We start from the raw sequence: 115343 nt of genomic DNA on the forward strand, positions 1-115343 counted from the left end.
CGAACTTCATAATCTGAGTCAAATCTACAAAATCAATTCGGGCAAAAAGAAAAGCCGGGAAACAGAGGAGTTTCTGGCCCTAAAAGACTTTAGCCTTTCCGTTAAGGAAGGAGAATTCATTGCAGTAGTAGGGCCTTCAGGATGTGGTAAATCTACTCTGCTTGATATTGTTGCAGGACTTACAAAACCAAAATCCGGAAATATCAATATCGGAGGAAAGAGAGTTACCGGACCGGCTCTGGATAGGGGATTTGTTATGCAGGGTTACGCACTGTTTCCCTGGAGGACCGTATTAAAGAATGTGGAATTTGGACTGGAGTTAAAGCATATTCCCAAAAGACTGAGGGCTGGAATTGCAAAGCAATATATAAGCCTGGTAGGTCTGGAGCAGTTTGAAGACAGATATCCCTATGAATTGTCAGGTGGAATGAAACAGAGGGTAGCCATTGCAAGAGCTCTGGCATACGACCCGGAAGTGTTGTTAATGGATGAACCCTTTGCTGCCGTGGATGCACAGACAAGAGAAAACCTGCAGGATGAACTGATTAGGATAGTTGATAAAACCAATAAAACTGTTATCTTTGTAACACACAGTATTGATGAAGCCGTTCTGTTGGCAGACAGGGTAGTGGTAATGACCTGTAATCCAGGAAGCGTTAAGGAAATCATACCTATTAATCTGCCAAAACCACGCAGCAATGCTACCATCCATGAGGCAAGGAACTTTGAAGAAATAAGACATTATATCTGGGGATTATTACAAAATCAACGAGAAAATAACGAGCACCTTTCTGCTGTATCTGAATAAGAAATTTACATTTATATGTATCTGTTAATAGTTTCACATTTAAGATATAAAAATTTGTAAGGAGGAGCTATATGGCAATTGATTTAAGACGAAGTCGTGTTGCAACAAGAGAGGAAAGGCTGGGTTCTATCGTTGGTTATACAGGAGATATTAAAAACCTGGCAGAATGTTCAGGCTGCGGTAAACTTAAGGATACGGGCAGGTGCTTTAGTCAGTCCAGTTCCTGTGATGCAGGCTGTGCCCTGGGATATCTTGCAAATATCCGGGATATCGCCATTATAAACCATGCACCCAGTGGTTGTACCGCCATGGCGTCGGGAATTGTAACCAACCATATTCAGCTGGCTGCAAAGAGAAATCTTCCTTATCATTCTGTATTTCTGGGTACGGATATGAATGAAGCAGATACTATCTTTGGAGGAGGTGAGGGACTGGTTGCTATTATTAAGCAGACCTATAACCGTTATAAGCCTTCTGCTATCTTTGTGGGAACCTCCTGTGTCTCCGGTATAATTGGTGAAGATGTAGATTCCCTGATAAAGGAGGCGGAGGAAGATATCCCTGTGCCTGTAATACCGGTTCACTGTGAAGGTTTCCGCTCCAAGGTCTGGGCAACGGGATTTGATGCGGCGGATCATGCGGTACTGAGAGGAATAGTAAAGCCGCCCAGGGAGAAACGAAATATAGTCAATTTTAAGAATTTTAACGAAGGAGCCAGAAAAGAAATAACTGAGATGTTCCGCAAATTAGGAGTAGAGACCTTTTTCCTTTATTCCAACAGCACTATTGAAGAGCTGTCCCATATCTCAGAGGCACTGGCTACCGTATCCATCTGCGGAACTCTGGCTTCTTATCTTGGTAACGGGCTTGAACAGGAATACGGCGTACCTTATATTAAAACCATTAATCCCATTGGTATTACAGGATTTGAAACCTGGTTAAAGGAAATTGGTGAGGTTATCGGGAAAGAAGAACAGGTAGAAGAATTTTTAAGAGAAGAACGAAATAAGTACCTGCCTGAAATCAAGAAAATAAAAGAGAAGTTACAGGGACTGAGGGTAGTCCTTGGTATGGGTTCAAGCTTTGCTTTCCAGGTTGCAAGAGTTATACAGGAACTTGGAATGGAGGTGGTGTATGTAGCCTCCTGGCATTATGATTCTGTGTATGACAATGGAGAGGCGCCACCCCATGTTCAGTATCTTGCAGAGCATACACCCAATAACTTTAAAGTCAGTATTGCAGACCAGCAGAACTTTGAGATTTTAAATATTTTAAATACCTATAAACCTGACCTGTACCTGGCAAGACACGGGGGAACCACTGTGTGGGCAATCAAACAGGGGACGCCGTCCATTTTTATGGCAGATGAGTATATGGCATACGGTTATAAGGGAACTTTAAATCTTGCCTATAAGATACTTGATACGATTACCAACCGAAGTTTTGAGAGGAATCTGTCCTCAAGGATTGAGCTTCCCTATACCGAATGGTGGTACCGTCAGGACAACGCAGCGCTTTATAAAGGAGGGGATTTAAAGGATGCCTAGAATATTGGATCAAGCCAGATATAAATGTGGATTAGGAGGAATGCAGACCGTTCATGCCATAACAAAAGCCCTGCCTATCCTCCACTCCGGCCCTGGTTGTGCGGATAAATTAGAGGGAGCCGGCAGTGCCGGTACCTCGGGACACTTTGCACCACGTATATTCCCCTGTACCAATATCAGCGAAAGTGAGGTGGTTTTCGGCGGAGAGAGAAAGTTACGGGAGACCATTGAAAATGCTCTCAGGGTTATAGATGCAGATCTCTATGTGGTTTTGTCCGGCTGTTCGGCTGAGATTATAGGGGATGATATCGAGGCGGTTGTAAGAGAATTCAGAGAGGGAGAAAAGCCGGTCATATACGCATCTACTGCGGGCTTTAAGGGAAATAATTACCTGGGTTATGAATGGGTACTGGAAGCAATTTTTAAGCAGTATTTGAAAAAGGAGGCAGTATATGGTGTGGAGACAGGCCTTGTGAATATATTTGCCGGGCTCCCCATTCATGATCCCTTCTGGCATGGAAATTACGAAGTACTTTCAGAACTTTTAAAAGAACTTGGACTTAAGCCGAATATTATCTTTGGATTCGGTAATGGTATCGAGAACATTAAACAGCTGCCAAAGGCAGAATTTAATCTGCTGGTTTCACCCTGGCTGGGTCTTAGTAGTGTAGAGTTACTAAAGGAGTTGTTTGGAACACCCTTTTTGCATTATCCCAATCTCCCAATTGGAGCATATGAAACCAGTAAGTTCCTAAAGACAGTAGGTGATTTTGCAGGAATCGATCCCAAAAAGACAGCAGCTCTTATTGATGAAAAAGAGAGGAAATATTATTACTACATAGAACGTTATGCAGATGTATTTCTTGAGAACCGTGTAATGTCCAAACGTTTTGTTGTAGTTTCTGATGCCCAGTATACTCTGGGTATTACCAGATTCCTGGTAAATGATGTGGGACTGTTTCCCGAAAAGCAGTATATAACGGATGATACACCGGAACCGTATAAGAAGAACATAGAGGATTTGTTTCAGGATTTAAATTATGGAATTAAAGCAGAGGTGTCTTTTGAGACAGACGGATATCAGATACAGGAGGAAATAAAGAACACGGATTACCATGGATATCCCCTTCTGATAGGAAGCTCCTGGGAAAAGAAAGTGGCTAGAGAAACCGAGGCACACTTTCTGTCCATTTCCTGGCCCCTTAATGAACGATTGGTGATAAACAGCTCCTATGCAGGCTATGAGGGCGGCCTTAAATTTCTGGAGGATATTTACTCTGTGGTGCTGACACGGTTCAACTAGGGAGTTAAAAATTGTATAGGTCTGGAAGCATATACCGCACAAGGATACTGGTAAAGGGGAAGGGGATAAGGAAAAGCCGGCATTTCATAGGCATGCAGAAAGGATGTTCCATGAGAAAGAGAAAAGTAATCTGTGTATTAATGGCAGCAGTAACCCTTATGGTGATTTTATCAGCCTGCCGAAGTAAATCAGAGACAACGGATGTTTCTGCTGCTGCTGATGATTTATTTACGATCAGGGTAATGACACAAACAGGCTTTAATGAACTGAATGTGGCAGATGAACTTGGGTATTTTAAGGAAGAAGGGATAAAACTATCATATATCGGTACCCTTGGAAAAGGGGTTACGGAATATCAGCTGATTGAACAGGGACAGTTAGATGCATTTACCGGCGGGCATCCGCCTAATGTTGCTCAGGCCAGATTGGCAGGAGTAAAGGTGAAGGCGGTGGCTCCGGGAATGGTAGATAATGAGGATTTTCCTCATGTAAGGTATCTGGTACAGGACTCAAGCCCATTACAGTCCCTGGAGGATATTACCGATGAGAAGATATCCATATCCGGAATCGGTGCCTGCAATGATGGATACATAAAATATTATCTTCAGAGTAAAGGACTGCCCTATGATAAGATTGAATGGGTTACTTTATCCACCGGAGGGCAGCAGGAGCAGTCTTTGGTACAGGGGCAGATTGCTGTTACCACCTCCCATCCTCCCTATGCCGGCAAGAGTCTTGCAGCAGGTGGTGTGAGAGAGATAGGGACCAGTTGGGATATCTTTCACAGTCCAGGCGCAGGACTGTCGGTAAGAGGATTCAGTGAGAAATTCATAGAAGAACACCCGGAGATAGTGCAAGGATTTGTTAATGCCATGTATAAAGCACGTATATGGATTAATACCCATCAGGAGGAGGCTATAGAGATAAATGCCAAATATCTGAAGCTGGAACCCAAGGACCTGAGTGTCTTCTGGTATGATGAAAGCAAGAATATAACACCGGATTATATTGAACAGTGGTTTAAAATTGCAGAAGCCATTGGGTTGTGGAAGGAAGGGGATATTATGCCGGAAGAGGTTTATACCAATGATTTCATACCGAAATAGAGGGGTGGGAGAATGGATAATATATATATAGTCAGAAATAAGAAAAAGAATTTCCTGTCAGAACAGATAAAAAGTTTATACAGGGTATTATACCGCCTTCTGGCAGTATTTCTCTTCCTGCTGCTTTGGGAGGTCATATCTCGATTGAAGCTGGTGAATGCAATATTTCTGCCTCCGTTTACAAAGGTGCTGGAAGCGCTTTATAAGCTTGCTTTGTCCGGGGAATTAGTAAAGCATCTGTCTGTCAGTCTTTGGAGATCCCTTATGGGTTTTACCCTGGGGCTTGGTTTTGCCATACCCTTTGGGCTTGCAATAGGGTGGTTTAGAAAATTCGAACGGTTTATAGATCCGCTGATACAGTTATTCAGAAATCTGCCGGTGCTTGCACTGCTGCCGGTCTTTGTAATGATTTTTGGTATAGGGGAGATATCAAAAATTGCAGTAATATTCTGGGGAGTTCTATGGTCCGTACTATTAAATACCATTGCAGGTGTGAAAAGCGTAGAACCACAGTTAATAAAAGCCGCCAGATCCATGGGGACTCCAGGAGTTGTACTTTTTATACGTGTAATCCTTCCGGGAGCGCTGCCCAGCATATTTACCGGTATCCGAATAAGCGCAACTACTTCCATATTAATACTGATAGCTGCTGAAATGATCGGCGCCAGCCGGGGTCTGGGGTATGCCTTATATTTTTACCAGGCTAATTTTAAAACACCGGAAATGTATAGCATTATTGTAATTATGGCACTGCTTGGTTTAAGTATTAATTATCTGCTTATTAATATAGAAGCAACTGCTTTTCGATGGAAAGAAAAGATAGGAAGTGAAGGGAAGTAAAAGGATGAAGAAGATAAAGGGTTTGTTGTATAAATACGGGGCAGTACTGTTTTTCTTTGCACTCTGGGAAGCAGCAGCCAGGGGAGGGCTGGTAAACCCTGTATTTATTCCACCCTTTTCCAGAGTGGTGCTTGAAATAGTAAAGATGATAGAGAATGGGGAGTTCTTTATAAATTTGTCCGTAAGCCTGTTAAGGGCTGCTACAGGCTTTTGCCTGGCTTTGGGCTTGGGAGTGCCTATAGGGTTTGTGCTGGGAGGTTGGTTTCCCAAAATAGGAGAGGCCTTTCAGGGGTTATTGGAAGTCTGCTCTCAGATTAATCCCTTTTTACTTTTGCATATTATATTGCTTTTTATGGACGTAGGGGAAAGTTCAAAGATAGCTATTATAACCTGGACCTGTGCCTGGCCTGTTATTTTCAGTACCATATCAGGCATTAGAAATACAGAGCCAGACCTCTTAAAGCTGGGAAAGTCCTTTGGTTTAAAGCGGTGGCTCATGTTCTGGAAAGTCGTTTTACCATCCACTGTACCTTTTCTGTTTACAGGAATTCGCTTAAGTGCCGGGTACTCTTTTATAATGCTTATTGCTGCTGAGATGATGGGTGCCGATTCGGGATTAGGTTATTATATTTTGAACAGTCAGATGAATTTTCGTATTACTCAGATGTATGCAGCAGTACTTTTAATAGCCGGTATGGCCTTGCTTATTGATAGTTTACTGGAGAAGCTGGAGAGAGGCAGGTCTGGGTATCTGCATGATAATTAACGTTGATTATAGAAATACATAATTCATGACCTGATTGGTTTACTGGTACAGGACATGTAATGGAGGTTGCAATGAAACAACATAAAAGCAGATTGAGAAGGTGTGTTCTAATATTAGTACTACTTTTGACTTCCTGCTCAAGAGTTGCGGAGAATCCGGTGCCGGAAGAAATAAAGCTTTCCTATACCGGGACTGCGTATGATCTGCCGCTGCTTGCTGCCTACCAGAACGGTTATTTTGAAGAGGCGGGGATTAAGGTAGTTCTGGTGCCGGTGAAGGCAGGAGAACTGGGAGAAGAAATGTTAAAAGGAACGGTGGACGGAGGAACAGCAGGTGCCGGGATATTGGAGGATATCTATGCCGGACTGCCGGCTAATATCGGGGGAGGCGTACGGGGAGCCTGTGTGGAAATCCTGACATTGAAAACTACTGAAATATCCGGAATAGAACAGCTTGGTAATAAGAAAATAGGAGTTGTGACAGGGGAAGCAGGCATTGCAGCAGCGGCAGCTGCCTGGGAGGTACTTAAACAAAAGAAGGTAGAGGATTATCAATCCATAGAGTGGGTTATGGCAGAAGAAAAAGAGCTGGCAGGAGCTTTGAGGGAGAAGCGTATTGATGCTTTGGTACACTGGCAGGGAGAAGAGACTGCCATAACAGAAGAAGCAGCTGTTATTTATCAGAACAGCTTCGTAAAGACAGAGGGCGGAGGACACAGCCATGGCTCTAATCCTCATTTCTACGAAAGCTATGCAGTGATTTCTTCCAGACTGGCAGAAGATTATCCTGAAAGTGCCTCCAACCTGTTGTCAGCCTGGATGAAAGGTGTCAATGCAGTAGCAGGCGGCCTTGCTTATCAGCTTGATCTGGCAGAAGCAGAAGGTTTTATTTCTGATGCTTCCTACAATGAAGAATTAAAGAGATATATGTTTGTACCCGGCATTAAGACTGTTCCTGGGAATCTTGAAGCAATAGTGGAATTTGAGAAACATATAGGCTTATTAAAAGCTAACACAGAGCTGGATGAGCTTATTAAGAAGGCTTTTATAAAATTACTGCCGGATTGGGGGTGATAAAAAGAGTATGATTACTTAGCAGGAAAGAATAACCTTGATTATATGGATAATAATGGGTATAATGTATAGGAAAAAAGTAGTTTTATTTCTTGTCCATATAAAGTAGAAGGAGAATAAATAATGGAAATGAGTTATATCAAGCAGCCTACAGAGTATTTATGCGGACAGGCTTGTGTAGCAATGCTGGCGGGGGTAACCGTTGAAGAGGTGGTAGCTTTAATGAACAACGAGAAAGGAACCTCTAAAAAAGAAATAGCGGACTCTCTTACCCATTATGGAATAAGACATGGAAAAACCATGACAAAAGCAGATAATACTACTCCTTTACCGGAGGTCTGTCTCCTGAAGCTTTTATTACCGGGCTATAGCCACTGGGCAGTTTATTATAAAGGCAAATATTATGATCCTGAGTTCGGGCTTTTAGAAAACCGTTATACGAAAGCAAGAGTACAGGGCTATTTAGAAATATTTCTGGAGGAGTAGGCGGAATACATATAAAAGTAAACAGAATAAGAGTGTTAGAATATTAACAAAAACTTTAATTTTTGCTGGTAAATAAAAATTAACTTTTGATGGAGCTTTGGGGGAATTATATGATTTATTATAATGAGGATGATGACTTAATAATACGTTCAATGTCTTATACTGATATTGAAGCTTTTGTGCTGGGATTTGCCGGTCAGGGTTGGAATAAACCTGCGGAGCAGTTTCTAACGTATTATAATGAACAGGAAAACAACATAAGAAAAATTATTGTTGCTGAGTATAAGGGGAATACAGCCGGATATGTCACACTGCTTCCTTTTGTCAAAGTCGGCCCCTTTGCTGACAAAGACTTTCCGGAGATTGTAGATTTTAATGTATTAATCCCATATCAGAAAAAAGGAATCGGAAATCGGCTTATGGATGTTACAGAGCAGCTTGCAAAAGAAGTCAGTGATTATGTAACTCTGGCAGTTGGCATGCACAGTGGATATGGAACAGCACAAAGAATGTATGTAAAGAGGGGGTATATCCCCGATGGATCCGGTGTCTGGTATAAAGACAGACCTCTGGAACCTTATGGAGCTTGTGAAAATGATGATGAATTGATTCTGTTTTTTGTGAAAGAATTGACATGTTGAAAGAAGTGTAAATTATCAGGATAATTAAAAAAATAAAAAAAATTAAAAAAACTCTTTACTTTTCCTTTGAGATAGTATATTATAAATATTGTTCTTAAGGCTCGTTGGTCAAGCGGTTAAGACGCCGCCCTCTCACGGCGGAAACAGGGGTTCGATTCCCCTACGAGCTGCTTTAATATTATGTAGAAAGGGCATTTCTGCATACTAGAATTTAAAAGGTAATCAATAAAATAAGGCTCTTACATCTTATCGGTGTAGGGGCTTTATTTCATTGATTAATTGAATTTTTATTACATTATTCTGTTTTGTATATATGTGCCTTTTTCCTTTTACCTTACATAACAAAATTCCTTCAGACTCATCATATATTTCTAGAAGTTTATTTACTTTTTCTTGAATATCTTTTCTCAATAAATCCTCCTTTAATGTTACAGAAGAAATCTACTCCTGAAGAAGCCTTTAGTGAATACATATTACACAAGAAACAAGACTTAATCAATCCTGCCAATAAATATGAAGATATTATTCCTGATATTGTATATAAAGCATTGTTAGCTAGAGAAATATATCCTTTTTAAGTTTATTAAATACACAATCACATTTAAGAATATTATATTTTGTGAAATTCTTAAATGGAATTTATACGAAAGGTATACGGTTTATGATGAACTGAGCCGAATGTTATTGAAAAAACATGATGTATCCAGCTATTGACAAATGTAAAAAAATGGTATAATGTGTATTTAAATGAAATATAGGAGGTTTTAATTTTGAGGAATATAAAGAAGAAGTGCATACTAATTTTACTCATAACAATTCCTATATTTGTAATTGGAGGTATGTATTTGAACAATTTCATAGAAAAAAATAAAAAAAATAATAATTATAAAATTAAATCTGTTCAATTTGGCTGTGAATTACTTGACGATGGTGAGTTAGTATTTCACAAAACATTTATCAATGAGAATACATTTAATGGAGATTTTATTATAAGTTCTCGTTCGAATGTAGATGTAGAATATCAAATTATTTTATTAAATAATTATAAACAAGTAAATTTTGAAATCAATAAAAATAAGAGTGAAACTAGCCAAACAATTTTTATACCTCAATCAGAAAAAGAGTTCTTAGATACTAAAATTAACATAACTGCATCATTAGAAGATGGAATTAATGATTTTCTTTTAGTTTTTATAGAAAAATCGAAAAATCAATCATCATCAAAAAATAATTTAGTTTTTAGTAAAAGGTTTACAGCTACTAATAATTCAATGAACCAAGATAAATATAGTATAAATTCATCGGATGAAATTGAAATTATTAATAGTATTTTCAATTTATCAATTGCTCTTAACACTGAATTAAGAGTAGATACAAATGAATATATCCCAAATAAACAAATTGCTATCCCAAATAATAAGAATGGGTTAACTAAAATACCAATAGCTATAAACTTACAAAATTCAATATATGGGTCCCCTTTTTATGACCAGTATTTAGAAGATGCTAAAAAGAATAAAGAACAGATCATAACGATTATTGCTATATCTGATGGCAGGTTAATACCCTTATACTATTCAAACGGGAATAAAGATTATAAACTATTTTATAATGTAAAGTTAGGTGAAACAGTACTTATTAGCCCATTATTAAATAAATCTGATTTGGATAATAATCAAAATATTTACTTTTTTGTACTTACCTATCCCTATGAGAGTTTAGATAATTTATTAGGTACATATAAGGCAACAAATTGGTCTACGGTATTAAATGATACAATAAATGCTAAATTGGAGTAAAGTTTTATAATTAATATAAAAAATGGAGGATGTAGATAATGAATAAGAAAAAGCTTTTCGCATTATGTTTAGGTCTGGTTGTAGCTTTCCAAGGTAACATATATGCTAATGCTGCAAGTACCGTAGATCAGCAGCCAGCTTATACTGAAGACACAGATACAGAGATAGTATATACAGGTACCTTATATGACGTACAAGATAGTACTACAAGCTCTGGTTCTAATCTGCGAGCTGGTATAGACTGGGATACAGTAATATATGTTTGTGTTAATGGTTGGGACATTAGTAGGCAAGATTGGTGGAATCCATTTGATGATAACGTTGACGAATGGGCTAAATTCAAAGTGGGTGTTAGACTAACCTCAGAAGATGGTATAAGTGTAAAGTTAAATACTTCTGGACATATTTACAAAAATAATTCTTTTTGGAGTAGTATAGCTTCTACAACTGCTTATGGTGACGAAGTAGAAGCATCAAGGACGGATCAATCACCTAATCATGGTGATGATTATGAAACAACAGGCTACCACAAAATGTGGGATGATTTAGGAGTTAATAGACTTAATGAAACTACAATAGTGGATTTCACATTCTAATAATAAAATTTATAGTTATAAAACTCTTACTCAGTTTACAAATATACTAATTCTTCAGGCAATTAATTAGTATAAACTCAAGACCTTTTATGATAAAATCATAGAGGGTCTTTTCATTGTGCGCCTGGCGGCGCACGTTTCTAATGGGTGAAAGTCCCTAGTCTGCCCTAGTAGTGGGAAAGACACAGCCAAGACCAAGGGTGTCGTGGGTGACTGCGAATCTGAAGGAAGGTGGAGGCAAATCTCTGGTCTGACGAACAGAAATCACATCAGGCTACAGTTAAGGATAAGACTGCAATACAAGTTAAAGTCCAATAACTACTCGGAATTAACTGTAGTAAATGTGGCAGATGGATGGAGAGAAAGAAACGTGTGGTACCCAGGGAGATCTCGTCAGCAAGTGAAAACAGAGTATGAAACTTGTAGTAACAACGAATGACGAGAAGTCAGCCGAGGTCATAGTACCATTTCAGTTGCAAATGATATGGGAAGGACTGAACTTTAGGAGGTACAAGCAATGAAAGTAACTGATAGTAGATTTAAGAACAGACAACTTCATATGGAAGACTATCTGCAAATGGTATCTGCGGAACAGAAAGAGGATGCAGAAGTGTTCGACTACGGGAAGATTACTGAAAAGAGCGGTATCATCACAAACTATTGGATGAATAATCTCTTGGAATTGATTTTGCGAAAAGATAACCTCAACAAGGCATATAAGCGAGTGAAATCAAATAAAGGAGCAGGTGGAACAGATGGAATGCAGGTGGATGAACTTCTGCCCTACTTAAAGGAAAACCAAGACACCTTAATTCAAGAGATAAAGGGAGGCAGATTTAAGCCAAACCCAGTTCGAAGGGTAGAAATACCAAAAGAAACAAAAGGTGAGTTCAGAAAGCTTGGAGTTCCAACCGTGGTTGACCGAGTTATCCAACAAGCAATCATACAAGAACTAACGCCTATCTACGAGGAGCAGTTCTCAGAAAACAGTTTTGGTTTTCAGCCGAAAAAAGGTGCACATGATGCACTGAAACAATGCCAAAAGAATGTAAACGAAGGCTACGTATATGTGGTTGATATGGATTTGGAAAAGTTCTTTGATACCGTATGCCAGAGTAAGCTGATTGAGGTATTGGGAAGAACCATCAAAGATGGCAGAGTTATCTCTTTGATACATAAATACCTCAATGCTGGAGTGATAACAAAAGGGGTGTTTGAGAAAACAGAGGTCGGCATGCCACAAGGTGGACCATTAAGTCCATTGCTAAGTAATATCATGCTAAATGAGTTGGACAAGGAACTTGAAAGCAGAGGACATAGGTTTGTCCGATACGCAGATGATTGCATGATTTTCTGTAAAAGCAAAAAGAGTGCAGAAAGAACCTTGGAAAACATCATACCATTCATTGAGAAAAGGCTATTTCTGAAAGTGAATAGGAAGAAAACGCAAGTCGCGCACATCAGTAAAGTTAAATATCTTGGATATACATTCTATAGATATAGAGGTAAATGCAGATTTAGAGTACATCCGAAATCCGTAACAAAGATGAAAGACGCAATACGAAATCTGACAGACCGAAACAATGGCATGAGCAACACAGCGAGAGAAGATAAATACCAACAGTTTGTGAGAGGATGGATAGAGTACTTTAAACTCGCAGATATGAAGAATCTTCTAAAAGGCATAGATGAATGGGCTAGACGCAGAATACGAGCGGTCTATTGGAAACAGTGGAAGAAAATCAAGACAAAGTACAGAATGCTTAGAGCCATAGGATGTGAGCATTGGAGAGCCAAAGAACTTGCCTGTAGTAGAAAAGGGTACTGGCGCATGGCGCAAGTGCTGAACCAGATATTTTCTAATAAAATAATAGCCAAGCTAGGATATACATCCATGCTTGACTATTATCTGATAGTTTATGAAAACTAAAGAACCGCCGTATACGGAACCGTACGTACGGTGGTGTGGGAGGTCGGTAGATAAAATAATTATCTACCTCCTACCCGATTAATTAATATCTGAACTTACCATAATACTCAGCAATATGCAAAATAGTCTTCAAATTACCTTTTATACACTTCAAGTAACAAACAACTTTCTTGAACTTTATTGTACGTTTAAGACTCTAAATTTAATAATGTAGATGAAACCATAATTCTTGAGCAGATGGGACATAGTGATATTTCAACAACCAATTAGTTCTATTATTTCTTTATTAAAAACCAAAAGACAAAAAAATCACAGAAAAATACGAAATTTCAGTTTAAGAAAAAAGTCTTCTTGCTTGAAAAGGTGTTACACTATAACAGTTTGTTAAAGTATCTGAAGGATGTAAAAAAGGTAGAACATAAAGTTAATAGATACAAAGTAATAATCCCCGGGGATTTGCTGCTGGCATTAACAGCATCGGATTAATACTACATATAATAAGGAAGCTTTATTACTGCATCAAATTAAACTGTTGAAAAATAACGAGATATCGCTTATAATTATTTTGAGCGAGGCCAAAGGGTAACCCTGTCTTTGTGTTACCCTTTTTTGTTTTACATATATTGGTATAGCTACGATGCCGGGAAATTGTATGGCTTTGGCAGCTCAGGCTGTATGAAAATTTAAGAGTAGGCCACAATAATTCATACAGCTAAGAGAGGTGGCGAGGAGAAGTATGGATTATATAAATGAAATAATTGATATGGTGATTCGCAAAAATCCTTCAGAAGCAGAATTTCACCAGGCAGTGAAAGAAGTATTGGAGTCATTACGTCCTGTAGTGGAGGCTAATGAAGAGAAATTTCGTAAGGAAGCTTTGCTGGAGCGTCTGGTTGAACCCGACCGTCAGATAAAGTTTAAAGTTCCCTGGGTAGATGACAGCGGCAAGGTACAGGTTAATACCGGTTACCGTGTTCAGTTCAACAATGCCATAGGACCTTATAAAGGAGGATTAAGACTTCATCCTTCCGTTAATATCGGAATTATAAAATTCCTTGGTTTTGAGCAGATATTTAAGAATTCACTTACAGGCCTGCCCATAGGAGGCGGAAAAGGCGGTTCTGATTTTGACCCAAAGAATAAATCTGACAGAGAAGTACTGGCGTTTTGTACCAGCTTTATGACAGAGTTATATAAGTATATAGGTGCAGATACTGATGTACCGGCAGGTGACATCGGTACGGGAGCAAGAGAAATAGGTTATATGTACGGTCAATATAAAAAGATCAGAGGCACTTATGAGGGAGTGCTAACCGGTAAAGGACTGACCTACGGCGGTTCCTTAGTCAGAAAGGAAGCAACTGGTTATGGCCTTGTATACCTGACAGAGGAAATGTTAAAAGCTCATGGTCATTCCATTGAGGGTAAAAAGGTAGCGATATCCGGCTCAGGTAATGTTGCCATATATGCAGCTGAAAAAATCCAGGAACTTGGCGCTACAGTAATAACCGTAAGTGATTCAAATGGCTGGGTATATGATGCAGAAGGAATAGATTTAGCGGCATTAAAAGAGATAAAAGAAGTAAAAAGAGCCAGGCTGACAGAATATATCAAGTACCGCCCTCAGGCTGAATATAAAGAAGGCAAAGGAGTATGGAGTGTTAAATGTGATATAGCACTGCCCTGTGCGACTCAGAATGAATTACTGATAGAAGATGCAAAAGCTCTGGTGGAGAACGGCTGTATTGCGGTAGCGGAAGGAGCCAATATGCCGACTTCTCTTGACGCTACCCTCTTCCTGCAGGAAAAAGGAGTATTATTTGCTCCCGGTAAGGCAGCCAATGCAGGTGGTGTTGCTACGTCCGCTCTTGAAATGTCCCAGAACAGTGAGAGACTCAGCTGGTCCTTTGAAGAAGTGGATGACAGGCTGAAGAAGATTATGAAAAATATTTTCGTGAGTATGTCTGAAGCTGCGGAGCAGTACGGGGCGAAGGACAACTATGTTCTTGGTGCTAATATCGCAGGCTTTTTAAAGGTATCTGATGCTATGCTGGCGCAGGGTATCTGGTAGAACGTTGAGTATTGCCGCCTTCAAAATATAGCAGGAATATAAGCAATTTTCGACACACAGACAGAGGATTAAAATAAATAAATTAACAGGGGTTACTGCTGAATGAACCTGACCTAGCCATGATATGCTGCCGTCAGAGAGTTCACAGTAGTTCCTGGTTTTATACATGGCAGTGCAAGGAGTTATTTATATTATATTCAACTGTATTGTTAATATTTTAATAGAATAAAATATAAAATCACACAACAATTCCTCAATTATCCAAAATATTTTGTAGGAATGTACCGTCGTACCGGTTATAATGAAATTGTATACATGTTATTTACATAAAGATAGAAAATCATTGTTTATACAGTAAAACAGCGGAATATAAAGCATTTACTGAGGATAAAAAATGTTTTTTTATTAGTGAAAATGTTATAAAAATGTAGAATTTCATTATGGTAAAGTACAGGTATTTGTTTACACTTGACATTTATAATGTTTTATACTATTCTTTAAAAAGTGATATATAAATTGCTTATACTTAACATATATTGGTTATAATATATAATTTACCAACTCGAATTTGCACAAGGATGTGTATAATATACACGCCACAGGTGCAATTTTTTTTATTTCTGGGTAAATATGTCTTTATGGTTAAAGGGTTTGCAATTAATATTTGATATATCATAGTGTTATAATAAAAGATAAAAGGTAGGTTATTGTATGGGTAAGTACATTCTTAAAAGGGTGGGTGCGGCAATCCTGACCATATTCCTGGTTGCCACCATAACGTTTTTCCTTATGAACCTGGTACCAGGCGGTCCATTTGTTGCAGAAAAATCCATCAGTGAGCAGGCTCAGCAGGCACTGAGAGAAAAGTTCGGTCTGGATAAGCCACTGATTGTGCAATATAAAAATTATATGGTTAACGTACTTCATGGAGATCTTGGTCTTAGCTTAAAGCAAAGAGGTCGTGATGTCACCGATATCATATTCAGTAAATTTCCAATCTCAGCAAGACTTGGTGGTATTTCCGTTGTTGTTGCGTTATTGATAGGAATTCCTCTTGGCTGTGTAGCTTCAGTTAACAGAGGCAAGTGGCTGGATAATTTTATTATCGTCATTGCTACAGGGGGTATTGCAGTACCAAGCTTTGTTATCTGTACTGTGGGTATGTACGTATTTGGTGTACATTTAGGCTGGCTTCCCACCTTTGGACTTACTTCACCATTACATTATATCCTGCCGGTTTTTGCACTTTCCTTCTATCCCACAGCTTACATTACCAGATTGATGCGTTCATCTATGCTGGACGTAATAGGACAGGATTATATCCGTACCTCCAGAGCGAAAGGTGTTTCTCAGTTCTTATCCCTTTTCAAACATGCTCTGCGTAACGCGATACTGCCGGTAATTACTTATGTCGGCCCCCTGTTGGCATACACCCTGACAGGTAGTTTCATCGTTGAAAAGATCTTTGTTATCCCAGGACTTGGCGGTCAGTTCGTAAGTTCCATCATGAATCGTGATTATACCGTTATCATGGGTACTACCATTTTTCTTGCAACGCTTGTTATCGTGATGAATACCCTGGTTGATATTGTTTATAAATTAATCGACCCTCGTATTCAGCTGAATTAGGAGGAAGATATGAAGGAAAAGAATATATTGAGCTTTCAGTTAAAGGTGGATGACTTTCTGCCTGCTACTGATGATGAGAAGCAGAGCCTGGTGCTGATGCGCCCCAGCGTAAGCTTCTGGAAAGATGCATTAAAAAGATTGGGTAAGAATAAGGTTGCAATGGTAAGCCTTGCTATCATTCTGTTTATAATGATATTTTCCTTTTTCGTTCCCGGTTTATATCCTTATAAATATGACCAGCAGATTCAGGGTTCCGAATACCTAAAGCCTATGACCTATTCCGTACAGGAGCAGGCAAGGATTGATTCCGGCGAGAAGGTATTCCCTCATCTTCTGGGAACGGATAACCTGGGTCGTGATTATGCAGTACGATTGATGGTGGGAAGCCGAATATCTCTGTTGGTCGGGCTTATCGCTTCAGGAATCATTTTAATAATCGGATCACTTTACGGTTCCGTAGCCGGTTTCTTTGGCGGCTGGACAGATATGATCATGATGCGTCTGGCGGATATAGTATACACGGTACCTGATATTTTATTGATAGTATTAATATCTTTTGCTATAAATGAGCCTATGAAAACTTTGGCGACAAAGCCGGGCTTTCAATGGATACAGACAGTAGGTGTCAATCTTATCAGTATCTTCCTGGTATTTGCACTGCTCTACTGGGTTGGTATGGCTCGTATCGTAAGAAGCCAGGTACTTACTTTAAAACAAAGTGAGTATGTGACCGCAGCCAAAGCCCTGGGTGCTTCTAACGGACGTATTATCCGCAAGCATCTGCTGACCAATTGTATCGGTACTTTGATTGTAACAACAACCTTACAGATTCCAGCCTCCATTTTTACGGAAAGCTTCTTAAGCTTCTTAGGATTAGGTGTTGCGATTCCGCTTCCCTCCTTGGGCTCCCTTGCAAGTGATGCCGTAAATGGTTTGAATACTTATCCATATTTGCTGATAGCTCCGGCTATCACCATCAGTCTCATTATCCTCAGCTTCAATTTATTTGGTGACGGTCTGCGTGACGCATTCGATCCCAAGATGAAGAGCTGACAGGTGGAGAGGAGTAACTTTAAATGAATGAATATTTAGTTGATATACAAAATGAGCGGCTCTCATTCTTTACCCCTGCAGGTGAAGTAAAATCCCTTAATGATGTCTCTCTGTCTGTCAGAGAAGGCGAAGTACTGGGAATAGTTGGAGAGAGTGGTTCCGGAAAATCCGTAACGGCCTACAGCCTTATGGGAATTACTGCACATCCGGGACGTATGATAGGCGGAGATATCTATTTTAACGGCCATCATATTAATAAGATGAAAGAAAAAGAAATGCGTAAGATTCGCGGTAATGAAGTATCCATTATATTTCAGGATCCCATGACCAGCTTGAATCCCGTATTCACTATCGGTAATCAGATAATGGAAGCAATCCTGCTCCATACTGATAAAAATAAAAAGCAGGCTTTTGACAGAGCAAAGGAATTACTTCAGCTGGTTGGTATCAACGAGCCGGAGAAACGTCTGAAACAGCATCCTCATGAATTATCCGGCGGTATGCGTCAGCGTGTTATGATTGCCATGGCTCTTGCCTGTGAACCGAAACTGCTGATTGCAGACGAACCCACAACAGCTCTTGACGTTACCATTCAGGCACAGATTTTAGAGCTGATGACGGAACTTAAGAATAAGCTTGGAATGGCCATTATTCTAATAACCCATGATCTCGGTGTAGTAGCCGGCATGTGTGACAGAATAGCCGTAATGTATGCCGGTAAGGTTGTAGAGACAGGAACTACAGATGAAATCTTCTATCATCCGTCTCATGAATATACCAAAGGACTGCTGCAAAGTGTTCCAAGTCTGAATGACACAGACCATAAGAAGCTGATCCCCATTGAAGGTCAGCCTGTAGATATGCTGAATCCGCCGGCCGGATGTCCTTTTGCACCCCGCTGCCGCGCCTGTATGAAGATCTGTCTTCGTACAATGCCTGCGTACACACAGGTTGCAGAGGATCATTACAGTGCCTGCTGGCTCTTGGATAAAGAGAAATTTGAAAAAGGGGAGGTGCAGACCAATGGAAAATAAGAAACTGGTCGAGGTAGAGCACCTTAAACAGTATTTTCCTGTACATGGTGGAAAATTCGGAGAGAAAAGAGTAGTAAAGGCTGTAGATGATGTATCCTTTTTTGTAAACAAAGGAGAAACCCTCGGTCTGGTAGGAGAATCCGGTTGTGGCAAGACAACTACCGGCAGAACCCTCCTTCGCCTCCATGAACCAACGGGAGGTAAGATAATATATGACGGTAAAGACATTACTCATGCAAAAATGCTTCCTTACCGCAGGAAGATGCAGATAGTATTCCAGGATCCATACGCCAGTCTGGACCCTCGTATGACAGTTGGTGATATTGTGGGTGAAGCCATAGATATTCACAAGCTGGCTGCTAATGCAAAAGAACGCCGCGACCGTATAGTTGAACTGTTAAGCCTTGTTGGTCTTAATACGGAGCATGCCAATCGTTATCCCCATGAATTTTCCGGCGGACAGCGTCAGCGTGTAGGCATCGCCAGAGCTCTGGCAGTTAACCCTGAATTCATTGTCTGTGATGAACCGATTTCTGCCTTGGATGTATCCATTCAGGCCCAGGTAGTCAACATGTTTGAAGAACTCCAGGCGAATATGGGACTTACTTATTTGTTTATCTCCCATAATCTCAGCGTTGTAAAGCATATTTCCAACCGTATCGGCGTAATGTATCTGGGTAAGCTGGTAGAATTAGCAGACAGTTATGAATTAACAACTCATAGTGTTCATCCTTATACACGAAGCCTGATTTCTGCAATCCCCGTTGCAGATCCGAAAACTACAAGAAACTCCAAGCGTATAGTCCTTGCAGGGGATGTACCAAGTCCCGTATTTCCGCCTTCCGGATGCCGCTTTCGAACCCGCTGCCCTTATGCGGATGAGCGTTGTGCTGCTGAAGAACCGGTATTTAAGGAAGTATCCGCCGGACATTATGCAGCCTGCCACCACCTTGACCGTGTAAAATAATAACGGTTCCCTGATATTGCCCAATCTCACCGAAACGGTGAATTGTATATAAACCTTAAAAGGAGGAAATTTATGAAAAGAAAGCTTTCACTTTTATTAATTCTTATTATGATGGCAACAACAGTTCTTGCGGCTTGCGGCAAAGCTGACACTAATAAGAACAACGGCAGTAACGGTACTAACAGCGGCAGTGATGCCGGCACCACAGACACACCTTCTGAATCAGCAAAACAGCTGGTAGCGCAGATCGGTCCTAACCCTGAAACTCTTGATCCTGCTCTTAACAGTGCTGTTGATGGTGGTAACATGCTATTATTCGCATTTGATACCCTGTTAGCAATTGATAAGGATAACAAGGTTATCCCCGGCGCTGCTGAGTCTTATGAAGTAAGTCCTGACGGCCTTACCTGGACATTTAAGCTCCGTGCAGGGTTAAAATGGTCTGATGGCTCTCCTTTAACAGCAAATGATTTCGTATACAGCTGGAAACGTGTTGCTGACCCTGCTACCGCTGCTCCTTATGGCGAGACAGTACTTGGTATGGTTAAAGGTTATGCTGAAGCTGCTGGCGGCGACATAGACGCTTTAGCAGTATCTGCACCTGATGACACAACATTTAAAGTTGAACTTTCAAATCCTTGCGCATATTTTGATAAGCTTGCAGCATTCGGTGTATTAAGCCCCGTAAATAAGGCAACAATCGAAGCGAACGGTGATGCTTGGGCTACAAAGCCTGAAACATATATCAGCAATGGTCCTTTCTATATCACTGAGTGGGTACCCAGTTCCTACATCCTGTTTACTAAGAATCCCAACTACTGGGATGCTGCTTCAATTAAACTGGATTCCATTAAGCTTCTTCTGATTGAAGATCCAAATGCTTCATATGGTGCTTACCAAAGTAGTGAAGCAATGATGATCAAAGATGTTCCTACAGCTGAAATTCCTTCACTGCAGGGTAATCCAGAATTCCACATTGATCCTAATTTAGGAACCTATTATATTGATCTTAATAACACACTTGATCAGTTTTCTGATCCGAAAGTACGTCAGGCCTTAAGCCTTGCAATTGATAGAAAATATGTAGCTAATACATTAATGCAGGGAACCTATACTCCTGCTACTAACTTCATCGGTACTGGTGTTGTAGATTGGGATGGCAGCTACTTTATGGATAACGCTAACGGCGGAGCTCCTTATATCAACATTGAAGATCATGCCGGAAACCTTGCAAAAGCAAAAGAACTTATGAAAGAAGCCGGATATCCTGACGGAAAAGGGTTCCCGGTTATCAACTACTCCCTTAATGATACCGGTTACCACAAGGTTGTTGCTCAGTATTTACAGCAGGCTTGGAAAGAGCTTGGAGTTACTGTAAATGTTAACGTTGTTGAGTGGGCTTCCTTTACTCCTATGCGTCGTGCCGGAGATTATGAAGCAAGCCGTGACGGTTGGGTGTTCGATTACAATGATCCTTCCAACATGCTCGACCTTATGGTTAGTACAAATGGTAACAATAATGCCAAGTACAATAATCCTGCATATGATGAGTTAATGAAGAAAGCAGCTGCTGAGACAGATCCTAAGACTCGTTCCGGATATCTGCATGAGGCAGAAGATTTAGTAATGGCTGAAGCTGGTATTATTCCGGTTGCTTATTACAATGACTTCTATCTTCAGAGCTCAAAAATTACAGGTTCCTGGCATTCTCCTTATGGATACTGGTACTTCCAGTATGCTGATATTACAGAATAATCTATAATAGATAAAATTGTATTATCGGTTTCCGTAACTGGAATATTAAAAGAATATGTAATGATATAATAATAGAAAAAGAGAGTATTCCTAAAAGATTTGAACTGACCTCCTATATGTTAGATTTTTAGTCTGACTTATGGGGGCAGTTCATTGGTTAGGGATACTCTCTTTTTAATCCATTGCTTTGCAGACAGCCAGTTATGCCTTACTGCCTTCGCTTACAGAAGGTTTTACCCGCTTTAACTTATAAGTATTAAATGTGCGTATTATAATAAAGGCAGTATCACATGGGACCAGAAATAGGAAAAGGGCATAACCAATACCATGGCAGGAAGCATATTGGCTACCGGAAAGGACTTTATACCTGAGATACGCAAACCGGTTGCAAGCATCAGGATACCACCGCAGGCTGTAAAATCATTTAGCATTTCTTTCGTGGTCAGCGGCAGAATAAAAACTGCACTAAGAAATAAAATAAAAAAGATGATGAACTGTGGAATACAGACCAGGCAGACAATAAATCCGAGACTGGCACCGAAAATAGCAGCAGTAAAAAAGTCCAGGATAGATTTGGAAATTAGTATGGTGTGGTCTCCTGTCATACCGGATTGCAGAGATCCGAAAATACCGGTTCCGCTGGCACAGAATAATACAATAATACTTACGAGTTTTTGAAGGAGCTCCTCCTTGCCTATACTATCGCTTTTAAGGGAAAAGATTCTGGCGACAGGAGCCTGCACCTTACTGGCAGCCAGACTTATACCGTGCTCCAGACGGATTATTTCTCCTATTGCAGTACCGATGATAACAGCAAAAATAACCGCTGGCAGGTTGGTTAAATTAACAATAGAAGCAATACCCATTGACATGGAAGCAACACCAAAGATTAAGGTCAGGTTGTTTCGCAGCTGCTCGGGAAGTTTATTACCCAATAAGACGCCTGAAGCGCCGCCTGTGAGTATTGCCAGGCTGTTCACGATAATTCCGATTGGCATCTTGTTATACCTCTTCTTATTTAGATTATGTCCGAAACACAATTATCTGCTGTAATTTATCAGGACAATAAGAATACTATGAACTGTATTGTTACTATACAGTCAAGTAAAATCTAAAAAATATCTATAATTTTCTCACAGGTATTTGAAGACAGCAATAATCCACCTCATTTTCTGAGGTGTAGAAGGTAGCATCTAACAAACAGACATCAAGTACGTCGCCAATTATCTCATAATGCTGTTTATGTATCCACTCTTTAAGGAAACGAAAATCCTTCTCATCATATGGGAAAGAGTATTTATACATACATGCAAAGGTAGTGCCGGGAATATCCTCGATGCCGGAAATATTAATAAAACCGGGGATATCTTCCTGTGTGTCAGGAAGGACTATAAAGATACCTGCGTCCTTATAAAAATCCTCCGTACCAAAGCTGCTTTGCCGGATAAGTGTGCCAAAACCATTGGAGGGCAGGATGCGGTAATCATATAGCAGATTCCAGCCCTTCATCAGTGTAAGACGAAGTATATCTTTACCGGGCTTTGATGGAAAAGGCATATACAGGACTTTTCTGGGAGGGAGGGTTTTAATAATTGGTGTGTTAAGAATATGACTCACCCGTGTATCTTCATAAAAGTTAATTCGCTGCTGCAGGAGCATGCTGGTTCTGTTTAACTCCTGTATTTGCTCTTCAATTTGATTTCTTTGCCTTTCTAATAGATTAATCACCGAATCAGGGTTTCTATTCTCAATACTGTTCTTAATGTCCTCCAATTTTACCCCTAACTTTTTAAGAAGGCAGATTTCCCTGAGAAAGGGTATCTGGTATATGCTGTAATAACGGTAGCCATGTTCGTTAACATATACTGGTTTTAACAGATCTATATGATCGTAGTAGATGAGTGTTTGCCTGGTAAGATGATGCAGCTTGGCCATTTTGCTGATTGAAATAAATTCTCCATCCATAATAACCCCTTTCGTGAATATCAGATTGAACCTCGACTAAATTAGTATAGCATAGATATTGTCAGCAGAACAGGATTTACCGGAGTTGGTCAGCGGTAAATCCCAGAAAATATTCACAAAATATCCTGTAAATTAAGCAAAATTAGCAGTTAAAAGTAAAAATCCGCACACCATAAAGGTTTCTATTCACAATGTCGAGATATGTGATATAATGTATTAAAATGTCATGCTGATAGTAGGGTATCAGATGAAATCTTTCATGGGAAAGGGAGTTAAAGATGAAGAGCATTAGAACCAAACTTATTTTATTTACTGTAGCATTAGTCTTTGCCGTAATAACCGGAGTAAGTGTATTATCAATTCTCAGTGCGCAGACTGCATTAACAAAGACAGCTGAAAAGACCATGGAGGCAATGGTCGAGCAGGGAGCAGAAGTAGTTGAAAGTAAGATCAACTGGCAGCTTTCGGTTCTGGAAACACTGGCACAAAATGAATTCCTCACAGATGACACACTGAGCAATGAAGAGAAGCTGGCACGTTATGCAGCAGCAATTGAGAAGAACGGATATCTCAAAATAGGCATTGTAGATCTGGAGGGAAATGCAATTTTTAGTAACGGCACCAATTCAAATGTAGCTGACAGAGATTATTTTGCCAAAGCAACAAAAGGGGAAGCCAATGCCTCAGATCCTCTGATGAGCAAGAGTGAAGGCATAATTGTTGAAGTTTATGCAGTGCCTGTCATAAAAGGCGGACAAGTAACAGGAGTACTGACAGCCTTAAAAGACGGCAGTGAAATCAGCAACATAGTAAATGCAATTACCTTCGGTGATACCGGTAAAGCATTTATGCTTAACAAAGACGGAGTAAAGATTGCACACTACAACCAGGAATTAGTGAATAAGCAGGATAATGACATCGAAAATGTGAAAGAAAATCCTGACCTGAAGTCTCTTGTAGAGCTGGAGAAGAAAATGGTTGCCGGTGAAGCAGGTCACGGTAATTATTATTATACGGGAGTAGATAAATTCATGGCATATACTCCGGTAGGAGATACCGGCTGGTCTTTGGGAGTTACAATAGAAAACAGTGAGCTGCTCTCTGAACTTACCTGGCTCACAGCTGTCTGTATCGTACTGGCAGTTATCTTCCTGATAATCTCCAGTGTCCTTATTTTCATTATCTCCGGCAGTATTACCAAAGGCATTAAACTGGCAGTAAATTATATGAAGCCAATCGCTCAGGGAGATTTCACAGTGAAGATCAGTGAAAAGCACTTAAAGATAAAGGATGAAGTAGGGCAGATGTTAAACGGCCTTGATTCCATGCAGGAGTCTTTAAAAGAAATGCTTGGACTTGTTATTGTCAACTCTACACAGATAGATGAAGACGCAGAAAGCTTATCTGCTGTATCCCAGGAAATGAGTGCCTCTACCAATGTAATGACAAATTCGATTCAGGAAGTAGCAAGAGGTACTATTTCCCAGACAGACGCGTTAGCTGAAATTACAGAAGGTATCAGTGTATTTGGCTCCAATATAGACAGAATAACCGCTGATATCAAAAAAGTAGACGGCAATGCAGGGGAAATCTTTAACTCCTCTCAGGAAAGTAACGAAAAAATGCAAAGCCTTGCAAAATCAGTTAATGATTTAAATGTTGCCTTCTCCAAGTTTGAGGGAGGCATTGCAAATCTTAATCAGAATATCAGTAAAATAAATGAGATTACGAACTTGATCAATTCCATATCCGAACAGACCAATCTGTTATCGTTAAATGCGGCAATTGAAGCTGCCAGAGCAGGGGAGTCGGGTAAGGGCTTCGCAGTAGTGGCAGAAGAAATACGAAAACTTGCTGAACAGTCCAGAGCTTCTGCAGTTAACATTTCAGTATTGATTGATGACATACAAAAGGAAGGCGAGACTATGATGGAAACTGCCGGTTTTGTAAGCAGTGAATTCACGAACCAGTCATCAGCTATTGAATCAACGCTTATATCCTTCCATGCAATTATAGAAGCAGTAAATGAAATCCTGCCTAAGATCGATAGGGTCAATCAGTCTGCGAACTCTATAAATTCAGAGAAGAATGATATTATGAGCAGAATTGAAGAGATCTCTGCCGTATCAGAGGAGACCTCTGCTTCCTCCGAAGAAATCTCTGCCTCCACAGAGGAAATCGCAAAGTCCACGGAGGATGTAGCCGCGTCTGCAGTTAATTTAGGGAACCGGACAAAAGAGATGAGACAGGCAGTCTCAAGATTTAAGATATAAGTATATAAAAATTTATTACAACAAAACTGCAAGGCTCCAGAACTTTTCAACTCATAATGGAACAATTAATTTGTTGCAATATGTAAAGACAAGTACTGGAGCTTTCTGTGCCTTATAGAAAAGGCAGATTGCTTCACCTGAAATGCTGGTGGTGAAAAAGTACTTTGCAATCCGGTAACTAGATGTTAAAATACATCTATTAAAGAAAACAGAGGAAAGGCAGCGGGTTAAGGCGTGTAGGAAGTGCTTAAACATACTTAATTAATTACCCGTGCTGCAAAACAGTTGGGAGTCAGATATGAGAATTGCTTATTGTGACGATGAAAAAGTTCAATATGTATATTTAAAGGAATTAATAGATAAGTGGGAAATAAAGCAGGAGAAAAAGTGTGAAATCAGTGTATACCAGAGTGCTGAGGAAATGCTCTTTGAGAACCAGGGGAACTTTTCCTTTGACTTTATACTGTTGGATATTGAAATGGATAAGATGAATGGAGTAGAGCTGGCAAGAAATATCAGGCAGGTAGACAAGCATGTGACAATTGCATTTCTCTCCAACAGCAAGGAATATGTATTTGAAGGATATGAAGTAGGAGCTGTAAGGTATTTATTAAAACCCCTTACAGAGACTCAGTTATTTCCTTTGCTTGACCAGGTTCAAAGTCTGCTTACAAAAGAGGCAGATTATATTATTATAATGGTGGACAGGGAAAATATCAAATTAAATACTGAAGCTATAAACTATGTGGAGGCCTTGGGGCATTACGTAAGAATTCATACAACAGATAAGGTTTACGAGGTGAAAATGAATATGAGTGAGATGGATAAACAGCTGAAAAAAGCCTTTGTCCCAACCCATCGTAGTTATCTTGTTAATCTTAACTGTATAGAAAAAATAACCAGAACAGAATGTATTATTAACACTAAAGAGACAATACCTATCAGCAGGAATTCTTATACTGCCGTTAACGAAGCGTTTATCAGATTCTATAAGGGAGGACTGGACTGATGTCTATCATTTTGGAGATTCTGCCGGTAGCGATCATGTCTATCTACAGTTCCTTTCAATGCATCAAAGGTAAGGGGCTTGGATATATGTGGCCTTTAGCTGTGATTCCCCTGTTTACCGGTGGTATATGGTTTGTACTGGATAAGTTACTTCATACAGAATTTGCAAGCCTTATGGTAATGGTGTGCCTTCTGTTGTTTTCCTTTGAATTATTTCATGTAAGATCCCGCAAAATGTCTGCCGTCTATCATTTACTATTTTACTTAGCCATAGCGGTAGTGGCGGGAGGCGCTGTATATTATAGACAAAGTATGGTTATAAATGAATATATATTATTACTGCTGTATCTGCTGACGGAAAGCAACAGCCGCTATTTAAAGAAGAGCTATGAGGAAAGCGCTACGCTGTATCAGAACCAGCTGTTAGCAAAGCAAGTGGTTGAAGTTCAGAATATCTACATGACTATGCGTGGCTGGAGACATGACTATCATAACCATTTGCAGACCCTGAAAGCACTTTTGAAATTAGGGCAGACAGAGGAGGCAAACAGTTATCTTAACAGACTGGAATCAGACCTTGACAGTATCAACCACCTGATAGAGTCCGGCAATGTACATGTGGATGCGATTCTTAACTCAAAGTTATCACTAGCTTTAAAAGGTGATATAGAGATTAATTATAAGGCAGAGGTACCCGCTGTATTAACCGTATCGGATATTGACCTGTGTGTGCTGATTGGAAACCTCATAGATAACGCTGTGGAATCCTGTGAGAAAATGGAGGACAGGGCAGAAGGCAGATTTATACGATTTTATATCGGGGTTCTTAAAAAGCAGTTATATATATCCGTAACGAATTCAACAAGTGAAGTTATCCGAAAACTTGATGAAGACTATATCACCACCAAAAGAGGAAATCATGGACATGGATTGAAGCGCATCAACAATATTGTTGAGAAGTATGAAGGATATATTAATCGAAAAAATGAACCGGGGGTCTTTGTAACCGAAATAATGCTTCCGCTTTAGTATAACCAGTTTAGTAGTATTCCAGTGGTGCACGAAAATTTACCATTCGTGCACTTTTTTCATACCTGCCGGGAGAATATGATAATATGACAGGGTAAGTGCGAGGTAAGAATTTCTTCCTGGGAAGGAAGTCTGGTATGAATGCGGATTACATTGATTCCGGGCTTTTCTTCCAAACAAGCAGTTGTTATTAAGAATTAGCCGTCAGGCCTGAATGGAGAGAGAATATATGAATAAAAGTAAATCGCCTTATTCCCTGTTTAATAACTACCGTTTTATGCTTTCCGGTATGTGGAATTATGATAAGTCCTTAATTGGTTACGGTATTGCAGAAGTCATCTTTGGAGTATTGATGCCACTGGGAGCTGTAATTGTTCCCTCTGTAGTAATCGGACTTCTGGAAGACAAAGCAGGCATTGATGTATTTATAAGAAACATAATAATTTTATTTGCAATCTACGGAGTCGTTGCAGCCATACAGGCATTTCTGACCTCCAGAAACAGAAATCAGTACATTGATATCAGAATGATGTTATTTTCACACAGGCTGTTCAGCAAATGTATGGGTATGGATTATCAGCTGTATGAAAATGAAAGTGTCAGAGAAGAAAAGGAAAAGGCTCTCAGGGGTACTTATACAAATCAGCAGGGCATCGAGGGCATTATGCATCATAATGTGAAACTTCTCACGAACCTTTTAGGGATGATAGCTTATGCTGCAATTATCGGAGTAATCAATCCTGTAATACTTCTTCTTCTGGTGGTAATATCACTGGTTCAGATGTTGGTATATAACAGAGCCAAGAGCTATGAGCACAGTAAAAAAGATGAAATGTCTAAATTAAATGTTACACAGAAATATCTGCAGGAACAGGCCTTTGACCTAAAGGCAGGAAAAGATATCCGTCTGTATCAGCTAAATCGGCTTATAGACAGGGTATATGACAAGACGAACCGCAGCCTGAAAAATATCAAAACGAAGATACAGGGAGCTTATTATGCCAATGATGTAGTAGAAGTAATCCTTAAGTTTGTCAGAGATGCTGTCTGTTACGGATACCTGATATATCTGTTGATGAACGGGCTGAAAGTATCCTATTTCGTGTTATACATCGGAATTGTAGGAGGCCTTGCTACCTGGGTTATGAAGATTACCGAGGAGATATCAAAGATAAGCAGAGATTTACTGATGATATCAGATTTCAGAGAATTCATCGACATAAAAGATGAGTTCCGGCACAAAGGAGGGAAAGAAATTACGGAGGAAGATACCGCTTTTGACATTGTTTTTGATCACGTATCCTACCGTTATAAAGGTGCTTCTGATTATGTTCTGAGAGATGTAAGTTTCCATATGAAAAAAGGAGATACCTTTGCGCTGGTTGGTATCAATGGAGCGGGTAAGACCACTCTTGTTAAGCTGATGTGCGGTTTCTATCAACCCACAGAAGGAAGGATACTCATCAATGGAGTCGATATGAAGGAGCTGAATATCGAAGGCTATTTCAAAAAGATAGCAGTTGTGTTCCAGGACTCTAACCCATTGTCCTTTACCATAGGAGAAAATATCAGCGGAGAAGAAACGAAGTATATTAATAAGGAAAAGCTTAATAAAGCACTGGAGTTGTCAGGCTTAAAGTCCAAAATAGACAAGCTGGAGAAAGGCACGGATACCTATTTGAATAAAGATATGGATGACAGCGGTATACAGCTGTCCGGTGGTGAATTGCAGAAGCTGATGCTTGCAAAGGCTTTATACAAAGAAGCCAGGCTTCTCCTACTGGATGAGCCGACGGCCGCACTGGATGCGATTGCTGAGAGTGAACTCTATGAAAAATATCAGGGACTGCTGAAAGGAAAGACCTCTCTGTTTATCTCCCACCGGCTGGCATCCACCAGGTTCTGTAATCATATTTTATTTCTGGAGAACGGACGTATTGCAGAGGAAGGAAACCATGATAGCCTAATGGAGCAAAAAGGAAAGTACGCGGAAATGTTTAATGTACAGAGCCAGTACTATAAGGAGGAAGAATATGAAACTGAAGAAAATCTGTCATGATTTTTACAGCTTTTTAAAGCTGATTCAGACCGATCACCCAAATATCCTCTGGATAATGATACTCGGAGCGTTAACCGGAGCAGTTCAGCCTTTTGTACATCTGGTTTTCTATGGAAGAGTTCTGAACAAAGTATTTGAAGGGAAATATAAAGAGAGTATTACTGATATTGCAATCTTGTTGATTTCAACTTTAGTATTAAATCTTATCAACAAAGCCTGCAGACAGTCTGTTACAGTATTGAAGGAAACCTGTGCAGATACCATTTTCCTAAAGACTGCGGATAAGGCCTATACCATGGAATATGAGGTCTTTGAACGAACAGAGACCATGGATGCCATCAGACGTGTTCAGACTGGTGAGAGCAGTACAGGGGGTATCGACGAACAGATTCAAAGTATGTACAACCTGATTGAGAAAGGATTTGCTATCCTTTTATCCTTTGCTTTTGTAATATCATTGTTTGCTCAGGTGGATTCAAGCAGCAGTAACTTCTTTAACTCTCCCTGGTCCTCTGTACTGTTGGTCGTTATATTTGGTATTGTAATGTTCATATCCCTCAAATTATCCGGTAAATCCTATAAAAAGTATTATGAGATGGGAAAGGCAAATGAACATTTCAATTCCCTGGCAAACTATATGGTTGCAATCATGAACAATTATCAGTATGGAAAGGATATTCGTATCTACAGCATGCAGGAGCTGGTAGGACACTATTTTGGTAAGATCATGACCAGTGTAAACGGCTTTTACCTGAGATGGGGTATTACTGATGGAAAGTACACAGGGGTTATCGTATTTCTTACCCAACTGACCTCGGCTATGGTGTATATCGTAGTGGGAGGTAAAGCAATCTATGGAATAATAAGTATTGGTGCAGTCTTTATGTATGCTGGAGCCATACTTGAGCTTACCAGTTCTATCAGCACCGAAATAATTGAATTTAATAATTTCAAATACAGGGCTGAGTATTTAAACAGCTATACGGAATTTATCAATAGGCCCAATGTCAATTATACGGGAACCTTACCGGTTGAAAAGCGTTCTGATGGAGATTACGAATTCAGCCTTGAAAATGTCAGCTTTCAGTACCCCGGTACGGCGGATAAGATTCTGGATAATATAAATCTCAAATTTAATGTAGGAGAAAAATTTGCTATTGTGGGAAGAAATGGGGCAGGGAAGACAACCTTGATCAAATTGCTATGCAGACTCTATGATCCAACAGAGGGAAGAATACTCTTAAATGGGATTGATATAAAATACTATGATTATGCAGAGTACACAAAGATATTTTCCGTAGTCTTTCAGGATTTTAAACTGCTGGCTTTACCTTTAGGAGAGAACCTCTCCTCCGGAAGTGAAATAGAGGAAGAGAGAATGTGGCAGGTATTAGAGAAGTCAGGTATGAAGAAAAGAGTGGAACTTATGCCGGACAGACTAAATACCAGATTGTATAAGAGCAATGGTGTAGGAGTTGAAATATCAGGCGGAGAGGCACAGAAGCTGGCAATTGCAAGAGCACTTTATAAGGATGGGCCTTTTGTAATACTGGATGAACCTACAGCAGCCCTTGATCCATTGTCAGAAGCTGAGATTTATGAGAATTTCAACAATATGATAAACGGAAAGACAGCAATCTATATATCCCATAGAATGAGCAGCTGTAAGTTCTGCAATGATATCATTGTCCTTGATGGCGGTAAGGTCGCTGAGAGAGGAAACCATGAAAAATTGTTAAAGCTGGAAGGTATTTATGCTTCTCTCTACAACGCACAGGCACAGTACTACGCCTGATTTCAGGAGATGTTTTCCGTACCTGGCTAAGAAGTATATTAAGCAGAACAATGGCAATATCAAAAACGATACAGATTTGTTTTTGCTATTGCCATTTTGTAATTATTTGCTATAATAGATATAACTATTATTAAACTTACGGTATGAATTACCTTAGAAGGGAATCCTTATGAAATCTTTAAAGGCAGTAGATCGCAAACGTATCTCCGCGCAGAGACCACAAATTAGTGAATCGGCGATGCTTTGCTCGGAGATCTGATATTTTAAGTAGTCGATGTTAAGATATAGCAGGATAAATCACAGGCAGCCGCCGGTGGTTTAGTTGGTGTACCTTTTCATCGTATTTCTTTTAATTTCAGACAGGGATTTCTTTGAAATCTTATTGCAGCAGGTTAGCCTGCTGCTTTTTTTATGGTCTTTGCTTCATCTAACTTACAAACATGATTAGAGGAGCAAAGTTTATGAAATATATTAAGGCCCAGGAAGTGCTGCCTGAGGAAATCATTGAAATAATACAACAATATGTCAGCGGAGACTATTTATATATACCCTGTAAAGAAGGAGACAAAAAATCCTGGGGTGAAAAGAGCGGTTCCAAAAAGATGCTCAGAACGAGAAACAAAGAAATCTATCAAAAGTACCTGACAGGACGGTCAGTGGAAGAATTATCTGAGGACTTCTTTCTTTCCGAACAAAGCATCCGTCGGATCTTATGCGAGGAGAAGAGGCGTGCTCAAGTTTGATACAGAACAGTTCTGGCGATAGAAAACCCATGTGAAAAATTTTATAATCTAAATATAGAAACCAGTACGCCAATATTAATGAACTGATTATTAGGCTGATCTAAAGAACCAGTCACTCCTTATTCGCTGTATTGGATATTAAACGGTTATAAAGAAAGGAACACCCACATGGCATTAAAGCCCCACAGAGGTAAAACATTAAGAAATCTTCCTTCCAGAGGAAGGGGAACCTGTCCCTTATGCAAGACCACAAGGATTAAGGTATTATATCCGGTTATTGCCGGAGACGGAAGCAAAACAACAGTATGCAAGAGATGCAGAAATAAAAAAGTAGCAACTGTTGACAACTTGTAATTGATTTGAAATAAGCCAGGGAAGCTGTTACATTTCAAATATTGTTATTAAAAAGAGCCCTATGGATTTCCAACATAACGACTTCAGAAACATGCTGATTTTATATATTGTATTGTACAATTTATAGATTGCATCTACAATTTTGTACCTTTACAGCATATAAAATCGGTAATGTTCCTGAGAGAGTTGGTTGCGGGAAAACCGTAGGGTTCTTTTATTCCTTTACCAGTCTCATTTTACGGTACCTCCTTCTATGAATAAGACATACAGGTGTCTTTTTCACTTTGTTATAATACAAATAAAAACAGGAAGCGGCTGTAAAATGAACGGCCATATTCTGCATATCAGGAGGAGAAGATGAAGCCACTATTTAGAAATGCAGATTGCATAGAGTTATATGTTTCAAATCTGGATGATGGTATAAGATACTATTGTGAGAGTATGGGTCTAAAGCGGTTATGGAAGACTGAGACTATGGTGGGATTAGGAATGGAGGAAGGTGTAACAGAGGTTGTCCTTCAGACGGAACGAAAGGAAATGTCAGTTGATTTTAAAGTGGCTTCCGTGCCAGAAGCAATTGAAAATATTCTGAACGCAGGGGGGAGCGTCATACATGGACCTTTTGAGATCGCCATAGGAAAATGTGCGGTTGTCAAAGACAGATGGGATAATAAATATGTCATATTGGACATGACGAAAGGAAAGTATGTAACAGATATAAATGGAAATGTAACAGGTGTACGTAAAAATGAGCTTTAAAGATAAGAGAGGGCTGCTGATAAGTTTTTGGCAGTTCTTTTTTGTTACGAAAATGTAATTTTGATATTTAGTGTTTAAAATTACCTGGGCTGGTATTTTTTATTCTGGTGCATGCTTTTGACCTTAAAGGAGATGCTAAAATCAAGTAACGACATCAAAAAATAAAGAGGCAGTTAAAGTAAAAATTACAAAGGATTTAAGCGGAAATAATAATGATATTATATAAGGTATTATAATTAGATATCTGTAATTTTTATACTTTGAAAATTATAAGTCTTCCTTCAATATAATAGCAAATAGAAGGGTATTAAGTTATCTGATGCAGCATAATCCCCCGTGTTTATGAGTAAGCCGGATAAGAGGAAATATGCTGTTTCAGATTTTTTTTATTTAGGTTGGAAGAACTATTTGAAAAGTTAGAATAATGTGTTATAATAGAAGAAAATAGTATTAATTGATAATAAAAATTAATAAAAAAGGTAAAATCTGTATTTATTTTACTATTAAGACAGATTATAAATACAGTTTTATAAATTAGTTTTAGTAATACATGATACAAAAACAAAAGATTCAGAAAGGAAGAAAAGGATGGAAGTAACAATTCTGGAGGAATTATTTCAAAAAATTTCAGAAGTAACAACTGTAGAGGATGTCGGTTATCACAGGGTAGAAGAAGGCCGGCTAAAGCCCTTTTATAAAACACAGACAGATATACTTGGAATTGAAAAATGGAAAACAGTACATGGACAGAATCCCGTATATGTTAAGGATACCTTCATATTAAGGGAGATTACTACCAAAAAGCAGCCGATTGAAATCTATGACACCAAAAATGACACCAGATCAGCGGATGCTTTTTTTCTTTTTGGAATTGATAGTATTATGATAATTCCGGTTGTAAGAGAGGATGAGGTGAAAGCCATTATTTGTATCGCTTCTATCGGAAAATACCACCAGTTTACCAAAGAGGAAATGGAGACTTGCAGTAAATTGGCAGATGACTATTTAAAAAATCAATATTAATTATAAGAGGGAGTTACAAATGAGGATAGCTAACGGGATTTTGGAATTCTTGAAAAAAGCAGGAGTGGACTATATATTCGGCATACCAGCAGGTACAATCAGTCCGCTTTTTGATGCATTAAACGACGTTTCAATTAAACCTATTGTTGCCAAGAACGAAGGCGGTGCAGCTTACATGGCCGCCAGATATGCCAGCGTCAGCGGAAAGCTTGCGGTTTGTATGGGTGCAGGCGGTGTCGGAGCGAACAATATGATGAACGGTGTGGGAGATGCATTCAGGGCCAAAGCGCCTGTTCTGTTCCTTACCGGTTATGTTCACAGATGGCAGATAGGGAAAGGGGCCATCCAGGAACTTAATACTGAAGAGATCCTCAGACCAATTACAAAATACAGTAAGACGGTATTAAAAGAAGAGGATGTAATGAAGGAGCTTGAACTGGCTATAAAGACAGCCTTGACAGTTCCCATGGGTCCTGTATTTTTATCTGTTCCCATTGATATTCAGCTTGCCAGCCTGCCTGGGGAAGTTCCGGATTTTACAGCGCCGGTATATGTTTCAGCGTCAGATGAAAATAAGAGTTTAGAAGAAGCCTGCAAGGTAATAGAGGAAGCAGGGAAAGGACTTATCCTGGCTGGTAAAGGCGCAAGAGGAAAATCGGAACTTATAAAAGAAATAAGTGAGCACCTGCAATGGCCGGTTATTACAACACCGGAGGGTAAAGGTGTAGTATCAAAGGATTTCCCTCTGAATCTTGGCAATTATGGTTTTGCAAGTACAGATGCTGCTTCTGCTTACGTAAATGACCCTTCTGTTGACTGCCTGCTTATCCTTGGAACCAGTTTGGGAGAGAATGCAACCAATAACTTCAGTAAAGCCTTAACTGAGGGTAAGAAGGTTATTCACATTGACTGGGATAAGAAAGAGCTTGGAAAAGTCTATGAGACGGATGTTAAGCTCTGTGCCGATTTAGAGGTGGCTTTACCTTATCTTATACAGAATACCAAAGCAGCTGAGCAGACAGGCTTTGAAAGAGGGAAAATTAATAATCCCGTGGAAAAGGTAAATACGGGAGTTAGCCTTAAGGAGTTCATGGAACAGCTGCCGGAGTATATGCCTAAGGATACTTATTATATGGCAGATATGGGCGAATTCATGAATTATGCCTTTAAATATCTTTCTATACCGGAAGGCGGAGACTTTGAGACCAATTTGAATTATGCCGCCATGGGTTCTGCAATCGGTGGTGCAGTCGGTGTACAGGCAGCTTATCCTGAGCGAAGCGTAGCGGTATTTGCCGGTGACGGAGACTTCTTTATGAATGGAATGGAAGTACTGACTGCAGCGGAATATCAATTACCCATCGTTTACTTTATTATAAATAATGCAATGTTAGGTTTTGTAGAACATGGACATAAGTTCCTGTTTGAAAGAGTAGTTGACGGCTTTTGCCAGAAGAGAATCAGCATAGCTGATATGATGGCGGCCTGCGGTCTTAAGACAATGGTTATTAGCGAGAACAGTCAGATAACAGAGCTTCCGGGATTCTTACAAGAAGCGAAAGGACCTGTAGTCGTAGAAATTATTACTGACGGCAGTGAGCCTGCACCGAACGGAGACAGACTGAAAGCCTTACAGAAACACAATTAATATAAAAAAATAATATGCTTAAGGAGGACATGATATGTTAGAAGGAAAGGTAGCATTAGTAACAGGAGCATCCAGAGGTATCGGCAGAGCGATAGCAGTAAAGCTTGCAAAAGAAGGTGCAGATGTAGTTATCAATTATGTAAGCAATGAAGAATCCGCCCTTAAAGTACAGGAAGAAATCAAGAGCTTTGGAAGAAAGGCATATATTTTCCGTTGTGATGTGGCAAAAAGAGAAGAACTTGAGGCTCTGGTTGACTTTACAATCGAAAAGCTTGGAAAGATTGATATTCTGGTTAATAATGCAGGTATTGTACGTTATAATACCATAACCGGAATGACTGACAGTGAATGGAGTGACGTAATAAATACCAACCTGACCGGTATGTTCAATCTGTGCCAGCTGGTAGCACCCCATATGATCAAACAGAACTCCGGTAAAATCGTTAATATCAGTTCACTTGCAGCCGTTAAAATGCTTCCTGCCTCCTATAGCTATACTGCCTCAAAAGCAGGAGTTGCAGCCTTTACCAAGGTACTTGGTACAGAACTTATTGCAAATAACATCAGTGTTAATGCAATAGCACCCGGAATTATTATAACAGATATGCTGGATACCTTGGGAGATGCAGCAGAAGCCTATAAGCAGCAGGTACCTGCAAAGAGATTCTGTGAAGCGGAAGAGGTGGCAGAGCTTGCATACTTCCTGTGCCAGGATATCTCCAGATATATCGTAGGCCAGACAATTGTAATTGACGGCGGTCTGTCTTTATAAGACTGCGGTTAAATAAAATTTTACTATTATGTAAAATTGTGTATTAATAATTTGACTTTTGAGCAAATTGGTGTATAATCTTATTATGCGAATAGACATGATATGACATAATATAGCAAGATATTTAGAAATATAGTGTAGAATTACAAATTATGCAATTTATTTCTATATCCAAATTAATTGAAAATAGCAAACCCTTCTAAAGATGGGGACGCAAAGCCACGAGTCTAAGGTGAAAACTATGATAGTCGGGTTGCCGTAGTTAATATTAGCCATTTGTGGGGTATCAACTACAAATGGCTTTTTTAATGCTATAGAAACAGCTTATAATTGCAGGAGGACTTGAAAGTGGAAATTTTCAGAGAAAAAGGCTTGAAAAAAAATGTTTTTATCACTAGTTTAGCCGTTTTATCAGGCAGCATTGTTCTTGTAACCGCAGGCGGATTTTTTAAAGCCCAGTCATTGTTAAATAAAGAAGGCAGTACCTTAAGCCTTCTGCTTTTTATGGTTATCTTTGCAGTAGTAATAGGGGTAGCAGCTACCCTTTGCCTTGCAATTTTACTGAACCAGAAATTGCGAGAAATTGATCTGGGTAATGTGACAGAGACGGCATACCAGGAAGTCGCGGCAGCCGCTGAATCCACAAGAACGCAAGGTCATCTTCCTGCAGGCATAAAAGAATTTATTGGCAGTGTAAAGGATTCTGTCGATGTCATAACCTATTCGACCAGTGAGTTAAAACAATCATCAGCTGAAATGAGTGATATTTCAAGCAGAGTTACACTATCTATAACACAGTTGGCAGAAGGCGCAACGCAGCAGGCTGAATCAACTGAAAAAGGAAGTGTACGCATTAATAATATTACCGAGATGATACTTTGTATCGGTGAAGATATGGCACAGTCCGATAAAGTTGCTGACGGAGCAATCAATGCCATGGAAGAAGTGAAAGGTTCCATCAAATTCCAGGAAGAAAAAATGGCTGAGAACAAGATTCTTACTGAGAATATGCGGGGAGCAATTACAGACTTAATGGACAAGTCCAAAGAAATCGGTAAAATATTAGAGGTAATAAAAGGCGTAGCACAACAGACAAATCTGTTAGCTTTGAATGCTGCAATTGAAGCTGCAAGAGCAGGTGAACACGGAAGAGGTTTTGCCGTTGTATCTGAAGAAATTCGTAAACTTGCAGAACAGTCAGCGGAATCCGGAAAGCAGATTACAGAAATTATAAACGATGTACAACAGGGAATTGAAAATACAGTAATGCAGATTACCAAAGCCAATGATCTTTCTCAGGAACAGGAAAAGGCCTTCGAGAAGACAGTGGCTTCCATATCTGATATATCCGATAAAGTATATTCTATCGGCGTAAAAGTAAAAGCTGCCTATAATGCAACGGCCACTTTAACAGAAGATGCAAAAGAAGCAGAAGATATGATTGCAACAGTTGCAAGTATATCCGAAGAAACAGCTGCCGGAACAGAAGAGGTTTCTTCCTCCGTTGAAGAGCAGAATAGCCTGATACAGTTAGTTGCAGAATGCTCTAAAGAAATGTATAATATTGCAGAGACATTAAAGCAGCAGTTAGTAGAATTTGATCAATAACAATCTGTAATTTTTTCATCGCTTGTCACAGAGGTTATCTCTGTTTCAACAATATAATATTTTACTCAGGAGGAAAATTATTATGATGATTACACACCCAAAGGGGCTGTATACTATTAATTACGATGTTGAAAAAAGACTGGTATTTGAAACACCCGTAGGTTCTTGGACAAAGGAAGACTATATTGAATATCATAGTCAGTATGAAAAGGTTATCGGACCTGCAATGGGTAATAAACCTTGGGTAAGTGCTGCTGACTTAAGAAAATACAAAATGTCCGATCTTGGAGAAGTTATGGCTAAACATGCTGACTGGCTTGCAGATAATAATCTTGCCGCTACAGCCTCCATCGTTGACAGTGCAATTGTAAAAATGCAGATCAACAGAGCTATTTCATCTAAGTTCCCTCAGCAGGCTTTCTTAAATGAAGAAGAAGCTATGACCTGGTTAATGTCAAAGCTTTAATTATAACCTTCCCTATTGCGTATTGATTTTTAATCCCTGACTTCCCATACATACCGGTGAAATTTCTGTTAAGAAATTTCACCGGTTTTTTATTGCCATAATATACTTTTGGTGTTTCTATAAGATGATTTATCTGCAATATAACAATTACAATCTATTGAATACCATTGCATATAAAAGGACAATCTATCCTCTAGTAATGTATTAAAAGATAAATATATTAATGTTATATCTGCGCTGCTCATGGCTTTAGCTTATCAGCTGCTTCAAGTAGCCACTGCTGCATGGAGCTTATGGTTATTGCTAACAGAAAAAACCAAGCATAACTTTTTAAAAAGCCGGTTACAACCCACTGAAAAGAACCTGTCTGGTAATTCACATAAAATACCTGAATATGAAAAATCACAAAATTTAGTAATTTTAAGCTTGACATAAATCTAAGTTTGTTATACTATAATAACAGTAATGATTACTAATATTAGTTATTAATAATAATTTATCAATAAAATCAAAATCTTAGGAGGAAATAATTATGTCATTAATCGGAACAGAAGTAAAACCATTTGTAGCACAGGCATTTCGCAACGGTAAATTTGTAGAGGTTTCAGAAAAGGATTTCAAGGGAAATTGGAGCATCATCTGTTTTTACCCTGCGGATTTCACTTTCGTGTGCCCAACAGAGCTGGAAGATTTACAGAGCAATTACGACACTTTCAAGAAACTGGGAGCGGAAGTATACTCCGTATCAACTGATACCCACTTTACACACAAAGCTTGGCATGATACCTCTGAGGCTATCAAGAAGATTACCTACACCATGATCGGTGATCCTTCCCATACCATCTCCAGAAATTTTGATGTCTTAATTGAAGCTGACGGACTGGCAGACAGAGGTACCTTTTTAGTTGACCCGGATGGAATTATTGTAGCTGTTGAGATCAATGCAGGCAGCATCGGCCGTAATGCGGATGTACTGGTGGATAAGATTAAGGCAGCCCAGTATGTAAGAAACAATCCCGGTGAAGTGTGCCCTGCCAAGTGGAAAGAGGGAGGCTCAACCTTAAAGCCCAGCCTTGATCTGGTAGGAAAGATCTAATTAATCTGGCATTGCCGATAAGCATGTACTATGGGAAGTCATTTTAAGGAGGAAGAGTGAAAGAAAATGATAAATAGAAAGGATGCCACGTGGAGATTCTTTCACTCTTTTTTATTTGTGGCAGTATCGCAGGCAGGCCTGCGATATGCAATGGGTATAAAATAATGCTGGATAAAGATATACGAAATCAGCTAAGTGAATATTTAAAGCTCCTGGAAAGCGACCTGCTAATTAAGTTAAGTGTCAGTTCTGATAATATTTCAAAAGAGCTGGAAGACTTTGTGAAGGAAGTAGCTTCTCTTTCAGAAAGAATAGATATAGAGCCGGTAAGCCTTGCAAGAACTCCCAGCTTTCAAATCTGCCGTAAAGGAGAAGAAAAGGGTCTTACCTTTGCAGGGATTCCCTTAGGGCATGAATTTAACTCCTTTGTACTGGCACTTCTTCAGGTCAGCGGCAGACCTCCTAAAATAGAAGAAAAAGTAAAGGAGCAGATCAAGAACTTAAAGGGCGAATACCATTTTGAGACTTATATCAGCTTAAGCTGTCATAATTGCCCGGAGGTGGTGCAGGCCGCCGGTATTATGAGTGTGCTGAATCCTAATATAACTCATACCATGATTGATGGAGGCGTATTTAAGGAGGAGGTTGAGTCTAAGAATATTCTGGCTGTTCCGGCACTTTATCTGAATGGTGAATTTCTGGCAGGCGGAAGAATGACGGTAGAAGATATCCTTTCAAAGCTTGGCAGTTTTCCGGAAGCTTCGGAGCTTGAGGAGAAAGAACCTTTTGACGTGCTGATAGTTGGGGGCGGTCCTGCAGGTGCCAGTGCAGCAATCTATGCGGCAAGAAAAGGCATAAGGACTGGTATCGTAGCAGAACGCTTCGGTGGTCAGGTGCTGGAAACTATGGGTATAGAGAATCTTATTGGGATTCAATATACAGAAGGTCCAAAGCTGGCGCAGAGTCTTGAGGAGCATGTAAAGAACTACGACGTAGATATTATAAAGTCCCTTCGTGCGAAAGGTCTTAAGAAAAATGAACTCATTGAAGTAGAGCTGGAAAATGGCGGTGTACTGAAAAGCAAGGCGGTCATCTTAAGTACAGGTGCCAGATGGAGAAATGTAGGAGTTCCCGGAGAGGCAGAATTTAAGAACAAAGGTGTTGCTTATTGCCCTCATTGTGACGGACCTTTATTCAAGGGCAAAGCAGTTGCAGTTATCGGAGGCGGTAACTCGGGTATTGAAGCAGCCATTGACCTTGCAGGTATTGCAGAGAAGGTTATTGTACTGGAGTTTATGCCGGAATTAAAGGCAGATGCAGTACTGCAGGAAAAGCTGAACAGTTTAAAAAATGTAACCGTATATAAGAATGTACAGACAAAAGAAATAACGGGTACAGATAAAGTAAACGGTATAACTTTTACCGACAGAACCACCGGCGAGGAACAGCACATAGAACTACAGGGAGTGTTCGTACAGATAGGACTTGTACCAAACACTGACTGGCTTGGTGATACAGTTACCCGTTCCCGTACCGGTGAAATTGAAGTGGACATTCATAATAACACGAATATCCCGGGGGTATTTGCAGCCGGTGACTGTACCAATAGTCCATATAAACAGATTGTGATTGCAATGGGATCGGGAGCCAATGCGGCATTGAGTGCTTTTGACTACATTATCCGCAATTAAAGCAAGCAGACTACGGATATTTAAGACACTACTTTTATTGGAGTAGTGTCTTTTTGTTGGATTTCATACAAAGCTATTTTATATAATAAGTTTTCAAAGTGGGTAAGGAATTAGGCTGATAGAAATAATATTTTCCTGCGTGGGAATGACATGAATTTCTGACGGGACTGGAATATTTTCACAAGGAAATCTTAATGAATATTAATAGAAAAAGAGTGGTCTATTTATACTGTTTCATGATAAAGTAATAGATAAGTTTTGTAAATTAGTATATAGATTGAAAAGAAGCCGGCGACCCGGTGGAGAGGAGGCCATGCCATGCTTGCATTTGCTTTGTTTTTTCTACTGATTTTCCTGTTCTGCGGAATTTATTTCTTTGTAATTGTATCTTATTCGGGACTCGGCACAGCTTTTTTGTGGTTCTGGCCGGCACTGGGCGGATTCTGCCTTCTGCTTAGCCTTTGTTTCTTATTCCTGCATCTTCAGCATATTCCTGTTCCAAAGTTTATCCGATATGGTTTTCTGGTGATATTTATCGCTGTGGCCGGAAGTTTTATCTTTGTTGAGGGAAGTATACTGATTGAAGGGAAGAAGGAGGCTTCGCCTGGGGCGGATTATGTAATCGTATTAGGCGCGCAGGTAAAAGGAAGCATAGTATCCCGTGCATTAAAGAATCGGCTGGATACCGCTCTGGTTTATCTGAATGATAACCCCGAATCCTGTGTAATCGCAGCAGGCGGACAAGGAAAAGGAGAGGACATTACGGAAGCCCTGGCAATGAAGGAATATCTTGTTGCCGCTGGGGCAGATAGTAGCAAGATAATACTTGAAGATACTTCTGTTAATACTTATGAGAATCTGCGTAACAGTAAAGGTATTATTATGACCAGAGAAACAGGTCAATCCATTGAGAGTACGAAAAAAATCGTAATAGTTACCAATCAATTTCATGTTTACCGTGCTGTAAGACTGGCAAAACAGCAGGGGTTTGAGCAGGTCAGCGGATTCGGTGCACCAAATGATGATATGCTGACCATCCATTACTATGTAAGAGAATTCTTTGGAGTTGTAAAAGATACGTTCTTTGGTAATATGAGATTAAATTAAGAGGACAGGCAAGCTGTAAAAATCTGCAATATATATATACGATGCAGATGATTTTACAGCTTGTTTTTTATTCCACAAAAGATGTCTATAAATTCTTTATAAATTGAAAACAATTCTACTGTAATACAATTTCTTCTGTAAAACAATTTCCTATGATATGCTTAAACTTCTGCCCTGTTCTTTTCCTTCTTCCTTGATATAAGTCTGAAAGCAGTAATTAATACACCGGCAAGGCATATTAGAAAAGCTGTCAGGTATACGATTCGCATGGCAAAGATAAAGGCAGGAGTTCCGGCTGCAGCAATATCGCTTACATGGTAACCTAACTTTCCGCTCATGGACTGATATAACAGAGTAGTAGCAAGGGTAATACCAACAATCATTCCCAGGTTACGGACCAATGCGCTGATACTGCCTCCGATACCAAGCTTGTTCCTTGGAAGCGTGGACATTACAAGAGAGGTATTTGGTGACTGGAACAGTGCATTACCAAAGGACATAATTGCAATATATACTCCCATTACCACGTAATTAGGAGCAGCGTCCAGGGTTGACAGGAGCAGGAGGCCTGTACTGGTAAGTCCTAACCCAACCAGTGTCAGGATCTCCGAGCCAATCTTATCGGAAAGATGTCCGCTAATGGGTGCTGTCAGTGCAAGCACAAGAGGATAAATGGACAGGAAAGCACCGGCTCTTCCGGGAGACATCTGTAAAGCATCCTGCAGGTAAAAAGGCATTATGATATTGGAGCAGAAGATGGCAATAAAGCTTATAAAGCTACAGATCAAACTGATTGTAAACCATTTGCTCTTAAATAAAGATAATTCCAGCAAAGGCATTTCCAGCCGTTTCTCCCTTCGCAGGAACAGGAGGAAGAAGGGAAGGGAAGCAACCAGACATATAATAATAACCGGTGAACCAAAGCCCAGTTCCTGAACTTGTCCAAGAGCACCAAACAGCAATACGATAAAGGCCATAAACAGTACGGAACCCGGAAAATCTACTTTTTCTTTTACAACCTTACCGGCCTTTGGCAGAAGCTTTAGGGATAGGATAATAACCAGGATTCCAACGGGGATATTAATCCAGAAGATGTATTCCCACTTGGTATAATCAACAATAAATCCACCCAAAGAAGGACCGACAAGAGAACCTAAAGCAACAAAAGTACCATTGATGCCAAGTGCTCTGCCTCGTTCATTGGCAGGAAAGACCTGAGTAATGATACCCTGGCTGTTGGACATTAACCCGGCAGCACCAATGGCCTGAATTACTCTGGATACTAATAACATAAGGAGGGTACTTGAGATTCCGCATAGAAGAGAACCCAGTGTGAATACTGCCAGGCCTACCTGGAATACGCGTGTTTTACCATAGATATCCCCAAGTCTTCCGAAGAGCAGCATAGTAGCAGAAACAGCTATAAGATAGATACTAACTACCCAGGCAACCGCACCGGAGGTAACCTTAAGGCTCTTTGACAAGGTAGGTAAAGCTACATTTACAATACTTCCGTCCAGAGTGGACATAAAAATTGACAATACAATAACAATTAAAATGCCCCACCTTACTTTTGGGGGCATAACGGTCTGATTTTCCATAATCTTCATCACCTATTTTTCTTCAGCTTTTTCCAGAATAAGGTCTAACATGCTGTATAATTCTTCTAGCTTATCTGCGGGAATATCAAGAGTAATCTGATTGATCCAGCTGTTTAAAACTTCTTTGATAATTGGTATAACTGCTTTGGCTTTTGCCGTCAGGTATAACTTACAGGCTCTCTGGTCTTTATTATCCTGTATTCTCTCAATAAAACCAAGGCCTATCAATTTCTGAACCGTCCTGGTAGTCATAGCCTTGTCCACATGTGCCAGCCTGCTAAGCTTCTCCAGGTTAATACCCTCTTCTTCACTTAACAGCATGAGAAAAGGGTAGGAGCCGCTGCTTAACTCCAGAGGCTTTAACCTGCTATCCATATGCTGCTGGGTACATTTTGATATATGACTTACACGTTTACTCAAAGAATTATTTACATTCATAGTTTACCCTTATTCTATAAAGTATTTAGTAATTTGAGTAATTATAACTCTGGGAAAATTGATTTGTCAACTTTATTGTGAAAAAATAGACATAATTGCAAGCTTTTATGAAAAACCAGGATTAATGCAGGTCTCAGCTTACCTGAAACAGTATTAAGAGGCAATAAAAAAAACAGCAAAAAAACCATAAATATAATTGAGTTTTTTAGTGAAATATGATATATTTATAAATATGTAAAATAATTTAGATTTACTCTGAAAAAACAGGAGAAAGTATCTGCATAGCAGGTGAAAACACGGTATAATAACCAATATTATAACCGGCTAAATAGCCTGTAATTAAAATAATTTACAGAAAAGGAGAATATTATGGCTAAGCTTTACATTAATCCAAAGGTTAAAAAAGGTAAGATCAACAAAGAGATTTACGGACATTTTTCTGAGCATCTCGGAAGATGTATCTATGAGGGAATCTATGTAGGGGAGAATTCTGAGATACCAAATGTAAACGGAATGCGTAAGGATGTTGTTGCAGCCCTTAAGGAACTTAATATACCCGTACTTCGCTGGCCCGGCGGCTGCTTTGCAGATGAATACCATTGGAAGGATGGTATCGGACCGAAGGAAAACAGAAAGAAAATGGTTAATACTCACTGGGGCGGCTTAGTAGAAGATAATAGCTTTGGTACACACGAATTCATGGAGCTCTGTGATCAGATAGGCTGTGAACCATACATCAATGCTAACTTAGGCAGCGGAACCGTACAGGAAATGTCTGAATGGGTAGAGTACATGACTTTTGACGGAATCTCTCCTATGGCTGGCTTAAGAACAGAGAACGGCAGGAAAGAGCCCTGGAAGGTAAAATATCTTGGAGTAGGAAATGAAAGCTGGGGCTGCGGCGGAAATATGACACCGGAGCACTATGCCAATGAATACCGCAGATATCAGACCTATTGCAGAAATTATGGAGATAACAAACTATATAAGATAGCCTGCGGTGCCAATGCCGATGATTACAACTGGACCGATGTAGTAATGAAAATAGCCGGAAGACATATGGACGGACTTTCCGTACATTATTATACACTGCCTACAGGTGACTGGTCCAAGAAGGGCAGTTCCACAGAATTTGATGAGCAGTTATGGTATCAGACACTTAAGAAGACACTCTATATGGAAACCCTCATAACAAATCATGATACGGTCATGAGTAAATATGATCCTGAAAAAAGAGTAGGACTTCTGGTAGATGAATGGGGAACCTGGTTTGATGTGGAACCCGGAACCAACCCAGGCTTTTTGTATCAGCAGAGCACCATGAGAGATGCTCTTGTGGCAGGCATTAACTTAAACATCTTTAACAAGCACTGTGACCGCGTTAAGATGGCAAATATCGCACAGTTGGTAAATGTACTTCAGGCGGTAATCTTAACAGAAGGTGACAAGCTGATACTTACTCCTACCTACCATGTGTTTAATATGTATAAGCATCATCAGGAAGCACAGCTGGTTGACAGCAGTCTGGAAGCTGAACTGATTGGTCTGGAAGATATTAACAAGGTTCCTAACCTTCATGAATCCGTATCAATTGGAGAAGACAATAAGCTGCACATCACTATTAATAACCTGTCTGTAAGTGAGGCATATGAAGTGGAGAGCATAATTGCAGAGACAAAAGTGAGAACTGTAAAAGCTACTCTGTTATCTGCAGATTTTAACACCTATAATACCTTTGAGAAACCGGATGCGGTAGAACCGGTAGAATTTAAGGATTATAAGATCACTGATAAGGGAATTTTATTTAAGATACCTGCATGCAGTGTACTTCATCTGGAAGCTGAGGTTGAGTAGTTAAATAACTACTTTAATACAATAATAAGAACTTAATAAACTGATTTAATATAAGGTTCCCATCCAAATGCAAATATCTTATACAGGTATTGGGTTTGGGTGGGAAAATGTTAATGTATGTGTGCTAAAGCGCACAGATGGGAGATAAGATGCAGAAACATCTAAAAATAGATACCAATCAGAAAGTTACTCCTCTGGGGGACTTGTATGGTATTTTCTTTGAAGATCTTAACCATGCTGCTGATGGCGGATTGTATGCAGAGCTGGTTCAGAACCGTTCCTTTGAGTTTGATCCTGTTGATAACAAGGCGTATCATGGGCTGACAGCCTGGGAGAAGCTTGAGAAGAAGGGGGCAAAGGTTATACTTGAGATAGAAGATAAAGCACCTATAAACAGTCGTAATCCTCATTACCTTACTGTTACGGCTGATGCCATCGGAGAAGGTGCCGGCTTTATAAATTTAGGCTTTAATACAGGTATACCCGTTGAAAAAGCAAAGACCTATCGATTCTCCTGTTATATAAAGACAGAAACAACGGCTGTAAAACCGGTAGTCATTAAACTCACAGGAGCAGAAGGGGAAATCCTTGCAGAAGGAAGTCTGCAGCCTGAGAACAACGGCTGGAAGAAATATGAGTTTACGCTTACAGCAGTAGCTACAGATTATTCCGGACGACTTGTAATAGAAGTACAAGAGACCGGAAAATATTATTTCGATATGATATCCCTGTTCCCCGTGGATGTCTATAAAGGCAGAAAGAACGGTCTAAGAGCAGATATCGCAGAACTTCTGGCAGATTGTAAACCAAAGTTCATGAGATTTCCCGGCGGCTGCCTGGTACATGACGGTTCCCTGAACAGTGAGGACAGAGATTCCCTTTACAGGTGGAAGAATACTCTTGGACCTGTGGAAGAAAGACCGTCCAGAAGAAACAATTGGGGATATAATCAGACTTTGGGACTGGGATACTTTGAATACTTCCAGTTCTGTGAAGACATCGGAGCCAAACCCTTACCGGTACTGCCCGGTGCATATGACCCTCATCACCAGAGAATGGTACCCATAGAGGAACTTGGACCCTGGATACAGGAGGCCCTGGACTTAATCGAATTTGCCAATGGTGATAAGAATACAGAGTGGGGTAAAATAAGAGCGGAACTTGGACATGAAGAACCCTTCCATTTAGAGTATCTTGGAATAGGAAACGAAGAAATCGGAGAACCCTTCTTTGAGCGTTATACCTACTTCCACAAAGCCATAAGAGAGAAATATCCAGACATTAAATTAATAAATTCCTCAGGACCTTTTGCAGCAGGAAAAGAATATGAAAGAGGCTGGACCTCAGCCAGAGAAAACGGGTCAGACCTTGTGGATGAGCATTATTATCAGTCTCCGGAATGGTTTCTGGCCAATTATCACAGATATGATACCTTTAAAGCAGAAGATCCCAAAGTATTTCTGGGAGAATATGCAAGCTGGGGAAACACCTATTACAATGCCCTGGCAGAAGCAGCCTTTATGACAGGTCTTGAGCAAAATGCCCATGCAGTGGGACTTGCCTGCTACGCACCTCTTCTTTGCAATACGGACTACGTGAACTGGCGTCCGGATATGATCTGGTTTAATAACCATGAAGTATTTGGAACCGCTAACTACTACGTACAGAAACTCTTCATGACGAATCAGGGAGAATACCTGTTAAAAACCACTGGAGAGAACTTTACCGAGTCAGAAACAGCAGAAGGAAATAAACCTCTCAGCGGAAAGCTAATAATCTCTGCCGCAGTAAATACAGAGGTAACCTGCCGTGAAATCATCTTTGAAGATATAACCACCGGAGAAATTAAAAAAGCCCAAGGAGCTGCCTTAAAAGAAGGAGAACAGCTGGAGTTGTTTGACACAAAATCAAACCACTACCGTTTAAAATTCATCGGAGAGAAAAAGAGCGGAACCAGAGGCTTTGAGATCAGCTTCGGCTATGAGAACAGAGAAAACAGGGCCATCTGGGAACTGGGAGGCTGGCAGAATCAGGATTGCCTAGTCAGCTCAATGGTAGAGGGAAGAGGCTCCTGTCTGACACAATCCTTCTTCGTAGTTGAGAATAACAGAGAATACCAGCTGGAATTAGAAGTAGAGGGCAGAAAGATAAGAACCTATATAGACGGCGTCTTAATGAATGAAACAGAAGATAAGCTGCCAATCCTTAAGGACCTCTATTATACCGCCAGCATAGAAAACAACGGTGATTATATCGTCAAAATGGTCAATGTAAAGGAAAATCCTATTACCTTCACCTTAACCCTTGAAGGTCAGGAAAACACTAATTTCAAAGGCAGCCGCTATATGATGTCCGGTTATGGACTGGATGACATGAACAGCTTTGAAGAACCTAAAAAGATAAGTCCTGTACAGGAAGCTGCAGTACTGTCAAACGGAACAGGAGAGATTACTCTTCCCGGGCATTCAATTGCAGTGCTGCGTTTGTCAAAAGATAGGTAGTTTAGGGTAGGTAATGGAAGGAATGGTGACTGGTGGCAAAAGGCTGGGTTTATCACAAGGGGACGGCAATTTGCAGAAAACAGAAAGGCTCATACTTCAATTCCAAGGTATAAGAAGTCCTAATTCCTCTGAATATTTTGTGCTGGACATATTTTAAAACAGATAACTCGCTGCGCTCAAACAATCTGTTTTAAAATATAGCACAAAATTTTCAGAGAAAAGGACTTCTAAATACCTTTCCATAGGCGTATTCGTCCTTTCTATTTTCTGCAAATAGCCTGTTACTGATTGAAAAAGGGCTTTTTAAATGTTCTTATTCTAGGGGGGATATTACCCTAAGAAACAACAGAACCCTACTTTAATATTTTCCATCTTAAATATACCATCATTATTTTTATTAATACCGAATACCGGTTGTTTTTATGAAATCATAAAAGTAACCGGTATTAATTGTATCACCATAAAAATAAACCACCGGTTAGATCAGGTTAGACCGGTGGGTTCCCAGTTAGCTTTAGCTTCAAGCAAAAAATCCTATGATATATTATTTACGGGTTTGCAAACCACAAAATACATAGGAGTTACCCAAAATGGATATGAATAGCTTAGCCCCACAAATGGGAAGGCAAGTATCATTTGGTTTTTGGACCAAAATACAGAAGGCAACGAATATATAGAAAATTAATAGCAGATGTAACATAAATACTGAGTACATTATGCAACTGAAAAGGAATAAAAGAGTATGTGGCAGATTGGATTAGATATAGAATATAAACCATCTTAGATTGATCCTTTCATGTTATAGCTTATGTAAAAGTCTTATGATTAATCATTAATTTACTTCTTCCAGAAAAAAAGACTGATTACGGGTCTTATTAAAAATATAGAATATGAAGCATTTATAGGTGCCGTACATTATTTGGAAGGCAACCTAAGGGCTGTCATTTGAAATATATGCATGTTACCGAATAAAGTAAAAAAGGTATTGCAAGCTAAATCTGTCAGGCAAACAGTATTCTGTAACCAGATGATTTGTGCTTCTGTTTAGGAGTTTTGCATTGAGAGGTCCCATAGGACACTTAAGTGGCAGAAACTGTGACTAGGTAAGCCAGTGCCACTGTTTGAGCAGCACAACCTGCCGCGACCAAAGCTCTCCAGCGAGTTTGGCACTGACTTACCTGCCAGGAACAGTTACTGGCACTTTAGTGGAATATGGGTTCTCGAACAGCAAAATGCATAAACAGAAGCACAAATCATCGTCCACAGCCGCAACCTCCCGTTCGTCACCAAAATAACCAACCAATCAACCAACTATCACAGCCACACACCATCCAAATTCAAAAAACTCTTTTATTATTATAATAGAAATGGTATAATGTACAATACTAAATAAACTAGGATACTCAAACAATCTACGTTTATAGCCAATTGTGCCATTGGGCATCAATAAAAAGGATGAAGGAAAATGAAAAAGAAAGTTAAAGTAAAAGGTGCGCTGCAGTCCTATCTAAGATGGCCGCTTTTTCTGTCTTTGCTTTTAATAGTCATGGATATCGGAATAAACCTAGCAGATAAAAAAGCCGGCATGATGATGAACGGCTTTGTTGTTGTGTATATCATTATAGCCATGGCATTATACTTTTTTAAAAGACCCGGTATCCTTGGTGACATTGTACGTTTTGCCGCTGACTACGGACAGGTGCAGAAACAGCTGCTAAAGGATATGGCGCTGCCTTACGGAGTACTGGATTGTCAGGGAAAGCTTTTGTGGGGAAACAATGAATTTCTTGAAGTGGTTGGGGATGAAAAGCTGGCGAAAAAGAACATTTCCAAGATTTTTCCTGAGATAACGGATGCGGTATTGCCGGTGGATGTCCAGGATCAGGTTATTCATCTGACGAAAGGCAATTTCGCCTACCGAATACTACTGCGTAAGATAACCGCTAACAGCTTTTTTGATGACCAGGGTTGGGATATTGCAGAAGAGGGAAATGGAGACGATTCCAACAGCCTGATAGGAATGTATATATACGATGAGACAGAGATTAAATCCCTGGCCCGTTTAAACCAGGATCAAAAGATGATAACCGGACTTTTGTATATTGACAATTATGAAGAAGCCCTTGAAAGTATCGATGAAGTAAGAAGATCACTGCTGGTAGCATTAGTAGACCGTAAGATTAATAAGTATATGCAAAGTATAGATGCCATTGTAAAGAAGATGGAAAAGGACAAATATATCTTTGTATTTAAATTCAAGTATCTGGCACAGCTTCAGAACAACAAGTTCAATTTGTTGGAGGAAGTGCGAACCATCAACATCGGAAATGAAATGTCGGTAACCATCAGTATCGGACTTGGTGTCAATACAGAATCCTACCAGGCAGGTTATGAATATGCCAGAGCGGCTATTGATCTGGCACTTGGCCGCGGAGGTGACCAGGCGGTTGTCAAAGATGGTGACAAGATATCATATTACGGCGGTAAGAGCATCCAGCTTGAGAAGAGCACCAGGGTAAAGGCCAGAGTAAAAGCCCATGCTTTGAAGGAATTTGTGGAAGCAAAGGACAAAGTAGTGATAATGGGGCATGCAATTGGTGATGTGGATTCTTTCGGTGCTGCCATCGGTATCTATCGTATCGCCAAGACCTTAAATAAGAAAGCCCATATTGTAATCAATGAGGTTACTACGTCAGTTAGACCACTAATGACCAGATTCATCAACAATCCGGATTATGAAGATGATATGTTCTTAAAAAGTGAGCAGGCCATTGGCATTGTAGATAACAATACCCTTCTTGTAGTTGTGGATGTCAACAGGCCAAGCTATACGGAATGTAAGGAATTACTGGGATTAACCAGAACAATCGTAATCCTGGATCACCATAGACAGACCGGCGAAGCCATAGAAAATGCCGTACTTTCTTATATTGAGCCCTATGCCTCTTCTTCCTGTGAGATGGTTGCGGAAATTCTTCAATATATCGGTGACGGGTTAAGGCTGAAACAGGTGGAAGCGGATGCCATGTATGCTGGTATAATGATAGATACGAACAATTTTCTGACCAAAACGGGTGTAAGAACCTTTGAGGCGGCGGCTTTCTTAAGAAGAAGCGGTGCAGATGTAACCCGTATCAGAAAAGCTTTCCGTAGTGATATGGATGAATATAAAGCAAAGGCAGAGGCAATCAGTGGAACAGAAGTTTACATGGAGCATTATGCCCTGACTGTATGTAACGGTGCCGGACTTAGCAGTCCCACGGTTTTAGCGGCCCAGGTTGCCAATGAACTGCTAAATATTACGAATATCCGTGCTTCTTTTGTTTTTACGGAATTTAATGATAAGATATATTTAAGTGCCAGATCCATTGATGAAGTGAACGTACAGCTGATTATGGAAAGACTTGGCGGAGGCGGACATATGAGTGTTGCCGGAGCCCAGTTTACAGGTTGTACTTTATCAGAGGCAGTATATAATCTTAAGACAACACTTTCAGGTATGAAAAAAGAAGGCGAATTATAAAGCAACACGATGTGAATGTATGAAGGAGGCTTAATTATGCAGATTATATTATTACAGGATGTAAAAGCATTAGGAAAGAAAGGGGAACTGGTAAATGTCAGTGATGGCTATGCCAGAAATTTCATACTCCCCAAAAAGGTTGGTCTTGAGGCCAATGCCAAGAATCTGAATGACTTAAAGCTTCAGAAAGCAGCAGAAGAGAAAAAGCAGAAAGAAATCCTGGAAGAAGCAAAAACCCTGGCAAAAGACCTTGAAAGCAAGACCCTGGAACTTAAGATAAAGACAGGAGAAGGCGGTAGAACCTTTGGCTCCATCTCCTCAAAAGAAATAGCCCAGGAGTTAAAGACACAGTACAGTCTGGATATTGATAAGAAGAAACTACAGATTAACGATCCAATTAAGACAATCGGAACACATACAGTACCTGTTAAGCTGCACCCTCAGGTAACAGCGGAATTAAAGGTTAAGGTAAGTGAACTATAATATATAAGCTGTGAAGATTTTTTTACATGGATAAAGTAAAAGCTAAAATTCATCTTATATAGGATAATTATTATCCGGTATAAAACCGCCGGGATAGAAGAATCGCCAGGAATTTAGGGAGGAAATACGGTGGATGAGGCATTTATAAAAAAAGTACTTCCTCATAACGGGGAAGCTGAGCAGTCGGTAATTGGCTCTATGATAATGGATAAGGATGCCATAGCGGGGGCTGCCGAGCTGCTTACAGGAGATGACTTTTATCAGCAGAGATTTGGTGTGCTGTTTGAAGCTATCTTGGAATTATACAATGAGGGTAAGCCGGTTGACCTGATTACCCTTCAGAATAAATTAAAGGAAAAGGAAGCACCGGAAGAGTTAAACAGCCTGGAGTTTTTCAGGGATATTATAGCATCCGTGCCTACCTCAGCCAATGTCAGATATTATGCGAACATTGTAAAAGAAAAGTCTACCTTAAGACAAATGATTAAGGTTACGGAATCTATTACCAACGATTGCTATATGGACAAAGAAAAGTTAGAAACCATTATGGAGGATTCCGAAAAGAAAATGTTCGATATCCTTCAGAAGAGGAATACCGGAGACTTTGTAAGCATCAGGGATATTGTGTTTAAATCTCTTGAGAGTATAGAAGCTGCAGCCAGAAATAAAGGCAGTGTAACCGGTGTTTCTACAGGTTTTTATGATTTGGATTACAAAACTGCCGGGCTTCAACCCTCGGATCTTATACTTATAGCGGCCAGACCCTCTATGGGTAAGACGGCCTTTGTTCTTAATATTGCTGAGTATGCTGTTTTAAGAGGAAATGTAACAACTGCCATTTTCAGTTTGGAAATGTCAAAAGACCAGCTGGTAAAACGTATTATGTCCATGCATTCCAAGGTTAATTCCCAGTCAATCAGAACCGGTGAATTATCGGATGATGACTGGATTAAGCTGGTGGAAAGTGCCAAGGAGATTGGTAATTCCAATCTGATAATTGATGATACCTCCAGTATTTCCATCGGTGAGCTTCGGTCAAAGTGCAGAAAATACAAGCTGGAATTCAATCTTGGGCTTGTAATCATCGATTACCTTCAGCTTATGACAGGCAGTAAGAAGAATGAGTCCAGACAGCAGGAAATATCAGAAATCTCAAGATCCCTAAAAGGGCTTGCCAGAGAATTAAATGTACCGGTGGTCGCACTGTCACAGCTTAGCCGTGCCGTAGAACAGCGTCCGGATAAAAGGCCCATGCTCTCCGATCTTCGTGAATCCGGAGCTATTGAGCAGGATGCGGATATTGTAATGTTTATTTACCGTGATGATTATTATAACCATGATTCTGAGGAAGCCGGTATCTCTGAGATTATTATCGGTAAACAAAGAAATGGTCCTGTAGGAACGGTAAAGCTTGCCTGGCAGTCACAGTTTACCAAATTTGCCAATCTGGAAAGAGGATAAGGCAGTGGTGCTAATTGTGTCAGGCTGAAAGAAAATGAAATATGCTGTAAAAAGAAGACTTTTTAAAAGAAAAATTATCTTTTAGAAGTCTTTTTTTGTTTGGGGATAAGGTCTTTTTGGGTCTGCTGTCGATGAGAAACTCAAGAAAATCCCCGCTTTTTATTGCATTGGACAACCTCTATGTTATAATAGAATTAATGTAAATAAATGACAAATCAGAGGAGGATGAGGAATGCAGGAAATGCGATATATGATATCGGAGGCCTCAAAAAAAGTGGATGTAGAGCAGCATACCTTACGCTATTGGGAAGAAGAACTCGATATACATATTCATCGGAATGAGATGGGTCACAGATATTATAAAGAAGAAGATATTGAAATGTTTAAAGCTGTCAAAATATTTAAAGAGAAGGGGTATCAGCTGCGAGCAATAAAAATGCTATTACCGGAACTTAAGAAATTAAAGAATCTGGATGAGGAAGAGGTTGGCAGGATTAAGGAAGAATGGGACAGAAAATATGTGGACGAGCTGTCAGAAGAGGACACCCATTCCATACCTTTAACAGAAAAGAGTCTGCCGGCAAGGAGTTCTGAGAAGGAAGTTGAGGGCATCCTTGGAAAACCTGAGCAAAAGCTGGGGCAGTTTAAGGTGATAATGCAAAGTCTCTTTATAGATGCCTTAAAGGATAACAACGAATTAATGGCAGAGACTGTCAGTGAAAATGTAACAGACCGTGTTATCAAACAGATGGATTATCTGCTGCGTGTAAAAGAGGAAAGAGAAGAAGAAAGATTTAAACAATTTGACCGTACATTGCGTGAGATTCAGCTTGGGCGGGCAGAAGCTGCCGCAGGATTTCTAAAGAAAAAGAAAAAAACAACCTTTGGCAGAGGGAAATCAAGATAAATTCCTTCCCCTTGCCTCGTTCCATATAAGAGCCACTGATATGGCGTAAAATTACGCAAGGCAGTACTTGCGACCTGACATGCCTGAATTTTAGACGGATTGTAATAGGTTAACAAAAAAAGACAATAAAAAAAGACCGCTGCTTTCTAATTTACCAAGGCAACAGTCTTTTTATTGAATATATTAAGCTTCAATAGCACCTGTAGGACATGTAGCTGCACAAGCTCCGCAATCAAGACAGGCATCAGCATCAATTTCATAATGACTAGCACCTTCAGAAATTGCAGAAACGGGACATTCTCCAGCGCAAGCGCCGCAGCTAATACATTCATCACTTATTTTATATGCCATAATTATGTACCTCCTTTATATTTTTTTCATCTATTATTTTAATATAAACAAGCCTATAATACAAGTAAAATATACAATATCTTTCTGGGTAAAGATACCTTGACGATTACTGTTCACTCCACTGCAAAATACCGCAGTTACGTGACAGTAACACGCTTCGCGATGCGCACAAAACGCAAAAGCGGTGTTTTGTCGCTGCAATTCTCCGGTTTTCTGTGACTTTCGCTTCGCTACACTCACAAAAAACACGTTGCGTTAGTGGCGCTGAACGTAACCCTTGACGTACTTCCTTACTTAGATTATAATGTAAGAGTTAACAGAGCAAAATAAGCACATCTTTAGATAAACAAGGAGGAATTAACATGGCACAGGTATCAAAAGATATGACAATCGGTGAAATTATCATGGTTGATCAGGGTGTTGTACCTATTCTCTTAGCTTCCGGAATGCATTGCATCGGATGCCCTTCATCTCAGGGAGAATCCTTAGAAGAAGCAGCTATGGTACACGGAATGGACGCTGATGAATTATTAAGCACAATCAACGAGTATTTAGAAACTAAATAATGAAACGATACAAAAAAAGATTCTGTGACACCTTATAAGGTGTATTACAGAATCTTTTTATTTTGATTTTCTGTATCGGAAGTATGGATTACAGTTCAGATAAAACCTGTATTGCCTTACCCTTTATAATCTGCTCAAAATGCTCATCGTAAAAATAAGTGCTTGCATAAGTTGTAGGCTCAAGTCTGCCGTATTCGGAAACGATATTGCAGATTTTATTAAATTCTTCCGGAGTATGTTCTGATTTGGAAATTACCAGATAATAAACGGAATTTAAGGGATTCTTATAGAGTGTATTAACTCCAAAGTAGCAATGTGAAATAACGCTGGCAAGCTTTTCGACTTCATCTAACGACTTAAAAGAATATACTTTCATAAGATTGGTCTGATAAGATACGGATTTGGCTTCCGTTAGTTTTTCAGAAGGTTCTTCTTTGTTAATGGAAAGGGCTTCCGCTAAGGGAACAAATTCTTCTGAATCCTCTGAGGTGTTATCAGAAAGCAGATCATCAATCTGTCCAAAGGAACTAATGATTTCATCCGCATAGGAATCGTCATTGTCATCCTCATATATATTATCACTGTCGTGATCGTCTGGCGAAAATTTGGAGAACCTGGTATCAAGCTCATCAGGATCTTCTACCTTAGTTATAACCAGAATAAGGCATTCCGGTGAAACTGGTATTGCTTCTATCATAAGTGGTATATCTTCAGCTTCAAATCCAAATTCGTAATTCGCCTGCTGCATCATATCACGGAACAAGGCTTTTGCTTTCTCACTGCCATAAGCTAGCTCACTAATACGTAACTCCCGATCCACTAAATCATCTCTGCTCAAAGTACAGCGAATCTGACGTTCGCTAATTTTCTCTATCTTCATAGAATCACATCCTTTTCTATGTGCTGGCGTGCATCGAAGTTAAGCATGCCGCGCAGGCATTCTATTGCTGAAACAGACAATAAGTGCTGCAACATTGATATAGTACTAGGTAGAAAGATATCTATAGTGATGTTGTATTCAAAGTATAATTTATAAGTTTTACTTAGTCAAGTGATTTTTTCCGCCAATTTCTTGGATTTTCAAACATATGGGGAAATTTATCAAATGTGATTTGGCAGATTATTCGTTTCATAAAAGAACCTGCTTATAACTTTAATATATGCCCTGAAGTTCTAAAGATTACACTATTTTATACCAGGAAGAATCAGGTTGTCTTGCGGGGAAGTTAAATTATTACATATAATAATATAAAATATTTTGAAGGATATTAATAATGGGCTCCGGCAATTCAAACAGATCCAATTTCATTGAAGTAGATAACAAACACAATTTTTATCAAAGTCGATTTGCAGAACCAAAGTTAGCAACAGGATAAAATTGACCTTATAATTGACCTCTTTGTATGGAACTAATAGTTTGCCCAAATAATATATTATAACTCCTTTTTATAACTCACCAGGTATTTATATCCTGGTAAAAGTGACGGAGAATACGCGAAATGTTTGTGAATTAATATTACTAAAAAATGGTTGAGAATACTTTCCGGGGAAGATATAATAAAAGTGGAATCCTTGATATATTCCCGCTTAAACCGAAAAGAAAGGAGACAATGAAAAATCCGATTTGGTTTGGTAAATATCAGATAATAAAAAGCCTTGGAAAAGGCGGCAGCGGAGAAGTTTACCTGGCCAGACATATAAAGTTATCTTCTCTGTGTGCGATTAAACGTATCAATAAGGGGCACACCCTTCACGAACAGCTGCTTCATGAAGCTGTTATCTTAAAGAATCTGTCACATCCTTGCATTCCTGTAATTTTTGATTTTGAAGAAGATGAAGAATATTCCTACATTATTGAACAGTATATGGAGGGAATACTTCTGAAAGATTACTTAAAGAAAGAAGGCCGTCTAACGGAAGCTTTAATTCTATCTATTGGAATTTCTATCTGCGATCTGTTTCTTTATTTATACTCTATTAATGATCCCGTTCTTTATCTGGATTTGAATCCCGGCAATATTATTCTAAAAGATAACACGGTAAAATTAATTGATTTCGGAGCTTGTGTATATAAAAACAACGCTGAGGCCAGAAAGTTCTCTTTGGGTGCCAGAGGGTTCGCTGCCCCGGAATTGAACACGAAAGCTGCTCCGGATGAAAGAAGTGATGTTTATGCCATTGCTGCCCTCTTAAAGGCGATGATTATGGGTGATGGCTATAACCACAAAGAGAACAAAGGAGATAGAACAGCAGAAAAAATATACTCCAGGGAGCTTCTTCGTATCCTTCAGAAATCTTTGGGACACCAGTCTATATTACGCTATCCTACGGTTGCTATGCTAAAAAAGAAATTAACGGAGCAAAATCGGAGATATAAAAGCGGCAAAGTAATATCAAGGGATTCCTTTACCGTTGCAGTAGGAGGAGTACATAACAGGACAGGGACAACCCATCTTGCCTTCCTTTTAAACAGTTACCTAAACAGTTTGGGAGTAAAAAGTATTTATATAGAAAGAAATACCTCAGGGCATTTAACTGAATTTCTAAACAGGGAAGGAGCCAAATTGCAGTCGGATGGCATCTGGCGGCTTAAGGGAAATAGCTACTTGACAGGGGCAGGACTTGCCACAATTCCGGAAATTATCAATTATAAAGTGGTTATCAGCGATTATGGGGTAATAGAATTGGAAAAAGCTGAAATGTGGGAGGCCGGCTTAAAGCTTATTACGGCTGGAGGCAAGATGTGGGAGACAGAAAACATCAGACAAGTTCTTCCGGAGCTGGGGAGACCTTCTGTGAAAGTACTTCTTAATTATCTAAATGGAAAGCAATTCCGTGACTTCCTAAAAAACTTTGGTGAAGGTAATTTTATACGTATTCCCTATGAGCCTGATCCCTTTAATCCTTCGTTAGCCGATGAAATGAAGGATTTTCTGGACGGACTGATAGAGGAGTTATAGAATGAAAGAGGTGAGAACATGAACTTTCTTAAAAAATGCGGCTGCCTTAACAGGAATGGGAATAAAAATTTGGGCAGATTATCAATAGGAATAACTTCTGCCTTTAAGGGAGCCGGTGCAACTCATCTGGGGCTTATGCTTACTTCCTGTATGAGTGAAGGTCTGGGGCTTAAGACCGCATATCTTCACTGTCAGAGCAGTAAGGATATTGCATATTTGTATAATTACTTTCATAGGCTGAATGAAGGAGGAAGGCAGGAAGCTTTTACGGTAGCCAATGCAACCTTCTACCCTTATGTCAACAGTGAGATGATTGCTCATATTCTGGCAGAAGGATATGATAGTGTTGTCCTGGATTTCGGCAAAGACTATTCTGAATATAAGGAAGAGTTTCTTCGTTGTGATAAGAAGATTACTGTTGGCAGCCTCATTCCCTGGAAGAGATATTATCTGGAGGAGTTTATAAGAAAATCAGAGAACGTAACCGGCAGCGCAGAATGGATTTATGCGGTTACGCGCACAGACTCAAAGACTGCGTCAAAAGAAGCGAAACAGCTGCAGAAGAAATTATTCGTAATTCCATTTCTGGAAGATCCCTTTTATCTGTCATCGGAAGCAATGAACATTACAAAAAGTATTATTTATTAAGAAAGAGCTGATAAAGGTTAAGTATAACATATCACAAATGACCGACTTATCCAAAAAACAAGTAAAAGGTTGGAGTATCCAACAACTTGGTCCCAGGCTTTCTCATTTATGAACAAAAACAGGCCTGCATTCCGTATCCTCAATACAGCAGGCACTTGGGGGTATAGCATTATAATGTATAAATGTCTCTTAATAGGGATAAAATACCAAATAATGACTATACCTCCCTCTTTATTTCCGTGAAAAACTATGGGATTTTGGAAAAAAGTCGAATTTCATAATGACGGTAATTAGAATCAATGCTATAATAGTAACAGTTGAAACGCACTGTAAAGAGGATACAAATTTATGCCTGTGGCCCAAAGTTTGCAGGCTGTGAGAAAGGCATGGTTATTAATATGAGGAGACAAAGGAATATGACAGTGGCAGGGATATCTGTAGCACTGCTGATATTACTGATTTTAATCATAACTGCTGTTGTAAAAAGGTTTACTCCCAGTGATGAGCACATGGAACTGAAAGATTACTATCCCGTTAAGGGGAAAGAAGTACAGGTAATTCTGCAGGATACATTATATGAGAAGAAGGGAATTCTGCAAGATGGTCAGGTGTATCTTGATTATGAAACAGTGAAGGATATTTTCAATGACAGATTTTATTGGGATGAGAATGAGAATATTTTAAGTTATACCACGCCTAATGAGATTATCAGAGCAGAAATCGGAAATAAATATTATAATGAAAATAACGGATCCATAGATACAGATTATCAGCCGGTAATTTTGGATGGACAGACCGTTTATGTTGCCATAGATTTTGTGAAGCAGTATTCTGATATGCATTATAAATATTATAAAGATCCCTCAAGAGTAGTTGTTGAATATAAATGGGGTGATATACTAGTTACCAAAGCAAAGAAGGAAGCTCAGTTACGTGTAGAAGGAAATATCAAAAGTGATATCTTAAAGGATTTAACCCCTGAAGATGAGTTGTTATTACTGGATACCGACGAAGCTTCAGCAGGAAAGTTCTACAAGGTAATATCAAAGGACGGTATTATTGGTTATGTAAAAGCAAAGCAGATGGTAAAACCTTTTTATAATACATTAGAGAGTAGCTATAGTCCCCCTGAATATTCACACATATCCCTGCAAGGTAAAGTAAATCTTGTCTGGCATCAGGTTACAAATCAAGATGCAAATAAGAGCCTTACGGATCTGCTGGCTAATACCAAAGGAGTTAACTGTGTTTCTCCTACCTGGTTTAAACTGGCTGATAATAACGGAGGTATTACCTCCCTTGCCAGTGAAAGTTATGTGGAGCGTGCTCATAACTTAGGGCTGCAGGTTTGGGCCCTGGTGGATGATTTTAGCACGGAGGTTGATAAGAAAGAAGTCTTATCCCACACCTCTAAGAGAAAGAAACTTGTAAATGTACTTGTTGCAGAAACGATAAAATATGGGATAGATGGAATCAACATCGATTTTGAGAACATTCCCAGTGAAGCAGGAGAAGATTATATACAGTTCATACGGGAGCTTTCCGTTAAATGCCGCAGTAACGGCATCGTTCTGTCCATTGACAACTATGTACCCGCCAGTTACAATTCCCATTACAACTGGGAGGAGCAGGGAGCAGTAGCAGATTATGTAATCATTATGGCATATGACGAGCATCACAGCGGCTCAGAGGTCAGTGGCTCTGTGTCCTCCATCAGCTTTGTAGAAAAGGCAGTAACTGAAATTACGAAATACGTTCCCAAGGAAAGAGTTGTAATGGGAATTCCTTTCTATACCAGACTGTGGAAAGAAGAAAAACAGGAGGATGGAACTGTTAAGGTAACCTCAGAAGCATATGGAATGCGAGCGGCCGAGAATTTCTTAAAAGACAATAACGTTACGGCAGAATGGGATGACGCAACCGGTCAGTATTACGGGGAGTTTGAAAAGGAAGGTATCCTAAATAGAATGTGGCTGGAGGAGGAAGATTCTCTGGAGGCAAAATTAAAAGCAATTTCTGGTGCTGATGTAGCCGGAGTTGCCGGCTGGAAGCTTGGGCTTGAAAAGGACAGTGTCTGGAATGTAATCGTGAAATATTTAAATTAAAGGAGTGGAACCTGTAAAGTGATTCATAGGGCTCGGATTTAGCTCATACAATATAATAAAACAACCTGATTGGATATTTTATTGTGAATAAAAGAAGGCTTTACAAAAATTATTTTCACCTCCTGTTTCTGTTCTTTGTCTGCCTGGCAGTTTACACCTTAAACGACCCTTCTGTGTTAGTTATGCAGAGGGATACGAAAACGGAGAATACTGACGGGCAGCTAACTATTGTATTGGATCCCGGACATGGTGGCAGAGACCCGGGAAAAGTGGGAATAAACGGTGCTTTAGAAAAGGATATCAACTTAGCCATAGCCCTGAAGCTGAAAAGTCTATTGGAGCAAAATGATATTCGGGTCATCATGACAAGGGACACGGATGATGGCTTGTATAAAGACAGTGATAATAATAAAAAAGCAGTAGACATGAGAAATCGTGTGGATATCATTAATAACAGCAAAGCTGTATTAGCAGTCAGTGTCCATCAGAACAGCTATACCAGTGAAGAGATTAAAGGTGCGCAGGTATTCTATTACACCAAATCTCCTGAGGGCAAGCAATTTGCTGGTGTAATGCAAAATCAGCTCAAGGCCACTCTCATGGATGGAAACAAAAGGGAAGCAAAATCCAATGACTCCTACTATATGTTAAGAAAGACAGAATGCCCTATTGTAATTGTAGAATGCGGTTATTTATCCAATACGGGGGAAGCTACTCTTCTCTTAACCGAAGACTACCAGGAAAAGATGGCCTGGGCGATACATTTAGGAATCTTTCGTTATCTAAATTCTATGAATAAATAAGGTACAAAGAAAACATGGCATTCTTTCAGGGATGGTGTTATAATGTACCTGTTATTGGTATGAAATTTATTTCATACCAACTAACTGATGACTCGATTCAACGTTAATCATTATGAATTATGGGCTCCTGTGGCAGATGTGACACTGGCATAAGTTTGTGGTGTAAATTATTCTGCCCATATATAAAGCAAACCAAACTTGCGGTACTGTCCAAATAAGATTTAGCCATTGTTTGTGCCATGGCGGTACTTCCGTCGAAGATGGAAATTTTCTATCACAAATATAATAAAGATACTTGCTATAATAAATTAACAGAAGCTGCCCAGGATCCTGGGTTTGGTAAACCAATATGAAAACGAAATTTATTCAATTAGATTGTAACAACATCGACAATACAAAAATAACTGAAGCAGCAGAAATACTAAAACAGGGAGGATTAGTGGCTTTTCCCACAGAGACGGTATATGGACTGGGAGCTGATGGATTAAACGAAGAAGCTTCCGGTAAAATTTATGCAGCCAAGGGAAGGCCTTCTGATAATCCTTTAATTCTTCATATCAGTTCCATGAAAGCATTGGATGCCTTAACAGCCGGTGATTGTTCCTTAGGCAGAAAGCTTGCAGAAGCTTTTTGGCCCGGGCCCCTAACCTTAATATTTAAAAAAAGCAGTCTGGTATCCTTAACTACCACGGGAGGACTGGATACCGTGGCTATCAGGATGCCTGCTCATCCTATTGCCTATGAATTGATACGGCAGGCAGGCTTATATATTGCTGCACCCAGTGCCAATGCGTCCGGAAGACCAAGTCCTACTACTGCAGCACATGTACTTGAGGATATGGATGGACGTATTGATATGATTCTTGATGGAGGCAGCGCAGATATCGGGCTGGAGTCCACCATAGTAGATGTATCGGCAGAAATACCGATTATCTTAAGACCTGGGTATATAACCCTGGAGGATATTATAGGAATTACCGGTGAGGCAGAATATGATAAGGGACTGCTTCAAAAACCGGAATCCGAGGATTTTAAACCCAAAGCACCGGGTATGAAATACAAGCATTATGCACCCAGAGGTCAGCTTACCATCTATGAAGGTGAGAGCGAGGCAGTAGTCAGGGCAATAAACCAGGCAGCAGAGGAAAAGCTGAAGGAAGGCTATAGAGTTGGGATTATAGCCACAGATGAAACTCTTACCAGCTACCAAAAAGGCCTGATTAAAACCATAGGAACCAGAAAAGATGAGAAGACTATTGCAGCCGGATTATTTAAGATACTAAGAGACTTTGACGGAGAACAGGCAGATTATATCTACTCCGAAAGTTTTTATGATAATCATTTAGGACAGGCTATTATGAACCGCCTGTTAAAAGCAGCCGGCTATCATATTGAGAAAGTATAAACAGATAAAAAAGCATTTTGTGGCTTAGTCCACAGATGGGAGTTAAGAATGATAAGATATGAAAAGATTATATTTGTCTGCACCGGAAATACCTGTAGAAGTCCCATGGCAGAGACTATTTACCGCAGTATGGAAACAAACAGTGATATCACTGTAACCTCCAGGGGGATAGTGGTACTATTTTCGGAACCCTTTAACCCCAAAGCAGATACTGTGCTAAAAAATCATAATCTTGAACTGGAGGGGCATTTTTCCAAGCCTCTCAAAAACTCAGACATTGATGAAAATACCTTGATACTGACAATGACTGAAAAACAAAAGCAAATAGTGACGGAAGATTTTAAGGATACCGGAAATGTATATACTATTAAAGAGTTCGTCGGTGAAAGCGGAGATGTTACAGATCCTTACGGCGGAACACTTATAGATTATGAAGATTGCTATGTAGAGCTTGCAAGGCTTGTGAAAAAGACAGTATATAAACTCAACGAGGAGGAAAACACATGATAGCGTTAGGTTGTGACCATGGCGGATTTGAATTAAAACAGGAGATTATAAAGCACCTTGAAGGAAAAAATATTGCCTATAAGGATTGCGGCACTTATACAGAGGAATCCTGTGATTATCCGGTATATGCCAGAAAAGTAACGGAGGCTGTTCTAAGCAAAGAATGTGAACTTGGAATCCTAGTCTGCGGAACCGGAATTGGTATATCCATAGCGGCAAATAAAGTGAAAGGCATACGTGCAGCACTCTGTCATGACTGCTTTAGCGCAGAAGCGACCAGATCTCATAATGATGCCAATATTCTGGCTATGGGTGCAAGGGTTATAGGTCCCGGACATGCATTAAAGGTAGTTGATACCTTCCTTGAGACCCCTTTCTCTCAGGATGAGAGACATATAAGAAGAATCAATCTGATTGAAGATTAATAGAAGCAATCCGTATAATCTCCATTTATTGGGTAAGAATATTATATAACTTTTATTTTATATAATTAAAATGTTTACCCAGTGTGGAGGCTTAAAATGAATACATCAGGAAGTGTTTACAGACAACTGAAAAAGGCTTTATTTACCGGAAAACAGAAGACCTGGATATATATAACCGGCATTTTGTGGATTGCAGTTATTGTCCAGATAGGTGTTAATCGTCTGCTGATTCCAAAGGTAAGTCTATTGGAGGCATTTGTAGGGACTAACACCAATGTATCTTCCTATGAACTTGAGATGTATGCAAGCTGTGGTAAAGGCATCTTAAGTGAAGAGGAGAAAAATGCTTATATCTATTATATTGCCGAGAATATCGGTCTTAAAATAGAACAGACACCTTCTGTTACCATCAATGGTGAAGAATCAGAAGTTGTCGTTGAAAAAACCGGTAAAAATGCAGATACTTCTGTAAAGATAGTAACTCTGAAGCAGCAGGATACGGAGGGAGCCGGAAACTATCATAATTATATACTAATTCGCCTGAAATTATATGATAATACGGAAAGTCTGCTCTCTTACCGTAAGATTCTTGAGAAAACCTTAAAAGATTTAGGTGCTGAGAATATTCAGACAACCATGCAGCTTTCCAGCAAATATAAGGGACAATTAGGCATGGACAGCAGAAATCAGATAACCGATGACATGATTAGAAGCCTGGGCGGTAAAGAGGCATATGCCTACAGAGAGGAAAGCCTTTATACAGTATACGCCTACAGCGGGCTGTTAAAGGAATATGTAACCTCCATGGGAACAAAGATTAATATCCATATTGCAATTCAATATGATGAAGATACAGATTCAACCATAGTCTACCTGGGAACACCGGTAATCAATGGTGGGTATTAAACCGCTGTTCACTTCTTACTCCGCTACACGGCGGAACGGAAGTGAGACAGCGTTTTTTATATCATAATTTAAAACCAGCGTTTTCTTCCTCTGTAACGTTTGCGGCGTTCCAGCATTTCGTTATAAAGCAATACTTCTGTCATATCCCGCATCCAATTATCATAACCGGTGGCAGAATTGTCATAGGAGGAGTTATCCGGTAAACTGGATTCCTTAACTGGATTCAGATTGTTATAAATCTTATCCACGAGTTTGCCAAGGTATACTCTGTCAGGGTATTCATCGAACATACAACTGCCGTCATATTCCAGCTTATCACATTCTTCTTCGATTAATACCATCATTTTCTTTGCTTTCTCCGGATACAGATGTTTCATATAACCAAAGTCCTTTGAGGCATCTTCACAGTTATCATAACCGTATAAAGGCATCATGGGTACTGCAAGAGGTACATGATAGGGAGATACATCGGTCATATAGATATTATTTGCCCCATACCCCTGGTTATAATCATAATCATATTCCGAGCTGTGCTTGCTGGCATATTCGGAATAATTCTGCGTTCTTGGTAAATAACCTGGAACCTCTGGGGTGGAAGGAATTAACGTTCCTGGAAAAGTATTTAGCGGCTGGTTTGGAAGCCTGTTGCCCGGAGCTGTAGGTGTAGGAGCTGTAGGTATATTAGGTAAGGATGGCAATGTAGGCAGAGATGGCTGGGTTGCTGTAGGGGTAAACGGAGCACCGGGCATTATGGGTGAAGTAAAACCCGGCAGAGCCGGCGAAGAGGGTATAGTACTTGGAACAGTCGGTATAGTAGGAATTCCAGGAGTGGTACCCGGTGTTCCGGGAACAGCAGGCGCAGTGGGCCTGGCAGGTGCGGTAGGCATAAAGGGCATGGCTGGTCTAAGCGGTAAAGTACTCATGCCGGGAGTTGTTATAGTGCCTGGAATAGCAGGTGTAGTGGGCATGACCGGTAAAGTGTTAATTCCGGGTGCAGTGGGGGTTCCAGTAGGAAGAGTAGGTCTTATAGGTGTAACATTCATTCCGGGGATAGTGGAAATACCGGGAGCGGAAGGGAAGGGCGGCGGAGACGTTGTTCCGGGTACTGTTGGTGTGGTAGAAGGAGTTGTTGCGCCTGGCATAAAAGGAGCTGTAGGCCGGGTAGGGACCAGGGGAATGGCAGGCTGCGTTAAAAGACCAGGTCTTGTTCCTGGGGTCATGGGTCTGCCGGGTCCTGGCATAGTGGCTGAAGGTGTCGGGCCAGGGGTAAGTGGTCTCTGAGGCATAATGGGAATGGTAGCCGGGGGTACCGGAGAGGTAGTCCCAGGCTGAGGAGTCCCAGGTCTTCCGGGCATTGTGGGAGCCATGGGCATAGTAGGTGCACCTGGAACAGTGGGGGTTACAGGTACAGTGGGAGTGGTCAGGGGGTCCTGCATGGAATTAACCTTTTTCTCATAATCAGGAGAAATACCTGTATAACTTAAAGTGTTGCTCTGCTTAGTACCTAAAAGGTCCGAGTATACAGAATTAATGAAACCGGGTTTACCTTTATCGGTATTATTTACCGGAGAAGTGGTATAATTGGGAATACCGGACTTTCCGAAAGGATTGTTAGAAGGTGAATATTCTGAACGAGAATATTTCATTCGATCCTCCTTAGATCTGCTATATCATTTTATAACTAATATATGCAGTGAAAGCTGTGCCGTTCACCATTCCTTTAAAAAAATATGTATTTCAATTTCGGACATGGGACCTATGCCAAAATTGAATAATATAGTAGGAATATTTTGCACGTTATGATAAAATGTATCCAGTAACTATCTGGAGTGTGTTTGAGCAGCATTTACACCTTATTGAGTTGAAAAGCACATCCTAAAATAGAAAGGTCAGTACTACAATGGAAGAGAAGCACTTATCCCTTATCAGGGAGAATTTGAATATAGATTTGATAGATATTATAATCAGTAACCCGGTGAAAGGCAGTGAAATAAATAAAATAACCGTAAGACCTGTAAGCCTTAAAGGCAAAGAGCTGTACCAGGTCTGTGAATATAGAAATAATCAGGTGTTCCATAAAAATATTGAATTGCAGGACTTACAAGAGCTTGTAGAACTTTATATGGGTAAGGTCATGAAACAGTTATTGGTGAGAAATAGTAAAAATGAGTTAACCATGCTGATAAGCAGCAAGGGTAAAGAGACATTGAAAATAAAGAAGTTACAACAGACCAATGAAAATAAACCCCTTGTTAAGAATACTTCCCACAACAGAGAAAAGACTTATATTATTCAGGAAGGAACTTTTGTGCCTTTTCTGTACGACCTTGGAGTCATTACAAATGAGGGTAAGGTCGTTAAAGGAAAGTACGATAAATTTAAACAGATAAATCGGTTTTTGGAATTTATAGAAGATATACTGCCGGCTTTAAAGAAGGACAGGGAACTGACGGTTCTGGATTTTGGCTGCGGCAAGTCTTATCTTACCTTTGCTATGTACTATTACCTGAAGGTGGTGAAAGGATGTGCCGTAAGAATTATCGGTCTGGACCTTAAGAAGGAGGTCATAGCACATTGTAATGAGCTTGCCAAAAAGTATGGCTATGACAGGCTGAACTTTCTGGTAGGAGACATAGCTGACTATGAAGGAGTCAGCAAGGTTGACATGGTAGTTACCCTTCATGCCTGTGATACGGCAACGGACTATGCACTTTCCAAGGCAGTACGCTGGGGAGCAGAAGTTATACTTTCAGTGCCCTGTTGCCAGCATGAATTGAATAAACAGCTTAAAAATGATATCCTGAACCCTATATTGCAATATGGATTGATTAAGGAGAGAATGGCTGCTCTGGCAACAGACGGACTCCGTGCTGAACTACTGGAAATAGCAGGCTACAAAACCCAGGTGCTGGAGTTTATTGATATGGAACATACGCCTAAGAATATCCTCATAAGGGGAGTTAAAAGAAGTGGAAAACAATCTGACAGTAAGATAAGGGAAAGATTAAAGGAATATGAGAGTTTAAAATCTTTTCTGGAGGTACAACCTGCATTATATGAACTGCTTAAGGATTATCTGCCGCTTAAGGCCAGTAAGGATGTGAAGGAATGTTAAAGCACGTATATCGGGTATTAATATTATTATTTATATTTGCCGGTGCCTTTTATTATTTCTCCAGGGATATTTCAGAGGAAGTAAATGAGGTCCAGGGAACTGTCAGTATGGGGAAAGTGTCCTTGCCCATAATTACTATCCGGCAGAACGGTTATGAAATAAACCTGCTACATGGCTACAGCAATAATCTGGAGGCTAATCTTGTAAGGGAGTCTATTACTCCTGTCGATACGGCACAGAGTCTTGATATCGTAATAGACGGGAAAGAAAATGATGTAAAGCGTGTTATCTATGAACTGAGAAGTATTAAGGATAACAGCTTATTGGATACAGATACCATAAATGCCCTTGAAAAAGAAGGGAATTATAAAATAGCCCACCTTAAATTTAAGGCAGGTCTTGCTCAGGATAAGGAATATGCTGTGAAATTTACCCTTGTAACCAGTAAGAGCAGAAAAATGAACTACTATACCAGGGTAAAAAAGATAGAAAACTCTTATAGCAAAGAAAAACTTGATTTTATCATGGATTTCCATAATTCCATTTTGAGCAGGAAAACGGATGGAATAACTGCTTATCTGGAACCCCAGAGCAGTGCCGATAATACCTCCCTGGCCTATGTGGACATACACTCCAGTTTGGAATTGATTACTTTTGGTAATTTAAAGCCCCAGGTAGCAGGAGAGATTGTACCTGTTATTAATGAAATAAATACAGACACGGCATCGGTGAGCCTTAACTATACAGTTAAAGCAGAAACAGAGTCCGGTGAAGAATATTACCGGGTGAAGGAGTTTTACAGGGTCCGTTATACCAGTACCAGAATGTATCTGTTAAATTATGAAAGGACCATGGAAGCTTACTTTGACTTAAATCTTACCAGCCTTGCAAAAAGTGAGTTTAAGCTTGGCATAACGGGGGATACGGAGATTGATTTTGTTACTGCCGGTGATAATAAAAAGCTGGCATTTGTAAGGCAGGGTGAACTGTGGTATTACAATCTGCCAGAGAATAAGATGACCAGAGTATTTTCCTTCCGGCAGGAGGAAACAGATTATATAAGAGATACCTACAATGAGCATAATGTGCAGATACTGAAGATGGATGATGACGGCAATATTGATTTTATGGTCTATGGTTATATGAACAGAGGTGCCTACGAAGGTTATGTGGGTATGGTATTTTACCGTTATTACAGTGGTGATAACAGGATTGAAGAGCTGTTGTATATACCAATGAATATAACCTATCAGTTATTAAAGGAAGAACTGGATGGTTTCAGCTATGTGAATTCCAATGAAGTATTTTACTTCATCTTAAACAGCCGGATCTATTCCTATAATCTTATAACCGATAATCTGTCTGTTATAGCAGAGGACGTAGACAAAGACAGCTATATTGTGGATGCAGACAATCATTACATCGCCTGGGAGAATACAACAGATAAAAGCAAGGTGACAGAAATATATATTCTAGACTTGGAATCCGGTGTAATGGACAGTTTAAAAGCATCAAGTAATGAGATCATAAATCTGCTTGGTAAAATTGATAATAATATAATATATGGATATGGAAAAAAGAATGCTTACATGACAGCACCTGATGGTACACTATTAACTTTGATGTATGAAATTGAAATAACGGACAAAAATAAGAAAATACTAAAGAGTTATCAGAAGGATGGGTATTTTATAACCGGAGCATATGCTGAAGGAAATATTATTACACTAAAGAGAGCAGTTAAAGGAGATGACGGGGAATACGAAGAAGCTGACGATGACTATATCTTAAATAGCGTGACTGAAAACCATAAAGTATTCCATATAACAGAACGTGTAACGGAAAAGATGCTTACGGAGTACTATATATCTCTTCCCAGCGGGTTTTCAATGGAGAAACTGCCGTTGCTCGTTAAGACGAAGAATACCATTATAACAGAAGATACAACGCTAAGACTTAAGGATTCCATCTTTGAATTGCCTGCCTATACAGTATACGCAAAGGGTGAGGCTGTTGCCTCCGGTGAAAGTGCCGGAGAAGCAATTGGGAATGCATTTAATGTTATCGGTACAGTAATGAATAGCAGGCAGCAGATAATCTGGGAAAGAATTATAAGGAGACCAATGGTTAATATATCTGGTGTGACACCGGTATATAGCGGACAGGACAGTAAGAGATCATGTGTGGCAATGTTAAGCAGCTTTAAGAAGGGATATGATGATTCTTCTCCTTCAGCAGATTCCCTGGTTTCCATGCTTAAGGAAAAGCTTGGTGATTCTTATCTGAATGTATCCGGAGCCAACTTAGAACAAGTACTGTATTATGTTAATAAAAATCAGCCGGTTATAGCCATGAAGAGCAAAAAAGAAGCAGTATTGATCGTCGGCTTTGATATGTATAATATAACGGTTATCGATCCTTCCTTGGGAAGGACCATGAAAATTGGTTTAAAAGATGCGGGTGAGATGTTTGATAAAGCCGGAAATATGTTTTACACCTATTTTGACGAAAGTATCGGTTAAGTTGAATAAGGACTATCCGAATAGAAAGCGGATATTCAGAAAAGAGGCTAGAATGAAGTTACTAAGCGTAGCAATTCCTTGTTACAATTCTGCAGCATATATGGAGCATGCCATAAAAACGCTCTTAACGGGGAAGGAGGAGGTGGAAATTATTATCGTAGATGATGGTTCTATCGATAATACTTCTGCCATTGCTGCTAAATATGAAAAACGTTATCCGGATATTGTTAAAGCTATCCGCCAGGAAAACGGAGGGCATGGAGAAGCGGTAAATACAGGGCTTCTGGCAGCCACCGGATTGTATTTTAAAGTTGTAGACAGTGATGACTGGGTAAATGAGGCGGCCTTTGCCAAGGTCCTTGCCACATTAAGGAACCTGGTATCTGACGGTAAGATGGTTGATTTATTTATTGCCAACTATGTTTACGAAAAGCCGAGTATCAATAAGCATAAAGTAATGGACTACAAAACAGCCCTGCCTCAGGACAGGGTATTCACCTGGAATGATATCATGTTCTTCAAACAGAGCCAGCAAATTATCATGCATGCTGCAATCTACAGAACAAAGTTGTTGAAGGATTGTGGACTGAAGCTTCCAAGTCATACCTTCTATGTGGATAATATTTTTGTTTACCAGCCCCTCCCCTACGTAAAGACCCTGTATTATCTGGATGTAAATCTTTACCGCTATTTTATAGGACGGGACGACCAGTCGGTCAATGAGAAGAATATGATCAAACGTATCGATCAGCAGATTCGCATTACCAAGATAATGATTGATTATAAAGATATTACGACCATAAAGAATCGGAAGCTTAAGAATTATATGATAAAATACCTGACTATGATGATGGCGATTTCCTCAGTCTTTCTGATTAAGGAAAATACACCGGAGAGTCTTGAGAAGAAAAAGGAATTATGGGACTATTTAGAAAAGAATAATAAAAGGCTGTATAACAGAATTCACAATAAGGTACTTGGCAGATCCATGACCCTGCCAGGTAAAGCCGGGAGAAAGATTGTAGAATTAGGGTACAGAATATCAAGAAAAATCTATGGGTTTTCATAAACCCATAGATTTTTGAAGGTTTTAAATAAGCTGCTGGAAAGGTATCCGCTAACTTACATAAGAATATTAGATTTCAGCGTAAAGTTTCTTTTCTCTTGCTTTATCTGTCTGTCTGGCAGCCATCCATACATAAACCACCAAATACATAACAAAAGCAAGAAGTACACCCATAATTACATCAAAAGCAGAGTGCTGTTTCAGAAATACAGTGGAAAGGCTGATAAATATGGTTAAGATTATGGAACCGTAAGTTAACCAGCGTTTCTTCTTTAAGGATTCACTCTTACAAATGGCAATAGCAGCACCGATAGAGTTAAAGACGTGAATACTGGGGCATACATTGGTGGAGGTATCCGTTGAATAAAGTCTTCTTACAATATCAATAAATATATTATCTCTTCCCAGTGTATCCAGATTAGGTCTTAAATCCTGGCCATTAGGCCAAATAGTGTAAATTATCAGGCAAATTGTCATACCGATGAATAGAAAAGCAGTTAGTCTGTAAAATTCATCCCTTGATGCAAAGAAAAAATATACTACGGATAAAAAGATATATAGGAACCAGAGCATATAAGGAATGACAAACAATTCATTAAAAGGTATCAAATCATCTAATTTAATATGAATAGAATAATAATTCTTTGTAACTGTTTTTTCCAGATAGTAAAACCAAACCATATATATGACAAAATAGGATAGAACCCATGCGTGCCTGTATTTATGGATTAATGTTTTCAATAGCAAGGCCTCCGTTTTATTCATTCTGTTATTCATTGGAATTATAGCATAGCAGGGACAAGATAACAACAATGTTCAAGGATAATTTAGTTTTGTTAAGGAAATCGTAAGAAAGTTGTACTCGTTGAATTAGCTATATCTAAAACCAGGAACAGCTGTTGTTAATATTAAAATATATTTATGTTTCTATCTCTTGAGGCTTTATTTTAACCGATATATTTAAGACTTAGTAAACTCAGAAGATATAAGACTAAAATTAAATCTTATATAGTATGGGTACATTAAAGGAGTTTAATCAAATGAAAGTTGTGATTCAAAGAGTAAAACAGGCATCTGTAACTGTAGAAGGCAAGATTACGGGAAGTATTAAGAAAGGCTTGGTACTGCTTATAGGAATAGGCGGAGAAGATACAAGGGAAACAGTAGATAAATATCTGGACAAGATATTAAAGCTTCGGATATTTGAAGATGAACAAGGTAAAACAAATCTTTCGATAAGTGATATAGAGGGAGAGATTCTGGCAATATCACAGTTTACCTTGTATGCTGATTGCAGGAAAGGAAACCGCCCTAATTTTCTGCAGGCAGCAGCACCAAAGGAAGCAGAGGAACTGTATCAATACTTTTTAACAGCCTGCAAGGAGAAATACGGAAAGGTTGAAGCCGGAATATTTGGAGCAGATATGAAAGTTGAATTACTGGGGGATGGGCCGTTTACTGTAGTATTAGAGAAAGAAATGTTGGGATATTAGCACTTTTCGCTTTATATAAGAAGAATAGTCGAACGATTTTCTCTATTTATCTTGTAATGCCTTTTACTGTCCGATATAATTGAGATGTAAAATACTGGTTATTTTTGATTTATGCAGAACCTGTACAAATTATTCATAACAATTAATCCGGAAGGAGGAGCTATAATAAATTTAAGAAAATATAGAAAGATTGTCTTCCTTGTTGCATTACTCCTGTCTATTAACCCTTTTACCTTTAGGGCCCCAGTCTTAAACAAGACTGCTTATAGTAAAACCGTTTTATACAATACGAGTAATGTATTGTCTTATACCTTTGCACAAGATCAGGAAGAAGCGTTTATTAGAACAGTGGACAGGCAGATATCGGCTTTTTTACGGCAGGAGGACAAAGTTCTTACCATTGAAGGCACTGATGAAATAGAGTTCAATGAACTTAGCGGCCAGTTTTTAATGGTAGATTTCAGGTTAATGAACGCAAAACCTGGTAGTGGAAATGAATCCGGTGCTATCAAAGGGTACCAGACGGAACTTACTCTTTCCGGGGACCCGGTATACTGGAGGTTGGATACAAAGGGAAAAGTATATGGGGTAGGCAATGTAGAACTGGCGCAGCCTGAGAAGCTAAGAGAACTTCTGCCACCTGTCCTCAAGGGCATAAAAGCAGAATTCTATACGATCAGACAGAGGAATAACACCTTCCAGGTACATATGAGTTTAAAAAATGATGGGAAAGATATTGGTTCTTATTTCTCCAGCCAAATCAGCAGAAGCAGCCTTCCCGAAGAATTAAGAGAATTGGTGGCATCAGATAATGGTATAGGTACTCTTGAGCTTAAAGCAAATTATGAGATGGATATACCCCTGGTGTCTGAGGGTGAAAATGCTGATAAGGATATATCCCGTATAAAATTAAAACTTACCCTTGTAACCCATATTAAAATATGTAATGACTAGAAATAACAAAACCTGATATACTAGATCAGTGATGGATAAAATATAGGAATAACCCAGGAAGTAAAGTAATATACAAATGAATAACAGATAATAACGGCTGCTGATGGCAGTTTTTTTTTATGGGATGAAAGAAACCTGCTATAACATAAAAAGCCCGGAGGGTAGGAGCCTCATATATAACGCTGAAGAATGATAGTCACAAGTTATTTTATTTTCATTGTAGTGGTCACAAATAATTCATAGTAATCATATATGAAATTATAATATAATCATTGACAAATAGAAATACCTGTGGTAGATTATAGATAGTTAGCAAGTGCAAAATATTATTTATCATATAAAATATAAAAAGGAGAATAAGTTATGGCAAAGATAGCAAAGAACCTTACAGATTTAATCGGAAAAACTCCTCTTCTGGAACTGGCTAAGTTTAGTGAGAGCAATGAAGTTAAGGCGAAATTGATCGGAAAACTTGAATACTTTAATCCCGCCGGCAGTGTAAAGGACAGAATTGCAAAAGCTATGATTGATGATGCAGAAGCGAAAGGATTATTAAAGCCCGGTGCAACAATTATAGAGCCTACCAGTGGTAATACAGGAATCGGTTTAGCTTCCGTAGCGGCAGCCAGAGGTTATAAGATTGTTCTTACAATGCCTGAGACAATGTCTGTTGAAAGAAGAAACCTTTTAAAAGCATATGGTGCTGAGCTTGTATTGACAGAAGGTGCTAAGGGTATGAATGGAGCAATTGCCAAAGCAGAAGAGCTTGCCAAAGAGACTCCTGATTCTTTTATTCCCGGACAGTTCGTTAACAGTGCTAATCCTGAGGTTCACAGAAATACTACAGGACCTGAGATCTGGGACGACACAGAGGGTAAGGTTGATATTTTCGTTGCAGGTATCGGTACCGGCGGAACTATTACAGGTGTTGGTGAATATTTAAAGAGCAAGAATCCCGATGTTAAGATTATTGCAGTTGAGCCCAGCGCATCTCCTGTATTATCAAAGGGTACACCAGGACCTCACAAGATTCAGGGTATCGGAGCAGGTTTCGTACCTAAGATCTTAAATACTGAGATTTATGATGAAATCATCACTGTAGATAACGAGGCAGCATTTGCTACAGGTAAGCTCATTGCTAAAACAGAAGGCCTTTTAGTAGGTATTTCTTCCGGTGCTGCCGCTTGGGCTGCAACACAGGTTGCTAAACGTCCTGAGAATGAAGGCAAGACTATCGTGGTATTGCTTCCTGATACAGGTGAAAGATATCTGTCTACTCCATTATTCGCTGAATAATTTCATTTTATATAATCTTCCCTAACCGGCCGGACCTTTTCATAAGGTCCGGTTTTTTTCCTGCCACAAGTTAAGCCACGGCAAATGTCATCGCCCCTTGACAAGAGAGAAGGGTATAGCGCAAAATAAGTATAGGAATGAGTAAGTTTAGTTATAAAGGAAGGACTTTTACATGAAGGATGAAAAAACAGTAGAGGAATCATTTACGGAGCAGGTTCATCTGTTAATGCCGGGACATATCAATGGCAGCGGAAGGCTCTTTGGCGGACAGCTTTTGGAGTGGATTGATATTGTTGGCGGTGTTACTGCCAAAAGACATGCGGAATCCCATATTACAACAGCGGCAATAGATAATCTGCAATTTAAGGCAGGAGCTTATATAAATAACACAATTGTACTTTTGGGAAGAATAACTTATGCAGGAAATACCTCTATGGAAGTAAGGGTAGATACCTATGTAGAGGAACTATCCGGATTAAGAAAACCCATCAACAGAGCATATCTGGTTTATGTTGCCATAGACAGCGAAGGCAGGCCTGTTAAGGTACCAAAGCTTAAGGTTGAGACAGAGGCACAAAAAGCAGAATGGGAAGGTGCATTGAAAAGAAATGAGCTTCGCAGGCAACGCAGGATAGAAGGATTTTAACGGATTTTATACTGGCATATAAGGGGACAAACAGGCATATATTAGAAAAAACAAGCTTGGGGGCCCTATATGCATCCGTATATGGAAGAGAGAATCATTGAGCTAGCCAATTATACTATTGAAAACAAAGCAACTGTAAGAGAGACTGCCAACCGCTATGGCATTAGTAAATCAACTGTACATAAGGATCTGCAGGATAGACTGCCGGGAATTAACGGTCAGCTATATAATGCGGTCAATGAAATTCTGATGTTTAACAAAGCAGAACGGCACATAAGAGGTGGACTGGCTACGAGAAAGAAGTACAGAAAGACTTTAAGCAGTGCAGGTGTATGAGCTTACATGCACTTAAAAAAGCCGTATACCGGATTTCCTTTCTTGCATCATCAGCCCTCTAAGGGTATAATAATAGCAGACAGCCATAATATTAAAAGAATATTAAGCTGCAAATGATTAAAGTTTAAGGAGTTACATTTTGGAGAAAAGCATACAGGTGAAGAAAAAAGATATAATCCTTATTGCCGTTGTACTGGTAGTGGCCATTGCGGGTTTACTGGTGTTCTATTTAACGCAAAAAAGAGGGGATACCGTTGTAGTCACCATTGACGGAGTTATTTATAATGAATATCCACTGAACAAAGACATAGAAGTAGACATACCCGGTATTAATGGTGGTACGAACCATTTGGTTATTAAAGACGGTTATGCAGATATGACGGATGCTGACTGCCCGGATAAAATATGTGTTGATTCCAGGAAAATCAGTAAAACGGGAGAAAGTATCATCTGCCTTCCCAATAAGGTAGTAGTTAAGATAGAAGGAAATACCCTTTCGGAGGTTGATGGTTCTACAAACTAAAAACATAGGATGAAAAGGAGTGCTGAATATGGATACTTTAGAACTTGCCTTATCCCTGGAATTAGATCTGGGAAAATACTACAGGGAGCAGGCTGAAAAGAATGCGAATAACAGCTTACAGGTTGTATTTAACATGCTTGCCAGGGAAGAAGATAAACATGCGGAGATATTAATGAGTAAGGCAGATTTATTAACACTTCCTGTCAGTGAAAGCAATATTCTAAAGGAAGCAGAAAAGCTGTTCCGCCACCTGAAAGATTTTGAAAGTGACTTTACGGAATTACCGAGTCAATTGGATTCTTATCGCATGGCCCTGGAGATGGAGCATAAAAGTCTTAAGTTTTATACTTCTTTAAGGGATAAAGCTGAATCCAAAGAAGAAAAGACAACTTACGAATACCTTATTAAACAGGAAGATATCCATTGCATCCTCTTGGAGGAACTTGTTAAACTTACTACAAGACCAGAGGAGTGGGTAGAATCTGCTGAGTTTGGAGTACGAGAAGATTACTAAGAAAATTGAGAGCCCCGGTACTTATGATTGCTTCTGCAGTTAAGAGTTCCAGGGCTTTCTTTATTTGCCTTATTTGCTTAGAAGGATAATGATATAATTTGCAATTACCTTGCATACAATATAGAAACAAGTACAATAGGGGGATATCCTTTTGAAAGGCTATATAGAAGAACGTGCAGTAGAAATAGCCAACTACATAATCGACAACAATGCGACCGTGAGGCAGACAGCAAAGCAGTTTGGCATTTCAAAATCAACTGTACATAAAGCCGTTACAAAAGTGAACGAAGTAACTTGAAAGGAGGGAATTAATTGGAGGACCCGGAAAATGACAAGAACCTTATGGTAGTGGAGGCTATAGAAGGATATGCCTGGAATCACAATATGAAACCCTGGGAAGTCTTTCTGCTCTTCAGGCACAATGGTATATTAGAGCTTCTGCGTACGCAGTACAAGCTATTGCATACACAAAGTCTGGAAGAAAGCATATACTTTGTGGAGGACATTTTAAGGAGAAGGCAGAATGAAAAATGATTTTACTTTATACCATGGTACCAATGTTATGTTTGACAAGGTGGATTTAACCTATTCAAAGGATAAAAGGGATTTTGGAAGAGGATTTTATACTACGACTTTTAAGGAACAGGCAGAAGGCTGGGCTGAAAATATGTATATCCGGTATGGAGGAGAAGGCAAGTATGTCATGGAATTTAAACTGGCTGTGACAGAGGAGCTTTCTGTTAAGCTGTATCCGGGGCTTACCAGGGAATGGCTTGAGATGATTAAGAGCAACAGACTGTACGGCGGAATTCAGCATACATATGATATAGTAATCGGGCCGGTAGCCGATGATAACATAATGAGAATAATAGCTCTTTATGTAGCCGGAATATATTCTGAGGAAACAGCCCTTGACAGGCTGAGACCTTATAAGGCTCATGACCAGGTCTCGCTGCATACGGCAAAAGCACTTGAATATCTGAAATATACGGGAAGGAAAGAATTACCTCCTTTAAGAATTTCTGAGTTGGAAGCGGTATAAAGACAGCATGAAAGAAAATATGGTTGAGTATAAAATTAAAAATGTACTGAATTATAAGTTTCTAAGTAATCAGTACTCCAGACAAGCCTGGGATACGCATAAGTATGAAGCCAGAATGAGATAAAGAACATTTGCATTTCTTATTATCCGCAAGACCGCTTGCGGCAAGCATGTCAGGTTGGAAATAAAAAAAGGAAAGGATGTCATGCCACGCTTTTCAACCTTTTCTATTTGTGGCAGTATTCCAGGCTGCCCTGGAATATGCAGTGGGATAAATATGCAGAACCGTTATATATACAGGGACGAAGATGTTACCCTGGATGTTATAATTAAAATTGAACACGTAGTACGACTGATAGCCCGAGAAACCGGTAAACCCTTTGATGACTGCCTCTATGAGTTCTATCGATCAAAAGTTTATGAAATGCTGCAGAAAACAGGCTCTCTAATGTGGGTAGAGAGCGCAGAATTCATAACAGATGAATATTTCAGAGAGAATCCCTTATAAGAACTTTTTCTTTTTAAAGTATAAGATACAAATGATTATAACTGAAACACTTAATATAATTACACCAAGATAACCGTATTTCCAGCCAAACTCGGGCATGTTAAAATTCATTCCGTACCAGCCTACAATCAGAGTCAGCGGCAGGAATATCGTAGTAACAACAGTAAAGAGCTTCATGATGCTATTTAGATTATAATCCATCTGAGAATGGTAGGAATCCCTTACATGAATGCTGTAATCCTCCAGTTTTCTTACATTGTTGCTTAAGCGGGTAACTCTGTCAGTAAACAGTTTAAAGTAACGTAGCTTGTCCTCTTCAAACAGTCCGATGGAATTGTCCATCAGCTCATCTCCGATGGAAATAAGCTGCTCGTAATAATTACCCAGAAGAAGCAGTCTTTTTCGTGTCTTTGTGATTTGGTGATAAAAGTCCTTGGGAAATCTGTTTTCATCTATACTGTCTTCGAAGCTGCTGATGCTGTCTTCTATCTCCTCAAGAATAATAAAATTATTCGTCAAAAATCTTTCTAAAAATCCATATATCAAACGTTCCAGCGAGATCTTCGTAAAATTAATCTGGCTTAAGGAATCCATTAAATCCTTATGAATACTGTTATCCTGGTCTTCTATAATTACAATCAGAAAAAGGTTTTCCTTAATATAGATGCCTATTCTGTCCTCCAGATGAATAAAGTACTTTGTATCAATAGCTCTGATAATTCCAAAATGGTAATCATCATAAATTCCCATTCCGCCATGGAGCTTCCTGGTAACATCCTGACATTCCAATACAGTGGCCTCAGCAAAACCAAAGGAGCTATAGAGTTCTGAGAGTTCCTTGAGGTTTATAATGCCTAGAGTAAGGACGGAGGGATTATAATCTTTTAAGTCAATTGGTCTGAGACTGTCCTGAAGCTGATAGAACATAGAAAATTCCCTTTCTGATTTCTTTTTCAAGAGTATACCATATAAATACAATGGTTAAAATATCTAAATATAAGAAAGTTATAATTAATGGAAGAAAGTGCAAAATTAAACCATAAGAAATACAGTATATGGGGGTATTGTAATTATTTATTATAAAATTATGGGAAATAAATCATATATTAGCAAAACATATAAATAGCATTATTATATTTAATAAAAAACCTATGCTCATAGAACTTTTAAAAACTGTCCCAATCCTTTATAATAGACAATGTTCGCCTGCAAAGGGGCAGTTTATATATTTTACAATTAAAGGAGAAAGTTATGGAAAAGTTTTTCAAACTGAAAGAAAACGGCACCACGGTTTCCACAGAAATTGTAGCTGGTATCACAACTTTTTTTGCGATGGCTTATATTATCTTCGTAAATCCACAGATGCTTAGTCAGACAGGTATACCTTTTGGGGCGGTATTTCTGGCAACCATTATAGCTTCTGTAGCCGGCACCCTGGTAATGGCACTTTTTGCAAATGTGCCTTATGCGCAGGCACCTGGTATGGGACTAAATGCATTTTTTACGTATACCGTTGTTTTCCTTCTTGGTTTTTCCTGGAAAGAAGCATTGGCAATGGTTTTCCTGTGTGGCCTTATCAATATTTTAATAACTGTAACCAAAGTTCGTAAGTTAATCATCAAAGCTATTCCTTCCAGCCTTCAGAGCGCTATCGGCGGCGGAATTGGTATATTCATAGCATATCTGGGTATTAAAAATGCCGGATTACTGAAATTTACTTTAGATCCGGGTACTTATACTGCATTGGATAGCGGAACTGTTATCGGCGGAAGCAGCGCTGTACCTGCTCTTGTAGATTTTGACAACAAAGCAGTTATTCTTTCCATCATTGCGATTGCTCTGTTTGTAATACTACTGGTTCTAAAGGTAAAAGGAGCTATTCTTATAGGTATAGCTGCAACAACCATTATCGGAATTCCTTTAGGAGTTGTTAATGTTTCTGACTTAAGTGGTACTACAGGACTGGGAGAATCTTTCTCACAGCTTGGTACAACCTTTGGCGCTGCACTTGGTGCAGATGGCCTTGGTTCACTTTTCAGCGATGCTTCAAGAATTCCTCTCGTATTAATGACTATATTTGCTTTCAGTTTATCCGATACTTTTGATACAATCGGAACTTTTGTTGGTACAGGTAAGAGAACCGGTATCTTTGATGCTGCTGATGAGAAAGCTCTTCAGGAGGGAAACGGATTTAAATCTAAGATGGACAAGGCTTTATTTGCGGATTCTGTTGCAACCTCAATTGGTGCCATCTTCGGAACCTCTAATACTACTACTTATGTTGAAAGTGCTGCAGGAATCGGAGCCGGCGGACGTACTGGTCTTACCAGCGTAGTTACCTCTTTGTTATTCCTTTTAAGTATCTTCCTTGGACCTATTGTTAACATTGTACCTCCTCAGGCAACTGCACCTGCGCTTATAGCTGTTGGTATCATGATGATGTCCTCCTTTAAGGAAATTAACTGGGCAGATCTGGATGAAGCAATCCCTGCTTTCTTTGCATCTATTTTCATGGCTTTCTGCTACAGCATATCTTATGGTATCGCTGCCGGTTTTATCTTCTATTGCATCGTAAAGATTTGCAAGGGAGAAGCAAAGAAGATTCATCCTATCCTTTGGGTGGTAACAGGTTTATTTGTATTAAATTTCATTGTATTAGCTGTAATTCAGTAATAAATTCAGGCACGATAATAAACCTGATATAAATAAAATATCCTATAAAAGAAGGTCACGCATGAGCGCTGGCCTTCTTTTAATTGTGCGCCTGGCGGCGCACGTTTCTAATGGGTGAAAGTCCCTAGTCTGCCCTAGTAGTGGGAAAGACACAGCCAAGACCAAGGGTGTCGTGGGTGACTGCGAATCTGAAGGAAGGTGGAGGCAAATCTCTGGTCTGACGAACAGAAATCACATCAGGCTACAGTTAAGGATAAGACTGCAATACAAGTTAAAGTCCAATAACTACTCGGAATTAACTGTAGTAAATGTGGCAGATGGATGGAGAGAAAGAAACGTGTGGTACCCAGGGAGATCTCGTCAGCAAGTGAAAACAGAGTATGAAACTTGTAGTAACAACGAATGACGAGAAGTCAGCCGAGGTCATAGTACCATTTCAGTTGCAAATGATATGGGAAGGACTGAACTTTAGGAGGTACAAGCAATGAAAGTAACTGATAGTAGATTTAAGAACAGACAACTTCATATGGAAGACTATCTGCAAATGGTATCTGCGGAACAGAAAGAGGATGCAGAAGTGTTCGACTACGGGAAGATTACTGAAAAGAGCGGTATCATCACAAACTATTGGATGAATAATCTCTTGGAATTGATTTTGCGAAAAGATAACCTCAACAAGGCATATAAGCGAGTGAAATCAAATAAAGGAGCAGGTGGAACAGATGGAATGCAGGTGGATGAACTTCTGCCCTACTTAAAGGAAAACCAAGACACCTTAATTCAAGAGATAAAGGGAGGCAGATTTAAGCCAAACCCAGTTCGAAGGGTAGAAATACCAAAAGAAACAAAAGGTGAGTTCAGAAAGCTTGGAGTTCCAACCGTGGTTGACCGAGTTATCCAACAAGCAATCATACAAGAACTAACGCCTATCTACGAGGAGCAGTTCTCAGAAAACAGTTTTGGTTTTCAGCCGAAAAAAGGTGCACATGATGCACTGAAACAATGCCAAAAGAATGTAAACGAAGGCTACGTATATGTGGTTGATATGGATTTGGAAAAGTTCTTTGATACCGTATGCCAGAGTAAGCTGATTGAGGTATTGGGAAGAACCATCAAAGATGGCAGAGTTATCTCTTTGATACATAAATACCTCAATGCTGGAGTGATAACAAAAGGGGTGTTTGAGAAAACAGAGGTCGGCATGCCACAAGGTGGACCATTAAGTCCATTGCTAAGTAATATCATGCTAAATGAGTTGGACAAGGAACTTGAAAGCAGAGGACATAGGTTTGTCCGATACGCAGATGATTGCATGATTTTCTGTAAAAGCAAAAAGAGTGCAGAAAGAACCTTGGAAAACATCATACCATTCATTGAGAAAAGGCTATTTCTGAAAGTGAATAGGAAGAAAACGCAAGTCGCGCACATCAGTAAAGTTAAATATCTTGGATATACATTCTATAGATATAGAGGTAAATGCAGATTTAGAGTACATCCGAAATCCGTAACAAAGATGAAAGACGCAATACGAAATCTGACAGACCGAAACAATGGCATGAGCAACACAGCGAGAGAAGATAAATACCAACAGTTTGTGAGAGGATGGATAGAGTACTTTAAACTCGCAGATATGAAGAATCTTCTAAAAGGCATAGATGAATGGGCTAGACGCAGAATACGAGCGGTCTATTGGAAACAGTGGAAGAAAATCAAGACAAAGTACAGAATGCTTAGAGCCATAGGATGTGAGCATTGGAGAGCCAAAGAACTTGCCTGTAGTAGAAAAGGGTACTGGCGCATGGCGCAAGTGCTGAACCAGATATTTTCTAATAAAATAATAGCCAAGCTAGGATATACATCCATGCTTGACTATTATCTGATAGTTTATGAAAACTAAAGAACCGCCGTATACGGAACCGTACGTACGGTGGTGTGGGAGGTCGGTAGATAAAATAATTATCTACCTCCTACCCGATTTTATATTCTTTTACAATCCGACGATAACCGGAGCAGGAATGGAGTAAACTGCATTGACTGAGATAATTTTACTGGTGTAAATTTGTCCGCAAAATAAACATATCGCAGAAAGAGTTGTCATAAGATTAAATAAAAACAATTGGCTGGAAAAATGAAACAATTAAAACAAGAGAAACAACTGGCTGGGAGAAAAAAATTAAAAGTTACTTTCCATAATACTGACCCTAAAGCACGTACTGCTAAATATCTGGTTGAAATTATAAAAGAAGTAATTGGGAATAAACATAAACAGGGGACAGAAAGGGATGACTTTTTTTGAGGGCAGCGGCATACTGCAGAGTATCAACAAAAAGAGAAGAGCAGCTTGACAGTTTGGAAAGCCAACAGAAGTTTTTCCAGGATTATGCAGAAAGGAACGGTTATGAGCTGGTGAATATCTATGCAGATGAGGGGAAGAGCGGTACAAAGATGAAAAACCGAACCCAGCTGCTTAGATTGCTGGCGGATGCATCTCAGAATGCCTTTGATCTGGTTCTGATAAAGGATATCTCAAGACTGGCTAGAAATACCGTTGACTTCCTTACCAGTATCCGCAGATTAAAATCAAAGGGAATTAAAGTAATCTTTGTTAATTATGATCAGACCTCCTCGGAAAGCTCAGAGTTTATGCTGACCATGTTAAGTGCCATAGCACAGGAGGAAAGTGCCAATACCTCTAAGCGGGTCAGGTTTGGGAAAAAGCAGAATGCAAGGCTTGGAAGAGTACCGAATCTCATTTATGGCTATGATAAAATCCCGGGAGATTACTTCGAGCTTAGAATCAACGAAAAAGAAGCGGAAATAGTCAAGCGTATTTTTACCCTGTATACTCAACAGAGAAAAGGGGCAGGTAAAATTGCGGACATACTTAATGCGGAGGAGATCAAGACTAAAAGGGGCTGTTCCTGGAGTCAGATTGGGATATGCCGTTTACTTGGCAATGAGATATATACAGGAAAGATAATAAATGGAAAAGAGGAGATAGAAGACTTTCTGACTGGTAAAAGAAGGGCTTTGGATAAGGAACAATGGCAGATTACCTATAAGCCGGAATTTCGGATTGTAGATGATGAGGTGTTTCAGAAGGCACAGGAAATAAAGAATAAGAGGAATAAGGACAAAGAGCTTAAAAAGAGCAGGGAGTCAAATAAACACCCCTTCAGCCAGCTTATCAGATGTGACCATTGCGGAGGCTATTTCAGAAGACTTACCAGGAATTATAAAACACCTGTGGTAACCTGGGTATGCAGCACCCGTAATATGAACGGAACTCAAAGCTGCTGTAATAATATAACAATCCGGGAAGAGGAGCTGCTTGAAGCGCTTATTAACGGCTTGACGGATATAATCAGGCAAAGTCCTAATGCTCTGCGTACTTTGTCAGATTGCTGTTATAGTGGGGCAGGTTCTTCTGATTACTATAATAAGGAAAAGATTCAAAGTGAAATCAGTAAAAAAGACAAGCAGCGTCAAAAGTACATAGAGCTTTATACGAAAGAAATTATCTCAATGGAAGAATTACGGGAGAGGACATATAATCTTGCTGATGAGATTCAAAAATTAAATAATCAATTGCAGGAGACAGAGGGAAAGGATAATCCTTCACCGCCACCAAAATGCAATCCTGAATTCTATGTAAAAGAAGTTTTTTCTGATAATGTGAACCTGCGGCGTATTCTCGACAGACTTGAAGCTGATGACGAAGGAAATGTTGATATTTATCTTAAAAGGAATCTTTTTTAACCAAGCTGCACATACCCGTTATTTAAGGTATGTGCAGTTTTGGTTTGGATTTTACATCACTCTTTATTTAAGAGCCACAGAATACTTACATTTAGAGAGTCTGCCAATGCTACCAGTTCGATGTCTGTTACCGGCCGCTTATAGGATTCGATCTTAGATATGGAGGTGCTCTCCATATAGACACCTCGTATAGCCAGTCTGGCAAGCAAGTCAACTTGTGTTATTTTCGGGTTTTTCTTATATCTTGCTTCTCTAACCCGATCGCCGATAAGATTTTTCATATGTATCACTCCGTTTTTCTAAAATATAGCAACAATTTGATTATAAAAGATGTAAATGCGAATATCTTGCTTATAGAGCAAATCATTCGACAAAAAATTAGAAATCCATTGTTGCTTTATCAGTATGCCACATAAATACGTTTTACATTCATAATTGTTACACCTGTACATAAAGATGTTACAGAACGTTTAGGGCAGCTTAATCCTACGCTTGCAGATCGGGCAAGAATCGTGCTGGATTTAAACAAATCTGAAAGGCATATCAGAGGCGGTTTAGCCACAAAAGAAAAGTATTTACATAAAACGAAATATAGTCAAGCATACTAATGAGTAGTAGTCTATTAATTAGAAATAACTATAATTCCCCATAAGGAAAAGCTCTTCTTAAAACAGAAGGGCTTTTTTGGCAATTAATAAATATAGGTAGATATATATAATTGATTTTTCTTATAGGTATGATATAATTTAATGTGATTAAATCAAGTAAAATTATATAAAATTGTTAGGTATTGGAAGAAATACAGTTGCATTCTGATAATCTTTATTAAGAAATTAACAAACTGACAAATATAGTTGACGAATCAATGTTTATTTGATACAATGCATCTGTAAATTAGCAAAGGAGAACAAAATGGAGAAAAATATTGTTATCGTCGGTGCCGGATATTCAGGTATTCTGACAGCGAAAAAATTAGCCAAGAAATTCAAAAAAAATCCCGAAGTAACCATTACAATTATAGACAAAAACCCTTTTCATACAATGCTTACTGAACTCCATGAAGTAGCGGCAAGCCGCGTGGATGAAGATAGTATCAAGATAAGTCTTAAGAAGGTTTTTGCCGGAAGAAAAGTTAAGGTAGTTCATGATACCGTTACTTCAATCAACTTTGAAAGTAAAAAAGTTGTAGGAAATGCAGGCGATTATCAATATGATATCCTAGTTCTTGCAGCTGGTTCCAAACCTACCTTTTACGGAGTTCCCGGAGCAGAGGAGCACTCCTTTAAATTATGGTCTTATGAGGATGCAGTTATACTAAAAGACCGTATTCATAACCTTTTTCGCCAGGCTGCTTGTGAAACAAATATCGAAGAGAGAAAGAAGCTTTTAAGCTTTTATGTAGTAGGTGCAGGTTTTACAGGTGTGGAAATGGTGGGAGAACTGGCAGAATATGTTCCCTTCCTTTGCGAGAAGTACGAAATTGACAGAAGTGAAGTAACACTTTTTGATGTAGACGGTTTAAGCCGTGTTATTCCCAATCTTACAGAGAAGCTTTCCGCTAAGGTGGCAAGACGTCTTGAGAAGATGGGCGTAACTTTAATAATGAATGCAACTGTTTCTGAAGTGGGCAGTGATTTCATTGAATTAAAACAGAATGATAAAGTAAATCACTATACAGCTGGAACCGTAATCTGGGCAGCTGGTATTCAGAGTGCCGATATTACCCAGGAAGCAGGAAAAGATCTTGAGCTTACCAGAGGTGCCCGTATCCAGGTTGACAGTTACTTACGTTCCAGCAAGGATGAGAAAGTATTCATCGCCGGAGATAATATGTATTTCGTTCCGGAAGGTGAAGAGCGTCCCGTTCCTCAGATGGTAGAAAATTGCGAGCAGTGTGCAGATGTAATAGCTCACAATGTTGCATGTTCCCTCAGAGGCCAGGGAGAGATGGAAGTTTATAAGCCTTCTTTCCATGGTGTTATGGTAAGTATAGGAGGAAGATATGGTGTTGCTCAGGTAGGAACACCGAAGCATATGTTCAGTCTGGCTTCTTTCTTTGCCATGTTCACAAAGCATTTTATCAATATCGTTTACTTTATCCAGGTACTTGGCTGGAATAAAGTATTCAGTTACTTAAAACATGAATTCTTTACCGTTAGAAACTGCAGAAGCTTCGTGGGAGGACATTTCTCCAACAGAACCCCCAGTTTCCTGCTTGTACCTTTAAGAGTATGGCTTGGTGCTGTATGGGTATTCGAAGGCGTCATGAAGATAGTTGAGGGCTGGTTTAAAACGGCTAAGCTTACTGGCTTCTTTGGCGGTGCTAATTCCTGGTATGACAGCATTTTAAATGGTGCTTCTGCAGCCGCTACCTCTGCAGCAACTGCAGTAACAACAGCAGCCGCTTCTGGTGCAGCAGACGCAACCTCTTCTGCTACAGCAGCCGGTGGAACAGAAGGTGCAGCTGAAGCTTTAGGCCATGTAATCATGAACTTTGACTTCTTAGGTCTGATCAGATTTATATTTGTAAGCGGCAAGGGTCTTGCAGAATCTACTATAAGTGATTATGCATTTAAATTAGATATACCATTAATGAACTGGTTTGTTAACCATTTAATCCTTCCCTATAATGGCATGCAGATGTTTATGCAGATATTCATCGTAGTAGCTGAAATTTTAATTGGTCTTGCTTTAATGGGCGGACTGTTGACCGGACCTGCAGCTTTGGTATCTTTAGTACTTCAGTTCATGTTCGTATGCACAACAGGTCTTTACTTAAGTAATTTCTGGATGCTTTTCGGTGGAGTTGCTCTGTTAATCGGTGCAGGAAGAACCTTAGGTTTAGATTACTATGCTATGCCCGGTCTTAAAAAATGGTGGAAGAAGTTACCTATCGTAAGAAAGTTGTACATTTATAATGACTAATGAAAAAATAAACAGCAAGGATGAGACTGTTCTGATACCCGCTTCTGAAGCCTTTGAAGCGGTGCTTCAGGAAATGGAGACTGTTATTACCAAAGCTCCCAGGACGGTTAGGCAATATACCACTCACCTTCTTTCCTCCAGAGGAAAATATATTCGCGCTGCATCGGTTATTACCTGCAGCGAGAATGAGGAAGGGCTGGTGCACCCCGGAGCCGTTAAGATAGCTGCGGCAATTGAAGTGCTCCACCTGGCAACTCTTGTGCATGATGACGTAATTGATGATGCGGATCTGCGTAGGGGAGAAGTAACTCTGCAGAAGAAGTTTGGAAAGAAGACCGCAGTTATTTGCGGTGATTATCTTCTCTGTGCAGCACTGATACTGGCGGCAAGTGTAGAAGACAAAGATAAATATCTTAAAATTGCATTACCTGACTATGCCGGTAAAATATGTACCGGTGAGCTGGAACAGCATATTAACAACTATAATCTGAACTTATCTGTGTATCAGTACCTTAAGATTATCTCCGGTAAGACAGCTGCGTTATTTGAAGCATCGTTTTATGCAGGCGCTGTCTTTGGTGATTATGACAGGAAAGAATGCGGAAGTTACAGACAATTAGGTTTTTATGTAGGTATGATCTTTCAGCTGACAGATGATTGTATGGATTTTGAATCTACCAAGGAAGTAAGCCTTAAGCCGGTACAATCCGACTATGAACAAGGTGTTATAACCCTTCCTCTGATCCATGCTCTTAGGAACCTGACAGACTTTAAGAAGAAGGCGAAAGATAAGAATATTACCAGACAGGAAATCAACACGGCAGTGGAGAAATCCGGCGGACTTAAGATAACGAAGCTGATGGTTGAGAAATATTATAAGAAGTCTATGAAAGTAATAGAGGAATTAACGATTACTTCAGCGAAAAAGGATAAGCTTATCGAACTTTTAAACAAAGCATCCCGTAATAGCTAAAGGAGCGAAAAGACATGATAAAAAGGTTTTTGGACTATGTTGAAATCCGGACCAAGATAACCAGTCTTTTTGCGTTCCTGATGTCTCTTGGTCTCCTGCTCTATAAGGAGCAGGAAATCAGCATCATAAACACACTGGTGTTTTTTTGTTCTATGTTTTTGCTGGATCTTGCAACAACGGCCATCAATAATTATATTGATACAAAGGCGGGGGATCAGAAACTTCCCTTTAACAGAAAGACCGCGTTGCATATAATATATATTTTATTATTTATTGGTGCTTTATTAGGACTTTATCTGGCTTGGAAAAATGGCCTGGTAGTGCTTGCGATTGGAGCTGTATGTTTCCTGTGCGGTATTTTTTATACCTATGGGCCTGTTCCTATATCAAGACAGCCACTGGGAGAATTGTTATCAGGTATTTTCTACGGATTATTTATTCCGTTCCTGATGTTTTATATCAACACTCCGGAAGGTACATTTTTAACTTACAGCATAAGCCTTAAAGAGATAAATTTAAGTGTTAAAATAATGCCAATCCTGGCAGTTCTGCTGTTTTCAGTGATTCCCTTCTGCTGTACGGCGAACATAATGCTGGCCAACAATATTTGTGATGTAGAAAAAGATATAAGAGTAAAAAGGCACACGCTGCCTTACTATATTGGCAGGAGATCATTAGACCTGTTTGGTTTTCTTTATTATGCCTGCTATCTTTCGGTTATTGTAATGTCAATTGTTAAAATATTATCACCCCTATGTCTGATATCCTTATTGACGATATATCCTGTAGGGAAGAATATCAAGGCTTTTAAAGATAAGCAGAGCAAGAGTGAAACCTTTATACTATCAATCAAAAATTATATAATTATTATGGGAAGCCTGACTATACTGATCTTTATCAGTACCCTGCTTCCCTAAGGTACTCACTTGTTGTTTAAGTGTGTAGTATTTCGGTTTATTTTTATCAGCAATGCTGATATTAAAATAAAAAATAAATTTATGGAGGACAAAAAATATGAAAAAAAGTTTAGCACTTGTACTAAGCTTAGCACTTGTATTTACCACACTCACCGCATGCGGTAAGAGCGAATCCAAAGGTGGGGAAGCAATTAAGACTGGTCTTGGTATTGTAACATCAGTAGCTGGATCAACAAATGCAGGAGATGAGGATGGATTAGCTCAGGCATATTCCTACATCGCTGCTGTAACAGTAGGCGCTGACAACAAGATTATTGATTGTAAACTTGATGCAGCTCAGACAAACATCAACTTCTCAAAAGAAGGAAAGATTACAACAGATCTTGCTGCTGGTTTTCAGACAAAGCAGGAATTAAAAGATGCTTATGGTATGAAAGCTGCTTCCAGTATTGGTAAAGAGTGGTATGAGCAGGCTAATTCCTTTGCTGAGTTTGTTAAAGGCAAGACTTTAGATGAAGTAAAAGGTATCTCTATCAACGAAGAAGGAAAAGCTGGTGATGCTGACCTTGCTTCTTCTGTAACTGTACATATTGGTGATTTCGTAGCAGTTGTTTCCAAAGCTGTATCCAACGCTCAGGATTTAGGTGCTAAATCCGGTGATAAATTAGGTCTTGGAACTACAACAACAGCTGATAAGTCCAAAGATGCATCTGCTGAAGGAGATGGTTTAGCAGAAGCTTATGCTTTCTACTCTGCAGTAACTGTAGATTCTTCCAACAAGATTACAAGCTGTGCAATTGATGCTTCTATTGCTGATGTAAATTTCAGTACTGAAGGTGTTATTACAAGCGATATCAATGCAGAAGTTCAGTCTAAGCAGGAATTAAAAGATGCTTATGGTATGAAATCAGCTTCTGGTATCGGCAAAGAGTGGTTTGAGCAGGCTAACTCATTTGCTAAATTCGTAGTTGGAAAAACTGCTGATGAAGTTAAAGGTTTATCTGTTAATGAAGAAGGAAAAACTGGCGATGCAGATCTTGCAAGCTCTGTAACAGTACACATAGCTCCTTTCATGGGTATTGTTGAAAAAGCTGCAACTAACGCTAAATAATTTAAGTTAACAGACTATATTTTGGGGAGGTAGTTCTACTACCTCCCTATTTTAACGAATGAAAAGAACGCAGAGAATAAAAACACTTACATTATCGTTTTTCCAAAATAATTATGAAAACTAAAACGTAGCATCTATAACAAACAAATTTACAAGGAAAAATAATTAATATATAATATAGGAACCTTACAACAAACAGATAGTATAGACAAAACTTATGTAAAGGTAAAGCTTATATATAAGCAAAACGTATATATTAATGTAGAATGGAGAACAACGTGGGAAAGAGGCTTATAGCGATTGTATTAATATTGGTAAATGTAATTACCCTCACCTCCTGTGCGTCCGAGCAGAAAAGATATCAGGCAGAGTTTCTGGTTTTGTTTAATACGGTAACAAAAATTGTCGGCTATGCAGACAACAAAGAAGACTTCGACAAATATGCCCAGATGATCTATGATGAGCTTAAGGTATATCATGAGCTTTATGATATTTATAACGATTATGAAGGGATTAATAATATAAAGACCATTAATGACAATGCAGGAATAAAACCCGTTAAGGTGGATAAGAAAATTATAGATATGCTCTCCTATGCCAAAGAGGCATACAAAGAAACTGACGGAAAATTGAATATAGCCCTGGGTGCAGTGCTCAAAGTATGGCATGAGTACAGGGAAGAAGGAATAGACAATCCGGAAAAAGCAAAAGTTCCTCCTATGGAATTGCTGGAAGAAAAGAATCAGAATACCAATATAGAGGATATGATTATCAATGAAGAAGAATCAACCGTATATTTAAAGGACCCTGAAATGTCCCTTGATGTGGGAGGAGTAGGAAAAGGTTATGCCACTGAAAAGGTATGCCAGTATGCCGAAGAGAATGGTTTTGTTAACGGCATGGTAAGTGTAGGCGGAAATGTAAGAGTAATCGGAAGCAGGGACGGTAAAGGTGATCCCTGGCGTGTAGGAATCCAGAACCCGGACCTGACCAGCGAACAGGCTAATCTTTATATATTAAATTTAACCGAAGCCTCACTGGTATCCAGTGGTGATTATGAACGCTTCTACATGGTAGACGGTGTGAAATACCATCATATAATAGACCCGGCAACACTGATGCCTTCCACTTATTTTACGGCAGTCTCAATTGTCTGCAAAGATTCAGGAATGGCGGATGCCTATACCAAAGCAATCTTTAACATGTCCTATGAGGATGGCGTAAAATTTGTAGAAGCACACCCTGATATTGAAGCCTTATGGGTATTTAAAAACGGTGACTTAAAATACAGCTCTGGTTTTGAAAAGTATATCAGAGAATAAAGTAGGTGCGTCAAAGTGCACAGATGGGAGTTAGGTTGAAAAATAAATTTTTCAACCGCAAGTTTGTGCTTGCGCACCACAAACTTGGTATACGCAAAAAGCGTGCGCAAGAATAGAGGTTAAAATGAAAAAATCCGTAGCCGGTAAGGTGGCATACTACGGTATATTCGTAGCCCTTGCGTTTGTATTTAGTTTTGTTGAGGTGCTTGTTCCCATATCTCTTGGTATACCGGGTATAAAGCTTGGGCTTGCCAATATTGTAGTGCTTACTGCCCTCTATGCAATGGGGCCCAAGGATGCCTTCTTTATCTCCTGTGTCCGGGTGGTGTTGGTGGGATTTACCTTTGGAAATATGGCAGCTCTGCTCTACAGTCTGGCAGGGGGAATCCTCAGCTGGCTGGTAATGTGCCTGTTAAAGAGAATAAAGGGATTTAGTATGATAGGAGTCAGCCTGGCTGGCGGTATCGCGCATAATATTGGTCAGATTTTTGTGGCAGGGCTTATGTTAAAGACCTCAAGCGTAATATATTATCTGCCGGTATTATTGATTGCCGGTACTGTTACAGGAGTTTTAATTGGAATACTGGGTGGAATACTATTAAAAGCTCAGCTCAGGCTTAAGAATACTCTTGGATAGGAGTAGCTTTGGATGCGGATATGATAGATGATCACGCCTTTTGGATAAATTATCTTTGGAATTATACATCATGAAAAGAATACTTTCTAAAAAGTGTATTTGATTAATATGTACTGTTGAATATCTTCAGGTTATTACGTAGGAAGAAAATCGATTTTACTTGAAAAATAATCACCTGTTATATAATATATAAATTAAATTGAAGTTTACTACGTCTTATGGGCAGATATAATTATTATGCTGCACCTGATTAGGACGAGTCTGGAAACCCATGATATTGTTCTGACTGTTTTGCTTTGCAGTATACAGCATTGCACTTTTTGGAGTATGTAGAAACATTACAAGCCTTAAACAGCGCCTTGCCCCTTCACATAAGCGGAACACTCAGCACAGAGTAAGCAAATTCAAACGCAATCTAAATAAATTATAAAAAGTGGTGATAAGATATGGCTACCATTAAAGATATTGCAAATAAATGCGGTGTATCAACTTCGACTGTCAGTAAGGCCTTAAACGGATATCGTGATATCAGTGACGATAAAAGAGAAGAAATAAAAAAAGCGGCAGTGGAGCTGGGATATCTGTCAGCAGACAGCGGAAAGGCACCGAAATCAAAAAAGACATATAATATCGGAGTGTTATTTTCCACTCTGTTTAATTACGGAATGCGAAATGAATATTTCGCTCATATTCTTGCGGCCTTCAAGGAAAAAGCCGCCCTGAAAGGATATGATATAACTTTTATTGAGCATAATATAGGTAAGCGTAAGATGAGTTATCTGGAGCATTGCAGGTATCGTGATTTTGACGGTGTATTTATTGTCTGTGCGGATTTTAATGAGACAGAGGTTATAGAGCTGGTTAACAGTTCTTTCCCGGCTGTGACCATTGACCAGGTATTTAATGAAGTGATATCCGTATTGTCAGATAACTATGACGGAATGAAGCAGCTTACACAATATATTATAGATTCAGGCCACAGTAAAATCGCTTATATCCATGGCAGTATGTCTTCTGTTACCCATAACCGCCTGGTCAGTTTTCACAATACCATGAGAGAAAACGGGTTGATAGTAAAGGAAGAGTATCTGGTGGAGGGAATCTATCGGAATGCGGAGAAATGCGAAGAGCTGGCAAAGAGCCTTATCTTTCTGCCTGATCCGCCTACCTGTATCATAGCTCCGGATGATTATGCAGCCATGGGGGTTATGAACTGTGCGAAGAAAATGGGACTTAAGGTACCGGAGGATATATCCGTTGCCGGTTACGACGGAGTCTCTGTATCACAGGCAATCGAGCCTAAGTTAACCACAGTGAAACAGGATACGGACAAGCTGGGTTCAGAGGCTGCCAGGCAGCTCATCAATCTGATTGAAAGTCCAATGACCACATCCCTGGATTCTATCAGCCTTGGTGTTAGTCTGATAGAGGGTGGAACTGTAAAAAAAATTCATTGACTGGAACTCATAAGTATGTTATAGTAGATTGGCGATGGAAGAGGTCTTTTTTTTATGCCTAAAATTTTAAATTTAAATTTCAAGCGGAGGTGGAAGCTGTGCGCGTAAAGATCACATTGGCATGTACGGAGTGCAAACAACGTAATTATAATACGACAAAAGAAAAGAAAGCACATCCAGACAGAATGGAAACAAAGAAATATTGCAAGTTCTGCAAATCACACACAACACACAAAGAAACAAAATAACGGAATCGAATAGTCTCATCAGTTATCTGCCGGGTTAAACCGGTTATACTGATAGGAAAGGATAAGAGAATATGGGAGAAAACTTAACTACAACAGAAAAGGCTCCAAAGAAAAGCAAGTTCTCAGGACTGAAAGCTGAATTCTCAAAAATCGCCTGGCCTGACAAAGAAACCCTTGTAAAGCAGTCAACAGCTGTTTTAGTAGCATCTGTTGCTTTAGGTTTAATAATATCTCTACTTGATGTTATCATTAAGTTCGGATTCGGATTTATTATTAAATAGAAATAAAGGTGGTCATATGTCAAAGACGAATTGGTACGTTGTTCATACTTACTCAGGATATGAGAATAAGGTTAAAGCCAACATTGAGAAAACAATTGAAAACAGAAAGCTTCAAGATCAAATCTTAGAGGTATCCGTTCCCCTTCAGGATGTTATTGAAGTAAAGAACGGTGTTAAGAAAAAAGTTCAGAAGAAGTTGTTCCCTGGATATGTTTTACTTAACATGGAAATGAACGACGATACCTGGTACGTTGTGCGTAATACCCGCGGCGTTACCGGATTTGTCGGTCCTGGCTCCAAACCGGTTCCCTTAACGGACTTAGAAATGAAGGCCATGGGAATCAAAAAAGATGATGTTGTTATTGATTTTGAAATCGGTGATATGGTGGAGGTTGTTTCCGGTGTGTGGGAAAATACAACTGGCATCATTAAGCAGATTAATACTCACAAACAGATCGTTACAATCAGTGTCGATATGTTTGGCCGTGAAACTCCTGTCGAGATCAGTTTCACGGATATCAGGAAAATGTAGTGACTATTACTGAATAGTTACAAACTGTAAACAAACGCATCCGGTAGAAAATACTTCTATTGCAAAAAACCGGATGGTGGGAGGGCAATCCCGATAAAACCACAAATTCAGGAGGTATGCTATAATGGCAAAGAAAGTTACAGGATATATTAAATTACAGATTCCCGCTGCAAAGGCAACACCTGCACCGCCCGTAGGACCTGCTTTAGGTCAGCACGGTGTTAACATTGTGCAGTTTACAAAGGAATTTAATGCAAGAACTGCAGATCAGGAAGGAATGATCATCCCTGTAGTTATCACAGTATATGCGGATAGAAGCTTCAGCTTTATCACTAAGACTCCTCCCGCTGCTATATTGTTAAAGAAAGCTTGCAATTTAAAGTCCGGTTCAGCTGTTCCTAACAAGACTAAAGTTGCTACAATCACAAGAGCTGAAGTTCAGAAAATCGCAGAATTAAAGATGCCTGATTTAAATGCAGCTAATATTGAAACAGCAACCAGTATGATTGCAGGTACTGCAAGAAGTATGGGAATCACTGTAGTTGACTAATTTATTTTAAGTGTGGGAGGGTAATGGAAGGTTTTATATTCCATGATGGAACTGTTTAGCGAAAAGAACAGATTCTTTAAGCTCCCGATAATACCACTAGGAGGTAATGTAATGAAAAGAGGAAAGAAATACGCAGAAGCTGCAAAGCTTATCGACAGGGCTGTTCTTTATGATGCAGATGCTGCTATCGGCTTAGTTAAGAAAACAGCAGTTGCTAAATTTGATGAAACAGTAGAAGCTCATATCAGACTTGGTGTTGACGGTCGTCACGCTGATCAGCAGGTACGTGGTGCAGTTGTTCTTCCCCACGGAACTGGTAAAGATGTTAAAGTTTTAGTATTTGCAAAGGGTGACAAGCTTACAGAAGCTGAAGCAGCCGGAGCAGATTACGTAGGCGGAGAAGAATTAGTGCCTAAAATCCAGAACGATGGCTGGGTTGACTTTGACGTAGTTGTTGCAACTCCTGATATGATGGGTGTAGTAGGACGTTTAGGACGTGTACTCGGACCTAAGGGCTTAATGCCTAACCCTAAAGCTGGAACTGTTACTATGGATGTAACAAAGGCTGTTAAGGAAATCAAAGCTGGTAAGATTGAATACAGATTAGACAAGACAAATATCATTCACGTGCCGTTGGGAAAAGCTTCTTTTAGCGAAGATCAATTAGCGGACAACTTCCAGACGCTTATTGGTGCAATCAATAAAGCAAAACCTTCTGCAGCAAAGGGTCAGTATTTAAAAAGCGTTACACTGTCTTCCACTATGGGACCTGGTGTAAAATTAAATACAGCTAAGCTTGCTCAGTAATATTTTTTGCAAAAGATTTTAATTTATGGTTGACACTATAATAGATTAATGTTACAATACGTTAGCAATAACTGCCGTAGACAGTAGGTGCCGTAAGGCATAAGGAGAAAACGCCTACCGAGGGAATGGTTTTTAAGATCATAAGATCTTATGAACTTTAATTCATACGGAACTTAAGATAAATAGAAATATTTCTGTTTACCCTGCGTTCCAGATACGAATTTTCGAATCCCTTACTGTCCGGCAGTAAGGGATTTTTTAAAATCTATAAGGAGGTATACCAGAATGGCAAAAGTAGAATTAAAACAACCTATTATCGATGAGATTAAAGGTTATGTTGATCAGGCGAAATCAATCGTTGCAGTTGACTACCGTGGACTTACTGTAGAAGAAGATACAAAGCTTCGTAAGCAGTTAAGAGAAGCTGGAGTTGTATATAAAGTATACAAGAATACTTTGTTAAAGCGTGCGTTTGAAGGAACTGCTTATGAGAGTCTTGCTAAACACTTAGAAGGACCTACAGCAGTAGCTTTCGGCATCGAAGATGCAACATCTCCTGCAAGAATCATCAATGATACAATCAAGACTGCTCCTAAGTTAGAGTTCAAGGCAGGTGTTGTTGAAGGAACCTACTATGATGAAAAAGGTATCCAGGTTATCGCAACAATTCCTTCCAGAGAAGTACTTATTTCCAAGTTACTTGGAAGCTTACAGTCACCTATTACCAACTTTGCTCGTGTTCTTAAGCAGATCGCTGAGAAACAGTCTGAAGTGGCATAAGGAACAAAAATTAGTTTCAGTACAATAAATTATTAAACGGAGGTATTTTCAAATGACAACTCAAGAGTTTATCGAAGCTATTAAGAGCTTAACAGTATTAGAATTAAATGATTTAGTAAAAGCATGTGAAGAAGAATTCGGTGTATCCGCAGCAGCTGGTGTTGTAGTTGCTGGTCCTGCAGCTGGTGCAGCAGAAGCTGAAGAGAAGACAGAATTTGATGTAGAGTTAACAGATTGCGGTCCTAACAAAGTTAAGGTTATCAAAGTTGTTCGTGAAATCACTGGCTTAGGCTTAAAAGAAGCTAAAGACCTTGTAGATGGCGCTCCTAAGACATTAAAAGAAGCTGCATCTAAAGACGAAGCTGCTGATATCAAAGCTAAACTTGAAGCAGAAGGCGCTAAAGTTACAGTTAAATAATTTACACCAAATGATAAAAGTCTGTTCTGACAAATGCCAGAACAGACTTTTTTATTGTGCGCCTGGCGGCGCACGTTTCTAATGGGTGAAAGTCCCTAGTCTGCCCTAGTAGTGGGAAAGACACAGCCAAGACCAAGGGTGTCGTGGGTGACTGCGAATCTGAAGGAAGGTGGAGGCAAATCTCTGGTCTGACGAACAGAAATCACATCAGGCTACAGTTAAGGATAAGACTGCAATACAAGTTAAAGTCCAATAACTACTCGGAATTAACTGTAGTAAATGTGGCAGATGGATGGAGAGAAAGAAACGTGTGGTACCCAGGGAGATCTCGTCAGCAAGTGAAAACAGAGTATGAAACTTGTAGTAACAACGAATGACGAGAAGTCAGCCGAGGTCATAGTACCATTTCAGTTGCAAATGATATGGGAAGGACTGAACTTTAGGAGGTACAAGCAATGAAAGTAACTGATAGTAGATTTAAGAACAGACAACTTCATATGGAAGACTATCTGCAAATGGTATCTGCGGAACAGAAAGAGGATGCAGAAGTGTTCGACTACGGGAAGATTACTGAAAAGAGCGGTATCATCACAAACTATTGGATGAATAATCTCTTGGAATTGATTTTGCGAAAAGATAACCTCAACAAGGCATATAAGCGAGTGAAATCAAATAAAGGAGCAGGTGGAACGGATGGAATGCAGGTGGATGAACTTCTGCCCTACTTAAAGGAAAACCAAGACACCTTAATTCAAGAGATAAAGGGAGGCAGATTTAAGCCAAACCCAGTTCGAAGGGTAGAAATACCAAAAGAAACAAAAGGTGAGTTCAGAAAGCTTGGAGTTCCAACCGTGGTTGACCGAGTTATCCAACAAGCAATCATACAAGAACTAACGCCTATCTACGAGGAGCAGTTCTCAGAAAACAGTTTTGGTTTTCAGCCGAAAAAAGGTGCACATGATGCACTGAAACAATGCCAAAAGAATGTAAACGAAGGCTACGTATATGTGGTTGATATGGATTTGGAAAAGTTCTTTGATACCGTATGCCAGAGTAAGCTGATTGAGGTATTGGGAAGAACCATCAAAGATGGCAGAGTTATCTCTTTGATACATAAATACCTCAATGCTGGAGTGATAACAAAAGGGGTGTTTAAGAAAACAGAGGTCGGCATGCCACAAGGTGGACCATTAAGTCCATTGCTAAGTAATATCATGCTAAATGAGTTGGACAAGGAACTTGAAAGCAGAGGACATAGGTTTGTCCGATACGCAGATGATTGCATGATTTTCTGTAAAAGCAAAAAGAGTGCAGAAAGAACCTTGGAAAACATCATACCATTCATTGAGAAAAGGCTATTTCTGAAAGTGAATAGGAAGAAAACGCAAGTCGCGCACATCAGTAAAGTTAAATATCTTGGATATACATTCTATAGATATAGAGGTAAATGCAGATTTAGAGTACATCCGAAATCCGTAACAAAGATGAAAGACGCAATACGAAATCTGACAGACCGAAACAATGGCATGAGCAACACAGCGAGAGAAGATAAATACCAACAGTTTGTGAGAGGATGGATAGAGTACTTTAAACTCGCAGATATGAAGAATCTTCTAAAAGGCATAGATGAATGGGCTAGACGCAGAATACGAGCGGTCTATTGGAAACAGTGGAAGAAAATCAAGACAAAGTACAGAATGCTTAGAGCCATAGGATGTGAGCATTGGAGAGCCAAAGAACTTGCCTGTAGTAGAAAAGGGTACTGGCGCATGGCGCAAGTGCTGAACCAGATATTTTCTAATAAAATAATAGCCAAGCTAGGATATACATCCATGCTTGACTATTATCTGATAGTTTATGAAAACTAAAGAACCGCCGTATACGGAACCGTACGTACGGTGGTGTGGGAGGTCGGTAGATAAAATAATTATCTACCTCCTACCCGATTCGCAAAAGTTTCAGAGTGAGAACTTCAAACTTAATATAATGAATAAAAAAATTTATGTAATCAAAATTAATTGGAAATATTTAAATTCAGGACATAAAAAATACAGGGGTCCCTGGTATAGACTTATCAAATTGGGGAATAAACTTAAGATAGGGAACTTTTTTGCATGGGAATAGAAAAAAAGGACAAAAACATATTGACATCTTGACAAACTTGTGATAGTATGAAAGATGCACTATTGTGCGAAGATATGCCTACAATATCTATTATAGCACATATAAGTGTAAAAGAAAAGTGGTTTAAACAAATTATTCTAGAATCTTTCTGGAAATAAAAATAAAACTCAAGGGGTGAAAACGTCAATGGATAAAAACAGGATACGTCCAATCAAAGTTGGTAACGGCGTAAGAATGAGCTATTCTAGGCAAAAAGAAGTTTTGGAAATGCCAAATCTTATTGAAGTTCAAAAAAATTCCTATCAGTGGTTTTTAGATGAAGGACTGAAGGAAGTTTTTGAAGATATTTCTCCAATAGAAGATTACAGTGGGCATTTGAGCTTAGAATTCGTTGATTTTGCGCTGTGCGAAGATGATGTCAAATATTCAATTGAAGAGTGCAAGGAAAGAGATGCTACCTATGCTGCACCTTTAAAGGTGAAAGTCAGACTTCACAACAAAGAGAACGATGAAATCAATGAACACGATATTTTTATGGGTGACTTGCCTTTAATGACGGAAACCGGAACCTTCGTAATAAACGGAGCAGAAAGAGTTATCGTTAGCCAGTTGGTACGTTCCCCCGGAATTTATTATGCAATTGGACACGACAAAATAGGTAAGAAACTCTTCTCCTCCACTGTTATCCCCAACAGAGGAGCTTGGTTGGAGTACGAAACAGATTCCAACGATGTATTTTACGTTCGTGTAGACCGTAACAGAAAAGTTCCCATTACTGTACTGATCCGTGCCCTCGGAATCGGCAGCAACATTGAAATTCAGGAACTTTTCGGTGAAGAGCCAAAGATTCTTGCCAGTATTACAAAAGACCCTTCTGATAATTATCAGGATGGTTTACTTGAGCTGTACAAAAAGCTGCGTCCCGGCGAGCCTCTTTCTGTAGAAAGTGCAGAGTCTTTAATTAACAGCATGTTTTTTGACCCCAGAAGATATGACCTTGCTAAGGTAGGCAGATTCAAGTTCAACAAGAAACTTTCCTTAAAGAACAGAGTTATTGGAGCTATTCTGGCTGAAGATGTTGTTAACAGGGAAACCGGTGAAATTTTAGCAGAAGCAGGTACTACGATTAATGAAGAGCTGGCAGTGGAGATTCAGAATGCTGCAGTACGTTCCATAATGGTACAAGCGGAAGAAAGAAATGTTAAAGTACTTACGAACCAGATGGTGGATTTGAACTATTATCTGGATGTAGATAAAAAAGAACTAGGGGTAACCGAAGAAGTTTATTACCCTGTGTTAAAGAGTATCTTAGATGAATTCAAAGATATTGAAGAAATAAAATTAGCAATTAAGAGAAATATTAATGAATTGATTCCTAAACATATAACCAAGGATGATATCATTGCTTCCATTAACTACAATATTCATCTTGAATATGAAGTGGGAGGCTCTGATGATATTGACCATTTAGGAAACAGAAGAATCCGTGCGGTAGGTGAGTTACTTCAGAACCAGTACCGTATCGGTCTTTCCAGAATGGAACGTGTAGTAAGAGAAAGAATGACTACACAGGATTTAGAAGGTGTAAGCCCTCAGTCCTTAATCAATATCAAACCTGTAATTGCAGCAGTGAAGGAGTTCTTTGGTAGTTCCCAGCTGTCACAGTTTATGGATCAGCATAATCCTCTTGGTGAATTAACCCATAAGAGACGTCTCTCAGCCTTAGGACCTGGCGGTCTGTCCCGTGATCGTGCCGGCTTCGAGGTTCGTGACGTACATTACTCCCACTATGGAAGAATGTGTCCCGTAGAGACACCCGAAGGCCCTAACATCGGTCTTATTAACTCCTTAGCATCCTATGCCAGAATTAATGAGTATGGATTTATTGAAGCGCCTTATCGTAAGGTAGATAAGACAGATCCTAAGAATCCCAGAGTTATTGATGAAGTTATCTATATGACTGCTGATGAAGAGGATAAATATGTCGTTGCACAGGCAAATGAGTCTCTGGATGAAAACGGATATTTTACAAATGTAAATGTATCCGGTCGTTTTAGAGAAGATACCCTTGAGTTCCCTAAGTCAAGAATTGATTTAATGGACGTATCTCCTAAGATGGTATTCTCCGTTGCTACAGCCATGATTCCTTTCCTTGAGAATGATGATGCCAACCGTGCCCTCATGGGATCTAACATGCAACGTCAGGCCGTGCCTTTATTAATTACTGAGTCTCCTGTAGTAGGAACCGGTATTGAGTTAAAAGCAGCCGTTGACTCCGGTGTATGTGTGGTTTCTGAAAAGGCAGGCGTGGTTGAGAAATCCACCTCCAAGGAAATCATTATCAAAAATGATGATGGAACGAAGAAAGCATATAAATTATTAAAATTTGCAAGAAGTAACCAGGGAACCTGTATCAACCAGAGACCTATCGTTGTTAAGGGTGATAAGGTAGAGGCCGGCCAGGTTATTGCAGATGGTCCTTCCACTTCACAAGGTGAATTAGCTTTAGGTAAGAATCCCCTTATCGGCTTTATGACCTGGGAAGGATACAATTACGAAGATGCGGTTCTTTTAAGTGAAAGACTGGTGCAGGAGGATGTATATACCTCCGTTCATATTGAAGAATATGAAGCAGAATCCAGAGATACCAAATTAGGACCCGAAGAAATCACAAGAGACGTACCAGGCGTCGGTGATGATGCGTTAAAAGATCTGGATGAGCGCGGAATTATCCGTATCGGTGCGGAAGTACGTGCCGGAGATATTCTGGTAGGTAAGGTAACTCCTAAGGGAGAAACTGAGCTTACGGCAGAAGAAAGACTCCTTCGTGCTATTTTCGGTGAGAAAGCAAGAGAAGTCAGAGATACCTCCTTACGTGTTCCTCACGGTGAGTATGGTATTATTGTTGATGCCAAAGTATTTACAAGAGAAAACGGTGATGAACTCTCTCCTGGAGTAAATCAGACCGTTAGAGTATATATTGCACAGAAGAGAAAAATCCAGGTTGGTGATAAGATGGCCGGACGTCATGGTAATAAGGGTGTTGTTTCCCGTGTATTACCGGCAGAAGATATGCCTTTCCTTCCCAACGGAAGACCTCTTGATATCGTGCTTAACCCTCTGGGTGTGCCTTCCCGTATGAACATCGGTCAGGTGCTTGAGATTCACTTAAGCCTTGCCTCCAAGGTTCTCGGCTTTAAGGTAGCAACACCAGTATTTGATGGTGCAAACGAGTATGATATTATGGATACTCTTGAGCTTGCCAACGATTATGTAAATACCGATTGGGAGGAATTCCAAGATAAGTATAATGATATCCTTGACCCTGAGGTTATGGATTATCTGGAAAATAACAAAGCTTACAGAGAGCAATGGAAGGGTGTACCCATTAACAGAGACGGTAAAGTAAGACTCCGTGACGGAAGAACCGGAGAGTTCTTTGACGGAGCCGTTACAGTGGGCTTCATGCACTACTTAAAACTCCACCATCTGGTAGATGATAAGATTCATGCTCGTTCCACCGGTCCTTACTCCTTAGTAACACAGCAGCCACTTGGTGGTAAAGCTCAGTTTGGTGGACAGAGATTCGGTGAAATGGAGGTTTGGGCACTGGAAGCATACGGTGCTGCTTATACACTCCAGGAAATCCTTACGGTGAAATCCGATGATGTTACCGGTCGTGTTAAGACCTATGAAGCAATTATTAAGGGAGAGAACATCTCCGATCCCGGAATTCCGGAATCCTTCAAGGTACTCTTAAAAGAGCTTCAGTCTTTAGCGCTGGATGTTATCGTGTTGGATGAAAGCGGTCAGGAAGTAAAGATGACTGAAAATATCGACTATGGTGAAGGTGATCTGACTCCTCTAATTGAAGGTGATAACAACTTCCGTTATGACGAAGATTATACGGAAGCAGGATATCGTGAGACCACACCTGAGGAGGAAGAAAGCTTCTTTGATCCTTTTGATGAGGAGACGGTAGAAATCAGCGATATTGAGGAAGAAGAATTCGAAGACTAGTCTACTGTAAGAAAAGGACTGATTAAAAGGTCCGTTACTATGAAAGGGAGTGCCAGATGATGCCAGAAGTGGTAAATAACCAAAGTAGTCCGGAAATAACCTATGATGCTATAAAGATTGGCCTTGCTTCTCCTGAAAAAATCAGAGAGTGGTCCAGGGGCGAGGTAAAAAAACCGGAGACCATTAACTACAGAACTTTAAAGCCTGAAAAAGACGGGTTGTTCTGTGAGAAAATTTTCGGACCCAGCAAGGATTGGGAGTGTCATTGTGGAAAATATAAAAAGATTCGCTATAAAGGCGTTGTGTGCGACAGATGTGGTGTTGAAGTAACCAAGGCATCTGTCCGCAGGGAAAGAATGGGCCATATTGAGCTCGCTGCCCCTGTATCTCATATATGGTACTTTAAAGGTATCCCCAGCCGTATGGGATTAATTCTGGACTTATCACCCAGAACACTGGAAAAAGTACTCTACTTTGCCTCCTATATCGTACTTGATAAAGGAAGCAGTGATCTGCAGTATAAGCAGGTTCTTAATGAAAAGGAATACAGAGAAGCCTATGAAAAATACGGAAACAGATTCCGTGTTGGAATGGGTGCGGAAGCAATCCAGGAACTGTTAATGGCAATCGATCTGGAAGCAGAATCCAAAGACTTAAAGAAAGGCTTAAAGGATTTTACCGGACAGAAGAGAGCCAGAGTAATCAAGAGACTGGAAGTAGTAGAAGCTTTCCGTGAGTCAGGAAACAGACCGGAGTGGATGATCCTTTCCGTAGTACCTGTAATTCCCCCGGATTTAAGACCTATGGTTCAGTTGGATGGTGGACGTTTCGCTACCTCTGATATGAACGATTTATACAGAAGAATCATTAACCGTAATAACCGTTTAAAGAGACTTTTAGAGCTTGGCGCACCTGATATCATCGTAAGAAATGAGAAGAGAATGCTTCAGGAAGCTGTTGATGCTTTAATTGATAACGGAAGAAGAGGAAGACCCGTTACTGGACCCGGAAACCGTGCTTTAAAATCCTTATCTGATATGTTAAAGGGTAAACAGGGACGTTTCCGTCAGAACTTACTTGGTAAACGTGTTGACTACTCCGGACGTTCCGTTATAGTAGTAGGACCGGAATTAAAGATTTATCAGTGTGGTCTGCCTAAGGAAATGGCAATTGAGTTATTCAAACCTTTCGTTATGAAAGAGCTGGTTGCCAAAGGAACTGCACATAATATAAAATCCGCCAAAAAGATGGTGGAAAGACTTCAGTCTGAGGTATGGGACGTATTAGAAGAGGTTATCAGAGAACATCCGGTAATGCTTAACCGTGCCCCGACACTCCACAGACTTGGTATCCAGGCATTTGAGCCGGTATTGGTAGAAGGTAAGGCTATTAAGCTTCACCCTCTGGTTTGTACCGCCTTCAACGCCGACTTCGACGGTGACCAGATGGCTGTACATTTACCTCTTTCCGTAGAAGCTCAGGCAGAGTGCAGATTCCTTCTGCTCTCCCCTAACAACCTCTTAAAGCCTTCCGACGGTGGTCCCGTTGCCGTTCCTTCACAGGATATGGTACTTGGTATCTATTACCTGACTTTACAAAAGCCCGGTGATTTAGGAGAAGGACATTTCTTTAAGAGTGTAAACGAAGCAATCCTTGCTTATGAGAATGGTGCAATTACCCTTCATGCAAAAATAAAGGTAAGACGTACTGGTGTAAACAGCAACGGTGAGACTATCACTAAGACAGTTGAATCCACTCTCGGACGCTTTATCTTTAATGAAATCATCAGCCAGGATCTGGGATTTGTTGACAGAACCAACCCCGATAACTTCCTGATTCCTGAAGTAGATTTCCATGTTGGCAAGAAACAGCTTAAGAAGATTCTTGAGAAATGTATCAATACTCATGGAGCCACTAAGACAGCGGAAACTCTGGATGCTATTAAATCCTTGGGTTATAAATACTCTACAAGAGCAGCTATGACCGTATCCATTTCTGACATGACCGTTCCTCCTCAGAAGAAGACCATTATCGCAGAGGCAGAATCAAGAGTTGAAGAAATCTCAAAGAACTTCCGCCGTGGTCTTATGACAGAGGATGAAAGACACAAAGCAGTTATTGACACCTGGAAGGTAGCCGATGATGATATTACAGAGGCGCTTCTTACAGGACTTGATAAATACAACAACATTTACATGATGGCAGACTCCGGTGCCCGTGGTTCCGATAAGCAGATCAAACAGCTTGCCGGTATGCGTGGACTTATGGCGGATACCTCCGGTCGTACTCTGGAGCTCCCTATTAAATCCAACTTCCGTGAAGGTCTCGACGTTCTCGAGTACTTCATGTCAGCACATGGTGCGAGAAAAGGTCTCTCCGATACTGCTCTTCGTACAGCCGATTCCGGTTACTTAACCCGTCGTCTGGTAGACGTATCCCAGGATCTTATCATCCGTGAGGTTGATTGCTGTGAAGGCAAAGAAATCCCTGGTATGTGGATCAAAGCCTTTGCAGATGGCAGCGAATTAATCGAAAGTCTGGAAGAGAGAATTACGGGCAGATATTCCTGTGAAACTCTTACAGATGATAGCGGTGAGGTGATCGTTAAGGCGAATCATATGATTACACCTAAACGTGCAGCCAGAATCGTTGCAACGAAGAAGATTGACGAACAGGGATTTAATGCCAAATTAAAGATTCGTACCATTTTAACCTGTAAATCACACATCGGTGTATGTGCTAAATGCTACGGTGCTAACATGGCTACCGGTGAAGCGGTTCAGGTAGGTGAAGCAGTTGGTATTATTGCTGCCCAGTCCATCGGAGAGCCCGGAACACAGCTTACCATGCGTACTTTCCATACCGGTGGTGTTGCCGGTGATGATATTACACAGGGTCTTCCCCGTGTAGAAGAATTATTTGAAGCAAGAAAACCCAAGGGACTTGCAATTATTGCAGAGTTCGGCGGTATTGTTACTATAAAGGATACCAAGAAGAAACGTGAAGTCATTGTAACAAACAATGAAACCGGAGAAGCTAAAACTTATCTGATTCCTTATGGTTCACGTATCAAGGTTCTTGACGGGGATGTATTAGAAGCCGGAGATGAACTGACAGAGGGTAGCGTTAATCCTCATGATATCTTAAAGATTAAAGGTGTTCGTGCCGTACAGGATTATATGATTCAGGAAGTACAGCGTGTTTACCGTTTACAGGGTGTTGAGATCAACGATAAGCATATCGAGGTCATTGTACGTCAGATGCTTAAGAAAATCCGTATTGAGAACAGCGGAGATTCTGAATTCTTACCTGGTAAACTGATTGATATTCTGGAATTTGATGATGCCAATGAGATATTAGAGGAAAAGGGACTCACCGTTGCAGACGGAAAACAGGTAATGCTTGGAATTACAAAGGCTTCCTTAGCAACAAACTCCTTCCTTTCAGCAGCATCCTTCCAGGAAACCACGAAGGTATTAACAGAAGCTGCTATTAACGGGAAGATTGATCCACTTATCGGATTAAAAGAGAACGTTATTATCGGTAAGTTAATTCCTGCCGGTACTGGTATGAAGAGATACCGTTCTGTTAAGCTTGACAGTGACATGGAAGAAGAGTTAATCCTTTCCGAAGATTTTGAGGATGATGATTATCAGAGCTTCAATTATTCAGAGGATGCCATGGATGATGATTTAGACAGCATTGAACTGGATGAATTTGAAGACGAGGATTTATCCGATGAAGATTTTGATGATGTTGATTTCGAGGATGATTCCGACAAATAATTAATACGATATAATAATATATAGCGAAAGCCTCCAAAGAGTGATTCTTTGGAGGCTTTTTTGCATGCGCCGTGTCAAGGGTTGATAGGAAGCTGGTTATATGCCAAATAGAAAATGGCACAGAAACATTTTACAAAGCTTTTACGCTGTTTTAATACATATGGCATAGAGATTATATATTATAGATTAGTATTATTATAAGTATTATCCATTACCGCGAATCAAATATTTAGTTCTAGAGGCTGTATGATAAGGCAGTGGTTAGGAAAAAAAGAGAGTGAAATTCTGAGTGAGAATATTTCTCTTTTAGTAGCATTGACATATATATAGTATAGGTATATAATTTATATACTATATATAGCGTCTACATAAAAATACGACCATTGGAAAAACTAAACATTTATGAAGTATTTACATTGTTTATCTGTAAACTACTGATCTGGAAAGCAGGTAATGGAAATGATGAAAGAATTGCAAATAGAAGATTTGTTAACGGAAGAGTTTTTGTCTGAATACCGTAAGAGAGATAATCCAATGACAGGTATCGGTGAGTTCGTTTATTTGCGGACTTATGCCAGATACGTGGAGGAGAAAGGCCGTAGGGAAAACTGGTTTGAGACTGTATACCGTACGGTACAGTATAATGTTATGCTGGGTATAGAATATAAAGTAAAGCATGGTATCCGGATAGATGTCACAGAAGAGAGAAAAGAGGCAGAAAGCTTTTTTGATCATCTTTTTTTCCTAAGAACCTTCCCTTCAGGCAGGACTCTTTATATGGGTGGTACAGAAATTGTGAAAGAATACCCGCTCTCCAACTATAATTGCTGTTTTACTACCATAGATCAACTAAAAGATTATACGGATGTATTTTACCTGCTGATGTTAGGCTGTGGAGTTGGTGTTCGGATTGAGAAGAAAGCAGCGGATAAAATGCCAGAGGTAAGAAACGTCCAATTGCTTGGCAGGTATGAAGAAGAGCTTCATAACCAGCTGACGAAGGAAGAAAGGGAGAATACGCTTCTTTCTCTTGAGGAGAACACAGCAGTCTTATTTATTGGTGACAGTAAAGAAGGCTGGTGCAAGGGACTGGAAATGTACTTTGAGCTTATCAGCCGTAAAGAATATAACAATATTCATAACATAATTATTGATTACAGCTATGTAAGACCGGAAGGCGAACGGCTTAAGCGTTTTGGCGGAAGAGCTTCGGGACATAAATCCTTAAAGAGGATGTTTGAGAAAATCAATAAAGTAATGGCAGAATCGGGTGGTAGGTTAAGAACAATCGATCTTTTGGATATTGCCACTATTATCAGTGAGAATGTAGTCTCCGGCGGTGTTAGAAGAAGTGCGATGATGGTAATCTGCGAAGAGGATGATACAGAGGTTATAGAAGCGAAAAGGAATTTATATAAAGTAATAGACGGACAGTGGATAGAAGATACAAAGATTTCTCATCGAAAAATGAGCAATAATTCTGTGCTCTATAACCGTGTTCCCGGTAAAGAGGAAATAAAGGCAATTCTTGATTCTATTCGTATTAATGGTGAACCGGGTTTTCTAAATAACAGGGAAGCAATCCGCCGGAAAGAAACCTTCCTGGGCTGCAATCCCTGTGGTGAAATTCTTCTGCGTTCCAAGCAGTGCTGTAATTTATCCACCAATAATTTATTAGCTTTTGTAAAGGAAGATAATACCCTGGATATGGAAGGGCTGTTAGAAGTAATCAGGTTATCTGCCAGAGTTACTTTACGAATGACCCTGGTTGATGTCGAACTTCCGGAGTGGAATAAGGTTATGCAGGAAGACCGGATTGTAGGGGTCTCCTTAACGGGAATGATGGATATGATGAATCGAACCGGTATGGATTACAATGAATTAAGAAAACTGCTGGAAATCTTAAAGAAAGCGGTTCATGAGGAAGGGGAACGCTATTGCACGGAACTTGGAATAGAAAAACCTCAGTTGATGACAACCATCAAACCAGAAGGAACTCTGTCTAATCTGCCGGGGGTAAGTTCCGGGGTGCATTATGCTCATGCACCTTATTATATCAGGAGGGTCCGTATTTCAATAACTGATCCGTTATATAAGATGGTCGAACTTCTGGGGTGTTATCCGGTCTATAACGAAGTGGGTCAGACGGATGAGAACTGCACTGTTAAAGTCATCGAATTTCCTATGAAATCACCGGAAGGAAAAACAAAGTATCAGGTTGGTGCTATTGAACAGCTTAACCTTTATAAACTTACCATGGAAGCCTGGACGGATCATAATACCAGTATTACGGTTCATGTAAGAGAAGAAGAATGGGAGGAGGTTGGTGAGTGGCTTTCTGCTAACTTTGACAGCGTTGTAGGAATCACTTTTCTGCCGCTGATGGAAGAGACCTATCCACTTCTTCCCTATGAGTCCACCACAAAAGAAGACTACGAAAGACGTGTCAGCTTAAGCAGACCAATAGACTATTCCTTATTAAAAGCATTGGAAAATGCAGAAGAGAGCGAACTTTTGGAGGAAGACTGTGAAACCGGAGCCTGCCCGGTCAGGTAAAAACAGAATTGTAAAAATTCCCATGGAGTATTGCGCACAAATACAAATTTTGCTATGATTATACAAACCCTTAGCTGTTTGGACGGCTATATCAGGATTTACCACTAATATGCAACAGGAGAGGATAATTGTATGAAAAAAGTATTTGTCTATTTAGCAATTCTGCATTTCTTTATAGGTATAGGAGCTATATTCGGAGGAACCATGGGTATGCTTTATCCGGATAATCCAATGGGTATATCCAATGACCTGCTGAAAGGTTCGCCATTTACCAATTATTTTTACCCAAGTCTTATATTATTTGCGGTAATAGGTCTTGGAAACGTACTGGCAGGCTTTGCAGTAAGACTTCATTCAAAATATCAGGGTTATGTAAGTGGTGTATTCGGAGGTGCACTGGTAATCTGGATTGGGGTGCAGGTGATAATCATGGGAAGCGTACATCCCCTGCATATCATCTACTTTATCCTCGGAGTGGCGACAGTATCAGGTGCAGCTGTCGTGTTATACAAAGAAAGGCTCTTTCCCATGAACATTTTAACAGCTGTTTTTGACAGCAGGACAAATAAATAAAATCCGGAAACTAAACAGTCATACAGTGGTGTATGAACATAAGAAGTTTTGGCTGTTCATTATGGAATCAAAATATAAGAGCTATTAATACTGGAAAAACATACCTGAAGAACTGTACAGCCTAAATTCATATTAAAACTATTGACAAGTCCTCGAATTTAAAGTATAATCATTAAGCGCGATTTTATATTGCGTCAATGTTTATGTTTATTTTAAGCAAGAATGCAAGGCGGCCCAAAGTATTCATACAAAAATCAGGAGGTGAAAATTAATGCCTACATTTAATCAATTAGTTAGAAAAGGTAGAAAGACGGTTGAGAAGAAATCTACTTCTCCTGCTCTTCAAAAAGGATTTAACTCCTTAAACAAGAAGTCTACTGATGTGTCCTCACCCCAGAAGAGAGGTGTTTGCACCGCGGTTAGAACAGCTACTCCTAAGAAGCCTAACTCAGCTCTTAGAAAAATTGCCAGAGTTCGTCTTTCTAACGGAATCGAAGTAACAAGCTATATCCCCGGTGAAGGCCACAACCTTCAGGAGCATAGTGTCGTTCTGATCAGAGGTGGAAGGGTTAAGGATTTACCTGGTACCCGTTACCATATCGTCAGAGGTACACTTGATACAGCAGGTGTTGCTAAGAGAAGACAGGCTCGTTCCAAATATGGAGCAAAGAGACCTAAGCCAGCAAAATAATTAAGTTTTCCGCTAATCATTAAGTGCCGGATTAATTTTTATTTCAGATTAGGATAAAATAAGGGAGCCGCGTTTTATCACCCAAGAGGAAGAATGTTTCATCAGTGGTATAGATTTGAAAGATAAGTTAAACTGAGCGCGAACACAGTAAAAGAGTATAGGATTATTCCTATACTACCCTAACAGGGAATGTGAGTACCGATGATTTAAGTGAACTTATTTATGTAAAGCAGTGATAGCTGTTTTACTGGTCCGTGAAAAGAATAGTATATAACACGGGCAATAAGGATTATTAAGGAGGGAAGAAACGTGCCACGTAAAGGACATATACAAAAAAGAGATGTATTAGCAGATCCTATTTACAATAGTAAGATTGTAACTAAGCTTATCAATAACATCATGTTAGACGGTAAGAGAGGAACTGCACAGAAGATTGTGTACGGAGCTTTCGCTAAGATAGCAGAGAAGTCTGGAAAAGAAGCTATCGAAGTATTTGAAGAAGCTATGAATAACATCATGCCGGTTCTTGAAGTAAAAGCAAGACGTATCGGCGGTGCTACTTATCAGGTACCAATCGAAGTTAGACCCGACAGAAGACAGGCATTAGCACTTCGTTGGTTAACACTCTACTCACGTAAAAGAGGAGAGAAGACCATGGAAGAAAAGTTAGCAAACGAGATTTTAGACGCTGCTGGCAATACCGGTTCTGCTGTTAAGAAGAAAGAAGATATGCATAAAATGGCAGACGCTAATAAGGCATTTGCGCATTATCGTTGGTAATCTTCTGGAATGGGTTGTGGCCTATGCCAGAACCCATACAGCATTAAATGCAGCAAACTATTATAGTTTGCTGTAAATAAATTATGTTCTGTGATTATAAAATCACATGTGACTTTAAGATAAGGAGGAATTTCCTTGGCTGGAAGAGAATACCCGTTAGACAGAACCAGAAACATCGGTATCATGGCTCATATTGATGCCGGAAAGACCACTCTTACTGAGCGTATCTTATATTATACCGGTGTTAATTATAAAATTGGTGATACTCACGAAGGAACTGCTACCATGGACTGGATGGAACAGGAGCAGGAAAGAGGTATCACAATTACTTCAGCCGCTACCACCTGTCACTGGACTCAGGAATTTGAGCACCAGAAATTAGCTGGCGCATTACCTCACCGTATCAATATCATTGATACGCCGGGACACGTTGACTTTACTGTAGAAGTAGAGCGTTCCTTACGTGTTCTTGATAGTGCCGTTGGTGTTTTTTGTGCTAAGGGCGGTGTTGAACCTCAGTCTGAAACAGTATGGCGTCAGGCTGATAAATATCAGGTACCCAGAATGGCTTTCGTTAATAAGATGGACATTTCTGGTGCTGATTTCTACAATGTAATAAGCATGATTAAATCAAGACTTGGCAAGAATCCTGTTGCTATCCAGATACCTATCGGTAAAGAGGATGAGTTCAAGGGCATTATTGACCTGTTTGAAATGAAAGCTTATTTCTACAATGATGATAAGGGAGATGACATCAGTATCTCCGAAATACCTGCTGATTTATTAGAGCAGGCAGAAGAATACAGAGCAGCAATGATCGAATCCATTTGTGAGACCGATGATGTTCTGCTTGAGAAATTCTTAGAAGGCGAAGAGCCTTCAACAGTTGAATTAAAAGCTGCTTTAAGAAATGCTACTATCGCAACTACCATTATTCCTGTAACATGCGGTTCCGCATACAGAAATAAGGGTGTTCAGAAGTTACTGGATGCTGTTATCGAGTACTTGCCCGCTCCTACTGATGTCGCTGATATCAAAGGTGTTGATGAAGACGGTAACGAAGTTCACAGAAAATCTTCTGATGAAGAGCCTTTTGCAGCTCTTGCATTCAAGATCATGGCTGATCCTTTCGTAGGTAAGCTTGCATTCTTCCGTGTATACTCCG

At 39.6% G+C, this 115343-nt stretch carries 100 protein-coding genes, 1 tRNA gene, 3 pseudogenes, 1 riboswitch and 1 other annotated feature (2 of these 106 running past the window's edge); of the genes and pseudogenes, 93 read left to right on the forward strand and 11 right to left on the reverse strand.

Annotated features, from left to right (window positions below):
• The 10 genes from BR73_RS0103385 to BR73_RS0103430 form a co-directional block, all read left to right on the forward strand.
• A protein-coding gene (locus BR73_RS0103385; RefSeq protein ID WP_051684931.1) for an ABC transporter ATP-binding protein crosses the window boundary here: on the forward strand, positions 1 to 808 show its 3' portion. 59 nt of this gene lie to the left of the window's left edge; the window shows 808 of its 867 coding nt (coding positions 60-867); the start codon falls outside the window, past its left edge; the stop codon is at positions 806 to 808.
• 71 nt (positions 809 to 879) lie between these two features.
• A complete protein-coding gene (locus BR73_RS0103390; RefSeq protein WP_033164404.1) occupies positions 880 to 2355 on the forward strand; it encodes a nitrogenase component 1 in 1476 nt (491 codons plus the stop codon).
• The gene (locus tag BR73_RS0103395) at positions 2348 to 3658 is read left to right on the forward strand and encodes a nitrogenase component 1 (RefSeq protein ID WP_033164405.1); all 1311 of its coding nucleotides are present in this window, start codon (positions 2348 to 2350) and stop codon (positions 3656 to 3658) included. The genes BR73_RS0103390 and BR73_RS0103395 overlap by 8 nt, the downstream gene beginning before the upstream one ends.
• Before the next feature lie 110 nt (positions 3659 to 3768).
• A complete protein-coding gene (locus BR73_RS0103400) occupies positions 3769 to 4764 on the forward strand; it encodes an ABC transporter substrate-binding protein (RefSeq protein ID WP_033164406.1) in 996 nt (331 codons plus the stop codon).
• 12 nt (positions 4765 to 4776) lie between these two features.
• Positions 4777 to 5604, forward strand: coding sequence for an ABC transporter permease (locus tag BR73_RS0103405; protein WP_051684932.1), 828 nt, complete (start codon positions 4777 to 4779; stop codon positions 5602 to 5604).
• Between the two features lie 4 nt (positions 5605 to 5608).
• Entirely contained in the window at positions 5609 to 6370 is a 762-nt protein-coding gene (locus BR73_RS0103410) for an ABC transporter permease (RefSeq protein ID WP_033164407.1), read from the forward strand.
• Between the two features lie 71 nt (positions 6371 to 6441).
• Positions 6442 to 7443 (forward strand): ABC transporter substrate-binding protein, encoded by a 1002-nt coding sequence (locus tag BR73_RS0103415; RefSeq protein WP_033164408.1) that lies wholly within the window; start codon positions 6442 to 6444, stop codon positions 7441 to 7443.
• Between the two features lie 123 nt (positions 7444 to 7566).
• Positions 7567 to 7929: a hypothetical protein gene (locus tag BR73_RS0103420; protein WP_033164409.1), complete on the forward strand. Its 363-nt coding sequence runs from the start codon at positions 7567 to 7569 to the stop codon at positions 7927 to 7929.
• A gap of 110 nt (positions 7930 to 8039) precedes the next feature.
• Positions 8040 to 8570, forward strand: a complete 531-nt coding sequence (locus BR73_RS0103425; protein ID WP_033164410.1) for a GNAT family N-acetyltransferase — start codon at positions 8040 to 8042, stop codon at positions 8568 to 8570.
• Between the two features lie 98 nt (positions 8571 to 8668).
• Positions 8669 to 8740: transfer RNA gene (locus BR73_RS0103430), tRNA-Glu, on the forward strand.
• 76 nt (positions 8741 to 8816) lie between these two features.
• On the opposite strand, the gene BR73_RS28610 is transcribed toward BR73_RS0103430, so the two are convergent.
• Positions 8817 to 8981, reverse strand: coding sequence for a hypothetical protein (locus tag BR73_RS28610; protein ID WP_156034577.1), 165 nt, complete (start codon positions 8979 to 8981; stop codon positions 8817 to 8819).
• Positions 8982 to 9340: 359 nt separating this feature from the next.
• Here BR73_RS28610 and BR73_RS0103435 point away from each other — a divergent pair, with 359 nt between their 5' ends.
• From BR73_RS0103435 to BR73_RS0103475, 9 genes are all read left to right on the forward strand, one after another.
• Complete coding sequence (locus BR73_RS0103435; RefSeq protein ID WP_033164411.1) at positions 9341 to 10369, forward strand: hypothetical protein; 1029 nt, start codon at positions 9341 to 9343, stop codon at positions 10367 to 10369.
• A gap of 38 nt (positions 10370 to 10407) precedes the next feature.
• On the forward strand, positions 10408 to 10965 hold the full coding sequence (locus BR73_RS0103440) for a hypothetical protein (RefSeq protein ID WP_033164412.1): 558 nt from the start codon (positions 10408 to 10410) through the stop codon (positions 10963 to 10965).
• 517 nt (positions 10966 to 11482) lie between these two features.
• Positions 11483 to 12895: a group II intron reverse transcriptase/maturase gene (gene ltrA, locus BR73_RS0103445; RefSeq protein WP_033164413.1), complete on the forward strand. Its 1413-nt coding sequence runs from the start codon at positions 11483 to 11485 to the stop codon at positions 12893 to 12895.
• A 736-nt stretch (positions 12896 to 13631) separates the two neighbouring features.
• Positions 13632 to 14966, forward strand: a complete 1335-nt coding sequence (gene gdhA, locus BR73_RS0103450) for an NADP-specific glutamate dehydrogenase (RefSeq protein WP_033164414.1) — start codon at positions 13632 to 13634, stop codon at positions 14964 to 14966.
• A gap of 711 nt (positions 14967 to 15677) precedes the next feature.
• Entirely contained in the window at positions 15678 to 16595 is a 918-nt protein-coding gene (locus tag BR73_RS0103455) for an ABC transporter permease (RefSeq protein WP_033164415.1), read from the forward strand.
• Between the two features lie 9 nt (positions 16596 to 16604).
• Complete coding sequence (locus BR73_RS0103460; RefSeq protein ID WP_033164416.1) at positions 16605 to 17648, forward strand: ABC transporter permease; 1044 nt, start codon at positions 16605 to 16607, stop codon at positions 17646 to 17648.
• A 23-nt stretch (positions 17649 to 17671) separates the two neighbouring features.
• A complete protein-coding gene (locus tag BR73_RS0103465) occupies positions 17672 to 18682 on the forward strand; it encodes an ABC transporter ATP-binding protein (protein WP_033164417.1) in 1011 nt (336 codons plus the stop codon).
• Positions 18672 to 19649: an ABC transporter ATP-binding protein gene (locus tag BR73_RS0103470; RefSeq protein WP_033164418.1), complete on the forward strand. Its 978-nt coding sequence runs from the start codon at positions 18672 to 18674 to the stop codon at positions 19647 to 19649. Before BR73_RS0103465 ends, BR73_RS0103470 begins: the two co-directional genes overlap by 11 nt.
• A gap of 72 nt (positions 19650 to 19721) precedes the next feature.
• A complete protein-coding gene (locus tag BR73_RS0103475) occupies positions 19722 to 21404 on the forward strand; it encodes a peptide ABC transporter substrate-binding protein (protein ID WP_033164419.1) in 1683 nt (560 codons plus the stop codon).
• Positions 21405 to 21673: 269 nt separating this feature from the next.
• Here the strand turns inward: BR73_RS0103475 and BR73_RS0103480 are convergent, their stop codons facing one another.
• Together BR73_RS0103480 and BR73_RS0103485 are read right to left on the reverse strand one after the other, a co-directional pair.
• Positions 21674 to 22402 (reverse strand): DUF554 domain-containing protein, encoded by a 729-nt coding sequence (locus BR73_RS0103480; protein WP_033164420.1) that lies wholly within the window; start codon positions 22400 to 22402, stop codon positions 21674 to 21676.
• 124 nt (positions 22403 to 22526) lie between these two features.
• The gene (locus tag BR73_RS0103485; protein WP_033164421.1) at positions 22527 to 23369 is read right to left on the reverse strand and encodes a MerR family transcriptional regulator; all 843 of its coding nucleotides are present in this window, start codon (positions 23367 to 23369) and stop codon (positions 22527 to 22529) included.
• Positions 23370 to 23647: 278 nt separating this feature from the next.
• On the opposite strand from BR73_RS0103485, the gene BR73_RS0103490 reads away from it, so the two are divergent.
• The 16 genes from BR73_RS0103490 (at position 23648) to BR73_RS27065 (ending at position 42800) form a co-directional block, all read left to right on the forward strand.
• Positions 23648 to 25642: a methyl-accepting chemotaxis protein gene (locus tag BR73_RS0103490; RefSeq protein WP_033164422.1), complete on the forward strand. Its 1995-nt coding sequence runs from the start codon at positions 23648 to 23650 to the stop codon at positions 25640 to 25642.
• Between the two features lie 298 nt (positions 25643 to 25940).
• The gene (locus tag BR73_RS0103495; RefSeq protein ID WP_033164423.1) at positions 25941 to 26651 is read left to right on the forward strand and encodes a LytTR family DNA-binding domain-containing protein; all 711 of its coding nucleotides are present in this window, start codon (positions 25941 to 25943) and stop codon (positions 26649 to 26651) included.
• Complete coding sequence (locus BR73_RS0103500; RefSeq protein WP_242860615.1) at positions 26651 to 27679, forward strand: sensor histidine kinase; 1029 nt, start codon at positions 26651 to 26653, stop codon at positions 27677 to 27679. The genes BR73_RS0103495 and BR73_RS0103500 overlap by 1 nt, the downstream gene beginning before the upstream one ends.
• Before the next feature lie 229 nt (positions 27680 to 27908).
• Positions 27909 to 29738, forward strand: coding sequence for an ABC transporter ATP-binding protein (locus BR73_RS0103505; RefSeq protein WP_033164424.1), 1830 nt, complete (start codon positions 27909 to 27911; stop codon positions 29736 to 29738).
• Positions 29713 to 31533, forward strand: a complete 1821-nt coding sequence (locus BR73_RS0103510) for an ABC transporter ATP-binding protein (protein ID WP_197032613.1) — start codon at positions 29713 to 29715, stop codon at positions 31531 to 31533. Before BR73_RS0103505 ends, BR73_RS0103510 begins: the two co-directional genes overlap by 26 nt.
• Before the next feature lie 461 nt (positions 31534 to 31994).
• Positions 31995 to 32276, forward strand: coding sequence for a CD3324 family protein (locus tag BR73_RS0103515; protein ID WP_033164425.1), 282 nt, complete (start codon positions 31995 to 31997; stop codon positions 32274 to 32276).
• 168 nt (positions 32277 to 32444) lie between these two features.
• On the forward strand, positions 32445 to 32630 hold the full coding sequence (locus tag BR73_RS0103520) for a hypothetical protein (protein WP_033164426.1): 186 nt from the start codon (positions 32445 to 32447) through the stop codon (positions 32628 to 32630).
• Positions 32631 to 32987: 357 nt separating this feature from the next.
• Positions 32988 to 33389, forward strand: coding sequence for a glyoxalase/bleomycin resistance protein/dioxygenase (locus BR73_RS0103525; RefSeq protein ID WP_033164427.1), 402 nt, complete (start codon positions 32988 to 32990; stop codon positions 33387 to 33389).
• A 588-nt stretch (positions 33390 to 33977) separates the two neighbouring features.
• Positions 33978 to 34412, forward strand: coding sequence for a GAF domain-containing protein (locus tag BR73_RS0103530; protein WP_033164428.1), 435 nt, complete (start codon positions 33978 to 33980; stop codon positions 34410 to 34412).
• Positions 34413 to 34431: 19 nt separating this feature from the next.
• The gene (locus BR73_RS0103535; protein WP_033164429.1) at positions 34432 to 36060 is read left to right on the forward strand and encodes a thiamine pyrophosphate-binding protein; all 1629 of its coding nucleotides are present in this window, start codon (positions 34432 to 34434) and stop codon (positions 36058 to 36060) included.
• A gap of 34 nt (positions 36061 to 36094) precedes the next feature.
• Positions 36095 to 36832: a 3-oxoacyl-ACP reductase family protein gene (locus tag BR73_RS0103540; RefSeq protein ID WP_033164430.1), complete on the forward strand. Its 738-nt coding sequence runs from the start codon at positions 36095 to 36097 to the stop codon at positions 36830 to 36832.
• Positions 36833 to 37010: 178 nt separating this feature from the next.
• A riboswitch (cyclic di-GMP riboswitch) is annotated at positions 37011 to 37093 on the forward strand.
• 87 nt (positions 37094 to 37180) lie between these two features.
• Positions 37181 to 38440 carry a methyl-accepting chemotaxis protein gene (locus BR73_RS0103545; protein WP_051684934.1) on the forward strand — a complete coding sequence of 420 codons (1260 nt, stop codon included), beginning with the start codon at positions 37181 to 37183 and terminating at the stop codon, positions 38438 to 38440.
• Between the two features lie 82 nt (positions 38441 to 38522).
• Positions 38523 to 38906 (forward strand): hypothetical protein, encoded by a 384-nt coding sequence (locus BR73_RS0103550; RefSeq protein ID WP_033164431.1) that lies wholly within the window; start codon positions 38523 to 38525, stop codon positions 38904 to 38906.
• 532 nt (positions 38907 to 39438) lie between these two features.
• Positions 39439 to 40002: an alkyl hydroperoxide reductase subunit C gene (gene ahpC, locus BR73_RS0103555; RefSeq protein WP_033164432.1), complete on the forward strand. Its 564-nt coding sequence runs from the start codon at positions 39439 to 39441 to the stop codon at positions 40000 to 40002.
• Positions 40003 to 40163: 161 nt separating this feature from the next.
• Positions 40164 to 41693, forward strand: coding sequence for an alkyl hydroperoxide reductase subunit F (ahpF, locus tag BR73_RS0103560; protein WP_033167039.1), 1530 nt, complete (start codon positions 40164 to 40166; stop codon positions 41691 to 41693).
• A gap of 318 nt (positions 41694 to 42011) precedes the next feature.
• Positions 42012 to 42800 carry a YdcF family protein gene (locus BR73_RS27065; RefSeq protein ID WP_051684935.1) on the forward strand — a complete coding sequence of 263 codons (789 nt, stop codon included), beginning with the start codon at positions 42012 to 42014 and terminating at the stop codon, positions 42798 to 42800.
• Positions 42801 to 42961: 161 nt separating this feature from the next.
• Here BR73_RS27065 and BR73_RS0103570 read toward each other — a convergent pair whose 3' ends face one another.
• Both BR73_RS0103570 and BR73_RS0103575 read right to left on the reverse strand, forming a co-directional pair.
• The gene (locus tag BR73_RS0103570; RefSeq protein WP_242860616.1) at positions 42962 to 44401 is read right to left on the reverse strand and encodes an MFS transporter; all 1440 of its coding nucleotides are present in this window, start codon (positions 44399 to 44401) and stop codon (positions 42962 to 42964) included.
• Between the two features lie 12 nt (positions 44402 to 44413).
• Entirely contained in the window at positions 44414 to 44839 is a 426-nt protein-coding gene (locus BR73_RS0103575) for a MarR family transcriptional regulator (RefSeq protein WP_033164433.1), read from the reverse strand.
• A gap of 369 nt (positions 44840 to 45208) precedes the next feature.
• On the opposite strand from BR73_RS0103575, the gene BR73_RS0103580 reads away from it, so the two are divergent.
• The 7 genes and pseudogenes from BR73_RS0103580 (at position 45209) to BR73_RS0103605 (ending at position 55568) form a co-directional block, all read left to right on the forward strand.
• Positions 45209 to 46693: an alpha-N-arabinofuranosidase gene (locus BR73_RS0103580; protein WP_033164434.1), complete on the forward strand. Its 1485-nt coding sequence runs from the start codon at positions 45209 to 45211 to the stop codon at positions 46691 to 46693.
• A 149-nt stretch (positions 46694 to 46842) separates the two neighbouring features.
• Positions 46843 to 49194 (forward strand): alpha-L-arabinofuranosidase C-terminal domain-containing protein, encoded by a 2352-nt coding sequence (locus BR73_RS0103585; RefSeq protein ID WP_033164435.1) that lies wholly within the window; start codon positions 46843 to 46845, stop codon positions 49192 to 49194.
• A 590-nt stretch (positions 49195 to 49784) separates the two neighbouring features.
• Positions 49785 to 49875: pseudogene (locus tag BR73_RS28615) on the forward strand (IS200/IS605 family transposase); the annotation flags it as partial.
• Between the two features lie 784 nt (positions 49876 to 50659).
• Positions 50660 to 52717 (forward strand): DHH family phosphoesterase, encoded by a 2058-nt coding sequence (locus BR73_RS0103590; RefSeq protein WP_033164436.1) that lies wholly within the window; start codon positions 50660 to 50662, stop codon positions 52715 to 52717.
• A 36-nt stretch (positions 52718 to 52753) separates the two neighbouring features.
• Entirely contained in the window at positions 52754 to 53200 is a 447-nt protein-coding gene (gene rplI, locus BR73_RS0103595; protein ID WP_033164437.1) for a 50S ribosomal protein L9, read from the forward strand.
• 129 nt (positions 53201 to 53329) lie between these two features.
• Entirely contained in the window at positions 53330 to 54661 is a 1332-nt protein-coding gene (gene dnaB, locus BR73_RS0103600) for a replicative DNA helicase (protein ID WP_033164438.1), read from the forward strand.
• Between the two features lie 232 nt (positions 54662 to 54893).
• On the forward strand, positions 54894 to 55568 hold the full coding sequence (locus tag BR73_RS0103605) for a helix-turn-helix domain-containing protein (protein WP_033164439.1): 675 nt from the start codon (positions 54894 to 54896) through the stop codon (positions 55566 to 55568).
• Between the two features lie 183 nt (positions 55569 to 55751).
• Here BR73_RS0103605 and BR73_RS0103610 read toward each other — a convergent pair whose 3' ends face one another.
• Positions 55752 to 55919: a 4Fe-4S binding protein gene (locus BR73_RS0103610; RefSeq protein WP_081848524.1), complete on the reverse strand. Its 168-nt coding sequence runs from the start codon at positions 55917 to 55919 to the stop codon at positions 55752 to 55754.
• A 362-nt stretch (positions 55920 to 56281) separates the two neighbouring features.
• Here BR73_RS0103610 and BR73_RS0103615 point away from each other — a divergent pair, with 362 nt between their 5' ends.
• On the forward strand, positions 56282 to 56485 hold the full coding sequence (locus BR73_RS0103615) for a DUF1858 domain-containing protein (RefSeq protein WP_033164441.1): 204 nt from the start codon (positions 56282 to 56284) through the stop codon (positions 56483 to 56485).
• A gap of 88 nt (positions 56486 to 56573) precedes the next feature.
• On the opposite strand, the gene BR73_RS0103620 is transcribed toward BR73_RS0103615, so the two are convergent.
• Positions 56574 to 57365 carry an adaptor protein MecA gene (locus BR73_RS0103620; protein ID WP_033164442.1) on the reverse strand — a complete coding sequence of 264 codons (792 nt, stop codon included), beginning with the start codon at positions 57363 to 57365 and terminating at the stop codon, positions 56574 to 56576.
• A 730-nt stretch (positions 57366 to 58095) separates the two neighbouring features.
• Here BR73_RS0103620 and BR73_RS0103625 point away from each other — a divergent pair.
• From BR73_RS0103625 to BR73_RS0103660, 8 genes are all read left to right on the forward strand, one after another.
• Positions 58096 to 59445 carry a serine/threonine-protein kinase gene (locus BR73_RS0103625; RefSeq protein WP_033164443.1) on the forward strand — a complete coding sequence of 450 codons (1350 nt, stop codon included), beginning with the start codon at positions 58096 to 58098 and terminating at the stop codon, positions 59443 to 59445.
• An 18-nt stretch (positions 59446 to 59463) separates the two neighbouring features.
• A complete protein-coding gene (locus BR73_RS0103630; protein ID WP_033164444.1) occupies positions 59464 to 60093 on the forward strand; it encodes a hypothetical protein in 630 nt (209 codons plus the stop codon).
• 416 nt (positions 60094 to 60509) lie between these two features.
• Positions 60510 to 62198, forward strand: a complete 1689-nt coding sequence (locus BR73_RS0103635; protein ID WP_051684936.1) for a glycosyl hydrolase family 18 protein — start codon at positions 60510 to 60512, stop codon at positions 62196 to 62198.
• Positions 62199 to 62281: 83 nt separating this feature from the next.
• A complete protein-coding gene (locus BR73_RS0103640; protein WP_051684937.1) occupies positions 62282 to 63001 on the forward strand; it encodes an N-acetylmuramoyl-L-alanine amidase in 720 nt (239 codons plus the stop codon).
• Between the two features lie 349 nt (positions 63002 to 63350).
• Positions 63351 to 64406 (forward strand): L-threonylcarbamoyladenylate synthase, encoded by a 1056-nt coding sequence (locus BR73_RS0103645; RefSeq protein WP_033164446.1) that lies wholly within the window; start codon positions 63351 to 63353, stop codon positions 64404 to 64406.
• Positions 64407 to 64454: 48 nt separating this feature from the next.
• A complete protein-coding gene (locus tag BR73_RS0103650; RefSeq protein ID WP_033164447.1) occupies positions 64455 to 64913 on the forward strand; it encodes a low molecular weight protein arginine phosphatase in 459 nt (152 codons plus the stop codon).
• Positions 64910 to 65338, forward strand: a complete 429-nt coding sequence (gene rpiB, locus BR73_RS0103655) for a ribose 5-phosphate isomerase B (protein ID WP_033164448.1) — start codon at positions 64910 to 64912, stop codon at positions 65336 to 65338. The genes BR73_RS0103650 and rpiB overlap by 4 nt, the downstream gene beginning before the upstream one ends.
• A gap of 96 nt (positions 65339 to 65434) precedes the next feature.
• Positions 65435 to 66244 carry a YwmB family TATA-box binding protein gene (locus BR73_RS0103660; RefSeq protein WP_033164449.1) on the forward strand — a complete coding sequence of 270 codons (810 nt, stop codon included), beginning with the start codon at positions 65435 to 65437 and terminating at the stop codon, positions 66242 to 66244.
• A gap of 68 nt (positions 66245 to 66312) precedes the next feature.
• Here BR73_RS0103660 and BR73_RS0103665 read toward each other — a convergent pair whose 3' ends face one another.
• On the reverse strand, positions 66313 to 66720 hold the full coding sequence (locus BR73_RS0103665; protein WP_033164450.1) for a hypothetical protein: 408 nt from the start codon (positions 66718 to 66720) through the stop codon (positions 66313 to 66315).
• A gap of 115 nt (positions 66721 to 66835) precedes the next feature.
• Here BR73_RS0103665 and BR73_RS0103670 point away from each other — a divergent pair, with 115 nt between their 5' ends.
• The 4 genes from BR73_RS0103670 (at position 66836) to BR73_RS0103685 (ending at position 72950) form a co-directional block, all read left to right on the forward strand.
• Positions 66836 to 67525 carry a hypothetical protein gene (locus BR73_RS0103670; RefSeq protein WP_033164451.1) on the forward strand — a complete coding sequence of 230 codons (690 nt, stop codon included), beginning with the start codon at positions 66836 to 66838 and terminating at the stop codon, positions 67523 to 67525.
• 619 nt (positions 67526 to 68144) lie between these two features.
• Complete coding sequence (locus BR73_RS0103675; protein ID WP_051684938.1) at positions 68145 to 69359, forward strand: SAM-dependent methyltransferase; 1215 nt, start codon at positions 68145 to 68147, stop codon at positions 69357 to 69359.
• Positions 69353 to 71881, forward strand: coding sequence for a hypothetical protein (locus tag BR73_RS0103680; protein WP_033164452.1), 2529 nt, complete (start codon positions 69353 to 69355; stop codon positions 71879 to 71881). Before BR73_RS0103675 ends, BR73_RS0103680 begins: the two co-directional genes overlap by 7 nt.
• Before the next feature lie 52 nt (positions 71882 to 71933).
• Positions 71934 to 72950, forward strand: a complete 1017-nt coding sequence (locus tag BR73_RS0103685; protein ID WP_033164453.1) for a glycosyltransferase family 2 protein — start codon at positions 71934 to 71936, stop codon at positions 72948 to 72950.
• 66 nt (positions 72951 to 73016) lie between these two features.
• On the opposite strand, the gene BR73_RS0103690 is transcribed toward BR73_RS0103685, so the two are convergent.
• Positions 73017 to 73688 (reverse strand): phosphatase PAP2 family protein, encoded by a 672-nt coding sequence (locus tag BR73_RS0103690; RefSeq protein WP_033164454.1) that lies wholly within the window; start codon positions 73686 to 73688, stop codon positions 73017 to 73019.
• A gap of 299 nt (positions 73689 to 73987) precedes the next feature.
• Here BR73_RS0103690 and dtd point away from each other — a divergent pair, with 299 nt between their 5' ends.
• From dtd to BR73_RS0103745, 11 genes and pseudogenes are all read left to right on the forward strand, one after another.
• Positions 73988 to 74440 carry a D-aminoacyl-tRNA deacylase gene (dtd, locus tag BR73_RS0103695; protein WP_033164455.1) on the forward strand — a complete coding sequence of 151 codons (453 nt, stop codon included), beginning with the start codon at positions 73988 to 73990 and terminating at the stop codon, positions 74438 to 74440.
• A gap of 300 nt (positions 74441 to 74740) precedes the next feature.
• Positions 74741 to 75394, forward strand: a complete 654-nt coding sequence (locus tag BR73_RS0103700; protein ID WP_156034579.1) for a hypothetical protein — start codon at positions 74741 to 74743, stop codon at positions 75392 to 75394.
• 363 nt (positions 75395 to 75757) lie between these two features.
• Positions 75758 to 76690, forward strand: coding sequence for a cysteine synthase A (gene cysK / locus BR73_RS0103705; RefSeq protein ID WP_033164457.1), 933 nt, complete (start codon positions 75758 to 75760; stop codon positions 76688 to 76690).
• Between the two features lie 172 nt (positions 76691 to 76862).
• The gene (locus tag BR73_RS0103710; RefSeq protein WP_033164458.1) at positions 76863 to 77336 is read left to right on the forward strand and encodes an acyl-CoA thioesterase; all 474 of its coding nucleotides are present in this window, start codon (positions 76863 to 76865) and stop codon (positions 77334 to 77336) included.
• Positions 77337 to 77405: 69 nt separating this feature from the next.
• Complete coding sequence (spoIIID, locus tag BR73_RS0103715; RefSeq protein WP_033164459.1) at positions 77406 to 77672, forward strand: sporulation transcriptional regulator SpoIIID; 267 nt, start codon at positions 77406 to 77408, stop codon at positions 77670 to 77672.
• A gap of 139 nt (positions 77673 to 77811) precedes the next feature.
• Complete coding sequence (locus BR73_RS0103720) at positions 77812 to 78195, forward strand: NusG domain II-containing protein (RefSeq protein WP_242860617.1); 384 nt, start codon at positions 77812 to 77814, stop codon at positions 78193 to 78195.
• A gap of 28 nt (positions 78196 to 78223) precedes the next feature.
• On the forward strand, positions 78224 to 78709 hold the full coding sequence (locus tag BR73_RS0103725) for a ferritin family protein (protein WP_033164460.1): 486 nt from the start codon (positions 78224 to 78226) through the stop codon (positions 78707 to 78709).
• 151 nt (positions 78710 to 78860) lie between these two features.
• Positions 78861 to 78986 (forward strand): annotated as a pseudogene (locus BR73_RS0103730) (sporulation transcriptional regulator SpoIIID); the annotation flags it as partial.
• Positions 78987 to 79021: 35 nt separating this feature from the next.
• Positions 79022 to 79243 (forward strand): DUF3791 domain-containing protein, encoded by a 222-nt coding sequence (locus BR73_RS0103735; RefSeq protein WP_156034580.1) that lies wholly within the window; start codon positions 79022 to 79024, stop codon positions 79241 to 79243.
• Positions 79233 to 79751 (forward strand): DUF3990 domain-containing protein, encoded by a 519-nt coding sequence (locus BR73_RS27070; RefSeq protein ID WP_051684939.1) that lies wholly within the window; start codon positions 79233 to 79235, stop codon positions 79749 to 79751. Before BR73_RS0103735 ends, BR73_RS27070 begins: the two co-directional genes overlap by 11 nt.
• 277 nt (positions 79752 to 80028) lie before the next feature.
• Positions 80029 to 80259 (forward strand): hypothetical protein, encoded by a 231-nt coding sequence (locus BR73_RS0103745; protein ID WP_033167048.1) that lies wholly within the window; start codon positions 80029 to 80031, stop codon positions 80257 to 80259.
• Here BR73_RS0103745 and BR73_RS0103750 read toward each other — a convergent pair.
• Positions 80254 to 81186: a CorA family divalent cation transporter gene (locus BR73_RS0103750; protein ID WP_051684940.1), complete on the reverse strand. Its 933-nt coding sequence runs from the start codon at positions 81184 to 81186 to the stop codon at positions 80254 to 80256. The genes BR73_RS0103745 and BR73_RS0103750 overlap by 6 nt on opposite strands.
• 324 nt (positions 81187 to 81510) lie before the next feature.
• Between BR73_RS0103750 and BR73_RS0103755 the strand changes: the two genes are divergently transcribed.
• The 4 genes from BR73_RS0103755 (at position 81511) to BR73_RS0103765 (ending at position 86691) form a co-directional block, all read left to right on the forward strand.
• The gene (locus tag BR73_RS0103755) at positions 81511 to 82932 is read left to right on the forward strand and encodes an NCS2 family permease (RefSeq protein WP_033164461.1); all 1422 of its coding nucleotides are present in this window, start codon (positions 81511 to 81513) and stop codon (positions 82930 to 82932) included.
• A 484-nt stretch (positions 82933 to 83416) separates the two neighbouring features.
• A complete protein-coding gene (gene ltrA, locus BR73_RS0103760) occupies positions 83417 to 84829 on the forward strand; it encodes a group II intron reverse transcriptase/maturase (protein ID WP_033164413.1) in 1413 nt (470 codons plus the stop codon).
• A 231-nt stretch (positions 84830 to 85060) separates the two neighbouring features.
• On the forward strand, positions 85061 to 85228 hold the full coding sequence (locus tag BR73_RS28620; RefSeq protein ID WP_156034581.1) for a hypothetical protein: 168 nt from the start codon (positions 85061 to 85063) through the stop codon (positions 85226 to 85228).
• A complete protein-coding gene (locus tag BR73_RS0103765; RefSeq protein WP_051684941.1) occupies positions 85225 to 86691 on the forward strand; it encodes a recombinase family protein in 1467 nt (488 codons plus the stop codon). Before BR73_RS28620 ends, BR73_RS0103765 begins: the two co-directional genes overlap by 4 nt.
• Positions 86692 to 86747: 56 nt before the next feature.
• Here BR73_RS0103765 and BR73_RS0103770 read toward each other — a convergent pair whose 3' ends face one another.
• On the reverse strand, positions 86748 to 86972 hold the full coding sequence (locus BR73_RS0103770; RefSeq protein WP_033164462.1) for a transcriptional regulator: 225 nt from the start codon (positions 86970 to 86972) through the stop codon (positions 86748 to 86750).
• Positions 86973 to 87131: 159 nt separating this feature from the next.
• Here BR73_RS0103770 and BR73_RS28115 point away from each other — a divergent pair.
• The 23 genes and pseudogenes from BR73_RS28115 to fusA form a co-directional block, all read left to right on the forward strand.
• Positions 87132 to 87299, forward strand: a pseudogene (locus BR73_RS28115) (sporulation transcriptional regulator SpoIIID); the annotation flags it as partial.
• A gap of 304 nt (positions 87300 to 87603) precedes the next feature.
• Positions 87604 to 89616 carry an NAD(P)/FAD-dependent oxidoreductase gene (locus tag BR73_RS0103775; protein ID WP_033164463.1) on the forward strand — a complete coding sequence of 671 codons (2013 nt, stop codon included), beginning with the start codon at positions 87604 to 87606 and terminating at the stop codon, positions 89614 to 89616.
• Positions 89609 to 90589, forward strand: a complete 981-nt coding sequence (locus tag BR73_RS0103780; protein WP_033164464.1) for a polyprenyl synthetase family protein — start codon at positions 89609 to 89611, stop codon at positions 90587 to 90589. The genes BR73_RS0103775 and BR73_RS0103780 overlap by 8 nt, the downstream gene beginning before the upstream one ends.
• Before the next feature lie 14 nt (positions 90590 to 90603).
• Positions 90604 to 91506 (forward strand): UbiA family prenyltransferase, encoded by a 903-nt coding sequence (locus BR73_RS0103785; protein WP_033164465.1) that lies wholly within the window; start codon positions 90604 to 90606, stop codon positions 91504 to 91506.
• 97 nt (positions 91507 to 91603) lie between these two features.
• Complete coding sequence (locus tag BR73_RS0103790; RefSeq protein ID WP_033164466.1) at positions 91604 to 92617, forward strand: hypothetical protein; 1014 nt, start codon at positions 91604 to 91606, stop codon at positions 92615 to 92617.
• A 278-nt stretch (positions 92618 to 92895) separates the two neighbouring features.
• A complete protein-coding gene (locus tag BR73_RS0103795) occupies positions 92896 to 93939 on the forward strand; it encodes an FAD:protein FMN transferase (RefSeq protein ID WP_347463121.1) in 1044 nt (347 codons plus the stop codon).
• A 124-nt stretch (positions 93940 to 94063) separates the two neighbouring features.
• A complete protein-coding gene (locus BR73_RS0103800; RefSeq protein ID WP_033164468.1) occupies positions 94064 to 94576 on the forward strand; it encodes a Gx transporter family protein in 513 nt (170 codons plus the stop codon).
• 446 nt (positions 94577 to 95022) lie between these two features.
• Positions 95023 to 96033 carry a LacI family DNA-binding transcriptional regulator gene (locus tag BR73_RS0103805; RefSeq protein WP_033164469.1) on the forward strand — a complete coding sequence of 337 codons (1011 nt, stop codon included), beginning with the start codon at positions 95023 to 95025 and terminating at the stop codon, positions 96031 to 96033.
• A 98-nt stretch (positions 96034 to 96131) separates the two neighbouring features.
• The gene (rpmG, locus tag BR73_RS28120; protein WP_081848529.1) at positions 96132 to 96281 is read left to right on the forward strand and encodes a 50S ribosomal protein L33; all 150 of its coding nucleotides are present in this window, start codon (positions 96132 to 96134) and stop codon (positions 96279 to 96281) included.
• Positions 96282 to 96352: 71 nt separating this feature from the next.
• Positions 96353 to 96562 carry a preprotein translocase subunit SecE gene (gene secE / locus BR73_RS0103810; protein ID WP_033164470.1) on the forward strand — a complete coding sequence of 70 codons (210 nt, stop codon included), beginning with the start codon at positions 96353 to 96355 and terminating at the stop codon, positions 96560 to 96562.
• Between the two features lie 16 nt (positions 96563 to 96578).
• Positions 96579 to 97094, forward strand: a complete 516-nt coding sequence (gene nusG / locus BR73_RS0103815) for a transcription termination/antitermination protein NusG (protein WP_033164471.1) — start codon at positions 96579 to 96581, stop codon at positions 97092 to 97094.
• Between the two features lie 124 nt (positions 97095 to 97218).
• Positions 97219 to 97644 carry a 50S ribosomal protein L11 gene (gene rplK, locus BR73_RS0103820; protein WP_033164472.1) on the forward strand — a complete coding sequence of 142 codons (426 nt, stop codon included), beginning with the start codon at positions 97219 to 97221 and terminating at the stop codon, positions 97642 to 97644.
• 111 nt (positions 97645 to 97755) lie between these two features.
• Positions 97756 to 98451: a 50S ribosomal protein L1 gene (gene rplA, locus BR73_RS0103825; protein WP_033164473.1), complete on the forward strand. Its 696-nt coding sequence runs from the start codon at positions 97756 to 97758 to the stop codon at positions 98449 to 98451.
• 56 nt (positions 98452 to 98507) lie between these two features.
• Positions 98508 to 98720: a sequence feature (ribosomal protein L10 leader region), on the forward strand.
• Between the two features lie 16 nt (positions 98721 to 98736).
• Complete coding sequence (gene rplJ, locus BR73_RS0103830; protein WP_033164474.1) at positions 98737 to 99231, forward strand: 50S ribosomal protein L10; 495 nt, start codon at positions 98737 to 98739, stop codon at positions 99229 to 99231.
• 52 nt (positions 99232 to 99283) lie between these two features.
• Positions 99284 to 99649: a 50S ribosomal protein L7/L12 gene (rplL, locus tag BR73_RS0103835; RefSeq protein ID WP_033164475.1), complete on the forward strand. Its 366-nt coding sequence runs from the start codon at positions 99284 to 99286 to the stop codon at positions 99647 to 99649.
• Positions 99650 to 100104: 455 nt separating this feature from the next.
• Complete coding sequence (ltrA, locus tag BR73_RS0103840) at positions 100105 to 101517, forward strand: group II intron reverse transcriptase/maturase (protein ID WP_033164476.1); 1413 nt, start codon at positions 100105 to 100107, stop codon at positions 101515 to 101517.
• Between the two features lie 442 nt (positions 101518 to 101959).
• Complete coding sequence (locus tag BR73_RS0103850; RefSeq protein ID WP_033164478.1) at positions 101960 to 105793, forward strand: DNA-directed RNA polymerase subunit beta; 3834 nt, start codon at positions 101960 to 101962, stop codon at positions 105791 to 105793.
• Positions 105794 to 105852: 59 nt separating this feature from the next.
• Positions 105853 to 109578 (forward strand): DNA-directed RNA polymerase subunit beta', encoded by a 3726-nt coding sequence (rpoC, locus tag BR73_RS0103855; RefSeq protein ID WP_033164479.1) that lies wholly within the window; start codon positions 105853 to 105855, stop codon positions 109576 to 109578.
• A gap of 459 nt (positions 109579 to 110037) precedes the next feature.
• Complete coding sequence (gene nrdJ / locus BR73_RS0103860) at positions 110038 to 112134, forward strand: ribonucleoside-triphosphate reductase, adenosylcobalamin-dependent (protein ID WP_242860618.1); 2097 nt, start codon at positions 110038 to 110040, stop codon at positions 112132 to 112134.
• A 132-nt stretch (positions 112135 to 112266) separates the two neighbouring features.
• The gene (locus BR73_RS0103865) at positions 112267 to 112707 is read left to right on the forward strand and encodes a hypothetical protein (RefSeq protein ID WP_033164480.1); all 441 of its coding nucleotides are present in this window, start codon (positions 112267 to 112269) and stop codon (positions 112705 to 112707) included.
• Between the two features lie 271 nt (positions 112708 to 112978).
• A complete protein-coding gene (gene rpsL, locus BR73_RS0103870) occupies positions 112979 to 113398 on the forward strand; it encodes a 30S ribosomal protein S12 (protein WP_033164481.1) in 420 nt (139 codons plus the stop codon).
• 309 nt (positions 113399 to 113707) lie between these two features.
• Entirely contained in the window at positions 113708 to 114178 is a 471-nt protein-coding gene (gene rpsG, locus BR73_RS0103875) for a 30S ribosomal protein S7 (protein WP_033164482.1), read from the forward strand.
• A 135-nt stretch (positions 114179 to 114313) separates the two neighbouring features.
• Positions 114314 to 115343 carry the 5' portion of an elongation factor G gene (fusA, locus tag BR73_RS0103880; protein ID WP_033164483.1) on the forward strand. Its footprint extends 1091 nt past the window's final position, so only the first 1030 of its 2121 coding nucleotides appear in the window; the start codon lies at positions 114314 to 114316; its stop codon lies off the right edge, out of view.

Origin of the sequence: Clostridium sp. KNHs205 (genome assembly GCF_000702945.1) — a bacterium.
GTDB lineage: Bacteria > Bacillota > Clostridia > Lachnospirales > Lachnospiraceae > Anaerocolumna.

Coding starts and splice junctions, on each gene's coding strand:
- BR73_RS0103785 (WP_033164465.1), top strand. CDS start 90,604: ATGATAAAAAGGTTTTTGGACTATGTTGAAATCCGGACCAAGATAACC.
- BR73_RS0103535 (WP_033164429.1), top strand. CDS start 34,432: ATGAGGATAGCTAACGGGATTTTGGAATTCTTGAAAAAAGCAGGAGTG.
- rpsL (WP_033164481.1), top strand. CDS start 112,979: ATGCCTACATTTAATCAATTAGTTAGAAAAGGTAGAAAGACGGTTGAG.
- BR73_RS0103610 (WP_081848524.1), bottom strand. CDS start 55,919: ATGGCATATAAAATAAGTGATGAATGTATTAGCTGCGGCGCTTGCGCT.
- ltrA (WP_033164413.1), top strand. CDS start 83,417: ATGAAAGTAACTGATAGTAGATTTAAGAACAGACAACTTCATATGGAA.
- BR73_RS0103645 (WP_033164446.1), top strand. CDS start 63,351: ATGAAAACGAAATTTATTCAATTAGATTGTAACAACATCGACAATACA.
- BR73_RS28620 (WP_156034581.1), top strand. CDS start 85,061: ATGAAACAATTAAAACAAGAGAAACAACTGGCTGGGAGAAAAAAATTA.
- BR73_RS0103420 (WP_033164409.1), top strand. CDS start 7,567: ATGGAAATGAGTTATATCAAGCAGCCTACAGAGTATTTATGCGGACAG.
- BR73_RS0103620 (WP_033164442.1), bottom strand. CDS start 57,365: ATGAAGATAGAGAAAATTAGCGAACGTCAGATTCGCTGTACTTTGAGC.
- BR73_RS0103510 (WP_197032613.1), top strand. CDS start 29,713: ATGAAACTGAAGAAAATCTGTCATGATTTTTACAGCTTTTTAAAGCTG.
- BR73_RS0103745 (WP_033167048.1), top strand. CDS start 80,029: ATGCAGAACCGTTATATATACAGGGACGAAGATGTTACCCTGGATGTT.
- BR73_RS0103590 (WP_033164436.1), top strand. CDS start 50,660: ATGAAAAAGAAAGTTAAAGTAAAAGGTGCGCTGCAGTCCTATCTAAGA.
- spoIIID (WP_033164459.1), top strand. CDS start 77,406: ATGCATCCGTATATGGAAGAGAGAATCATTGAGCTAGCCAATTATACT.
- secE (WP_033164470.1), top strand. CDS start 96,353: ATGGGAGAAAACTTAACTACAACAGAAAAGGCTCCAAAGAAAAGCAAG.
- BR73_RS0103525 (WP_033164427.1), top strand. CDS start 32,988: ATGAAGCCACTATTTAGAAATGCAGATTGCATAGAGTTATATGTTTCA.
- ahpC (WP_033164432.1), top strand. CDS start 39,439: ATGTCATTAATCGGAACAGAAGTAAAACCATTTGTAGCACAGGCATTT.
- BR73_RS0103585 (WP_033164435.1), top strand. CDS start 46,843: ATGCAGAAACATCTAAAAATAGATACCAATCAGAAAGTTACTCCTCTG.
- BR73_RS0103475 (WP_033164419.1), top strand. CDS start 19,722: ATGAAAAGAAAGCTTTCACTTTTATTAATTCTTATTATGATGGCAACA.
- BR73_RS0103660 (WP_033164449.1), top strand. CDS start 65,435: ATGAATACATCAGGAAGTGTTTACAGACAACTGAAAAAGGCTTTATTT.
- rplJ (WP_033164474.1), top strand. CDS start 98,737: ATGGCAAAAGTAGAATTAAAACAACCTATTATCGATGAGATTAAAGGT.
- BR73_RS0103480 (WP_033164420.1), bottom strand. CDS start 22,402: ATGCCAATCGGAATTATCGTGAACAGCCTGGCAATACTCACAGGCGGC.
- rpiB (WP_033164448.1), top strand. CDS start 64,910: ATGATAGCGTTAGGTTGTGACCATGGCGGATTTGAATTAAAACAGGAG.
- BR73_RS0103500 (WP_242860615.1), top strand. CDS start 26,651: ATGTCTATCATTTTGGAGATTCTGCCGGTAGCGATCATGTCTATCTAC.
- BR73_RS0103680 (WP_033164452.1), top strand. CDS start 69,353: ATGTTAAAGCACGTATATCGGGTATTAATATTATTATTTATATTTGCC.
- BR73_RS0103400 (WP_033164406.1), top strand. CDS start 3,769: ATGAGAAAGAGAAAAGTAATCTGTGTATTAATGGCAGCAGTAACCCTT.
- BR73_RS27065 (WP_051684935.1), top strand. CDS start 42,012: ATGCTTGCATTTGCTTTGTTTTTTCTACTGATTTTCCTGTTCTGCGGA.
- BR73_RS0103770 (WP_033164462.1), bottom strand. CDS start 86,972: ATGAAAAATCTTATCGGCGATCGGGTTAGAGAAGCAAGATATAAGAAA.
- BR73_RS0103405 (WP_051684932.1), top strand. CDS start 4,777: ATGGATAATATATATATAGTCAGAAATAAGAAAAAGAATTTCCTGTCA.
- BR73_RS0103415 (WP_033164408.1), top strand. CDS start 6,442: ATGAAACAACATAAAAGCAGATTGAGAAGGTGTGTTCTAATATTAGTA.
- rplA (WP_033164473.1), top strand. CDS start 97,756: ATGAAAAGAGGAAAGAAATACGCAGAAGCTGCAAAGCTTATCGACAGG.
- rplL (WP_033164475.1), top strand. CDS start 99,284: ATGACAACTCAAGAGTTTATCGAAGCTATTAAGAGCTTAACAGTATTA.
- BR73_RS0103685 (WP_033164453.1), top strand. CDS start 71,934: ATGAAGTTACTAAGCGTAGCAATTCCTTGTTACAATTCTGCAGCATAT.
- BR73_RS0103570 (WP_242860616.1), bottom strand. CDS start 44,401: ATGGAAAATCAGACCGTTATGCCCCCAAAAGTAAGGTGGGGCATTTTA.
- BR73_RS0103605 (WP_033164439.1), top strand. CDS start 54,894: ATGCAGGAAATGCGATATATGATATCGGAGGCCTCAAAAAAAGTGGAT.
- BR73_RS0103550 (WP_033164431.1), top strand. CDS start 38,523: ATGATGATTACACACCCAAAGGGGCTGTATACTATTAATTACGATGTT.
- BR73_RS0103630 (WP_033164444.1), top strand. CDS start 59,464: ATGAACTTTCTTAAAAAATGCGGCTGCCTTAACAGGAATGGGAATAAA.
- cysK (WP_033164457.1), top strand. CDS start 75,758: ATGGCAAAGATAGCAAAGAACCTTACAGATTTAATCGGAAAAACTCCT.
- BR73_RS0103580 (WP_033164434.1), top strand. CDS start 45,209: ATGGCTAAGCTTTACATTAATCCAAAGGTTAAAAAAGGTAAGATCAAC.
- BR73_RS0103540 (WP_033164430.1), top strand. CDS start 36,095: ATGTTAGAAGGAAAGGTAGCATTAGTAACAGGAGCATCCAGAGGTATC.
- BR73_RS0103775 (WP_033164463.1), top strand. CDS start 87,604: ATGGAGAAAAATATTGTTATCGTCGGTGCCGGATATTCAGGTATTCTG.
- BR73_RS0103635 (WP_051684936.1), top strand. CDS start 60,510: ATGACAGTGGCAGGGATATCTGTAGCACTGCTGATATTACTGATTTTA.
- BR73_RS0103490 (WP_033164422.1), top strand. CDS start 23,648: ATGAAGAGCATTAGAACCAAACTTATTTTATTTACTGTAGCATTAGTC.
- BR73_RS0103460 (WP_033164416.1), top strand. CDS start 16,605: ATGAAGGAAAAGAATATATTGAGCTTTCAGTTAAAGGTGGATGACTTT.
- BR73_RS0103750 (WP_051684940.1), bottom strand. CDS start 81,186: ATGTTCTATCAGCTTCAGGACAGTCTCAGACCAATTGACTTAAAAGAT.
- BR73_RS0103725 (WP_033164460.1), top strand. CDS start 78,224: ATGGATACTTTAGAACTTGCCTTATCCCTGGAATTAGATCTGGGAAAA.
- BR73_RS0103465 (WP_033164417.1), top strand. CDS start 17,672: ATGAATGAATATTTAGTTGATATACAAAATGAGCGGCTCTCATTCTTT.
- BR73_RS0103440 (WP_033164412.1), top strand. CDS start 10,408: ATGAATAAGAAAAAGCTTTTCGCATTATGTTTAGGTCTGGTTGTAGCT.
- nrdJ (WP_242860618.1), top strand. CDS start 110,038: ATGATGAAAGAATTGCAAATAGAAGATTTGTTAACGGAAGAGTTTTTG.
- BR73_RS0103625 (WP_033164443.1), top strand. CDS start 58,096: ATGAAAAATCCGATTTGGTTTGGTAAATATCAGATAATAAAAAGCCTT.
- rplK (WP_033164472.1), top strand. CDS start 97,219: ATGGCAAAGAAAGTTACAGGATATATTAAATTACAGATTCCCGCTGCA.
- rpoC (WP_033164479.1), top strand. CDS start 105,853: ATGCCAGAAGTGGTAAATAACCAAAGTAGTCCGGAAATAACCTATGAT.
- BR73_RS0103850 (WP_033164478.1), top strand. CDS start 101,960: ATGGATAAAAACAGGATACGTCCAATCAAAGTTGGTAACGGCGTAAGA.
- dtd (WP_033164455.1), top strand. CDS start 73,988: ATGAAAGTTGTGATTCAAAGAGTAAAACAGGCATCTGTAACTGTAGAA.
- BR73_RS0103495 (WP_033164423.1), top strand. CDS start 25,941: ATGAGAATTGCTTATTGTGACGATGAAAAAGTTCAATATGTATATTTA.
- BR73_RS27070 (WP_051684939.1), top strand. CDS start 79,233: ATGAAAAATGATTTTACTTTATACCATGGTACCAATGTTATGTTTGAC.
- BR73_RS0103410 (WP_033164407.1), top strand. CDS start 5,609: ATGAAGAAGATAAAGGGTTTGTTGTATAAATACGGGGCAGTACTGTTT.
- rplI (WP_033164437.1), top strand. CDS start 52,754: ATGCAGATTATATTATTACAGGATGTAAAAGCATTAGGAAAGAAAGGG.
- BR73_RS0103505 (WP_033164424.1), top strand. CDS start 27,909: ATGAATAAAAGTAAATCGCCTTATTCCCTGTTTAATAACTACCGTTTT.
- BR73_RS0103485 (WP_033164421.1), bottom strand. CDS start 23,369: ATGGATGGAGAATTTATTTCAATCAGCAAAATGGCCAAGCTGCATCAT.
- BR73_RS0103395 (WP_033164405.1), top strand. CDS start 2,348: ATGCCTAGAATATTGGATCAAGCCAGATATAAATGTGGATTAGGAGGA.
- BR73_RS0103675 (WP_051684938.1), top strand. CDS start 68,145: ATGGAAGAGAAGCACTTATCCCTTATCAGGGAGAATTTGAATATAGAT.
- BR73_RS0103425 (WP_033164410.1), top strand. CDS start 8,040: ATGATTTATTATAATGAGGATGATGACTTAATAATACGTTCAATGTCT.
- BR73_RS0103710 (WP_033164458.1), top strand. CDS start 76,863: ATGAAGGATGAAAAAACAGTAGAGGAATCATTTACGGAGCAGGTTCAT.
- gdhA (WP_033164414.1), top strand. CDS start 13,632: ATGGATTATATAAATGAAATAATTGATATGGTGATTCGCAAAAATCCT.
- BR73_RS0103755 (WP_033164461.1), top strand. CDS start 81,511: ATGGAAAAGTTTTTCAAACTGAAAGAAAACGGCACCACGGTTTCCACA.
- BR73_RS0103800 (WP_033164468.1), top strand. CDS start 94,064: ATGAAAAAATCCGTAGCCGGTAAGGTGGCATACTACGGTATATTCGTA.
- BR73_RS0103520 (WP_033164426.1), top strand. CDS start 32,445: ATGGCATTAAAGCCCCACAGAGGTAAAACATTAAGAAATCTTCCTTCC.
- BR73_RS0103530 (WP_033164428.1), top strand. CDS start 33,978: ATGGAAGTAACAATTCTGGAGGAATTATTTCAAAAAATTTCAGAAGTA.
- BR73_RS0103455 (WP_033164415.1), top strand. CDS start 15,678: ATGGGTAAGTACATTCTTAAAAGGGTGGGTGCGGCAATCCTGACCATA.
- nusG (WP_033164471.1), top strand. CDS start 96,579: ATGTCAAAGACGAATTGGTACGTTGTTCATACTTACTCAGGATATGAG.
- ltrA (WP_033164413.1), top strand. CDS start 11,483: ATGAAAGTAACTGATAGTAGATTTAAGAACAGACAACTTCATATGGAA.
- BR73_RS0103470 (WP_033164418.1), top strand. CDS start 18,672: ATGGAAAATAAGAAACTGGTCGAGGTAGAGCACCTTAAACAGTATTTT.
- BR73_RS0103515 (WP_033164425.1), top strand. CDS start 31,995: ATGAAATATATTAAGGCCCAGGAAGTGCTGCCTGAGGAAATCATTGAA.
- BR73_RS0103575 (WP_033164433.1), bottom strand. CDS start 44,839: ATGAATGTAAATAATTCTTTGAGTAAACGTGTAAGTCATATATCAAAA.
- BR73_RS0103650 (WP_033164447.1), top strand. CDS start 64,455: ATGATAAGATATGAAAAGATTATATTTGTCTGCACCGGAAATACCTGT.
- BR73_RS0103390 (WP_033164404.1), top strand. CDS start 880: ATGGCAATTGATTTAAGACGAAGTCGTGTTGCAACAAGAGAGGAAAGG.
- BR73_RS0103780 (WP_033164464.1), top strand. CDS start 89,609: ATGACTAATGAAAAAATAAACAGCAAGGATGAGACTGTTCTGATACCC.
- BR73_RS0103615 (WP_033164441.1), top strand. CDS start 56,282: ATGGCACAGGTATCAAAAGATATGACAATCGGTGAAATTATCATGGTT.
- BR73_RS0103790 (WP_033164466.1), top strand. CDS start 91,604: ATGAAAAAAAGTTTAGCACTTGTACTAAGCTTAGCACTTGTATTTACC.
- BR73_RS0103805 (WP_033164469.1), top strand. CDS start 95,023: ATGGCTACCATTAAAGATATTGCAAATAAATGCGGTGTATCAACTTCG.
- BR73_RS0103865 (WP_033164480.1), top strand. CDS start 112,267: ATGAAAAAAGTATTTGTCTATTTAGCAATTCTGCATTTCTTTATAGGT.
- BR73_RS0103665 (WP_033164450.1), bottom strand. CDS start 66,720: ATGACCGATGTATCTCCCTATCATGTACCTCTTGCAGTACCCATGATG.
- ltrA (WP_033164476.1), top strand. CDS start 100,105: ATGAAAGTAACTGATAGTAGATTTAAGAACAGACAACTTCATATGGAA.